Genomic DNA, 103069 nt, shown 5'->3' with positions numbered 1-103069 from the left:
AGCTCAATTATCAAGGAACATCAAATAGTTATAGCCGACAAAATCAAGTTACTGAACTTGCTGTCACGGTGTCAGGTTGAGGGCATAATCGTCGTATTTTTCCGACGTAAGGGTTACAGTCACAACCGGCACATCATCCACATCAACGCTACGGATGACCGGCATGCTAGCTTCAGGAGGCAAAAGATTGCGGCGGCCCATGACGCTGTCGTGAAGCCTAACTAGCGATTTTTCCTTATCTTGTCCAACCTTGAACTGAACCATCAAACCACAACCAGAGTTAACTGCGGTGGCATACACATGGTCTACGCCTGTTATCTGTTTAATGTCTGTTTCTAGCGGACGAACTAACAGTTTCTCAACTTCTTCGGCTGAGGCTCCGGGAAGAGCAACCTGGACTTCTGCCGCCGGGACAATAATCTGTGGATTTTCTTCTCTTGGGGTTAACGCAACGGCGAGTAAACCTATCAGGATGCTTGAAAGCACAAATAAAGCTGTCATCTTGGAGGTTACGAAATACTCTGCGAGCCTGCCGGCAACATTCTGTTTTTTGGAAGTCATTTGACCTCCTTGACAACTGAAACCTGATCGCCATCATGAATAGCCGTATCAGGGGCCATGATCAGTTGCTCTCCTGCCTGTAAACCTGCTGTCACCTCAACCCGATCAGCCCATTCCCGGCCGGTACGTATCCAGCGAAAACGTGCAAAATTTTCTTTTCCAACAACAAAGACGCCCAGCAAACCACCTCGCTCTACTACAGCCTGCCGTGGCACTGTCGGTAAGTCGGTTTTTCCGATATTAAATACAGCCTTGCCATAAAGACCGGGAATAAGGCCTTTAGTATCTGGAAGTGCAATCTTAAGCTGGAAACTGCGGCTGGCAGGATCAGCAGATGAGACGATACGGCTGACTACCCCTTTAAGAGGGGCTGTTATCCCTTCTACCTGAACCTCTACGGGTGTGCCTGGAGTAGTTAGACCTGGAATCCGCTTGCCAGCATCAACTGATGTCTCAAACATAAGGTTTTGCCCAGATTCCACCGTCAGAATAGGCACTCCTGGCAATGCAAGGTCTCCAACGAGTTTGGAACGAGTTACGACAGTTCCATCGATCGGACAAACAATTTCCGTATAAGTACGTTGAGAACGCGCTATTTCATAGGCTGCCTTGGCTTGATTTAACGTTTCACGCGAGGCGTCATTCTTCAATGTGATCTTACGCAATTCATTTTCAGAGACCGAACCGCGTTCATAAAGATTCTGAAATCGTGTCATGTCAGTGTCTGCATCCCGATAGGCAGCCTCTGCAGCCTTGAGTCCTGCGGCTGTCTGGCGAATACCACCGTCGACATCTGCTGAATCTAGGCGTACCAGAACTTGTCCGCGTTTGACGCGGTCTCCTTCATGAACTCCTATCCAACGGATATAACCGCTTAGCCTTGAAGTGATGTCAACTCGGTGGTCGGCCACTACAGAGCCAGCTGACGAGTATTCAGCCGGGGAACCAGAAGAAACTGCTATGGTCGTTACAGATTTTGAGACAGGGGCGTTAACCTTCTTTGCGGAATGCTCGTTTTTGCAGGCTGTTAAGACAGTAAGCATTACAGTTAATGCGGCAAAAGCTAAGATGAACCTGTTTTTCACTGTTGTTCTCCATTACGGCAAGAATCGCCGTGCTTTGAAATTTTTGAGTCCCCAAATTAAATTCAGAAACCGTTGGCTATTTCCAATATGCTGCGCCGAGCCACTGCATATTCTTTCTTAGCCCCATGCTCTGGATCATCTCCTTTTATACACACCGATTCCTGATCCTTCACTCCAAGAAAATTGAGCACAGAACGCAGATATACGACGCTTTGATCCAACTCTTGCCCAAAGACAACAGGTGGACATGCGTGAATATGCAGTGATTTTTTACTCAATGCGGAAAGCAACCCCTCAACTCCGTACGGCGACAAACGGTAGGTACGATTGGGGACACAAATCGCATCGATATACATTTTGAATTCAGCAGGGAACCAAAGGTTGAGGCTATGGGTGACAAAAACATACTTGTCGCATCTACTAAACTGATCTGCCAATCGCCATATTCGGCTCATCTTATTCCGCTCTTCATTTGAAACAGGGACGTAATCCTCACCGCGCTCAATTCGCTCCAAGCAGTTAAGTACATCAAAGTCAACGCGTTGAATACTGTCGCGATAAAGATCAAGTATTTGCACCTCGTCGTGTGCGTTCATACGGAGATATTCCTCCAGAAATTCATTACCAAGCATTAAGACGCACGATTGCTCCTGTGGTCGGACATCGCACGTGACATACAGCAGGGTGGCCATTGTGTGCTCCTAATGTAGCTTTAGATACTACTATTGATCATCACATAGCGATAAGCGTGCCACCTTATTAATTCAAGCAATAACAGTTAGTTACCACTTTACCACGATGTAAATAGTTATATTTAACGATTTACATCGTGGTATTTTAAAAGCACAGTGACAGTAGTGGTATATTGTGATAATGTTAAAATGAGAATGTTTAAAAAGGGTTAAAGAGGAAAGGTGATGCCATGGATAGCAGAGATGAATTCATCAGAGAGATAACCTTGAGAATCTGCAGCAGTTTGGAGATCAAAGAATCATTACGTAATACATTCGAATATTTGAGCGTACATATTCCGCTTGATGTACTGGCACTCTTCATTATCGACGAACGGCTTGGAGCTATGCGCCGTATCGCTCACGCCCACGGAGTCGATGCAGTTCCCCTTGACGAAATTATCCCGCTACCGAAAGGAATGCCGGAGAAAATTGCCGCAAAGAACTTCTCAACGCCGTTTGTCATTGACACGGAAGATGATGAAATATTCCGTACCCTAGCACCGCTAGCAAAGTTCAAAGGCAACACGGACATGGTCGTTCCTTTGCGCATAAATGACGAATTGCTTGGGGGACTAATCTTACGGGCAGCAGGAGAAGGGAGGTATAACGACGAGCAAACCCAATTACTCGGCTTCATCGCCAAACCTTTTACGATAGCCCTTGCTAACGCCCTTGCTCACGAGGAAGTACTTCGATACCAGGCTACTTTGCTGGATGATAAGCGTTTTCTGAGCAGAGAGCTCTACAGACACTCTGAAGACGAGATTATTGGCGGGAAAACAGGATTACGCAACGTAATGGAGATGGTACACCAAGTCGCACCACTAAACAACACGGTACTCATCCTAGGTGAAACAGGGACTGGCAAGGAGTTGATTGCCAACGCAATCCACTTCTCTTCTCAGCGGAAGGACGGGCCTTTTATTAAAGTTAATTGCGGAGCGCTGCCGGAAAATCTGATCGACAGTGAGCTATTCGGCCACGAAAAGGGCGCCTTTACCGGAGCGCTGGCTGAAAACAGAGGGCGATTTGAACGAGCAAATGGAGGGACAATCTTCTTGGATGAAATTGGGGAACTTCCGCCAATGGCACAAGTGCGTCTTCTGCGTGTACTGCAATTCCGAGAAATAGAGCGGATAGGGGGTAATAAAGCTATCAAGGTTGATACACGAGTAATTGCGGCGACCCACCGCAATCTGCAGAACATGATTGCTGGTGGAAGTTTCCGTGAAGACTTGTGGTTTCGACTAAACACATTTCCAATCATTGTGCCGCCAGTGCGACAGCGAAAGGAAGATATTCCCGCTCTCACACGATATTTTGTGGAAGCAAAGAGCCGGGAACTAGGGATGCCTTTACCACCATCCATAGCTCCTGGAGCACTATTGCGTCTTATAAATTACAATTGGCCGGGGAATGTGCGTGAGTTGGAAAATCTTGTAGAAAGAGAATTGATTCGATACAGGGGAGGCACGCTCAACTTTGATACATTTTTTTCAAACGGAGATGTACCGCATGCGAATAAAAAAAATATAACATTCCCACCGCTCAGCCTCAACGAAGCTATAGCTTCTCATATAAGCTCCGTTTTAAAGATTACCAACGGAAAGATTCATGGTCCTGGAGGTGCTGCTGAATTGCTTAAAGTTAATCCAAACACTTTAAGGTGGCGAGTTAACAAGCTAGGTATCAGCTATAAACGAGAGAAAAGCGGAAAATCTTTGTGAGTTGTCCAAGCTGCTGCATCCGCTACCTGTTCCATAAAAATGAAAGCAGAGTCATTCTTGTCCAACCGGACCTATGTCTGTGCATCAGCCGTGGCAGGTCGCTGTCCAACGCCTTGAGCGGCTCCATCATATTATCCTCATACTCACCCCTGTGGGCCTAGAACCATGCTCTGTCATTGTTGGCAGCCAGCCAGACTATTGGGCCAGTATCCATAACCGTTCCCTTCAACCCCCGAATTTCTTCAGGATGACCTCTCGAAAGGCCCGGTCGTGCTCAAGAGCGAAAGACTCCTCAAAGCTGCCGCTATCAGCTACGAAGGTGCGCTTCAAATAACGCAACCCACCGGCACGCGACTCTAGGATAGCTGCTGCCAATTTGCCTGATTCTTCAGGTAATTGCTCCACCTCATACACCGCACTGACCAACCCTCCTCATCGCCTCTGCGGAGTCAATCCTTCGTCCAGTCAGACATAGATCGCGTGCATACCCATCTCGCACGATCCGGCGCAAGGGAGTGTAGAGCGGCGGAGCACCAAATTTGATCTCGGGATGACCAAAAGAGGCTGATATGGGCGGCAATCCGGATATCGCAAAAACAAGCCAAATCAAAGCCTCCCCCCATTGCTGGTCCGTTTATCGCTGCGATGGTCGGCTTGGAGAAGTTCCACAGGTCAAGGTGATATCGGGAAGAAGATGCCAGCAGCTCGGCATGACGATCTACCTGCTTGAATTCATCCAGGTCAAACCCTGACGAAAAAGTGTTTCCGGCCCTGGTGACAATCACGCAACCCACGTTATCGTCTTCGTTCCAGGTTGTCAGACAGACAGAGATCTCCTGCCGCATCAGGATGGAGATTGCGTTGCATCGCTCGGGACGATTCAGAATAATAGTTCCTAATCCGCTGTCAGCAGTCGTCGCCATTATGGTTTGATATTCCATTCCACACCCCTCACCATATTGTTTGCTGCGACCTGAAACCATCATCACTATCAGGCTGTTTATTCGTATTTTTTTCGAAAAACGGATGCAAAAACGGAAACAATGGAGACTGACCGACGAATTGTGAGGTTTATCCTGTAACTTTTCCAGCCCATACTTCAGGATATTCCAGCAGGATAAAAAATGATTCCAACCGTCGTAATCCGTACAGGAGCGACTTTCTATGGAATCCAAGTTTCAAAAGAATTCTGGATGACTCACACCATTTCAGGGTATTTTTTTCGCCAAACGGAAACAAAAACGGAAACATAACCCTCTAAGCTAACAAAAAAGGACTTAACCGTGGCGGCTAAGTCCTTGATTTTCTTGGAGCGGGAAACGGGATTCGAACCCGCGACCTTCAGCTTGGGAAGCTGACACTCTACCACTGAGTTATTCCCGCTTGATTGAGTACAACTTTTTAGCCCATGGGCTCGTTGGTTGTCAACAGTTTTTTCCTGAGGAAGACGCTTGCTTCAGCGCCAGTTCTCACTTGGCCGGTGCACTGGGCCTCCCGGAGAAGCTCATGGGCGTCCCCAACCATCTTGCAGGGAGGAACGGAAAGCAACTCCATGATTTCAGCTCCAGAGAGGAGAAGGTTCCCTCCCCGGGGGATATGGCAGTGCAGGTAGTAACGGGCAAGTTCGCGACAGCGCGATTCGGTGATGTGTCCTCGGGCAAGAAGCAGCAACGGCAGTTCGAGCCCTGCGGGATCGCATGCGTTGAAAAGCGTGTACGCGGAGACCGTGTCCAACCGCTCTGCAAGGGCAAGAGTATCGGCACGACACAGCTTCTCCACGAGTTGCCCTGCCGTCTTTCCAAGCTTAAGCCGATCTGCCGCCGCAGGGAGATCCGCTTCTGTTACAGTAAGAAAAGCAGCCAGCTTCGTGAGGGACAGAACCGTCATACCTCCCTGGATTTGCTCCTGAAGCCGTAAGCATCCCTTTTCCGCAGTTTCGTCGCCCAGCTGTGAAAGGGATTGCACAACAGCTTCGACCCTGTCCATGGCCTCCGCTGCCGGATAAACCTGCGAGGGAGAGAGTCCGAAGAGCACACAGAGAAGTCCCGCATCACCCATAGTTCGGAAAACAGACCCGGTTCCGGGCATGCACAGAACCTGGAAAAGTTCGTCTCGAATCCGCTCCCCAGCGCTGTTTGCAATAAGAGGTGCATGGGTCGTAATTGCCGCGAGAGTTTCAGTCTCGATGCGAAAGCCGAGGGTGGCGGCAAAACGGAATGCGCGTACAAGGCGCAGGGGGTCATCACGAAAAACCGATTCGGCGCAACGCCTTACCAGTTGAGCACGGATATCGGTTTCGCCTTTTAAGGGATCGAAAAGCTCCACCCCACCCTGGAGAGGCACGGCAAGAGAGTTGATGGTGAAGTCGCGAAGGGCGAGATCAGCACAGATATCCTCACCTCTCAGGGGAGCAAAGTCGAAAGTGTCGATCCCGGCCCCTCCCTTGATGACGACGCGGGAATGCCCCCGCTCCTGGTCGAGCCAGAAGAAGGTGCCGCCACACTCTTTGGCAAAGCGGCGGGAAAGAGCCTCAGGCCCGCCGCCGACGGCAATATCCACGTCGTTCACCCCGCGCCCCATCAGCAGGTCGCGCAGGCATCCTCCAACAACATAGCATTGTAGATCAAGGCTTGCTGACGCCTGCCGCAGCGTTCTCAGAAACGGATTTTGCAGGAAAGATGCGATGGAAGCGTCCATGGCATGAGATTACCACCCCGCGGAGACGAGGCAAGAAAAAAGCCCGCACAGGGCGGGCTTTTCAAGACATATCTCCAATAGGCGGTCAGACAGCGACCCCTTTCTTCATGGTCATGAGCATCTTTTCGGCCACGTCGCGGGCGCTCACGGCGTATTCACCGGCAGCCACCTGCCTTTTGAGCTCCTGGACCCGCTCCACCCGGATGTCGGGAATCTTCTGAAGGGCCTCACTCATACGGGCTACCCGTTCGGCATTGCCGGAAAGTTGCACCGTATCCTCTCCCTGCCCCTGGGCGGCGCTCCTATGGATATCGCCGTCGGCAAGCGCCGCGGCGGCTTCGCTTCTGGTTGCTACCGTTGCTGGGAGTATGGGCTTATCGTCAATTTTCATGGCACTCACAGCCTCCGTCCCCTCCGTTTTTCTCTTGTTGATTACTATATCGTCAGGGGGTGGAAAAATCTTTAGAAAAAAATGACACGGCGTCAAAAAAATTTTGGCAAAAATGAGGAAAAACGTCAATTAGCCGACACCAACTTCCCGAAGCAGCCGGTCGTCTCTGTACAACCATAACTGCTCGGCCGGCCAAGGACGCGACTTTTCACCGTTACAGCCCCTTTGTAACAGCGGACGGAGACCCGCTCCGGAAAAGCTCCTCCGGGATGCCCACCGGCCCACAGGCATAGAGATCAGTATCCGCTCGGTCTGAAGGCAACGGCATTGACTGCAGCAATGAATACCGCTAAATTGTGGGCTACCTAACAGAACCGGAGACCGGGCCGATGACCAAGGCTGCACCGAAAGACATTGCCGCGACTTTCTTCGCCGCTGCCGAACGGGCATCCCGCACGGAAGTCGAGGAAGTGCGCAAACAAGTCCTCCTCGACACCACCCTCACGTCGCTGATCGACGCCATACCCGACTATGCCCTCGTCCTCAACCAGGAACGACAGGTTGTTGCGGCCAACCGTCATCTGCTGGACGCCTTCGGGTTGGGCATCGCCTCCATCATCGGCAAGCGTCCTGGCGAGACTTTCGGCTGCATCTTCTCCTCGGAGGGGCCGGCGGGTTGCGGCACCGGCAATCACTGTTCCGTCTGCGGTGCGGTCATGTCGATCCTCGAAAGCCAGGAAACCCTCATCCAGAACTGCCATGAGTGCCATATTAGCCTCAACCGGAACGACATAACATCCATGGACCTTGAGGTGTGCTCAACTCCCGCCACGGTCAATGGCATCCCGGTCACCGTTTGCGTCATGCGCGACATCAGCGACCAGAAGCGTCGAAGCGTCCTCGAGCGGGTCTTTTTCCATGACGTGATCAACACCGTCGGCGGCATTCACGGCATTGCCGCCATGCTCATGGAACACCCGGATCTCCCCCCTGAAAAGGAACTCGAATATAAGGAGTGGATGGTCCTCCTGTCGAACCGACTTATCGACGAGATCAACCACCAGCGCAAGCTCCTTGACGCCGAAAGGGGGGAATTCAGACCAGACCTTGGGATGGTGCGCGTGCCGGATCTGGTGCGGGAGGTCCATGCCCTCTATGTGACCCACGATATCGCAGCGGGACGCCACCTGGTCATGGGAGAGATCGCTGACTGCTCCATCGAAAGCGATGGGCAGATCCTGCACCGCATCCTCGGAAACCTTGTAAAAAATGCCCTGGAGGCGACGCCACAGGAGGGAACCGTTACCCTTTCCTGCTCCGAAGACGCCGAGCGGGTCACCTTTGCCGTTACCAACCCGGGGGTCATGCCGGCAGAGGTCCAGCTCCAGATATTTCAGCGTTCCTTCAGCACCAAGGCAGGCAGCGGCAGGGGGATCGGCACTTACAGCGTGAAGCTCTTCGGCGAGCGGTACCTGAAGGGGAAGGTTGCATTCACCAGTCGAGAGCCGGAAGGGACCTCCTTCACCCTGTCAGTCCCCAAGCATTTCAACTAGGGACCTATCTTCAGCGTCTCTGCCACCCTCCGGAAGTATTCCTCCCGGCACCAGTTTTCCACCTCGACCATGGCCCGGAAGGCCTCGGCGAAATCCTTCTCTCCCACCGTAAAGACCCCGTGTCCGTAGACCACGGCCCGGCGAGGGCCGGCAATGACCGGCGGAACCCTCTTCGCCAGCCCGCCTGCCCCGATCTCCCCCGCCACGACCGGCGCGTCACCCAGCAGCCGGACCCGGTCGCACTCTTTCCAGCAGTCAGTCACGGTGCAGCCGACTTCGTCGCACTCCATGCTCATGACCACCGCGAACTTGGGATGGCCATGGAGAATTGTTGCAGCACCCGACACCTCGTAGATGCGGCGATGGGCCAGCAGCTCACTGGACGCGGTGATGCCGAAGGTGGAGGAATTGTCCATAGGGACCGGGTCGATGCAGCCGGCCAGGGCGTCGAGGCTCGCAGCGGTTTGGGAGATGTAGATGACATCGCCGGCGCGGCAGGAGATGTTGCCGAAGAAGGAGTCCACAAGCCCCCGCTCCACCGTATAGCGCCCCACCGTCGTTATCTCGTGGAGGATGACGGCGGGATCGGCCAATGGGCCGCAGTGGAAGGCAAGGCCGTCGGCCGAGAGGGGGCGGAGCCAGTCGCGGCGGAACGCGGCAAAGGCCTCCGCTTCTCCGGGGAGGACGAAGCCGTCATGGAGCACGTCCTGGAGATACTTCACGAATGTCGAATGGAAGACCGACGAGTAGTTGATGTAGGCCTGCTCGATGGTGAGGGCGCCGCTCGCCACGATCCCCATCCCCTCCACGACTACCCCCTTGCGGCTCCCCAGGAGTCGGGCGATGGCCGGGGCCGGGTCGCTTCCCAGTTCCTCCCGCCGCAGGAACGGGATATCGTGGAGAAAGGTGCGTGTTTCCGTGTCCCGGGGGACGATGAACGACTCTTTCCGCGGCGCCCGGGCTACCAGGAAATCGGCGAAGGGGAGCGACGGCCGGGCCGCTATCAGGCCAAGGCAACTGAGCCGGGCAAGGACGTCGCCGGCCAATTGCGCCAGCGCGGGGTAGCCGTCGGCAATGAGCGCATCGTCCTGGGCGGCAATGGCGATCTCCCCCGGCAGGGCCGAGCGGTCGGCAACAAGCTTGTTCGTGTAGGCGGCGATCTGATCAAACATATACTTACCCAATTACCTCAATACGCACTGGTAGCAGCAACTCAAACAAAAGAATATCGACAGAACAGCCAGATAGGCAGGCACATCTCATCTGAAACCGCATGGTCTTTATGGCTGCTTCACCAGCAAGTCCCGATCCGCGAACACCCCCTCCGGGGTGAGGCCGCGAATCCGGTAGTACTTCTGCAACTCCTCATCAAAGCGCGCTCGATCGAGGGGAGGAATTTCGACCCCCTCCCCACTGGAGCCCGGCTCCGAAAAGAACCGCTCCGGGAGACTGTCGTCCGCCACACTGAATCCGTTGTCGCAGTTGTAGAACCGCTCGGTGAGGCAAATCCGCCGACCGATCTCCTTGAGGTCCTGGGGTGAGTAGTCAATACCGGTGGTTGCTGACAACAGCTCGGCATATTCTTCCAGCGTGGCACCGAAGAACGAGAACTTGCAGGCAACCAGGGAATCGACGGCGGCGTTGGTGTCCTCGGCAATGGCAATGATCCGCGCCTTGCCCGAGAACGAAAAGCGGTCGGTGGCAATGGGCTTGCGGAGGATCTCGTGGGAAATGGGATAGGCGCGCAGGTGGCATCCGCCACGGTTGCTGGTGCAATAGGCCAGGGCCATACCGTAGGCGCCACGGGGATCGTAGGCGGGAAGCTCCAACCCCTTGACACTCATGGAGAGGCCGGGCTGCCCCAGGGCCTCGGCAACCCGCCGGGAACCGAGCGAAAGAAGCTCACCGTCACCCCGGCGGAAGGCGATGTCGGCCAGCAGTCGCTGCACCTCCTCGCCATCAGGGAAACTGCCACGCGCCTCCCCCCAGGCCGAGAGGGTGGCGGCGGCGGAGATGGTGTCCATCCCCAGTTCGTTGCAGAGGGTGTTGGATTTCACGATTGATGCAAGGCTGGCAATGCCGTTCAACCCCCCGAAATGGGAGAGGGTCTCGTATTCGGGAAGATGCTCTCCGGCAGGAGTACTCTTCTTGCACTGGATGGGGCAGCCGTAGCAGCCGTCTTTTTTGGCGTGGAAATCGCGTCGAATGGCGGGCCCGGAGTAGTTCCCCGACTCCTCGAAGACGGTCCGCCGGAAGTTGTCGGTAGGGGCCATGCGGCGCTGGCGCATGAGATCCACCAAGGCCGGCGTGCCATATTCGCCAATCCCCAGTTCGCCGAAGATGACAGGTGAAGCGCGGAAAAGCCGCATCACGTCCTGCCGAGCCTTTTCGAACCGCTCCCGGTCGGCGATGACCACGGGCTGGTCGCCATTCACCACAACCGCCTTCAGCCCCTTCGCCCCCATGACCGCACCGAGGCCGCCACGCCCCACCGAATTCCCTTCTCCCATCATGATATTGGCGAAGAGGACCCCTCGTTCTCCAGCCGGCCCGATGGTTGCCACGCTTCCGCGGCCGGCAAGGGCCGTGACGGTATCATGGACCGTTTTCCCCCAAAGCTGGCTCGCATCGACGATCTCGGCGCCCGACGGCGTAATCGCAATGGCAACAGGGGTTGCACTTTTGCCGGTAACCACCAAAGCATCGAACCCTGCCGCTTTCAGGCGCCACGCAAAGCGCCCTCCGGCGGAGCAGTCGTAGATGGTGCCGGTAAGAGGAGAGCGGGACACGACCGAAAGGCGGGCCGCTGTAGGGGCTGGCGTGCCGCAGAGGGGACCGACGGCGAAAATGAGCGGCATGGCCGGATCGTAGGGATCGAGCCGGTACCAATCCCGCATGAGCCTCACCCCAAGCCCCCGGCCCCCCAGATAGGCCTGGAGAAATTCCGCCGGAATCGTCTCGCGCCGACTCTCCCTTGTCGCCAGATCGACACACAGCATGCGCCCGGTCCATCCCTGCACCGCAACCCCAACCATTATATACTTACCTCGCCACCACAAAACAACGGTATTCCAAAAAGTTCACCGAAGCTTTCAACAAGATAATCAGCATCGGCAAGCTCCGTCAGTTCGCCATACCCCCAGGTGCATCCCACCGTTGATACCCTTGCCCCCTTGGCGGCGGCCATGTCGTTAATGCTGTCTCCGACCAGGGCTGCCCGTTCCGGAGGCACCCCGAAATCGGCCAAAAGCTTCAGGACCGGCTCGGGCGACGGTTTACGGAACGGCAGGGAATCGGCACCCAGAACCTCGTCAAAGTAGCGGTCTATGCCAAGGACAGAGACTACCTCACGACAGAGGGCCACGTTCTTGTTGGAGATGATCGCCATCCGCATCCCCCGCCCCTTCAGGGCGTCGAGGGTCTCCGGAACGCCGAGATAGAGGACGGTTCGGTCGGCAATATGCCGGTGATTGTAGTCGAGGAAGAGATCAAGCCCCTGATTGATTTCGTCCTCAGAAGCACCGGCAAGGGCCCGTTCGACAAGACGGCGCGCCCCCTGCCCCACGAGTCTGCGCACGGCATTCTGGCCGATGGAAGGCCTACCGAGACTGGACAGCATGTGGTTTGTGGCGTCGGCGAGGTCAGGAAGGGAATCGATGAGGGTTCCATCCAGATCGAAAATGATGAGGTTGACAGGGTACAGCACAGCAGACTCCTGAAACTGAAGCAACCTAATAACTATAGAGCGTTTCACGGCTTGGCCGCAATAAAAAAGCCCGTCTCTGGGCGGGCTTTTACGCGCGGGCTGGGAAATTGTTCGTTTCAGTATTCCTTCAGGTTGCTGAACTCTCCCCACGCAAGATAGGTCTTCGGATTTTCCACGAACGAGTAAATATTTTCCACGATGCTCAGGTGTCGCCGTTCCTCATCGGCCAGCTTCTTCAACAGAGCGCGGGTCTCCTCGTTGTCAGCCTTGCCAGCAAGTTCCTCGTAGAATTTGATGCTTGCCTCCTCTTCCCTCACCACGTGCTGGTATCCGTCAGGATCCTTCAGCAGTTCAGACACCAGGTCACGCTTGCCGAGGAGCGGTTTGAAGGCGCATGCAGCCTCGTCGAGGGCCTTGAATTCCGCCTTTGCCGGATCAATATTACCCAGCATGGACAAGAGGGTAGCATGGTGCTCCTTTTCCGCCGCCGCCAGCATACTGAAAATGCGCTGCAACTCATCAACAGAAGAAGCCGCCGCCAGTTGTATGTAATGTGCAGCAGCCTCCTCCTCCATCTTGAGCGCACAGTCGATAACGTTCATACACAAGCCCCCTTTCCCTGGTTTGATTTACTCTCTCTACTGAAATAATACCAAATCACTCCGTATTTTCAGGTGGGTCCGAAAAAAAGAAAAAGGCGCCGTTCGGCGCCCTTTCTGAAATGAATCTATTCCCACTCTATGGTAGCGGGAGGCTTGCTGGAGATGTCGTACACCACCCGATTGACCCCCTTCACCTCGTTGATGATCCTGCTCGATATGCGGGCCATGTCCTCGTAGGGAAGCGGATACCACCCTGCGGTCATGAAGTCCTTGGTCTCCACGGCCCGCAGCGCCACCACGTACTCGTAGGTGCGACCGTCACCCATGACCCCGACGCTCTTAACCGGCAGGAAGACGGCGAAAGCCTGACTGATCTTGTCGTAGTGGCCGGCAGCGTAAAGCTCCTCGATGTAGATGGCGTCGGCCCGGCGGAGGATGTCGGCGTACTCCTTCTTCACCTCGCCAAGGATCCTGACCCCAAGCCCCGGCCCCGGGAAGGGATGGCGCCATACCATCTGATGGGGAAGCCCCAGCTCCTCGCCGATGGCCCGGACCTCATCCTTGAAGAGCTCCCGCAGGGGCTCCAGGAGCTTCAGCTTCATGTAGTCGGGGAGTCCCCCCACGTTGTGGTGGCTCTTGATGTTGTGGGCCTTGCCGGTCTTGGCTCCGGCGCTCTCGATGACGTCGGGGTAGATGGTCCCTTGGGCAAGCCAGCGGGCGTCGGTGATCTTATTCGACTCTTCCTCGAAGATATCCACGAAGAGTTTGCCGATGATCTTGCGTTTTTTCTCCGGGTCGCTCTCGCCGGCCAGGGCCGTGAGAAAGCGATCCTCGGCGTCCACCCGTATCACCTTGACTCCGAGATTCTCGGCAAAGGTGGCCATCACCTGGTCCCCCTCGCTGAGGCGCAACAGGCCGTTGTCCACGAAAACACAGGTGAGCTGGTCGCCGATGGCGCGATGGATCAGGGCTGCGGCCACCGACGAGTCGACTCCGCCCGAAAGGCCGAGGATCACCCGGTCATTCCCCACCTGGGCGCGGATACGGCTGACGGCATCATCGATAATGTGTCCCGGCGTCCACTGGCCACTGCAACCGCAGATCTTCCGGACAAAGGTATCGATGAGGAGTTCCCCCCGAGGGGTATGGTTAACTTCCGGGTGAAACTGGACACCATAGAGATTGCGGGCAAGATCCTGGATGGCGCAGACCGGCGCGTTGGCCGTCTCCCCCACCACCTGAAACCCTGCGGGAACCAGAGACACATGGTCGCCATGGCTCATCCAGACCGGGCTTTTCCCTTCCACGAAAAAGCCATCGAAGAGGGGGCCGGGAGTCCCCACAGCCAGGAGGTCAGCGTGGCCGAACTCCCGTTTCCCGGCCGGCACCACCTGGCCGCCAAAGTGGCGGCTCATGAGCTGCATGCCGTAGCAGATGCCAAGGACCGGCACTCCCAGCTCGAAAAGAGCCTCCTCCACCGCCGGGGCCCCTTCCTCATACACCGACTTGGGGCCGCCGGAGAGGATGATCCCCCGCGGGGCAAAGGCGCGGATCGCCGCCAGGTCCATATCGAAGGGATGGAGTTCGCAGTAGACGTGGGCCTCCCGCACTCGCCGGGCGATGAGTTGGGTGTACTGTGAACCGAAGTCCAGGATCAGGATTTTCTCGCTGTGGATATCACTGCTCATCGTACGTTCTCAACCCGGTAGTTGGGAGCTTCCTTGGTAATCATGACGTCGTGGACGTGGGACTCCTTGAGCCCGGCGCCGGTGATCCGGATGAAGCGCCCCTTCTGCTGGAGTTCGCTGACGGTGTGGCAGCCGGTGTAGCCCATGCCGGCCCTGAGCCCCCCCATGAGCTGGTGGACGTTGGCACCCAGCGGTCCACGCAGGGGAACCATCCCCTCAATCCCTTCGGGAACCAGCTTCACCTCGCTCTCCACGTCGCTCTGGAAGTAGCGGTCCTTACTCCCCTCCTTCATGGCGCCGATGGAGCCCATGCCGCGGTAGCTCTTGTAGGCGCGGCCCTGATAGAGGATGGTGTCGCCGGGGGACTCCTCGGTGCCGGCGAAGAGCGACCCGATCATGATGACGTCGGCGCCGGCGGCCACTGCCTTGGTGACGTCGCCGGAGTATTTGACCCCGCCATCGGCGATGAGGGGGATGTCGTATTTGCGGGCGACTTTTGCGCATTGGGCGATGGCGCTGATCTGGGGCACGCCGACCCCGGCCACCACGCGGGTGGTGCAGATGGAGCCGGGACCGATCCCCACCTTGATGGCGTCGACCCCTGCCTTGATGAGAGCCTCGGCGGCCTCGGCAGTGGCGATGTTGCCGGCGATGAGTTCAACCCCCGGAAACGCTGACTTCAAGGAGCGTATTGCGTCCAGAACCCCCTGGGAATGACCGTGGGCCGTGTCGATGGCAATCACATCAACACCGGCCTTCACGAGGGCATCGGCACGGACCAGCATGTCAGCGGTCGGACCGACGGCAGCGCCGACCCGCAGGCGCCCCAGGCCGTCCTTGCAGGCATTGGGGTATTTCCTGACCTTCTCGATATCCTTGATGGTGATGAGCCCCTTGAGGTTCTTATCGTCGTCCACAACCAGGAGTTTCTCCACCCGGGTCTGCTTCAGATGCTCCTTGGCCTCTTCGAGGGTGGTGCCCACCGCCACGGTCACGAGCCGCTTCTTGGTCATGCGGGCGGATATGGGAAGGTTCAGATCCGTCTCGAAACGGAGGTCGCGGTTGGTGAGGATGCCGACCAGCTTCCCCTTGGCGTTGGTAACCGGAACCCCGGAGATCCGGTACTTCTCCATGATGGCCAGGGCCTCGTGGATCTTCTGGTTGGGGCGCATGGTGATGGGGTCCACGATCATGCCCGATTCGCTTTTCTTGACCTTGTCCACCTCCATGGCCTGTTCCTCGATGGTGAGGTTCTTGTGGATGATGCCGATTCCCCCCTCGCGGGCCATGCAGATGGCGGTCCGGGCCTCGGTGACCGTATCCATGGCAGCGGAAACGAGCGGAATATTGAGGTGGATATTTCGGGTCAGGCGGGTATTGAGGGAGACATCGCGGGGGAGAACTTGAGAATGGGCAGGGACGAGCAGAACGTCGTCGAAGGTCAGGCCTTCCTGAATCGTTTCGTCTAACATCGCGGACTCCTTTGTGGTGGGTCTCAAAGTATTAACCGAAAAAGATAGTCGAGGCAAAAAGGTGAGTCAAGTTAAAAGGGGTTAAAATCAAAGAGAAAATCAGGGAGGGCTCGAAGAGAAAAACCGTTTCACTCCGAGCCCTCTTCGTCAGCGCAGAATGAACGCCTCTTTTTTCCCCATACCCGGCAGCGCAGCGACGATAAGTCGAACGGCGTTCTCCAGATCGGAGAGGGAGATGACCTCCACCGGCGTGTGCATGTAGCGGAGCGGCAGCTTCACCAGGGCTGTGGCAACGCCACCCCGGGATATCTGCATCACGTTGGCGTCGGTACCTGTGGCCCGGGCAATGCCGGTGTACTGGACCGCAATCCCCTCCCGATCCGCCGTGGCCGAGAGGAGGTCAAAGAGGGGGTGGTTGATGTTGGCCCCCCGGGGGAGAATCGGCCCTTTGCCGAGCTTCACCTCGCCGTTGTGCTTCTTCTCCACGTCGGGCTGATCCGTGGCAAAATCCACCTCCACGCAGATCCCCACATGGGGGTTAACGCTGTAGGAGCTGGTGGTGCCGCCGCGGAGCCCGATTTCCTCCTGCACGGACGAGACACCGTAGAGGTCCACCGGAAGCTTCACCCCCGATTCGGCCACGGTTCGGAGCACCTCGGCCACCACGAAGCTCCCGGCTTTGTCATCAAAGGCCCGGGAAGCGACCCGGTCCCCCAGGAGCGACTCGAAGCCGACGGCGAAGGTAACCGGATCGCCGACCCGTACGGCCTCCTGGGCATCATTCTTGTCGGCCGCGCCGATGTCGATGTACTGGGCGTCAAGGCGGACCACCTTTTTCCGGTCCTCTTCATCCATGAGGTGGATCGGCTTCTTGCCGATGACGCCCGCCACCTCTCCCTTGGCCGTGTGGATGCGGACTCGCTTCCCCGGCGTCAGATGGGCATCCACCCCGCCGATGGGAGCGAAGAAGATGAAACCGTTGTCGTCGATGTACTTCACCTGGAAGCCGATCTCGTCCGAGTGCCCCACGATCATGACCCGCGGAAGGTCTTCACCCTCGCCGCGGATGAGGCCGAACACGTTCCCCATGACATCGGTGGTCACTTCGGCAAAGGGGGCGATGTAATCGCGAAAGACCCGCTGGGCCGGCTGTTCGTAGCCGGAGGGGCTTGGGGCTTCGACCAGCTGTTTGAAAAAATCGAGGGACTCCTGACGCATTGATGGCTCCTCTCCAAAATCTGTCACGACGGGGCTGTCGCCCCATCAATTCACATGGGATATTTGCCGAGATCGGCGGGATCGAGGTTTTCGAGAAAATCCACAAAGCGGCGCGCATCGGCGTCGGTGAAGCGTTCGTCGGTGTCACCGTTGCTCTTTGCAATCTTGTTGAGTAGGTGGTCCGCCACCATGACCGGCAGGGAGTGCTTGAGGGCCAACACCAGGGCCTCGGGGATCCGCACCGGGAGCAGCACCGTCTCGCCGTCCAGCAAAACCCCCACTGAAGCGTCGAAGAGGCCGTCCTTCATGTCCTCGATGACAATCTCCGCCACTTCTGCGTCCAAATGACCGAGCAGCGCCGAGAGGAGATCCTTGCGGTCGCTCTTGGCCGCGGCGTCATGGCGGACGAGTTCGGCCACGATGTACAGGGTGTCGCTGCTGTTGATCCAGATGGGGATGGTATTCGCCTCATCGGCATCCTTGAGGAGGACGACCGGCCTCTGGGCGATGGAGTCGAGGGCAAAGCCGTGGATGTTCATCTTCAGGTACATGGGTGCTCCGTTTTCTTATTGAAAAACTGCGAGTTCGCCCAGGAGCGAATTCGGGTAGCCGCGAGTGATGCGCACGTCGACGAGGGAACCTGCGAGGGAGGGATTGCCGGCAAAGTTCACGATCAGGTTGCCGTCGGTGCGGCCGTAGAGCTGGTCTCCCCGCTTGCTCATCCCTTCCACGAGGACCGCCTGGCAGGTGCCGACAAAGCCGGCATGCCTCTCAATGGTCATGTCCCGCTGGAGCCCCTGAACCCGTTCCAGGCGCTCCGTGGTCTCCTTGCGCATAATCCTGTCGCCGAGGGACGCGGCGGCGGTCTCGGGGCGGGGGGAATAGGCAAAGGAAAAGATGTCGGTATAGCGGACCTCCTCCATGAGGGAGAGGGTCTGGAGAAAATCGGCCTCCGTCTCACCGGGGAAGCCGACGATGATGTCCCCGGTTATGAGGATCTCCGGGCGAGCCGCCCTGAGCGCTGCCACCTTTTCCAGGTATTCCTGCCGCGTATAGCCCCTGTTCATGCGTGCCAGAATCGAATCGCTCCCCGCCTGGGCCGGCAGATGGATGTGTCCGCAGAGCTTGGGAAGCTCGGCGAAGCAGGCAATGAGCTCCGGTGAGATATCCTTCGGGTGGGAGGTGGTGAAGCGGATCCGCTCCAGGCCGTCGATGGCCGAAATTTCCCGCAGGAGCCCCGCAAAACTCAGCTCACCCGGCGTCTTCAGCCCGTAGGAGTTGACATTCTGGCCCAGAAGCGTCACCTCCCGCACGCCACCAGCCACGGCGCTGCGAATCTCTCCGATGATCTCGACGGAACGGCGGCTGATCTCTCTTCCCCGCACGTAAGGGACGATGCAGTAGGAGCAGAAGTTGTCGCACCCCTGCATGACCGTCACGAAGCGGGTTACGCCCCCCCCTTCGTCGGCTTGCGGGAACAAGTCGAGCCTTGCCTCGTTGTCGATGAAATCCACCGCGGCCCTGCGCTCTCCCTGCTCCGCGGCCCTGACCATCTCCGGCAAAAGATGGAGGTTGTGCGTTCCGAAGACGAGATCGAGCCACGGCACCCGCTTCAGGAGCCGTTCCCCCTCCTGCTGCGCCACGCACCCCCCCACGCCCAGAAGCAACCGTCTGTCACGCTTAAGCTTCCGAAAGCGGCCCAGGTAGCTGTAGACCTTGTGCTCGGCCTTTGCCCGCACGCTGCAGGTGTTCACAATAATCAGGTCCGCCTCCGATGAATCGGGAGTCTGGGAGTACCCCTCCCCCCTCAGGAGCGACGCCACCTTCTCGGAATCGCTCACGTTCATCTGGCAACCAAAGGTTTCGATATACAGAAGTTTTTCGCCGGTCACGGGTCCTCTTTCCTGCGGATAATTCGATAGATATTACGAAATTACGCCGCGTCCCGTCAACTGCGTATTTGCCGTATACCGCACAAGCGGGATAAAGTCCGGCAATGGCTTCCAGCACCCAATATGTGCGGGACGAAGATTGCCCCATATCCCCTTCTCTCTTGCCACCATAGGCCACGAGATTTTTAGCTTGACTTGCCACTCCATTCAATGCTAACTAATTGACTTTCAAAATTATCTGAATCCACTCGTAATACATACTGGAGGTGTAGTTTGGCTCATCACAAGTCGGCCCTGAAAAGAATCAAGCAAAACAAGAGAAAGCAGTTCAGAAACAAGTCCATCCGCTCCGGTCTGCGGACTTTCATAAAGAATGTGCGTGAGGCAGTCGAGGCCAAGGATGCAGCCAAGGCCAAAGAAGCCCTCCAGGCAGCGATCCCGGTCATCGACAAGGCGGCCACCAAGGGGATCATCCACGCCAATGCCGCATCCCGCAACGTTTCCCGTCTCACCAAACTGGTGAATACCCTCGGGTAACCATTTTTTCTATATGCACTACTAAAAGGGACTCCCGACAGGGGTCCCTTTTTCTGTGACGCTGCACGGTCAAATGCCTTGCTGCATGAGATAATTTCCTCCCTCTTGCTACCGGGAGCCCATCCCACAGACGTCCATCACAAGCTTTTCCAAAGTCAGGGTCGGCCGTTTCGCCCCTCCCCCCTTCAAGGCAAGGTCGGTAGCATAGAGGCCCTCAAAAACTTTTTTCAATTCTGAGGCGGAAAAGTTCCGCGCCTGTGCCATGACTCCCTTGATGAAGTAGGGATTGATCCCGGCAAGGCGGGAAATGTCCTGCTGGGGGACTTTCTGCGCCATCAGATCACGCACTCGCCAGAGCTGCCGAAAGTGCCGCGCGATCATGGCTAGAAGCATAAGCGGCGCCTCCCCGTCCCTGAGTATGGTGGCCAGGCTTCGGAGCGCCTTTACCACGTTTCGCTCCCCGAGGGCATTCGTAAGATCGAAAACACTCTCCACCTTCGTGTCGGAGACAATTCCCCGCACATCCTCCACAGAGATCGTCTCACGCTGCCCCACGTACAGGGCTACTTTTTCCAACTGGGTGGAGAGTTCGCCCAGGTTGTTCCCCACCAGATAGACCAGCATCTCGGCCGCCGCCGGTTCGACCCGCTTGCCGAGCCCCTTTGCCTCCTCACGGATGAAGGCGCCAAGCTGATTCTCATAGGGGCGCTTGCACTCCACAAGCTCCCCCTTCTTCTTCATCTCCTGGAAAAACTTCTTCCGCTGGTCCACCTTCTCCCCCATGAAGACGAGACAGGTGGTTGGCGGAGGGTCGGCGACACAGGAGGCGAGAATCTCCAGGGCGGCAGCGGAGAGATCTCCGGCCCGCTTCACGAGGACCATCCGTCGATCGGCGAACATGGGGAGCGTCTGGGCAACCGAGGCAACCTCGTCCCCCTTGCACTCGTTGCCGTAGAAGACATCCAGATTGAAATCGCGGAAATCGGGGGGGACAGCACTATCCATGAGCCGCTTCACGGCCCGTTCCATGAGGTGCGGCTCGTCCCCATGGAAATAATAAAGGGGAGAAATCTCTCCCCGGTCCAAGGCTTTATTGAATTCGTCGATTTTCATGGGCTCGAAGAAGTCGGAACAGGGACTCCATGGACATCAGAAATCTTCCGTAAGGTGAATATAGACTTCCCGCGCCATCTTGCGGCAGATCTCCCGAATCGCGGCATCCTCGCTGTTCTGCTGGACAACCAGATCGGTCAGGGCGGGAAAATCCTGAGTAGACGTGATGACACCCTTCCAGACCACCTGGCCGGTGTCGTTCCGACGCAGCGCTACCTCCGCAGTAACCGTGGCGCGGTATTCCTTCACCTCGTCCTTGGCGGTATAGGAGGCGTGGGAGGTGCCATAGGTGAGGACAGTTCCCGAGAGAACGAGATCGCCTCCTCTCTCCACAAGCCGGGTACCCTCCCTCTTGGCCAACTCATCTACGATAATATCGGTAAGGGTTGCTTCGATGTTTGGCCTGAAGCTCCGGTTGGTAAAGATGGAAACCTGCAGGGTCTTGCCTTCGAGCTCAGCCCCGCCCCGCGCCGGTCTCATGATGTGGTAGCCGCACCCGGCAATAACCAGCATGGTCACGATTGCCACCACAAGACGCACAATGCTCCCCTTCAGGGTCGACATAGACCCGTCACCCCACCACGATGTTGAGAAGCTTACCCGGCACATAAATCGCCTTCCTGAGCTGCTTCCCTTCTATCCACGGCTTCACCTTCTCGTCGGCGAAGGCAGCGGCCTTGACCTGCTCCTCGGTAGCGTCAGTGGCAACCGTCACCTTGCCACGGAGCTTGCCGTTCACCTGGACCACGATGAGGAATTCCTCGTCCACAGCGGCTGACGGATCAAAGGAGGGCCAACCGGCCGCCTCCACCCCTCCTTGGTGGCCAAGGGCCTCCCAGAGTTCCTCCGTCACATGGGGAACAAAGGGGGAAAGCATGATGACGACACTCTCGATGGCTTCCGTGAGGACCGGCCCGTTTTCCGGCGCATTCTTGGGCTCGAAGGCGTAGATGGCGTTCACCAGTTCCATGATCGCGGCAATGGCGGTGTTGAAGTGGAACCGCTCGTCGATATCGTCGGTGACCTTGCGGATTGTTTTGTGGACGGCACGGCGGAGCCCCCGGGCATCGTCGGAGAGGGAAGCCGAATCAACGGCTCCCCCCTTACCGACAAAGGGGAGAAGATCGCAGACAAGACGCCAGACCCGGCTGAGGAAGCGGTAACTCCCGTCGACCCCCTGGTCACTCCAGTCCAGATCCTTCTCCGGCGGCGCGGCAAAGAGGGAGAAAAGTCGTGCCGTGTCGGCCCCGTACCGGTTAATGAGGGCATCGGGATCCACCACGTTCCCCTTGGACTTGCTCATCTTGGCGCCGTCCTTGATGACCATCCCCTGGGTGAGGAGGTTCGTGAACGGCTCGTCAACGGTCACATACCCCAAATCCCGCAGGGCCTTGGTAAAGAAGCGGGCGTAGAGGAGATGGAGCACCGCGTGCTCGATGCCGCCGATGTACTGGTCAACGGACATCCAGTACTCGGCCCGGGCCTTGTCGATGGGGCCGGCGGCGAAATCGGGGCAGCAGTAGCGGAGGAAGTACCAGGAGGACTGGACGAAAGTGTCCATGGTATCGGTCTCCCGGCGCGCCATCTGGCCGCACTGGGGGCAGGGAACATTCACGAAGGAGTCGAGCTTCTTGAGGGGGCTCCCCCCCTCTCCGGTGAACTCCACATCCATGGGGAGCACCACTGGCAGGTCCTTTTCCGGCACCGGCACCACGCCGCAGATATCGCAGTAGATGACCGGGATCGGGTTCCCCCAGTAGCGCTGGCGGGAGATGCCCCAGTCCCGCAGCCGGAAGTTGACGGTCTTGGTGCCGATCCCCTCCTTTGCCAGGTAATCGGCGATCTTCTCCTTCGCCTCGTCGCTCCGCAGTCCGTCAAAGGTGCCAGAGTTGACCATCGTCCCCACCTCGGTGTAGGCGGTGGCCATTGCGGCGGGATCGAGGGTTTCGCCCTCCGGTTGGATGACTACCTGGAGCGGCAGATCGTACTTCCTTGCAAACTCGAAGTCGCGCTGGTCATGGGTCGGCACGGCCATGACCGCGCCGGTGCCGTAGTCGAGAAGGACGAAGTTGGCAAGAAAGACCGGCATCCGCCGGTTGGTCACCGGGTTGATGCAGTAGGAGCCCGTAAAGACCCCCTCCTTCTCGAAGTCCTCGGCGGTCCGCTTGATCTTGTCGGTCTTCTTCACCTTGTCGATGAAGGCCTCAACCTCGGCCCGGCGGTCAGGGGTTGTCAGCTCCAGGGCCATGGGGTGCTCGGGGGCCAGGGACATGAAGGTTGCGCCGTAGAGAGTGTCCTGGCGGGTGGTGAACACCTTTATCTTGGCGAGGCTCCCCTCCACGGGAAAATCGATTTCGCAGCCGTAGCTCTTGCCGATCCAGTTGCGCTGCATAGTCAGCACCCGCTCGGGCCAGCCGGGGAGCTTCTCGGTATACTCCAGAAGTTCCTCGGCGTAGTCGGTGATCCGGAAGAACCACTGCTCCAGCTCCTTCTGGGTCACCTCGCTGTCGCAGCGCCAGCAGGCTCCGTCCTCCACCTGCTCGTTGGCCAGAACCGTCTCGCACTTGGGGCACCAGTTGACGTAGGAGGTCTTCTTGTAGGCTAGCCCCTTCTCATACATCTCAAGGAACACCTTCTGTTCCCACTTGTAGTAGTCAAGGTCACAGGTGGCCAGCTCCCGGTCCCAATCATACGAAAGACCCATCTTCTTGAGCTGGCTCCGCATGTAGGCGATGTTCTCGTAGGTCCACTTGGCCGGGTGGCTCTTATGCTGAATGGCTGCATTCTCCGCCGGCATGCCGAACGCGTCCCACCCCATGGGATGGAGGACATTGAAGCCGCGCAGCCGCTTGAAGCGACCCACCACGTCGCCGATGGAGTAGTTGCGCACGTGCCCCATGTGGATGCGCCCCGAAGGATAGGGGAACATTTCGAGGAGATAGTACTTGGGCTTGGAAGGATCTTCTGTGACCTTGTAGGTCTTATTCTCCTCCCAGATTTTCTGCCACTTCTCTTCGACGTTTCGGGGGATGTATTTCTCTTCCACGACGTGCTACCTCCGGTTGGCGGGTCAGTAAGGGATTAAAATCAAAGGTTTGTTTTTAGCATAAAAACGCCGGCCATGCAAACATGTTCACAGGGCCGGCGGGGGCGACGAAAGGTGATGGAGGCTGGTTCAGGGATGCATCAATAGAGCCTCTGGTGACACTTCTCGCAGTGGATGGGATCCTTAACACTGAAGGCCATGCTGAAACCGTGGCAGGCGCCGCACGACTGTCCCTGCTCCATCTCCTTCATGGTATGGGATTTCCTCCCGGCGCCGGCCACGATAATCTTGCTGTGGCAGTCAACGCAACCGTATCCCTTGGCGGAGTGGGATTTATGGCTGAAGAGGACGCTCCCCACATCGCCGGGAAGCTCGTACTTGATCCCCTTGGTGGCCGGATGGCACTTCTCGCAGGCACCGGCGACGCCAAAGGCACTCTTGCCGTCATGGCAGGCGCCGCACGATTTGCCCTTCTCCATGTCGGCCATGGTCCAGCGCCGGTTCTCGGAATCAGGCTTAAAGAGGGCATCGTGGCAGTCGGCGCACGAATAGGCGTTGAGGTGGAAGGTATGGCTGAAGAGAGCGCCCGGTTCCTTGAAGGAGATCTCCTTCACCGGATGGCATTTGGTACAGTTATCCTTCACGGTGAAGGCGCTTTTCCCATCGTGGCAGGCGCCGCACGAGCCCCCTTTCTCCATGTCGGCCATGGTGTGGCGCCTGGCCGATGCGCCGGCTCCGAAGATCCCGTTATGGCAATCGGTGCAGCCATGGAGGCCTGCGTGGAACGTGTGGCTGAAGCGGGTGACTCCCGTCTGGCGGACCGGAATCGCCACCTCCACGGTGGAGGTATGGCAGGTGCCGCACGATCCCTTGACGGTGAAGGCGATCGAGCCGTCATGGCAGGCGCCACAGGAATTGCCCTGCTCCATCTGCGCCATGGTCCAGCGCTTGTTTCCGGGACCGGAGAGGAAGAGCCCGTTATGGCAGTCGCTGCAGGTTTGGGATTCCAGGTGCTTCACGTGGGGGAAACGGGCATCGTGGGGAAGGATCACATCCCGCAGGGGATGGCATTTGCCACAGTTGGCGGCAGTAGTGGCGGCAAAGGCGGTCTTGCCGTCATGGCAGGCGCCGCACGATTTTCCCTGCCCCATCTCGGCCATGGTGAAGCTCTTGCGCCCCGCACCGGCGGTGAAGATGCCGTTGTGACAGTCTCCGCAGCCATACATCTGGCGGTGGAAATCGTGCCGGAAGGCAACCGTGCCGGCAGCCCCCGTCTTGAAGCTCACATTCCGCGTCTTCACGTGGCAGCGGTCACAGTTGCCCCGGACGCCGAAGACGGTCTTGTCCTCGTGGCAGACCCCGCAGGAGAGTCCCTTCTCCATTTCGGCCATGGTGTAGCGGCGGCTGTTGACGCCACCGACGAAGATACCGCTGTGGCAGCTGCCACACCCCAGCAGAGCTGTATGGATCTTATGGCTGAAGAATGCATCGCTTTTCGCGAAGGTCACATCCCTGACAGCCGTATGACACCGGCCGCAGTCCCCCTTGACCGAGAAGGCGGTACTGCCGTTGTGACAACCGCCGCACGACTGCTGGGTCTCCATCTCCAGCATGGTGTAGCGCTTGCTTTTGGGGCCGGCCACAAAGAGCTTGCTGTGGCAGTCGCCACAGACATGGCCGAATCCCAAGTGGGCAGCGTGGCTGAAGGTGGCGTCGGCAGCAAAAGGGATATCCCGCACCGTGTGGCACTTGGTGCAGTCCCCCTTGACCGAGAAGGCGGTTTTGCCGTCGTGGCAGGCACCGCACGAACGTCCCCCTTCCATCTCCTTCATGGTAATGTGGGGGTTATCGGTACGGGCGCCGAAGATGGCGTTGTGGCAGTCGGCGCAACCGTAGGCGCCGAGCCCCAGGTGGAATTTGTGACTAAAAATGACGGCGCCGAAATTGGGGATATCGACCGGCACCTCCTTTGTCACGTGGCAGCGGGTGCACTCGCCGAGGGCGAAGGCTCGCTTCGCATTGTGGCAGGCGCCGCAGGACTTGCCCGCCTCCATCTCCTTCATGGTCACCGGCGCCGACTTGGTGCCGATCGTGAAGATCTTGTTGTGGCAGAGGGTGCAGTTGTTGCCGAGGGCCTTCAGGTGGACGGGATGGCTGAAGTTAATGGCACCGGCGGTGTCGGTCTTGAAGGTAACAACCTGGTAATCCTTGGCAAAGAGGAGCACCGGCAGAAGGAGGAGCAGCATGGCGGGAATGAACAGGCGTTTCACGGGAACTCCGAACAATTTTTAGCCGATTCGTAGCAATTCCCTTGCCACGGCAAGGATTTTGCCGGCCTGAATCGGTTTCGTGAGATAGTCGTTGGCCCCGAGGGCAAGGCCGCGCTGGCGGTCCTCGGCAGCCCCCTCGGTGGTAATGATCACGACAGGGATGTGCCTCAGGGACGGATCGTTGCGGACAAGGCTCACGAGCTTCAGGCCATCCATGATCGGCATATTGATATCGGTAAATATCAAGTCAAAACTATCCCCTCCCAGCTTTTTCAGGGCATCAACGCCGTCGGTCGCCTCCACCAGCGCAACGCCAGGGAGCCGCCGCAGCGTGAAGGAGATAAGCTGCCGCATGGTGGGCGAGTCTTCTACGACAAGTATCCTCTTATCGGACATAGTCATGGATCTCCGGTGCAATAGGCTACTTCGTCAGGAGATTGATGAATCCCTGCATGGTGGAGCGCTTGCGCTCCGAATCCGAGTAAAGCCTGGAACTGAATATGGCGGTTGCCGCATGGCCGGCAAGGAGTGTGAACAGTTCATAGTCCACCGGCACAAAGGCTTTTTTCTGGATCAGGAGCTTGTAAATGACGATGACTCCGATCACTTGATCCTTGATCTTGAGGGGTATGCAGACCATGGGATTCGAGAGGTCTCGCACGTATCCCGCCGGATCCTCGAGGAAGTGGCTCTCGCCGGTAGCGGCGATGGCCCCGATGGTCCCCTCGCCGGGCCGCACCTTCGGCACATCATCAAGGGAAATGCCCTCGGCGGCAACGGCGCCCAGCAGGCCGGCCTTCTCGTCGATGAGCATGACGGCGAATTCCTCGGCCCCGATCAGGTTGATGATGATCTCGGTGATGACCTTGAGAACGTCATCAAAATCGAGAATGGAGTGGAGTTGGTAGCTGGCTATGTAGAGGTTTGCCAGATTGTTGTTTTCCTCTTCGATTTCCACATAGCGGGTGGCGAAATCATTGTTCTCAGCCTCAATCTGCCTGATGCGGCCGAGAATCTCGTCCTTCTCCCGCTCCAACTCCTCGATGCGGGCGGCGAGAAGCCGGTTTTCCTCGACAAGGGAAGCCGGAGCCCCTCCCTTGCGCTGGTGTTCCTCCAGCTGAAAAATCCGATATCGAAGCCGCTCGTTCTCCTTGAGGAGATCCTGGGTAAATTCCGCGCCCTTCTTGAAGAGCTGGAGGAATTCGTCGGCCCGCACATGCATCCCTTTTTCATCACTCTTGTCATCCATCGACATGACTTGCTCCCAGCACCACACTTGTTTATACGGCGCGGCGGTTACGCAGCGGACCCTCGGCCTGCTAATCAAGGTCGGTGGCCACTCCGCAACGCATACGGATTTCCCGCGCAATCAGATCGAGGGGTACCACCTTATCAACCACACCCGTGGCGATGGCCTCCCTCGGCATTCCAAACACCACTGCCGAACTCTCGGCTTCGGCAAGGGCTTGTCCTCCCGCGCCTTTGATGGCCCGCACCCCCCGGCTCCCATCGTTCCCCATGCCCGTAAGCACTACGCCAAGGGTCCGCGGTCCAAAGACTTCCGCACAGGAGGCAAGCATGGCGTCGACCGATGGGATGTAGCGATCCTCGGGAGATGGTTTGCGCACCCTCACCACCACTGAGCCGGAACTCTTCTCGAACACCATGTTGTGGCCGCCGGGAGCAATCAGCACCCGCCCCGGCCACACCGTATCGCCGTCGGCCGCTTCCTTGACCTCGAAAACGGAGAGGCGGTTGAGGCGCTCCGCGAAGGTTCGCGTGAAACCGGCGGGCATGTGTTGAGAAATAACGATCGCCAGGGGAAGGGCCTCGCGGAACGAAGAGAGAATCCGCTGGATGGCGGGGGGGCCGCCGGTGGAAGAACCGATGGCCACCACATCGAGACGGCACGGCACCACACGTCGCGGCTCCGCTTCCGCCTTTTTCGGGGCGACAGGAGGGGGAGCCAAAACCTCCACTTTCTCACGGCGGATGATCTCCTTCATGTTCAGGGAAAAGACGCCCCGCACCTTCTGCTGGATATCGTCGGTTATGGTAAGGAGTTCCTCGGAAATCCCCTGGCTCGGCTTGGCGACGAAATCGACCGCTCCCAGTTCAAGAGCCTTGAAGACCTTCTCGTCATCACTCTTGGCGCTGATCACAATGACCGGTGTCGGACAGTACCCCATGATGATCCGCAGGAGAGTGAAGCCGTCCATCTTGGGCATCTCGAGGTCAAGGGTCACGAGGTCGGGCTTCAGATCAATGACTTTTCTGATCCCCTCCTCGCCGTCGTTGGCGTATCCCGCCACCACCACCTCGGGCATGCTTTCAAGCATTTTGATAATGGCCCGCCGGTTGAAGGCGGAATCGTCGATGACGACAACCCTGATTTTTCTCATAATCCACCCCCTGCCCCGCCCGGGAAGGGCTTCTGGTAGACCATGTCGTTCTTGAAGTGTTTAAGGGTGAAGGCCGTGGAGATATTCATGAGCGATTCGGAGTGACCCAGGAGGAGATATCCCCCTTCGTGCAGGGTCCGGTAAAAGGAGTCAATCACCTTCCGCCGTGCCAGCTGGTCGAAGTAGATGATGACGTTGCGGCAGTATATCACGTCCATGCAGCCCAGCAGCGCGATGCGGTTCGCGTCGAGGAGGTTCAGGTGGCTTATGGTGACCAGTTCCCTCACCTTGTCGTTCACCCGGTACATTCCGTCCTGTTCGGTGAAGTAGCGACGGATGTAGCTGTCGTCGGTCACCCGGAAGGAAGACTTGCCGTAGAGACCCTTGCGGGCCTGCTGAATCACCCGCTGACAGATGTCGGTGCCGATAATTTCCACCTGCCAGCCGGCGAAACCGCCCATTTCCAGAAGGAGCATGGCGATTGTGTAAGGCTCTTCACCGCTGGAGCAGCCGGCGCTCCAGATGCGGAGCGTCCGGTCGCCGCTCTTCATTTTCATCGCGCGCAGAGCGGGAATGATCTCGTCGGTAAACGCCTTGAGCTGGAACGCCTCGCGGAAGAAGTAGGTCTCGTTGGTGGTGAGGAGATCCATGATATCCGAGAGTTCCTGGTCCCTGTTCCGGTTATACTTGAGGAAGTGGTAGTAGTCCCTGAACCCTGCGAAATGGTGAAACTGCAGACGCTTGGAGAGGCGCTTTTCCAGCAGGTAGGTTGCATCGCTATCAAAGTAGAGGCCACAATGATTGTAGATGAGATCCCGAATCAGGCGGAACTCCTCATCGGATAGCGGTATTTCCGGTTCCAGGGTGAACATTACCGCCACCTTCCGAGAAGGTCCCGGAGCTCACCCCGTACGAGTTCGTCCTGCTCGGCTTCCAGAGCCTTGCGCAGGTGCTCGGCCGCTCCCTCGCCGAGAAGATGCGCCATGGCACGGGCAGTGGCACACCGCACGTCCCAGTGGGGGTGTCGGAGAAGGCTGTCCCGGTACTCGTCAATCCAGGAGGAACCGCTGCGGGAGAGGATGTCGATGGCAGATTTCACCACCTCCTCGTCACTGCTCTCAAGGCCCCTTCTCACGAGCAGAAGTGCCCGGTCGTCCCCAAGACCGGCCAAGGCTTCGAGCGCAGTGATAAGCACGACCCCATCCGCCTTGCCCAACAGATCCTCGATGGCATCAAGCGCCCGCTCGCCGCCCATCTTGCCGAGGCTCCTGAGGGCAGCGCAGCGGACCCACGGATCTTCATCGTTGAGCGAAAGGATCAGAGAGTCCACGCTCCCCTCACCCTGCATCTCACCGAGTCCCGTAGCGGCGGCGATCCGCACATCAGGGTCCTCGTCCACCAGCGCCATGACCAGGTTCCCGAGGCATTCGGGAAGGCGCAGGCCCGCAAGAGCGGTCACAGCACTACGCCTCACAAGGGGGCTCTCATCCTTCACCAGAAGGGCAAGGCGCTCCGGATCGGCCAGAGCCGCGAATATCCGCGCGGCATCCTGTCGGTTATCGGGGTTGGGCGACGTGGAAAGAGTCCTGGCGATGGCAGCCACCTTCTCCCGGCCGGTGGGGGCAAGACGCACAAGAGCATCCACGGCCCCCTTGCGCACGTCTTGCTCGCTGTCGTCAAGCAGCACTCGAATCTGATCCAGCAACCCGGTAAGGCCGATCTTACCTGCAGCCACCACAGCGGCATTGCGGACCGAGTACCGGTTACTCGCCATGGCCTCGCCAAGATACGGCGCCGCACCACCAAAGCCCATTTCTCCCCACAGATAAATGATGAAGGTTTTTTCCTCATCATCGGCTTTGGAGAAAGCTGCAAGCAATGCGGCCATCCCACCCTCTCCCATAATCCGGAAACCCTGGAGACACGTGCGCCGAAGCCGCTCGTCGCGGCATCCCTCCAGAAGGGGCAGGGCCGCACGCTCATCACCGATAAGCGCCAGAATCCCCACAAGTGACTCTCTCACCTGCCGATCGGTGGTATCAAGGGATGCGATGAGATCATCCACGCACGGTTTCCCCCTGAAACCCGTGAGATGGTCATCAACCTCCCGTGCGTACACCGCGGGGAGTCTCCCCCTGAGGCGCGCCAGGGCGCAGGCCGCCGCTTCACGGACTGCCCGGACACGGTCCTGGAGCCCCTCCAGGATTACAGGTACGGCATCACGGTCTCCCACTGCGCCAAGGCACTCTATGACGGGACGCTTCAGGAGAGGATCCGCTACAAGGGGAGCAAACACCGGGATGGGAACCGGTTCCCCAATCCGGGTAAGGGCGCCGAGAACCGAAAAGCGGAACCAGACATCACCCGTTGCCAGGGCCTCAACCAGAGGCGCAACCGCGCGAGGGTCGCCGATCTTGCCGAGATTCTCCGCCGCTGCGGCAGAAACGTTGGCATCGGGATCCTGCAGTGCTTCCACGAGGGATGGGATGGATGAACGGTCGCCGATGCTGCCGAGGATGTCGGCGACAAATTTCCGTACGTCATGATCAGGGTCTTTGAGGTGGTCAAGGAGAAGCGGCACACTCCGGGATTCCAGGCGCTCCAGGGCCTCCACCGCCGAGTTCCGGAGCCCGGCGTTGTCGGAGGATGCAAGCAGGCCGATGAGCCCGTTCAGGGTTGAGTCATCAAGGGGCACGGTGAGAAGCGTGTTGACCGCCTCCTTGCGTACCCGCCAGCTCCCGTCCCCCATGGCTGAAAAAAAGAGTTCACGACTCCTGGCGAGAGGATGGCGACCCAGGCCGATGACGGCCTGTCGACGCTCCTCGTCGTCGGCACCAGTAAGTTGAGTACGTATGTGTTCAAGATCGCCCACTGACGGTCTCCTTGTCGAACTGTCAGGATTCCCGCACACACTGCGGGTATCCTCTTTTTCCGGAATTATCGGGCGGGAGTTGCGCCCGATGCCCGTGAGAAGCCGGCGAGAGCCGATGTTTCACGGCTGTTCAGAATAGTGTCAAGATTGAGAAGCATGATGAGGCTGTCGCGGACAAGACAGACGCCGATCAGGTACTCGGTGCTGATCCCCTCGGCCACATGGGGAGGGGGCTTGATGTCATGGGCTTGGACCGTAACGACCTCGGTGACGTCGTCCACGACGAGCCCCACGAGTTGGCGGGACACGGTTACCACCAAAAGCCGTGATTCCTCCAGCGGAGCGCGTTCAGGAAGCTCGAACCGCTTGCGCAGATCCATAACCGGAATGACCGTGCCGCGAAGATTGATTACCCCTTCCACAAAGGACGGTGTCCTGGGTAGCTTCGTCAGGTGCTGAGGCTTGAGGATTTCCTTGATCCTCATGATGTCAGCGGCAAAATTCGCATCACCCAGACGGAAACAGGCAAGCTGAATTTCCTGGATGTCGGTTTCCATCATCATCCCCCCTGGGGCAGCACATTTAAATGGTTTCTGTCTGGCTCCCTCCCGTTAAGGAGAGAGGAGATCCTGAATTATCTCAATGATCTTTGCCGACTTGAACGGTTTGGTGACGTAGGCCGACGCGCCCGCCGCCATCCCTCGCGCGCAGTCCTGCTCGCTCTTCTTGGCCGTAAGCATCACGACGGGAGTGTGTGCCGTTTCGGGATTCTGCTTGATGCGCCGGCAGACCTCAAAGCCATCTATCTCCGGAAGCATGATGTCGAGGATGACCAGATCGGGCCTGGTCAAGCCGACCTGTTCAAGGGCGGCCACCCCGTCGGTGGCACCCACCACTTCATACCCCCTGGACGTGAGGAGAATGCTTTCAAGCTTGAGAAGGCTTTCCTCATCCTCGACGATCAGAATTTTTTTCTTCGTCATGTCTGGACCCTTTCGCGCCATTAAAATGGGGCACGATTTCAGAGCAGCAACACGTCAAGAACCTTTTCCATTGCGAGCATAATGACGATCTTTCCGTCATGGCGTCCGATACCGGAGACAAATTCACGATCTATGCCATCGAGAACCGCAGGGGGCTGTTCCACGGTGTCTGCAGCAATCCGAACCACCTGGGTCACCTCGTCCACAAGAATACCACAGAGACCATCACCTTTCTTCACCACGATGATGCGCTCTTTCCCTCCCCCTTCTTCCCGGCACAGGCCAAGGCGCTCCCGGAGGGCGAATACGGGGATAATGATGCCGCGCAACGAGAGCACACCGGCGATGAAGGGGGGTGCATGGGGAACCTCCGTTGTCTCCCGGGGCTTGATGATCTCCTTCAGTTCCATGATGTCGATGCCGTAAATCTCGTCGGCAACCCTGAAGCAAAGAATTTCGAGGGAAGACGAAGCTTGGACCGGGAGGTCGGCATCGTCTTCAACAGGGAGAACCTCATCAACAAGGGCAGACTTCCGCCCTTCGAGGATAACGGTCAAGGGGTCGCGAACAACCGGCGGAGCAAAGCTGGCCTGGATGATCTCATCCTGGGGAAAGGACTCGTCATAGTGGCCATCATCGGTCTCCTCCAGCGGAGGAGCGGAGGGGGTAACCGGTGATTGCGCAGCCTGGGGTTCCTCGCGTCGCCCTTCGCGTTCCCTTTGGGCCTTTTTCCTGATTTCGGCTATATCCATCATGGCAGTCGATCCTTTGACCTCAGTAGAGGCTCGCTTCGTCACGCAACTCTTCCACCAGCGATGCATCGATCCAGGCAGAGTCCTTCCCGAACCCCACCAACAGCGCATTGGTCGCCAGGATGTTGATCTTGCGCGGCACCCCGCCCGACAACTCGTAAATCCTCCGGATGGCATCCGGAGAGAAGAGCCCCTGGGGTCCGCCGGCCACCTCCACCCGGAAGTCCACATACTCGAGGGTTTCCTCAAGGCTCAGGGGCTGGAGGTGGTAGTGCATGGCAATCCGCTGCCGCAGGGCTTCATGGGCCGGCTCGGACAGTATCTGCCGCAGCTCCGGCTGCCCCATGAGAATAACACTCATGAGGTTGCGGTCGTCCAGCTGAAAGTTGGTCAGGAGCCTGATCTCGTCGAACACCTCCTGGTCGGGGATCAGCTGGGCCTCGTCAATGATGATGACCGGGCAGCGCTTCTCCCCCTCGAGCCGGTAAACCGCCTCGGTGAGCTGCCGCAGGAGTTCGTCCTTGGCCGCGGCCGGCTCAGCGATGCCGAGACTGCGGGCCACCGTGCGGAGGAATTCCACGGCCGAGAGTCGCGGGTTGACGATGAAACAGAAACAGCCGTCATTCCCCACGGCGTCCATGAGCGCCCGGGAGATGGTGGTCTTGCCGCAGCCGATGTCGCCAGTGAGGAGCGCCAGTTCCCGCTCCTCCACCGCATACTGGAGCCGTGCCAGGGCTTCCCGGTGTCCCCGCGACAGAAAGAGGTAGCGCGGGTCCGGGGTCTTCGAGAACGGCTTTTCGGTCAGACCGTAGAACTCCCTGTACATCTACCCTCCGCTCCGGAACGCCTCGCCGATGATCCCCCCCACGTCGAGCACGAGGATCGTCCGCTGGTCCCCCAGGTCCGCCGCTCCGGTGATCCCCCGGTACCCCTTGAACATGTCCCCCAGGGATTTGATGACAATATCCTGCTGCCCCATGAGATCGTCGACAATGACCCCGAGCCGTTTCTCCGCCACCCCCACCACCACCACGTAGAACTCGGCGGAATCCGGTTTTGTGCGCGGGACGCCGAAAAAGCGCTCCAGCCGCACGAGCGGCAGGGTCGTTTGCCTGAGCTGGTAGACCTCCTTGCGCTCCACGGTATCGATGTCATTCTCGGTGACGATGATCGTTTCAAGCACCGACGTGATCGGGAGGGCGTAGGTGCGCCCGGCGGTGGAAACCAGCAGCGCCTTGATGATGGCCAGGGTGATGGGAAGGGTGATGATGACCTTGCTCCCCTGGCCGAAGATGCTCTCGATGTCCACCATCCCCGAGACGGCGGCGATGTTGTTTTTCACCACATCCATGCCGACGCCGCGGCCCGACAGCTCGCTCACCTTGTCGGCGGTGGAAAAGCCGGGGAGAAAGATGAAATCGAGGGCCTCCCGGTCGGATACCCCTTCCAAGGTCTTGATGAGCCCCTTTTCCAGGGCCTTCTTCTTCACCTTTTCGATATTGAACCCGTGCCCGTCGTCCGACACTTCGATGACGACGTGGTTTCCCTTCTGGTAGGAGGAGAGACGGATGGTTCCCCGCTCGGGCTTGCCGGCGGCCACCCGCTCTTCCGTGGTCTCCAGTCCATGGTCGATGGCGTTGCGGATGATGTGAACCATGGGGTCGGCGATATCCTCGATGATGAGCTTGTCCAGCTCAGTGTCCGCGCCAAAGGTCTTGAGGTCGACCTTTTTCCCCTGTTCCCGGGAGACCTTCCGGACAATGCGGGCCATCTTCTCGAAAAGTTGCCCAACCGGGATCATCCGGATCTCCATGACCCCCTTCTGCAGTTCCGTGAGCTTGCGGTCGAGCCCCTTGGCCGCCTTGCCCAGCTCGATGGCCAGGGACGAGAACCCTTCGAGTCTCATGCGTGTCGCCAGCATCGAGATGATGGAATGGGAGAGGACCAGCTCGCCCACGATGTTCATGAGATCGTCCAGCTTGCCGATGTCGACCCGCACCGTCCGGCTCATGCTCTTGGCGGTCATGTCGTCGCCCTGGCCGACAGGAGCGGAGACCTCTGCCGGAGCCGAAGTCGGAACCGACGCCTGCGCTGTAGCGGGGATTGCCACGGCAACACCGGCCGCGATGGCCGAGGGTGGAGAGGCAGCCGCACCGATCCGGGTGACCTCGACATTATCCCGGTCAATGAGTCCGGTAACATCATCAAGCGCGAGGTCGGTGCCGTAGAGGATCTCGAAGTCGATCATCGACTCGGGAGTGGCACTGGCACTGGGGAGAGTACTCACCACCTCTCCAGACTTCTTCAGGACTTCCGTGATCTCCCCCAGATCCTGATCGAAGGACATGAGGTTGAAGGAGGCATGGATGGAGTAAATGGTCCGCCCCTTCTTCACATTCTCCAGCAGCCGGTGTTCCTCGTATTCGGTGAGGGAGTTGAGGACCTTCTCCGGCAGGCCGAGCTTCTGGAGGGGTGACTCGCCGCCACTCTCCTGGGCTGTGGCGCAGTCATTGAGCCGCTGAATCGCGTCGGCAATGGCGGAAGAGAAGTTTTCTCCGGTGCCGAGCCCCCGCACCACGGAACCGAGAAGTTCCATGGCATCGAAGAGGATGTTCATGGTGGCATTGGTGAGGGGTATTTTGCCGAGGCGAAGTGAATCGAGAAGGTTTTCCAGGTTATGGGAGAGCTGCTGGATGTCGGCGAAACCGAACATGCCGGCGAGCCCCTTGAGGGAGTGGGCGCCGCGGAAAATGGCATTGAGCAGGTCCGGATCACACTCCCCGCTGTCGGCGCAGTCGCCGAGGGTTCCCAAGTCGGTGCTCAGTCGATCGACAATCTCTTCGGCTTCGGCCAGGAAGTCTTCCACGGCCCTGCCGGACGTATCATTTGAATTTGCCATGGATAACCCTCAGGCCGTGTACTGTTTGATCAACTCCTGCAAACGCGCCGGATCGAACGGCTTCACCAGATATTCGTTGGCACCGAGAGCGAGCCCCTTTTCCCGGTCACGCTCGCTCCCTTCGGTGGATATGATGAAGAGTGGGATATGGCGGTAATTTTCACTTCCACGGACAAAGCTCACAAGCTCAAGCCCGTTGATGTCGGGCATATTGATATCGGTTATGATCAGGTCAACGGGTTCCCGAGGCAGAAGCCGAAGGGCTTCGAACCCGCTCGCCGCCTCGGAAACCAGATATCCGCCGAGGGACTCGATGGTCGCCACCAGAAGGGACCGCATGGTCGACGAGTCTTCCGCTATAAGGATTTTCTTCACGTTACACTCCGAAGTTTACTTTCCAGCAGCGCTTTTTCCATGACCAGCCCGGCTTGGGACAGAAAAATCTCCAGGGCCTCCGTCCCGACGATTGGCCTGCGCTCGGCCTGATTGTCACCGTAGAGGACAGCGATCACCTCTCCACCACTTACGATCGGCCCGAGGAAAACCTCGTGGGGAATCTCCACGCCGATACGGCCGAACAGATAACGATTCCATTCATTCGCTTCGGGACGGACCACTGCCGGGTGTTTCGCTTCAATAACCCCGCTGAACAGCGATGGCTCTCCTCTCGGTATGCGGAGCGACCTGATCCGCTCGTCGGCACCGCCTCCGCGGTCGTCGAGGCCAAACTGACCGAGCCCCACAACCTCTTCCTTCAGTACCCTGAAGATTACCGCCCGGTCCATGAACTCCGCGGCAAGCCGCAGGACCAGCAGGGTAATGCCGCATCCCAGCTCGGGATTGTGCAGCTCTTCGAGCATCCCCCGCAACAGGGTCATCCGGTCAGCGTGGCTGTAACCCTCCTCACCGGTCTTTGCCAGCTCCTCTCCCATTTCGAGACGAAGCTCCTCACCGATGTTGATGTGCCCCGGCGGCGGCGCAGGCACCACGGTACGCCCTTCAGGAGGCTGGGGAACCCGGAGGGGCTCCTCATCCCGGGGAATATCCCTTCTGCGGCGGTCCTGGTTCGCCTCCGCCATCAGGAGCCGGGGATTGAGCCCCTGTTCCAGCATGAACTGGAGGGGATCCATCCTGATGGTGCCGGCAGTGGCCACGTTGTCCTGGAGAATGAATTCGAATGTCCCTTCCACCCAGGCAAAGAGCGTATAGACTACCCGCTCCACCTGCTCCCGGGCCACATCTTCGACAACGGTGGCAGGCACGCCGAATCGTCGCACCAGGATCGATCCGAGCCGTTCCTGGAATCCCTCGCTTTCCTGGCATGCAAGGGCTGACCGCAGGGTTGCGAGATCGAGCTTCCCCTTGCGGATCAGGACCTCGCCGATATTCTCCAGGAGGGTGCTGGAGGTGGCCTGGATCACCTGACCGAGACGGAAGACGATGGTCCCTTCACGCCCCCGGCTCTTGATCCGCAGAATCCCCGACTTTGATGAAAGGCTGATGATCTGTAAGATCTCACCCAGCCCCAGATCTTCAAGACTCCCGACAAGGCTCATGGCATGAGAGGGTCAAAAACCCGGAAAACAGTGGTAGAAACGGCGCTCATCATAAACTACTCGTCCGGTTCAAGTAAAGCACGTTTACTCCCGGCGATCCCTGCCCCGGAAGATGATCTTGAGCGGGCTGCCGGTGAAATCGAACGCCTCGCGGAACTTGTTCATGAGGTACCGCTCGTAGGAAAAATGCACCCCCTCCGGCTGATTGGTGAACAGTACGAATGTCGGCGGCTTCGTCCCCACCTGAGTGGCGAAGTAGAACTTCACCCGCCGCCCGTGGGAAAGGGGGGCGTGGTGTTTCTCCACCGCCTCGGAGAAGACCCGGTTCAGGTCGGAGGTGCTTACCCGCTTGGAATACTGGGCCATGACCCGCTCCACCTCCTCCATGACCCGGTTGATCCGCTGGCCACTCTTGGCTGATACAAATACTATCGGCGCGAATGAGAGATACTTGAATTCCGTCTTGATCTGGTCGACGAATTTCCCAAGGGTGCTGTTGTCCTTGGCCAGGGTATCCCACTTGTTGACCACGAAGATGCAGGCCTTGCCCGCCTCAAAGGCGTAGCCGGCGATCCGCTCGTCCTGTTCCGTCACCCCTTCCTCGGCATTGATGATGATGAGCACCACGTCGGCCCGCTCGATACTCCGCAGGCTGTCCACCACGCTGTACTTCTCCAGCTTCTGGGTGGTCTTACCTTTGCGCCGGATGCCGGCCGTGTCGATGAGGAGGTAGCGCTTCTTGTTGCAGGCGAAGAGAGTATCGACGGAATCCCGGGTGGTGCCGGGGGTGGGGTTGGCCACCACCCGCTCGAAACCGAGGAGCCGGTTCACCAGGGACGACTTCCCCACGTTGGGGCGCCCCACCACGGCGATCCGGGTGATATCCTCGTCATCAAGGCGGGTCGAGCTTTTGGGAAGGGCCGCCACCACCTCCTCCATGAGGTCGTTCACCCCCCGGTTGTGCTCGGCGGAGATGGTGTGAAGGGTGCCGATCCCCAGGGTGTAGAAATCGGCCGCCTCGTTCTCGATCTTTTCGCCGTCCACCTTGTTGACCACGAAGAAAACGGGCTTTTTCACCCGACGGAGCATCTCCACCACCTCCACGTCGGATGGGGTGAGCCCGGCCCGGCCATCCATGAGGAAGATGATGACGTCCGCCTCCTCCATGGCGAGCTGGGACTGCTCCCTCATCTGCTGCAGGAGCCGGTCTTCGCTCACCGGCTCGAAGCCGCCGGTGTCGATGAGAATGAACGGCGCCTCGAAGCGGGTGACGGTTTCGTAGTTCCGGTCCCGGGTGACGCCGGGCATGTCGTCGACAATGGCCTTGCGGCGCCCCACGAGACGGTTGAACAGGGTCGATTTCCCCACGTTGGGGCGACCCACTATGGCAACGAGTGGCATCATGTGTATCCAAGCTCCTTCAGCATCCGCTCGTCTTCGCTCCAGTCCTTGCGGACCCGGACGAAGAGTTCCAGGAAAACTTTCGTATTGAGTAGTTTCTCGATCTCGACCCGGGCTGCCGAGCCGATCTTTTTCAGCATCGCCCCCTTTTTGCCGATGATGATCCCCTTCTGGGAATCCCGTTCCACGGTGATGGTGGCGGCAATGGAGACGAGGCCTCCGTCCTCCCGCTCCTTGAAGCTGTCCACCTCCACGGCGGTGGCGTAGGGGACCTCGTCGCGGGTCATGCGAAAGACCTTCTCCCGGATGATCTCCGCGGCAATGAAGCGCTCCGGCACGTCGGTCAGGATGTCGTCGGGAAAGTAGACCGGTCCCTGGGGGAGGGCCTTGCGAACCAGTTCCACCAGATGGTCGACACCGTCGCCGGTGCCGGCCGAAATGGGCACGATCTCCCGGAATGGATAGCGGTCCTTGTAGGCGGCGATCCGCTCCAGCACCGCCCCCTTCTCCGTCAGGTCCACCTTGTTGATGACAAGGAAGACCGGCGCCGTGGCCCCGGCAAGAACGTCGATGATCTCCTGCTCCTGCTCCCCCGGCTTCTGATTAGCCTCAACAAGGAAGAGGACCAGGTCCACCTCCCGGATGGCGGACAGGGCCACCTCCACCATGTACTTGTTGAGCCGCGAGCGGGCCTGGTGGATTCCCGGCGTGTCGATGAAAACGATCTGGGCGCCGGGGACGTTGTGGATCCCCTGTATCCGGTTACGGGTCGTCTGGGGCTTGTCCGAGGTAATAACAATCTTTTCGCCGAGAATCCGGTTCAGCAGAGTCGATTTCCCTACGTTGGGGCGCCCGATGATGGACACGAATCCGGATCGGAACGGGTTATCTGACAAAGTGCAACTCCTTTCGTGAAACGTGCAGGTCAATCCAGCACGTTGCCGGCAATGGTTCCGCCGGCATAAACAACTTCGAGATCGTAGGGGGAGAGGTGCGAACTGCCGGTGACCCTCGTCACCGCCACGCCGGACCGCTCCCTGAGACGGACGAGATTACGGCGGTGCTGCCCCGCCACGTCGGACAACCGCCGGGGCGCGCAGACAACCTCCAGATCGGAACCGGCGGGAATCCCCGCTGTCAGTCGCTGGAGAAGATCGAAAAAGAGTTCGCTTTCCGCAAGCTGCCGAAATGCCGGATGCCACGGACCAGCCAGGACCGTCCCGGGCCGCTCCAGTTCCTCCGTGGGCTGGAGACCAATCCTGATCACCGGCACGCCGGCAGAGATACACCGGCGGAGCATGGCCGCGCAGAGGGAGACAGCATCGTCGAGGGCCAGTGGGTTGTAGTCCCCGGAGCGCCAGAGTTCCGCCAACCGGGTCCCCTCCACAACCAACGTGGGATAGATGCGCACAAAGGCCGGAGACAGGGCAAGGACCCGTTCGAGGGATTCAAGGGTCGAATCTGCGGTATCGCCGGGAAGCCCCGGCATCAGTTGGGCGCCGACGTCGATGCCGGCCCCGCAAAGGGACGCGAACGCCTGCTCCACATGGGCCGCCCCATGCCCCCTGCCGGCCGCGGTGAGAACTGCATCATCCATGGACTGGACCCCCAACTCCACGGTGGCCACGCCACGGCTCGCGAGAAAGCGCGCCGTTTCACCGTCAACCGCATCGGGCCGGGTGGAAAGCCTCACCCGGGCCACGCTCCCCGTTGCCATGAGGGGCTGCAGCGGCGCCAGGAGCCGTTCCTGGTCGCTCCGAGGGAGGCTCGTGAAGGTGCCGCCATAGAAGGCCACTTCCAGAGGCCTCCCCCGTCCGGACGCGGCATAGCGGTCGATGGTGGCGATCATCTCCTCCGGCTCCGGAAGCCCGGACCGCTGGCCGGAAATCCGCTCCTGGTCGCAGAAGACACACTGATGGGGGCATCCCTGGTGGGAGATAAAAAAGGGGACAATGAGCGGCTTCATCCTTCTCCTTCGGCAGCGAGCCGCGCGAGCACCTGCCGGGCAGCCGCCTGCTCCGCCTCCTTCTTGCTCCTGCCAGTCCCCTCCCCCATCCGTTTTCCGGCCACCATGGCAATTACCGTGAAGCGCCGGTCATGGGGAGGGCCGTCCGTAGCGATTAACTCATAGGTGGGCGCCGTCCCGAATCGAGTCTGAACCATTTCCTGAAACTCGGTCTTGAAATCCCGCCCCGTGGCCCCCGAAGCAATGCCGGCCAGCAGGGGAGAGAAGTCCTGCTCCACGATCCGTTCGACGGGACCAAGGCCGCCATCCAGGTAGACTGCTGCCAGCAGGGCCTCGTAGGTATTGGCCAGAAGCGACCGGCGCTCCCGCCCGCCGCTCCGCTCCTCGCCCCGCCCCAGGAGCAGATGGCGTCCAAGGCCACGGGCCGAGGCCAGCGCCGCAAGAGTTTCCTCCCCCACGAGCGACGCCTTCATCCGGGCCAGCACCCCCTCGCGGCTCTGGGGAAAGCGGGCAAAAAGCATCTTTCCCACCAGGAGCCCGAGCACCGCATCACCCAGAAATTCCAGGCGCTCGTTGTCTCGAATCCCCTCCTCGCCGCGGCGCTCGTTCACCCAGGAACGATGGGTAAGGGCCTCAGCCAGGAACTGCCGATTGACGAAGCGGTAGCCGATGCCCGCCTCCAGTTCAGCCGCGCTCTCCTGAACCGCGTTTTTGTCCTCTACGCCCCGTTCTCCCATGACCAAACACTATAACCTGAATCCGCCGTATTTATCAATAATTATGCGACTTGCCGGGGATTTTTGCCTTGATTTACCCTCGCCACTTCCCTATAATTCAGCTTTTATAAAATGGAAGGACAATGCAACCCCCATGGGTTTTTTCATCACATTCGAAGGAATCGAGGGATGCGGCAAGTCGACCCAGGTCCGACTGGTCGCCGAACGGCTCAACCGGGCCGGCCACGGGGTGGTGGTGACCCGCGAACCGGGAGGATGCCCCATCGCCGACGCCATCAGGGCAATTCTTCTGGACGCCCACAACAGCGCCATGGTGCCCATGGCCGAACTCCTCCTCTACGCGGCGGCCCGGGCCCAGCACGTGACGGAGGTGATCGAACCAGCCCTGGCCGCGGGGAAGATCGTCCTCTGCGATCGCTTCACCGACTCCACCCTGGCCTACCAGGGATTCGGCCGCAAGCTGGACCGGGAACTGATTGCCCGGCTCAACAGCCTGGCCGCCGGCAGCATCAGACCGGATCTGACCCTCCTTCTGGACTGTCCCGTGGATACGGGGCTCGCCCGGGCCATGGCCCGGATCAACACAAGCAGCGCGGCCCGGGAGGAGCGGTTTGAGCAGGAGTCCATCCTCTTCCACGAACGGATCAGGGACGGCTTCCTCTCCCTCGCCGCTACCGAACCGGCGCGGTTCGTGGTCCTGGACGGCAGTGGCGACATCGAGGAGACCGAGGCCCTCGTGACGGGGGCGATTCTTTCCCGCCTTCCCGCATCCCCTGCAAGGAGGTAGGCGGTGCCCTTCTCCCGCGTCATTGGCCAGGACACCCCCGTCAACGTTCTGCGGCGTGCGCTTCGCTCCGGCAAGACCGCCCATGCCTACCTGTTCGAGGGAATCGCCGGATGCGGCAAGGGAACCACGGCTCTCGCTTTTGTGGAGGCTGCCTTCTGCGGACGTGATGATGGGTGCGGCACCTGCCCCTCCTGCCGGAAGATGGCGACGCTGCAGCACCCCGATCTCCACACGGTAGAACCCGACGGGGCGTTCATCAAGATAGACCAGGTTCGGGAACTCCAGCGGGAACTGGTGCTTCGCCCCATCGAGACCCCGCTCAAGGCATGCATCATCCGGGATGCGGACCGGCTCAACCCGGCAGCGGGCAACGCCCTCCTGAAAACCCTGGAGGAACCGCCAGGCAATGCCCTGATGATCCTCCTCACCACGAACCTGGACGGGGTCCTGCCCACGATCCGCTCCCGCTGCCAGCTCCTGCGCTTTGCGCCCCTTCCCGAGGAGCTCATCGAGGAGCAACTGGTGGCAGCCGGACGGGACCGGGCCGCAGCACGTCTTGCCGCATCCCTTGCTGGCGGAAGCCTGGGGAAAGCCCTTGGGGATGAGGAAGCGGACACGGTGGACCGGCAAGCGCTCCTGGAACGGCTCAGGACCCTCTCCCTCAGCGACACGGCCCCCCTCTTCGCCGCTGCCGAAGAGATGGCCGCCAATCGGGAACAGGCCCTGAAGCAGTTGGACGTGCTCGCGTCGCTTCTGCGCGACATCCTCCTCATCCAGGGGGGGAGCGACGCCGTGGTCAACCGCGACATCATGCCGTTCCTGGAAAGCGAGGCGACGCGCCTGTCGCAGGAAAAGAATCTCGAACGAATAAGCAACACCATGGAGGCCCGCCAGGCCCTCATGCGCAACGCCAACCCGCGGCTCACCCTCGACGTGCTCCTGATGCGTCTGGCGGGGTAAACGCCGCTTGTATTCTTTTCGGAGGACAACTTGGTAAAGATTGTGAAGGCCCAGTTCCACACCGCCGGCAAACTCTACGACTTCGGGGCGGGCGATCTCGACCTCAAGCCGGGGGACAAGATCATCGTCGAGACAGAGCGGGGGCGGAGCATCGCCACCGTCGTCACCCCCCCCCGGGAATACGAAGAAGCCCATGTACCCGAAGGGCTCAAGACCGCCATCCGGATCGCCGAACCGTCGGATCTCGCCTCGGCTGCCCGCAACGACGCCCGGGAGCAGGAAGCCTACGCGTTCTGCCTCCGCAAGATCAAGGAGCGGGGGATGGAGATGAAACTCGTCAAGGTGGAATACCTTTTTGACGGGAGCAAGGCCATCTTCTACTTCACCGCCGACGGGCGGGTCGATTTCCGGGAGCTGGTCAAGGATCTGGCCCATCAGTTCCACACCCGCATCGAGATGCGTCAGATCGGCGTCCGTGACGAATCGAAGATGATCGGCGGCATCGGCATCTGTGGGCGAGAACTCTGCTGTTCGTCGTTTCTGCGCGAGTTCGAGCCCGTATCGGTCAAAATGGCCAAGGAGCAGAACCTGGCCCTCAACCCCACGAAAATCTCCGGACAGTGCGGCCGACTCCTCTGCTGTCTCGGCTACGAGTACGAGACCTACTGTTCCCTCAAGAAATGCCTTCCCAAATGCGGTAAAGTTGTGAAGTGCGGCAGCACCGAAGGGGAAGTCATCAAGCAGAACGTCATCGAGGGGACCGTCTTCGTCAAGACCGACGACGACCGGATTGTGGAGCTCAAGGGGGAGAGCATCAAGCCCGAGGACATCTCGGAGCGCCCCAAGTCCCCACGCCGGGAGGGTGGCCCCAGGGAGCGAGAGAAGGAACCGCAAAGCTCCTCCGACAATCAGCGGCGGGAAAAGCCCCGGGACCGTGAGCAGAAACCGGGAGACGACGGCGAGCAGCGCCGGGAGCGCGATACTAAAAAGAACCAGGACCAGCAGCGCGGAGAACGCGGCAACCGTGATCGCCGCGGCGGCAAAGGCAGGGACAAGGATAAAAAGGAGCCGAAATGAGCCGAACGTTCTATGTCACGACCCCCATCTACTACGTAAATGACGTACCGCACATCGGCCATGCGTACACGACCCTCGCCGCCGATGTCCTTGCCCGCTACAAGCGGCTCAAGGGGTATGACGTCTTTTTCCTGACCGGGACCGACGAGCACGGCCAGAAGGTGGAGAAGGCCGCCAACGCCGCCGGCGAGACCCCGCTGGAGCTGGCCGACCGGGTGGTGAAGCGTTTCCAGGCCCTCTGGGAAAAACTTGACATCAGCTACAACGACTTCATCCGCACCACCCAGGAGCGCCACAAGAAGGGGGTAACCCACCTCTTTCGGGAGGTCATGGCCAAGGGGGACATCTATCTCGGCGAGTATGAGGACTGGTACTGCACCCCGTGCGAAACCTTCTGGACCGAAACCCAGCTCATCGACGGCAAATGCCCCGACTGCAACCGTCCCGTGGAAAAGCTCAAGGAAGAGTCCTACTTCTTCCGGATGAGCAAGTACCAGGAGCAACTCCTGGCCCACATCGAAGCGAACCCCGACTTCATCCAGCCCAAGAGCCGGCGCAACGAAATTATCTCTTTCGTCAAGGAAGGGCTCCGCGATCTCTCGGTTTCCCGCACCTCCTTCAACTGGGGGATTCCGGTACCGGGGAATGAGCGGCACGTGATCTACGTCTGGTTCGACGCCCTCACCAACTACATCACGGCCCTCGGCTATCCCGACCAGGCCGGTAATTACGGGAAATTCTGGCCCGTGGACGCCCACCTCATCGGCAAGGATATCCTCCGCTTCCACGCGGTCTACTGGCCCACCTTCCTCATGGCCGCCGGACTTCCGGTGCCGAGGAAAGTATTTGCCCACGGCTGGTGGACTGTCGAGGGGCAGAAGATGAGCAAGAGCCTCCAGAATGTGGTGGAGCCCAACATGCTCGTGGACAAGTACGGCATCGACGCGGTCCGCTACTTCCTCCTGCGGGAGGTCCCCTTCGGCCTCGACGGCGACTTCTCCCACGCGGCCCTCGTCCACCGGATCAACTCGGACCTGGCCAACGACTTGGGGAACCTCCTCAGCCGCTCTACCGCCATGGTGAACAAGTACTTCGGCGGCACCCTCCCCCAGCCGGGAGCCATGACCGAACTGGACGCCGCCTTCCGGGCCAGGACCGAGGCGATGATCAGCCAACTCGAGTCATGCATGGACGAAATGGCCTTCAGTAAGGGCCTCCAGGCAATCTGGGAAGTGATCTCCGCCGGAAACAAATACATCGACGAGAGCGCCCCCTGGACCCTGGCCAAGGATCCGGCCCAGAAGGAGCGTCTCGGCACCATCATGTACACCCTCTTGGAGGCCCAGCGGATCGTGCATACGCTCTTGTCTGCCTTCATGCCGCGCACCGCGGCCAAAGCCCTCGGCTATCTGGGCTGCATGGAGGCTCTCAGGGACGAAAACCTGGCGTGGGGCAAACTGGTTCCGGGAACACAGATTGCCAAGGCAGAGGCGCTTTTCCCGCGAATCGAAGACAAAGCCGAATAGGTACAATGAGGGGCGCTGCTTGCTGCGCCCGTATTGCTGCCCCCATAGAGCAAGCGCAGACCCTACGGTCCCGCAGGTGGTCTCAGTTCTCCAGAGGCGAAAAGAAAGAAGAACCTGAAGAGGCAGTACTTGTAGAACTCGCTGAAGAGGAGCCGGAAACTCCCCTGGTCACGCCACCACGCTTCCTTGAGATTGATCGTATCGACCGGATGGGGGTAGATGGCGATGTCCCGGGGAAGCGTGCTCCTGAAGATGAGGGTCGCCCGTTTCATGTGGTAGCGGGAAGTGATGAGACTAATAGAGCGGATATCCTTTCGATCAATGATCTCCCTGCCATAAAGGGCATTTTCCAGAGTGTTCCGCGATGCATTTTCCAGGACCACCCGGTCGGCGAGGCTTTCCCCCTTCCGCTCCTGGAAGAGTTCCTGCTTCCGCACCATGGGGTCGACCCCGATGAGAAAGAGGTACTTTCCCTTCTTCGCCCTGAAGAGCCGTATCCCCTCTTCCACTCTCCCCCGTCCCCCGGCAAGGACCACGATGGCGTCGGTGGCGATGTCACGCTGCCGCACGGAAAAGGTCTTGTAGGCGAAGTCCACGAAGAGGACCGTCGCCACTACCAGAAAGATCACCAAAAGCGAGAAAAGGCCACGAAAAAAGAGCGCCATTGCACCACCTTACCAGAATATTTCACTTGCAAAGCCGGTTACTGTCTGCTATAAGAGAGAGCTTCAGAAACCATCGAGAGGGAGTAGAGCCATGTCGAGAAAATGTGAAATCTGCGGCAAAGGTCCCAGTTTCGGTAACAATGTCAGCCACGCCAACAACAAGACCCGCACCACGTGGTACCCGAACCTGCAGAAGGTGAAGGCCGTCAGGAACGGTAGCGTCCAGACCATCAAGGTCTGCACCCGCTGCATCCGCTCCGGCCACGTCACCAAGGCCATCTAAGAACCGGGGGGCTCGTTGCCCCTCGGGCACGTTTCCGCACCCAACAAACGACTCAGCCGCAGCGCATCCGCGTCTGCGGCTTTTGTCGTTTCTTATTCTCCCGGGGAAACCTCTCAGCAGAGGGCAAGCACCTCGATTTCCACCAGGGCGCCGCGAGGAAGACCTTTCACCTCCACCGTGGAACGTGCCGGCGGCTCTGCGGAAAAACGGCTCCCATACACCTCGTTGACCACCCCGAAATTGGCCAGATCGGTCAGAAAGATGGTCGTCTTCACGACGGCGTCAAAACCGAGGCCGGCCTCGGTCAGTACCGCGGCAATATTGTCCATGACCCGGTCGGTCTGCTCCCTGATCCCACCGGGCACAAATTCTCCAGTTGCAGGATCCAGCGGTATCTGCCCCGAGAGGAACAGAACCCCCCCCGCCTTCACTGCCTGAGAATAGGGCCCGATCGCCTTGGGGGCCTTGTCGGTGGAAATAATCTCTTTCATCGCATGCTCCTCCTACGACTTCATCCGTTCCACGTGGGTGACGCCGTTGACCTTCATGATGTTGTTCATAACCCGGGTCAGGTGCTCAAGGCTCGTGACGTCCACCTCGAAAATGTTCACCCCCCGCCGGTCCACGGTGCTCTGGATGGAGGCGCTCGATATGTTCGCCTCACAGTTGGTAATGGCCAGGGTGATATTGGCCAGAATCCCCTTCTGGTCGTGACAGGAGACCCTGATCTTCACCGGCAGGGCCGCCCTGCGCTCACGGTTCCAGTCAACGGCGATGCGCCGCTCCGGATCATTTTCGAGAGCAATGGGGCAGTCGATGGTATGGACGGTCACCCCTCGCCCTCGCGTGATGAACCCGACGATTTCGTCACCGGGAACCGGATTGCAGCACTTGCCGAAGCGAACGAGCACATCATCGACGCCGCCAATCTGAATGGCGCTCGTGGATTTTCCCGTCAGTTTGCTGATGGCCTTGCCGATCCGTGATTCCTTCAGTTCCTGTTTCTCGGCGAGTTTTTCCTCGGGCAGCAGCTTGCCGAGCACCTGGTTGCAGGAAAGCTTGCCGTACCCCACGGCGGCCATAAGGTCGTCGTCGCCCACATAGCCGAATTCCGTTGCCACCCGCTTCAGCTCCCCTGTCTTCTGAAGCTTGCCCAGGTTCAGGGAGAAGCGGCGGAACTCCTTCTCTAGAATCTCCTTGCCAAGGGAGATGCTCCGGACCCGCTCCTCGGTCTTGATCCAGGCCCGAATCTTGTTACGGGCCCGGGAGCTCCGGACGATCTTGAGCCAATCCTTGCTGGGGGTGTGGTGAGGAGAGGTGATGACCTCCACGATGTCGCCGTTCTTGAGCTCGTACTTGAGGGGGACCAGCTTGCCGTTCACCTTAGCGCCGACGCAGCGATGCCCCAGGTCGGTGTGGATGGTGTAGGCGAAGTCGATGGGGGTCGACCCCTTGGGAAAGCTCTTCACATCGCCGTTCGGCGTGAAGACATAGACCTCTTCGGGGAAGAGCTCCACCTTGACGGTGCTCATGAACTCATGGGAGTCCTGGAGCTCCTGCTGCCATTCAAGGAGCTGACGCAGCCAGGCAAAGCGCTTCACCTCCTTCTCGTCGTACCCCTTTCCCTCCTTGTACTTCCAGTGAGCCGCGATCCCCGCCTCCGCAACCCCGTGCATGTCATAGGTGCGGATCTGCACCTCCATCCGCTCCCCGTGGGGACCGATGACCGTCGTGTGGAGCGACTGGTACATGTTCCCCTTGGGCATGGCGATGTAGTCCTTGAAGCGGCCGGGGATCGGCTTCCAGGTGGAATGGATGAGACCCAGCACCTCATAGCACTCGCGGATATCGTTCACCATGACGCGAATGGCGATCAGGTCGTAGATCTGGTCGATATCGACACTGCGGCTCTGCATCTTGCGCCAGATGGAGTAGAGATGCTTGCTCCGGCCGAAGACCTCCCCCTTGATGTCGTGCTCCACAAGCTTGTCGACGATGATCTTCCGCACCTCCTCGACATAGCTCTCCCGCTCCTTCTTCTTCTTGGTCACCTTGGAGGCGAGATCGTAGTAGATCTGTGGCTCCAGGTACCGGAAGGAGAGATCCTCCAGTTCGCTCTTGATCCAGGAAATACCGAGACGGTTAGCGATAGGTGCGTAGATGTCGAGGGTTTCGCGGGCGATGGAGCGCTGCTTCGGCTCGGGCTGGTACTGGAGGGTCCGCATGTTGTGGAGGCGGTCGGCCAGCTTCACCAGAATGACCCGGATGTCATTGGCCATGGCCAGGAGCATCTTGCGGAAGTTCTCGGCCTGGCTCTCTTCCTTGGTCTTGAAGTGGATTTTGCTGATCTTGGTGACACCGTCCACGAGGTTGGCCACCTCGGCACCGAACAGCCCTTCCAGTTCCTCGCGGGTGGTCAGGGTATCCTCGATGGTATCATGGAGAAGCCCCGTCACCACGGTGGGGACATCGAGCCGGAGGTCGGCCAGAAGCCCCGCCACCTCCATGGGGTGAACCAGATAGGGCTCGCCCGAGAGACGGGTCTGCCCCTGGTGGACCTTGGCGCAGTATACGTAGGCCTTGCGCACCAGGTCCAGGTCCGGCGCGGGGTTGTATGAACCAACCTTATCGAGGATATCGTTGAGTCTGATCATGGAAAAAAGGACAAAAAAAGGGCGGAAGCATTACGCTTCTGCCCCTGTAGCCAGGCTTACTACTTTGCCTTGCGCGAAGTCAGCTCGTACCCTACCTTGCCCGAGGCGATTTCGCGAAGCGATACCACCACGTTCTTGTTGGCTGCCTTGTTGTCGATGAGAGGCGAAGCTCCTTTGTAGAGTTGCTTGACGCGCTTTGACGCCAGCATGACAAGCAGGAAGCGATTATCCACTTTTTCAAGGCAATCTTCAACTGTTACCCGTGCCATTGTGCTACTCCTTTCAAAAACCGGCATCTGTGCCGGCCGGTGTCTCAGTGCTTATGGGATGTTGGTTCCTGGTCTGTCTCAGCCCATGTCGAACCGTTCGGTCACCGTTTCAAGAACCCGGAACGTCCGGCACCGCTCTGCAACCACGACCGATTTGAGTTCTTCTACTGCCCGGCTGAACTGATCGTTGACTATAATGTAGTCGTACCAGCGGGATTCGCGAATCTCGCCGGCAGCGGCATCAATGCGCCGGCTAATGACTTCGTCGCTGTCGGAGGAACGGCCGTTGAGCCGACGACGGAGTTCCTCGTAGCTGGGGGGGAGAATGAATATGTAGACGCCGCCCTCGTAACGCTCCTTGAGCTGACGCGCGCCCTGGATGTCAATATCGAGAATCAGATCGATTCCCGTGATGCGGCACTCCTCAAGAGTGCGAATGGACGTACCGTAACAGTTGCCGTGAACCTCGGCCCACTCGGCAAACTCACCCTTATCGACCATGCTCCGGAACTCGTCCATGGAAATGAAATAATAGTCTTTTCCATGCACTTCACCGGCTCGGGGCTGCCGCGTCGTATAGCTGACAGAATGCCGGAGGTGCGGAAAGATGTCAATTATTTCCTTGCAGAGCGTGGTTTTGCCCGCCCCCGACGGCGCCGAGATAATGTAGAGAACCCCTTCGCGTTTCATGGTAACCCCGGGGACCGGGGACCGGGGACCGGGGACCAGTGAAATCCAACGACACTTCCCTGGTCCCTGGTTCCCCGTCCGTGGTCCCTATTCTATGTTCTGTACCTGTTCACGGATCTTTTCCAGTTCAGCCTTCAACTCAACCACGATGGCAGCCATGGCGGCGTCGTTGGCCTTGGACCCGATGGTATTGACCTCGCGGTTCAGCTCCTGCATGAGGAAATCCAGCTTGCGCCCCACCGGCTCCGCAAGGGCAAGGGTCTCGTCGAACTGGATCAGGTGGCTCCGGAAGCGGACCAACTCCTCGGTAACATCGCACCGGTCGGCCAGTAGCGCCACCTCCTGGGCGAGCCGCGCTTCGTCGAGGGTCGTATCGGCGAGAAGCTGCGCAAGCCGCTCCCGCAGCTTCTGGGCATAGTCGGCGACCACGGCGGGTGCACGCTCGGCCACCCGGTCGATGAGCATCGCAAGGGTCTGGCGGCGGTCCCTGAGATCGGCCAGGAGCGCTTCGCCTTCGCGCATCCGCATGGTCTCCATTGCCTCCACCGCGCCGCGCACCCCCTGGAGGAGTTCTGCCCGGAGGGCATCCTCATCGGAGCTTTCCTCCTGGGCGGCCAGGACATCTTTCTGCGACAGGATGAGGGGAAGCGTCACGGGGTCGTAAATCCCAAGCTCTGTGCGCAGATGATCAAACGCCTCGCGATAGGCCCGGGCCAAGGCAACATTCACCAAGGGACGCTGCTGCCCACCTGCGACCTCTTCGCGCTGTACGAAGACTTCGATCTTTCCCCGCTTCAGACGGTCCCCCACGGCCTTGCGCACGTCATTCTCGACGGCCAGGAACGAGCGGGGCATCTTGACGAAGACCTCGCCGTAGCGGTGGTTCACCGACCGTATCTCGACGGTGGTCCGCCCTGTTTCCGTTTCGACCACGGCCTTGCCGTAGCCGGTCATACTCTTGATCATAGAATCACCGTTTGTTGAGTTTAGCTTCCCATCGCCACGCATCGGCGACAATGGTTTCAAGGTCGTCATAGTGCGGGGTCCAGCCGAGGACCGTCTTGGCCCGGTCCGCCTTTGCCACCAGCATGGCCGGATCGCCGGGACGCCGGGGAGCTTCCTCTGCCGGGAAAGGGACTCCCGACACGCGGCGGACCATCTCGATCACCTCGCGAACGCTGGCTCCCTTGCCGTATCCGACATTGATCCGTGTCGACTCCCCTCCCCCCTCAAGGTATGCCAGGGCAGCCAGGTGGGCCGAAGCGAGATCCTCAATGTGGATGTAGTCGCGGATGCCGGTGCCGTCGGGGGTGGCGTAGTCGGTGCCGAAGATGGAGACCTTCTCCCGCATCCCCAAGGCGGCCTGGCAGGAGACCTTGATGAGGTGGGTCGCCTCCGGGGTCCGCTGCCCCATTCGCGCCTTGGGATCTGCCCCCGCCACGTTGAAGTAACGCAGCGCCACGGAGTGCATGCCGTGGGCGGCACAAACGTCACGGAGCATCCATTCGCTCATGAGCTTCGACGTGCCGTAGGGGTTGATGGGGACCGTGGGGCTCTCCTCCGCAGCAACGCCGTTCTCGGGCATGCCGTAAACCGCAGCGGTACTGGAAAAGATGAACCGCTCGACCCCATGCTTCACGCAGGCCGTGAGAAGATTGAGGGTATTGCGGGTGTTGTTGCTGTAATACTTGAGAGGATCAGTCACCGACTCGGGAGCCACGATGGAGGCTGCGAAATGAAGCACCGTCTTGAAGCCGTACTCCAGAAAGAGGGTGTCTAGTCGGGCAGAATCGTCCAACTCCCCCACCACGAGCCGTTCGCCGTGGACGAGGGCGTCGGCGCAGCCAGTGGAGAGGTTGTCGTAGACCACAACGGTATAGCCGGCCTCTGAAAGCTGCCGGACAACATGGCTCCCGATGTATCCTGCACCGCCAGTGACAAGAACTGCCATCCCTTCTCCTTTCGAGACCTCAGACACGGTAATACTCCCGATACCACTCAACGAAAAGCTTAATTCCCTCCCCGATGGGAGTGGCAGGCTTGAAACCCACGTCGTTCGTCAGATCGTCCACGTCGGCATAGGTGGCTGGCACGTCGCCCGCCTGGATGGGAAGGAAGTTCTTCTCCGCCGTCTTCCCAATGCACTTCTCGATGGTTTCGATGAACGTCAGGAGCTCCACCGGACGGTTGTTGCCGATGTTGTAGATACGGTAGGGGGCGTAGCTGGTGCCCGGGTCGGGACGGGCGCCGCTCCAGGAAGGGTTGGGTTCGGGCGTCCGGTCCATGACCCTCATGACCCCTTCGACGATGTCGTCGATGTAGGTGAAATCCCGTTGCATTTTGCCGTGGTTGTAAACTTCGATGGGACGTCCCTCGAGTATCGCCTTGGTGAAGAGGAAGAGCGCCATGTCGGGCCGGCCCCAGGGGCCGTAGACCGTGAAGAAGCGCAAGCCAGTGGTGGGAAGGCCATAGAGGCTCGAATAGGTGTGGGCCATGAGCTCGTTTGCCTTCTTGGTGGCAGCATAGAGGGAGACCGGATGATCCACGTTGTGATGGACCGAAAAGGGCATGGACGTGTTGGCCCCATAAACGGAACTTGATGAGGCGTAAACCAGATGCTTCACGCCATGGTGGCGGCACCCTTCCAGGATGTTCATGAAACCGACCAGGTTGCTCTCCACGTAAGCGTGGGGATTCTTGAGTGAATAGCGGACCCCGGCCTGGGCGGCCAGATTCACCACCACATCAAATCGCTCGCCGGCAAAGAGTTCCTCCAGGGCCGGGAGGTCGGCCAGGCTCGCCCGGACGAAACGGAATCCCTCCCGCCCCTCCAACTGGCGAAGCCGGTCCAGCTTCAGGTTTACGTCGTAGTAGTCGTTAAGATTATCGAGCCCCACAACGCGGTCGCCCCGATCAAGGAGTCTCTTGGAGAGGTGAAATCCGATGAAGCCGGCGGCGCCGGTGACGAGAACCGTGGACATGGTGCGCTATCCTTCTGATTTGTCGGGCTATTGAAGAGGAGGCAGTGTAACACATCACCCGGCCGATGGAAAGGGGGGCGTCAGGAGCTTTTCGATGCCGGCCAGGAGGAGATCGGCAGTGATGCTGGCGCGGCAGGGAGCATCCTTGTCGCACGACTTGCGCAGACAGGCCGTGCAGTCGAGTGGTGACTGGACGACCACATGCTGGTCGCCAAGGGGACCGTTGCGTCTCCCGTCGGTGGCGCGGTAGAACGAAACCGTCGGAGTCCCCACTGCGGCGGCCATGTGAATCGGCCCGGTGTCCCCTCCGACCACCAGATCGACCTTTTTGAGCAGGGCACAGAAACCCTTGAGACTCAATTTCGGCAAAACCCTTACGCCTCGGCCGATGCCGGCTGCTATGGTTTCGGCAGCATGTTTCTCCTGTTCGTTTCCCCAGGAGAGGAGAACGGTTGAGTCCGGATATCTGTCGACAACCATTCGGCCCAGCCCGATCCACCCTTCCTCGTACCAGAGCTTGGTGGTCCAGGTGGTGCCGTTGTGGAAAAGAAGGGCAAGGCCGTCATCGAGGGTTGCCAGGAGCGCTTCGGCAGCGGCATCGTCCTCGGGAGAGGTGAAAATGTCGGACCCGATGGTCATCCCCGTGTAGTCTCGACCCAGGGGGACACTGACTACCCGGAGGGAGCGGTGCGAAATGTGATGGTCCTGCCGGCGGAGGGGCACCTGGTTCGTGGTAAAGAGAAGATTGAGCGCTTCCCTCACCCCTTCGCGGTCAAAGCCGTAGCGGCGCCGGGCACCGGAGAGCCACGTGATGATGCCGCTCTTGATGTTCCCCTGGAGGTCGAAGGCGATGTCGTAGTCGGCTTCGCGCAATTCCCGGCGGATGGCGGAGATTTCCTGGCGGGTCGTGTCGGAGAGGGGGTCGCGCCGCCATGCCTTGGTGCGGACAACATGGAGCCGGCGCAGCAACGGGTGCCCCTCCAGGATATCCCGGTTCCCTTCCTCCACCACCCAGTCGATCTCGACCCCCGGCGCTGCCTGACGAAGATAGTCGAGGACCGGCAGGGCGTGGATGACGTCGCCGAGGGCGGATACTTTGACGATGAGGACTTTCAGCGATGAACCGCTCATGCGTGGCGTTCCCTCACTTTCACTGCCCGGTAAATTTCATTTCCGACATACACCATAACTGGTAATAAATATATCCAGCCCTCACCAGACCAGCAACCGAATTTTCGATCCGCCCAAAGAACAGAAATCACGATTATTCACGACACACACCTGAGCAATAAATGGGTATTGCCCATTTGTTACGCTTTCTTGTATAATCTTTACCAGGAGGTATTACGCAATGCTCATACAAACGGATTCCAGGAGACGTGTCACACTTCCACCTACCGTTGGCGTCAATCCCGGTGATGCCCTTGAGCTGGAAGTCCTTGAAGACGGCAGGATCATCCTGATTCCCGTGGAACCGATCCCGCGTCACCAGCTCTGGGCCTGGACAACCGAAACCAAAGAAGCCATTACCTCTTCTCTGACGGACCCGCGCCCGTCCCTTTCGGTCAAATCCGCCAAAGAGGCCGCTGCCATTGCCAAGAGGTGGGCAGGTGAAGATTGAGATTCGCCCCGCTTTCGACGAAGCGGTCATGAAGTCCGAGCTCCCCGTGCGCAAGGCAGCGGCGAAAATGCTCACACAGCTACAGGCTCTCACCCTTCAACAGCTTTGGAGTCATGCTGGCCTCAATTTTGAGAAACTCCACGGCATGATCGAACCGACTACCGGTGAGCAGCTTTACTCCCTCCGTGTCACCGGCAGCGCCCGCGCTATCACCTGCCTCATAAAAGGCCCTGCCATTGTCCTTGTCAGCCTGCATGTCCAGCATGACAAGGCTTATCGGAAGTGAAGTCTTTCAGCAGAGGCACCAACGCAGGACGTCCCTCCCCACGCAGCAAGAACAGCGACTATTCGTTCGGCAGCCAGACCGTCGCCGTAAGGATTGTGGGCACGGCTCATGGCTTCATAGGCACCGGCATCGGAGAGAAACAGCGAGGCCTCGGCAACAATCCGGTCGAAACTCGTTCCCACCAGCTTCACCGTTCCGGCAGCTACCGCCTCGGGGCGCTCGGTGGTCTCGCGCATGACGAGAACCGGCTCACCGAGGGACGGGGCTTCCTCCTGGACTCCGCCGGAATCGGTGATGATCAGGTGGGCACGGTTCATGGCATAGACGAACGGGAGGTAATCAAGGGGCTCGATGAGGTGGATGTTGCCACCGCCGTCATTCCCTAGAATTCTTCTGACCGGTTCCTGCACGTTGGGGTTCAGGTGCACGGGGTAGAGAATCTCCACATCACCGTGACGGTGTGCTATTTCGGCCAGGGCACGGCAGATATTTTCGAACTCTTCGCCAAAATTTTCCCGCCGATGGCCAGTAACGAGTACGAGCCGTTTTGACGGGTCGAGAAACAAAAACCGTTCCTCCATCTCTCGATGGAGCGCCGCATCATTTTCGACACGGTCAACGACGGAGAGAAGGGCGTCCACGACCGTATTGCCGGTTAACCCCGCGAAAAAATTATTTTTGTCACAATCCTGAGAATATCTTTCCACTTAACTTTATTACTAATTCCAGCAAGAGTAGTGCTCAGTAGTTTTGTACTACCATATTGAGCTATTTGATCAGCAAGCTCATACTTTGTGCCCTTACGCGCTCTGATAATATATTGATATGTTAGACTTTCAATATTAAGTGCAATTATATACCCTAAAGCAGCTTTTTCTAATTTAGTCTGAGGTCTTGTATTGAATTCAGTATGTGACGGATCACATTGTACACGATCAATGCAATCGATTAGATATCCAGCTCTATTTAAGGTTTTAACTATACTGTTCAAAGTAAAGAACCGGATATGACCCTCATCGAGCAGGCCAAGATTCCGGTAGGTGAAATTTCCAGTCATCATTTCAAATACAACAGAAGCATGAACAATATTTGGTATTGAAACTACTAGGTATCCATCATCAGTCAATAAGTCTGACACTTTAATTAGAACGGCTACCGGATCATACAAGTGTTCGAGTACATCTGCAAATATCGCTACATCATATTTTTCTTTCTTAAAAGTCTCCAGCATATCAAGAGATTCTATATTCCCTGTGATTATTTTGTCACAGTAACGAGACGCTTCATTTGCAGCGTCAGCGTCTATTTCGACTCCGGTCACGGAACAGCCAAATTGTTCCTTCATGACCTTGCTTTGAGAGCCTGCCGCGCAACCGACTTCAAGCACTTTTTTCCCTTTGCCTACCAGTTTTATAATTTTGGCAGAAGTGCTATCTGACGACATATCAACTTCATACAGGTACTTTGTAGACATAGTAATGATCTTTCATTGGCCGGTATTTATAACATAGCCATCGCTGGTACGGGTTAACTGCCTAAACACCTTTGAGATAACGTCTGAGTTTCATTAATGGTTTATAGGTTTTGTAAACTGGATAGAACGAAATAAATCTAACCAAACCTAAAGATCTGCTTATTCTCTCCACAGCTTCTTGCTTGGTAATAATTTTCTTTTTTTTGTATGACTTCCATATCTGATAGAAATAGTCATAAACTAAATATTTTCTAAAGAACCATCCAAGCTTTATGTATGGTTTATCAAAATAGTCAACGTAGAGAAGTTCGGTATCATCTACCGATGCTGAAACTTTTTCGTTTTTACGGGTTTGTTGTTCACTGTGGATACGAAACGACGACAAGGAATCCTTAAAGTAGTGATACCTGCCTTGCTCAAGCAGATGGAACCACATTTCGAGATCAACAAGTTGCTTATACCTAGCGTCAAATCCTCTTGACGCCTGAGATTTCCGAAACATAACAACGGTCGGTTCACCGATGTAGTTTCGTAACTGAAGAAGACACGTATTTATAATCTCTTTGCCATCTTTAGAGACATCCGAATCATAGAACGACCAGATATCAACCTGTCTCGAATTTTCATCAATTATCAACCGAGAAGAGCCCACCAAAGAAACAGATTCATCCGAATCTAGAATTTCAATCATTTTCTCAAGCAACATCGGAGAAGAAAAGACATCATCACCAAAAAGATATTTGATGTACTTTCCTTTTGCTTCCCTCATGCACCGGTTCCAGTTATTCACCATCCCAATATTCGTCTGGTTGCGGAGATAGCGGACACGCAAATCTTTTGCTACGTACCCTTGAACTATTCTATCCGTATCATCTTGAGAAGCATCATCAACCACCAGCAATTCAAAATCCCTATACGTCTGGTTCAGAACTGATTCTATCGCTTCGGAAAGATAACGTCCGTAGTTATAGGTAGGAATACACACACTCACTTTGGGACTTACCATCAAAAACTCCAATTTTCTGCGATAATTTCACCTGAAAAGATTTGCCCGAAACCCCATTCAGCCTATCAAAGCCAGAAACTCTTTCAATACTTCATTTGTTGCAAGGGATTCAAGACAGACAATCTTGCCCGATTCGTCAAACGAGCACTCTTCCATGTTGCAAGGCACGCATTCCATGTCCTTTTGAACAACGGTAATGCAACCGTTGCGCTGAATACCACCGGCAGGCGCGTAGGGGGCAAGAGATCGGGAATCATTCGGCCAAGGCCCCCAGTGGCTAACCATGGTCGGGCCAAACAGCGCGACAGTCGGGACATCCAGTGCAGCAGCCATATGAGTTACAACAGTATCAACTCCAACATAACCTTTACTCGCTCTGAGAGCCGCAGCCAACTGGCAGAGCGAGTAAGGACGGTGAAGTGCACTGACGCCATCAGGGACATCTTGAAGAATGCTCTCTAACAGTTTGTCATCCCTGGGGTCGGGAGAACGGGTGAAAATTACTCTCGACCCCGTTGCTCTTCTGACGAGCCTGGCAAGTTCGCGCCACGCAAATGGGTTCCAATGTTTGTATTCCTTACGCGCATAGGGATGCATGACAACGTAATCGCTGCCTCCGATATGCTCCTGTGCGTAAGTTACATCCGCGTCATCGTATCCCATAACGACCCGATAGAGAGGAGGGATTCCCAAAGGTTCCAGTTGCGTCAACAACAACGGAACGATATGATGAGAGTGGTCGTAGAAACGGCAATTACTGAATATTTTTTTCCACCACTCATTGCGACGATTATAGCTGAAACAATACGGACTCTTCGCGGCAACCGCAGTGAATATGCACGTACGATCAGACGGATTTGATCCAATCGCAATATCATATTTCTTCCAGATAGTTTGCAGTACCTCCAGATTCCAGCGGCCTGGCTCCAGCACATGAACATGTCGTACGTGCCGGTTTTTTTCAAGTATTCCTTCCGTCCCACGAAACACGGCATAATCAACAACTGCGTCCGGATATCGCGCTTTGATGGAAAGGGCAAGCGGGGTGGACAGAAGTACGTCGCCGATATAACGCAGAGATACAATCAGAAACTTCAAGCCGGCTCCTCTGCTGTCCTTTTCGTCAATAATAACGGAGCGATCCATCAATCCATTTTTCCTTCAGCGTATGACCGTGCAAAAGACGCTCTTGCGAACGCCACGCCAGTTCCCTCAGCTTTCTCCAGCGGCGCTCCACAAAGCGCCTCCACCACGTCAACTTCCACTTCATCCTGAAATACACCCTGTTCTCGGCAACATACGGGCGTTCCTGCATATTCTTCTTCATGGCCTTCTGGGTAACCGATCCAAAATGATGAATAAAAGAATTACCCGTGGTCCCTATCCTGAAGCCGGCGTTTCTGACCCGACGGAAGAAATCCGCATCCTCAAACTGACCGATACGGAATTTTTCATCGAAAAGCCCGACCGTTTCAAAAACGTGCCGGCGCACCATGAAACAGATGCCATCGGCAACGCCCCGCCTCAGGACATCCTTCATTCGCTCGCAGTACTCCGCCCCGTAGGCAACAATGTCGTAGTTGAATTCACCTTCCCGGATCGCGGGGCTGACCACGTCAAACTCCGCCCGCTCGGCAACGGCGAGGAGGCCGTCAAGCCATCCCGGCGATACAATTACGTCGTTATTGAGGATCACCACCCACTCAGAGTCCGTTTCCCGCACTCCCTGGTTCCAGGCACCTGCACAGCCGAGATTCTCCCTGTTGCGGATCGCGCGAAAATCGGAACAGGTTTCCAGATACTCGGCAGTGCCGTCGGAGGAACCGTTATCGATGAGGAGCACTTCCGCCCCATCCAGACCGGAGCTGCGCAGGCTCTGGACACAGAGCCGTGTATAGGCCACTTGATTGTAAAGGGGTATCACAATACTTATCATTGTCTGAGCCGTTCGGGGATTCATCACGCTCCTGAAATGCGCCCCATGAGTCCGTCAGCGCTGTTGTTTCTCTTGCTCAAAGCCATCCGGCATCCGCTCCACGACCAAGGTCAACCCCTTCGAGTCTCTGATCGATGGGAACAACGTCACTCCCGGTCCGCCCAGCGGCCCTCCATCGGGGAAGTCGGGAGCCGTAAATTCGCAGGACTCCCATAAAGGGCTCGTCGCGGGTTGCGCCCGGAAGCGGCACGATGCAGTCGGTCGGCCCGCCAAGGGCATTGGCGGCCCAATGGGAATAGCCTGAAATGGGAGTGGCCAGCATGAGCGGGCAACAGGCTAGGGCAAAGAGATCCGCCACCGGATTGACCCGCGAATCATGGTCCGGCCCCTTGTAGTCATAGTGAGAAACGACATCGAGGGTTGCTACGTCGAAGTTTCTGTGAAGCTCCGTATAGGTGTCCGGATCGCCGGTGCCAGCCAGGAAAAAAACCGTATCCTTTTGCCGAGCCTGGATTGCCGCCATGGCCCGCTCGTACCACCAGAGCGGCACGGCCGGCCATTCAGTAGCCGTATTTTCATAACGATCGGGGTCAACCACCTGGAAATCGCCGTGTCGGATATGGACGCCCACCACCGGCCGACCGCTCGTCCGGCCAAAAAACGAGCGAATCTGCGTTGCCAGTGACGGATTGAGGCGCACCTTTCTGGCCACATCGAGGTAGATCGGATCGAGCAGCTCACATAGACCTTCAGGTTCAGGGGCACGCAGAATAATCTTTTTATTCGCTAATGTTTTGAATTTGTTGCCATCGCCATTTCTAATTCGCACTGCACCAAATTTTGCGAAAACCCCTACCCGTCCGCGCCTAGTTCCCTCCACCGACAGAGAGTCGAGTTCATGCCAATCGAGAATGATTTCATGACCATAGGCCCGACTAATTGCAAAAGCAAAGGGCAAACTTTCTAGACGATTTGTTATTCCAACAAATTCATCAATATAAAGTTTTGGCATAGCAGCAGTAGATTCCTTTACCTATTTACTTCAGATTTGTCTGATGGACTGCTTTGAGGCTGATTAAATTCCCAGAGCTTGGCATATTTCATAAATGTATTAAAAGAGGCCATGCACGAATAAATGAATCCTCTTATGCCTTCAGCAAAACCTTTCTTAAACAGATAAATTTTTATGAATGCTGCAAACGGACTGACTAGCAGGTGATAGAAACTTGCTCTCTTGAGTGCTCGGTATTTCTCATCAGCTTGTAGACTCGAATCGAAATCAATTTTTCTGAAACGTTGTGCGATAGTTTCAGAGGTAAAGTGTTCAAGTGGATTCCGGAACCTATATACCAGGCCATCATCAACAAGAAGAGTATCGAATCCTAACCCTGGCTGCTCATTGTATCTGCCACAGCCCTTTCTCAATAATCTTCGGGTATAGTTAGGATATGAGCATTTAAGCCATTTACCGAAAAAATAATTTCTACGGGGAATTTCCCCCGCGCCATTTGTCATGGCAAAAGAAGATCTTACAAAAGTTAAAAGCTCATCTTTAAGAGAGCTTGTGACACGTTCGTCAGCATCAAGAAAAAGTACCCATGGAGATGATGTTTGTTCTAACCCGAAGTTTCTTTGAGGTCCAACCATGCCAGGCCACTCGCGTTGTATAACTTTATCAGTAAATGTAAGAGCAATTTTAACAGTAGCGTCAGTACTGAAAGAATCGACAACAATTAACTCGTCGGCCCATTTGACACTATCAAGACACGCAGCAATATTCATCTCTTCATTTTTGGTTATTACTACAACTGCAATTCCGGTATTCAAACGTTTGTCTCCTTAACCTGAAACTGTCCCTGTCAAGAACCGAATCCCTGAAGTTCGAGCGCAGAGCTGACCACCCCTTCTACCGTCACTGCTGTCATGCACCGGTGGTCCGTGGGGCACTCCCGCAGGAGGCACGGAGCGCAGTCGGTGTCGCGGCGCACGATGGCGGCACGGTCGCTCCAGGGCGAGGTGGTCGTGTGATCAGTGGGGCCGAACACCGCCACGAGCGGAACACTGAAGGCGGCGGCGATGTGCATGGGGCCCGAGTCGTTGGTGATGAAGAAGTCGCAGCGTTTGATGAGCGCCATCAACTCCCGCACAGAGGTCTTCCCCGCCATGACGAGGGCGGGTACGGTCATGGCGGCGGCGATGTCGGCGGCGATGGCAGCCTCTCCCGGTCCGCCAGTCACCACGACCCGTGCCCCCCAGCGGAGGGACAACTCATCGGCCACGGCGGCAAACCGCTCCGGATACCACCGCTTGGCCGAACCATAGGTGGCACCGGGGTTGATGCCGATGACGAAATCGTTCGTGCCGATCCCCGCGGCGGCCAGAAGCCGGGCCGTGCCCTCTTCCTCCTCCCGGGTGACGGTCAGGGAGAGGTGTTTGTCCCCGGTTTCGATTCCGAATCGGGAAAGCATGGAGAGGTAATAGTCGACATGGTGGAGCTTTTTCGCTTCGATGGTCACCGGTGCGCCATGGGTCAGGAGCATCCCCCGTCCGTCGGTTCGGTACCCCATAAGCCGTGGGATTCGGGCAAGCCGGGCGATGAGCGCCGCGTCGATAGCGTTCTGCAGCAGGATGGTGAGGTCGAACCGCTCCGCCCGAAGCTCCCGTGCCAGCCTGATCCTTCCCCGGATGCCGGCGTGCCTTCCCTTCCGGTCATAGACATGAACTGCATCGACCGTTTCGTGATGGGCGAAAAGTTCAGCCACAAGGGGGTTTGCAAGAACCGTTATCCGCGCTTCGGGGAAGGACTCACGAATTGCTCGAAGAGCAGGCGTGGTCATGACTGCATCGCCGAGCCAGTTCACCGCCCGGACGAGAATGGCGCGTATAGCCGATTTATCGAGAGCCGATATGCTGCCGGTCACTAATCGCGTTTCCCCGCTTCTCAAAGTTTTTCCGCTTCGTCCACCAGCATGACCGGAATTCCGTCCCGTACCGGGTAGACGAGCCGGCATGAGTTGCAGACAATCCCATCCTCGTCTTCCCGCAGAAGCACTTCCCCCTTACATCTCGGGCAGGCGAGAATTTCGAGCAATTCATTAGATAGTGCCATAGTGTGCCGTTCCATTTACACTCAAAATCGTAGTCAACCAACCTGTGCCGTCAACCTGAATTTGTCCGCCGTAGCCCTTATGAACTTCATCCGTCCGTGGCCGCGGAAAGGTTTCACCTCCACCTGGATAAGTCCAGCCTCGGCAAGGATATCAACGTCCCGCTTCACAGCGCTCCTGTCGCGGTGCAGGCGCCGGGCGATCTCTGCAATGGAACCGGGCTCTTCCTTGACGGCTCGGAAGAGATCCATTCTGGCGGCAGTCACCAACTCAAGGAGCTCCTGCGGGTCTTCAAAGGATATGATGTATTCCGGTTCCAGCGGCTCATCTTTATCCAATCTTCGCGCGAAGTCTTTGCCCCGCTCGAAAAAATCCCGTTCCGTTCCGGTCGTGATTGTTAATCTCATCGTGACAATCCTCCACCATTGTCTGAAAGAAGCGTTGACCATTCTTGATCGAATCGTTCCTCCAGTTCCTCGAATGAAACGAAATCCATGGTCTCTATCTTGCCCATGAAATGTCTGTGATGGTGGCCGTGTTGGTTGTCGTATCCCAAGACCCTCCCGTTATCTCCCGGGAATACGCGGTAATTGATGTATGCGAGGTTGTACCTGATCACTTTCCCGTGGTGGTCTGCCCATACCTCGCGGCGCAACTGACCGTTTCCCCGCTTTCTGGAGATATTGTGCCTCTCGTCTCGAATCTTCACATCAGCCATGACTTACGATATCACTTCTGCTTATTCCCCGTCAATCATAAGAGCACTCTCTTCTCAAGCAGTGGCGGGATTTTTAGCGTAGGATTTTCATGGCAGTATTCGATCGAGTGTGTTTTCAACAACGTCGGGATCCAGGAGCCGCATCTCCAGAACCGCCGCGTAGACACTTCCCAAACGCTCCAGGAGCGGGCCGAGCTTGACCGCATCCTTGCCGGTTGTTATGAGGAAATCGGCACCGGCCGTGAGGCGGACCGCCATGAGCCGCGCTACCTCTTCCTCTCCATAGGGGGAGTGGTCGCCAAAGGAAACCGTTGCGGCAAGCTCCACCCCTTCCGCCCGGAGTGAGGCGAAGAATGCGTCGGGGTCGGCAATGCCGGCAAAGGCAACTCCTCTGCGGCCATGCAGGGCGGTGAACGGTTGCCGCTCACCACCGGGAAGAAGCTCCACCCCAGCCAGCACATGACCGGCCCGGCAGGATGGAATGGCGCCATGAACCGCTGGCGCCTCGGCACCGGTGCACCGGGTGTAGACCACCAGGTCAGCCCGTTTGAGGGCCAACGGCGGTTCCCGGAGCAAACCCGCCGGCAGGACCAGGCCGTTGCCGAGGGGAGCGCTACAGTCCATGAGGAGGATGTTCAGGTCCCGGTGAAGCCGCATGTGCTGGAAGCCGTCATCCAGGATGAATACATCGGGGTTGAGCCGCTCCTGGGCCAGGAGTCCGGCAGCGTAACGGTCGGTGCCGATGACCGCCATGAGCCCCGGCACCGCCGTGGCAAGATGCACCGGTTCATCACCCGCCTCGGCGGCGGAGAGAAAGACCCTCTGACCGTCCGAGACGATATGCGTCTTTCCTTCCAGCGATCCCCCATACCCGCGGGAGATGACCGCCACCCGTTTCCCCCGCGCCATGAGAAGGCGAGCAACAAGCGCCACCATGGGGGTCTTGCCGGTGCCGCCAACGGTGAGGTTGCCAACGGAGATGACCGGACGATTCAGCTGCTTCACCCGGAAAATCCCCGCACCATAGGCGAGTGCCCGCATCCGCACAACCAGGCCGTAGGGGACGGAAAGAACAGCAAGGAACCCCAGGACAAGGCGATCCAGCATCCCCCTCCGTTTGCCGGTAACAAGGTTTCTGAAATATCCTTCGAGTGTCATATTTCATCCGGGTGAGATAGCAAAATGGTAAAACCTGACTATCTCGCTATCTCGCTATCTCGCTCAATGAGCGGGCCAATGATCTCCAGATGCCGTGCGGCAGCGCCCCCCTGGTCCGCCATGAGCCGGATGCCGTTTCCCCCCATGGACCGGCGGGCGGGTTCATCGGCCAACAGACGGCGCAGGGTCGCTTCCAGCTCCCCATGATCGTTGACCTGCTCTCCCGCTCCGGTACCGAGCACGAGGGCCGTGATCTCGCGGAAATTGTGCATGTGGGGGCCGAACAGGACCGGCGCGCCCACCGATGCCGGCTCCAGGAGGTTATGCCCCCCCACCGGGACGAGACTCCCTCCGACAAAGACCACATCCGACAGGGCATACAGCTTCATCAGTTCGCCGATGGTGTCCACCAGGAGAACGCCGCCGCGTGGCTGCTCCTGAGCCGTGTCGAGGGCCGAACGGCGCACGAAGGGAATCCCTTTCCCCTCCAGGAGGGTTCCCACCTCGACGGCCCGTTCCGGGTGACGCGGCACAAGAACCAGGAAGAGATCAGATCTCTCTCCCGCGAGACGGGCATAGATGTCCGCCACAACCTCCTCTTCCCCGGCATGGGTGCTCCCCGCTGTGATGATGAGTGCGCCGGCCGGCAACCGGTAGCTCCGGAGCAGTTCCTGGCGCTCAGCCGGCGTGAGCGATCTGACAGGCAGATCATATTTGAGGTTGCGCGTTACGTGGACACGCTCGGCAGGCGCTCCGACGGCGATTATGCGGCGGGCGTCCTCGCTGCTCTGCATGCAGAGTGCTGACAGGTTGTTCAGGATGGGAGCAAAAAAGCGGGAAAACCGGAGATAGCGCGGAAAGGAACGGTCCGAGATGCGGCCGTTGACCATGACTGACGGGATCCCCATCCGGCGGGCGTGGCGGAGGAAATTGGGCCAGATCTCGGTTTCCACCACGATGGCCAGCGAGGGCGCAACGAGTCGAAGCGCCCGGGCAACGGCGAAGCCGAAATCAAAAGGGAAGTAGACCACTAGATCCGCTTCGGGGATAGTGACCGCCACTGACCGCCCCGTCTCCGTCACCGATGAGAGCACGAGGGGACGTTCGGGAAAGCGGCGCTTCAGCTCCCGCAGGAGCGGCTTCACCGCCATGGTTTCCCCCACCGACACCGCGTGGACCCAGATCGGCCCCTTGCCGGCAACCCGTGCGAGGCTCTCCGGCGCTATGCACCCGAAACGCTCCCCGAAACCGGCGAAACTTCTCCCCCGGCTCACCGTCCGCCAGACATGGTGGATAAGAATCACGGGAGCCAGCAGAAATAGCAGTATGTCATACAACAGAAATATCATCGAAACGCTATATCCCCACTGCCGCCGGTCCCTGGTCCCTGGTCCCGGCCTCTAACTGAATTGCATATCGTAGAGCTTGCGGTAGAGGCCGCCGCGGGCCAGGAGTTCGTCGTTGGTCCCCACCTCCACCACCTCCCCCTTGTCGATGACCACGATCCGGTCCGCATGGAGCACGGTGGAAAGCCGATGGGCAATGACGAGGGTGGTCCGGTTCTTCATGAGATTGGCAAGGGCCTGCTGGACCATGTGCTCGCTTTCGGTGTCGAGGGCGCTGGTGGCCTCGTCCAGGAGGAGTATGGGCGCATCCTTGAGAATGGCCCGGGCGATGCAGAGCCGCTGGCGCTGGCCGCCGGAGAGCCGCACCCCCCGATCGCCGATGTTCGTATCGTATCCTTCCGGCATATCCATGATGAAATCGTGGGCAAAGGCGGCCCGGGCAGCCCGCTCCACCGCCTCCATGGGGGCATCAGAGCTGCCAAGCCTGATATTGTTGGCAATGGTGTCGTTGAAGAGGACCGTTTCCTGATCCACCAGGGCAACATGGCTGAGAAGGTCATCCAGGCGCGCCCGCCGCACGTCGACCCCATCGACGAGAACCGCGCCGCCGGTTACGTCGTAGAAGCGTGGAATGAGCGACATGATGGTCGTCTTCCCTGCCCCCGACGGGCCCACCAGCGCCACCACTTCGCCCCTCCACGCCGAGAGCGACACATTGCGCAGGACTTCTTCGTCATTATAGCGGAACGATACGTTGCGCAACTCCACGGAGCCCTGGGGCGGTCCCATTTCCACGGGCTCGGCGGGGTCCTCGATCTCGGCCCTGTGGTCGATCACTTCAAAGACCCGTTCCGCCGCCCCCACGGCCTGCTGGACGGTGTTATAGGAGCTGAGAAGCTTCTTCACCGGCCCGTAGAGCATCACCATGGCGGTCAGGAAGGAGAAGAACTCGGACGCGGACATGCGGCCGTGCATAACCTGGCTCCCCCCGAACCAGATGACCCCTGCTACACCAAGGGAGGTGATAATCTCCATGATCGGCGTGTGGAGCGACTCGTACTTGATGCTCTTTCTGAGATAGTGATAGAGATTGAGATTCGTTCGGCTGAACCGGTCGGTGAAACGCCGCTCCAGGCGGAACGCCTTGACCACCTTGATGCCGGTAAAGGTCTCCTGGAGAATGCTCGTAATCTCCCCCATCTGACCAAGGGATTGCTTTGCCAGGTTCTTGATCCGCTTGCCGATCTTCTGGGCCGGCAGGGCCGTGAGGGGAAGGACGATGAAGGTAATGAGAGCCAATTGCCAGTTTCGGTAAAAGATGACGCCGAGGAGCCCAATGGCCGTCACCCCGTCCCGCAGAAGCCCCGTCACCACGTTGGCTACACCCGACTGCATCTGCCCCACATCGCTCATGACCCGGGACATGAGAACCCCCGTGGAATTGTCGGCGAAATAGCGCAGCGGCAGCCCCATGTGCTTCTGGTAGACCTCGTTGCGGATGTCCTGGATCGCCAATTGGCCTGCAGTTGAGACGTAGTACCCCTGAACGAAGCGGGCGACGCCCCGGAGGATAAAGACGATCATCACCGCCACGGGGAGGAGGATAAAAATCGTCATGTCCTTTTCGGTGAATATCTTCTTGAGAAGCGGCTCCACCAGCCAGGCAATGGCCGCGTCGGTTCCGCCGACACACAGGGAGGCCGCCATGGAAATGGCAATGCGCCACCCGTAGGGTTTGCTGTATCGTAAGAGGCGTTTGAAGGTTTCCATTATCTCTTCTTTCCGAGCATTTCGAGGACGATTCCCGCCACCCGTTCCGAGCAGCCTCCCGACCCGAGTTTTTCCTTGACCCTGGCAAGCCCGGTTCGGGTTTTCTCCGTGTGGGCCGGGTCATCCAGATAACGGCCGATCTCTCCGGCGATCCGCTCGGCGGTGGCCTCGTCCTGGATCAGTTCCGGCACAACCCGCTCTCCCGCCACGATGTTGCAGATGCCGATGTGATCGACCCGAATGAGACGCTTGCCCACCTCGTAGGTCAAGGGGGATACCGTGTAGATGATCACCATCGGTACCCCCATGAGGGCAATTTCCAGGGTAACCGTCCCCGATACCGTCACGATGGCATCGCAGACCTGCATCACGTCGTAGACTTTGTCCCGGGCCACGACAACCTCCAGCCCCGACGCCGCCAGATGGGGAGCGATGTCGGCATCGGTCAGGCTCGATGCCAGGGGAAGGATGAACTGGATGCCGGGGTAACGGTCCCGCAGAAGCTTCGCGCTCTCCAGGATCAGGGGGAAGAGCCGGGCGATTTCCCCTCGCCGGCTCCCCGGGAAGAGCCCCACCACCCGCCGGGAAGGATCGAGCCCGAAGGCAGCCAGGGCCTCGCTGCGGCTCATTGACGGGGAGACGCGATCCGCCAAAGGATGCCCCACGAAGGATACCGGCACACCCGCCTTCTCGTAAAAGGGGACCTCGAAGGGAAAGACCACCGCCATCCGGTCCACGAGCCGGGCGATCTTTTTCACCCGCCCCGTCCGCCAGGCCCAGACCTGGGGACTGATGTAGTAGAGCACCTTGACCCCGGCCCGCTTCGCCACCTTTGCCACGAGCATGTTGAAATCCGGGTAGTCGATGAGGATCAGAAGGTCCGGCGGATTGCTCGTGATGAGGCGCTTGAGGGTAGCGTATGCCTTGTAGATGACGCCGAAGTGGGCAAGCACCTCCACGAGCCCCACCACCGCCATTTCCGAAGAATCGACAACGGTCTCCACCCCCGCCGCCCGCATGTGCGAGCCGCCGATGCCGAAAAATGAGAGGGTCGGATCGAGGCGCAGAGCCTCTTTCACCAGGTTCGAGCCATGGAGGTCGCCGGAAGCCTCGCCGGCCACGATCATCACGCGTTTGTTCGGAGCGGTACCCATACGAATACAAAGAGACGCCCACGGGGGGCGTCTCTCCCTTTCATGCACGAAAGCGTTGCTTCCGGCTATGCCTTGAGGGCCGATTTCACCACGTCCACGACCCGGCGCACCTGTTCTTCGGTCATCTCCGGGAAGATGGGGAGGGACATGCAGCGGGATGCCACCTCCTCGGCCACGGGGAGGGAAACACCGGCGTAGTCGGCGGCGAAGACATCCTGCTTGTGCAGAGGAATCGGATAGTAAACCGCCGAGGCAATCCCCGCGTCGGTGAGGGCCTTCATGATGGCGTCGCGGCGGTCGGTGAGAAGCGTGTACTGGTGGTAGACATGGGTTCCCTTGCCATCCTCGAAGGGAGGGGTGGCGCCGGTGCCGGCCAGCAGTTCGCTGTAGAGGTGAGCCACGCGGCGGCGCCCCTCACTGTATTCTCGGATGTGCTTGAGCTTCACCCGCAGGATCACGGCCTGGATCTCGTCAAGACGGCTGTTGTAGCCGATGACCGAGTGGTGGTAGCGAACCTTGCTCCCGTGGTTGCGGAGCACCTTCACCCGCTCGGCCAGTTCCGGGCAGGAGGTGGTGACAAGGCCGCCATCGCCATAGCACCCCAGGTTCTTGCTGGGGAAGAAGCTGAAGGCCCCCAGCGCCCCGAAGGTGCCGGTCATGCGACCATTAACGTCGGCGCCGAAGGACTGGGCGCAGTCTTCGATCATCAAAAGACCATGCTTGGTGCAGAGGGCCTGGATGGCATCCATGTCCGCCGGCTGGCCGAAGAGATGAACCGGGAGGACCGCCTTGGTCCTGGGGGTGATGGCCGCCTCGATCCTGGCAGGATCGATATTGAAGCTCTTGGGGTCCACGTCCACGAAGACCGGCGTGGCCCCCACGTAACGGATCGCCTCGGCAGTGGCGATGAAGGTAAAGGGAGAGGTGATAACCTCATCACCCTCCGTGATACCTGCAGCGGCTAGGGCAAGGTGGAGGGCGTCGGTCCCCGAGGCAACGCCGATGGCGTGCTTCACGCCGAGAAACGCGGCAGCCTCCTCTTCGAACGCCGTCACGTTGGGGCCGAGAATGAACTGGGTCTTTTCAAGGGCTTCCAGGATGCCCCGGTCGATCTCCTCTTTGATCGTCTGGTACTGCACCTTCAAATCCACCATCGGAATGTTCATGGTTTCCCTCACAGTTTTTTGCTGATCTTTATCGCCGTTTCCAGCGCCCGCTTGCCGTCCTGGCCCGATACCACCGGCTTTGCCCCTGTCCGGACGCACTCCAGGAACGAGGCTATTTCGGCCTTCAGGGCATCCCCCTGCTCGAATGATGTTTCCTCCATGTCGACCTTGGGAACGCCAGGGAACATCTCGCCGCTCCCCTTGCGGAACACCGCCAGCTTCTTGTTCTGGAAGTCGACGGAAATATAGGAGTCGGCCTGGAATATCCGCATCTTCCGCTCGCTCTTGAGGCTGATGCGGCTGGCCGTGACGTTGGCCACGCAACCGTTCTCGAACTGGATGCGGGCGTTTGCGATATCCTCCTCGTCGGTGAAGACCGGGGCGCCAATGGAGCTGATCTGCTTCACCGGCGAGCCGACAATGGTCTGGATGATGTCGATGTCATGGATCATCAGATCAAGAACCACGTTCACATCGGTTCCCCGGGGCTTGAAAGGAGCGATCCGGATCGACTCAATGAAGCGGGGCCCGGTCAGAAGCCCCTTGAGGCCCACGATCACCGGGTTGAACCGCTCAAGGTGCCCCACCTGGAAGACCACACTGTTATCCTCGGCAAGCCGGATGAGCTCTTCGGCCTCTTCGACCGTGGTCGTAACCGGTTTCTCCAGGAGGACGTGAACGCCCCGCTCCAGAAACGCCCGCGCCACCTCGAAGTGGAACTGGGTCGGCACCACGATGCTGACGGCGTCGACCTTGTCGAGCAGCTCCCGGTAATCGGTGTAGGGGGTCGTCCCCACCTTGGCGGCCACCTCCTCCGCCCGGGGCCTGCTGGTATCAACCACCCCGATCAGATCCGACTCGGGAAGCTGGGCGAATTTCTCCGCGTGGAAGAGGCCCAGATAGCCAACACCGATCACCGCGGTCCGAATCTTTTCCGTCATCGGCAGATACCCCTTTCCGATTTTTGTGCGAACTCGATGAAGTGAACGATCTCGGGAGACATGGGGACCTCTTCCCGGATGCGGGCAATGGCCTCGTCGAGCCGCAGCCCCGACCGGAGCATCAGACGATAGGCCTTCTTCACGGCACTGATTGTGTCCGGGGAGAAGCCGCGCCGCTTGAGGCCTACGGTGTTGAGCCCCGCCGACGTGGCCCGGTTGCCGCTGGCGATGGTATAGGGGAGGACATCCTGCCCCACCATGGCGCCGCCGGAGAGCATGGCGCTCTCGCCAACCCGCGTGAATTGGTGCACGGCGGAAAGCCCGCCGAGAATGGCATAATCCTCCACCACCACGTGCCCCGCCAGGGTCGATCCGTTGGCCATGATGACCCGGTTGCCGACAACGCAGTCATGGGCCACATGGCAGTAGGCCATGAAGAGGTTTCCCTCGCCGATCACCGTTTCGCCGATACCGGTCACCGTTCCCGGCTGGAGGGTCGTGAACTCCCGGATAATGTTCCTCTTGCCGATCCGGAGCCAGGTTTCCTCACCCCGGTACTTGAGGTCCTGGGGGATCCCCCCCACAGACGCCATATGAAAGATCTGGCACTCCTCGCCAATATCGGTCCAGCCGTCAATGACCGAGTGGGCGCCGATCCGTGACCCGCGGCCGATCCTGACATGCTCGCCGATGATGGCATAGGGGCCGATCTCGACCCCTTCGGCCACCTGGGCATCGGGGTGTACGATTGCCGTGGGATGAATCATTGTTACAACCTGTCCTTGTCGGCAAAGGTGGCCTTCAGTTCCGCCTCGGTCGTCACCTTCCCCTTGACCATGGCCTTGGCGCTGAAGCACCAGATGCCGCGCTTGCACCCGGTTGCCGTAACTTCGATTCGAAGTTGGTCTCCCGGCAGCACCGGCTTGCGGAACTTCACGTTGTCAATGGAAGCGAAATAGCAGACTTTTTTCCGGACTTCGTCGTCCGATGCCATGTAGGCGAGGATACCGCCCACCTGGGCCATGGCCTCGACAATCAGCACCCCCGGCATGATGGGATGACCGGGGAAATGCCCCTGGAAGAAAGGCTCGTTGATGGTAACGTTCTTGAGCCCCACGATCCTTTCTCCCGGCACGTGCTCCACAATCCGGTCCACCAGGAGAAAGGGGTAACGGTGGGGAAGGATTTTCATGATTTCATTGATATCAAAGACAGTTTCCATTATCAGGCTCCTTGTTTCTCTTCCAGTTCCCTGACCCGCTTCTCCAGTTCGGCGATCGTCTTCTTCAGTTCAGGGAGTTTCGGCACCACCGCAGACGCTCGGAGCCAATCCCGGTGGTTGAAGGCAGGGATGCCGCTCACCATGGAGCCGGCGGGGATATTGCCGGGAATGCCCGACTTGGCCCCCACCATGGAGTTGTCGCCGATTTCCAGGTGTCCCGCAACCCCCACCTGGCCGGCGAGGGTCACGCGCCTGCCGAGCTTTGTACTGCCGGAAATCCCCACCTGGGAGACGATTGTGCAGTTTTCGCCGATCACACAGTTATGGGCTATCATGACGAGGTTGTCGATCTTGGTCCCCCGCCCGATACGGGTGGCGGCAAGGGCCGCCCGGTCGATGGTGGTGTTGGCGCCGATCTCCACATCATCCTCAATGACAACAATCCCCAGTTGAGGGATCTTGTAGAAACCATCGCCGTCCGGGGCGTAACCGAAACCATCAGAACCGATGATGGTGCCGGCATGGATCGTAACCCGGTTCCCGATGCGGCACCCCTGGTAGACGACAACGTTGGAGTGGAGCGTCACATCGCTGCCCAGGGTGACCCCTTCATAGATGACAACACCCGGAAAGATCGTCACCCGGTCCCCGAGCGTTACGCCGTCTCCCACGAAGGCTCCGGGATAGATGGTGACGTCGCTCCCCATGGCGACGTTGCGCCCCACCAGCGCCCCCTCCATAACCCCTTGGGGCTTCCGTGGCGCGACATGGAACAACGTGAGCAGCTTGGCAAAGGCCAGGTAGGGGTTCGCCACGTGAATCGCGTTTCTGCCGTGGCGCTCCGCCCCCGGCGGCAGCACGACTGCGCCGGCTCCGGTTGTGGCAACCTTTGGCGCGTAGCGGGGATTGGCGAGGAAGGTAATCTGGTGATCGGCGGCATCGTCAAGGCTTGCAACGCCGGATATCGTCTTGGACTCGTCACCGGCAACGGTGCCGCCGAGGTATTCGGCAAGTTCCCTGAGGGTTCGCGAGACCGCCATGGGCTACTTCTTCCGCGACGCGTTGAAGAGCTTGAGGATTTCGTCGGTCACGTCAGCCTTGTCATCCACATAGATCATCCCTTCATTCCGAATAAAGATGAAGGAGTAGCCGTTCTTCCTGCCGTAGTCCTGAACGACCTTCTCAAGCTCTTCAATGATCTTCTTTGTGAACTCCTCGTCCTTGGTCTGGAGCTCGTCTTGGGCGTCCTTCGTGAACCGCTGGAACTCCTTGAGTTTCTGCTGGTAGTCCTTTTCTTTGTTGCTGCGGGCAGCCTCGGAAAGGAGGACACTCTGTTTTTCAAGGTCGTCCTTGAGCTTTTTAAGCTCCTCCTGCTTGGTATTGATCTCGTCCTGGTACTTCTTGACCTTGGCGGCAAGCTGCTCCTTGGCCTCCTTGCCGGACTCGGAGAGATTGAGGGCCTTCTGCATGTCGATGTAACCGAGTTTGCCGCCGTCAGCCCCAAAGGCCACGGAAGCGAGCACCAGAGAACCCACGATGGATGCAACCGTAACGAATCTTTTCATTTGTTTCTTCCTTTCGTGCCGTAATACTGCGATTCAAATCGTATGGGCCAGCGGCCCGTACTGTCAGAAGAAGCTTCCGATGGAGAACTCGAACTTACCACTGGTCTTGTCGATGCCATCCCTGGGGTTGATGGGGATGCCGTACTCGAGGCGCAGCGGTCCAAGCGGCGAGACCCAGCGAATACCCGCGCCGTAGCTCATGCGAAAACTGGAGAACATGGTGTCGCCCGTGTCGTAGACATTGCCCGCATCAAAGAATGCCACCCCTTTGAGGCCCGCATCCTTGAGAAGCGGGAACGTGTATTCCAGATTGAAAACGGCTTCCTTGTCCCCACCGATGAACGCCGCCTCGCCGGTAGAAGTTCTCTTGTAGGGACTGATGCTCCGCCCCTCGTAGCCGCGGATCGTGTTGATCCCGCCGGCGAAGAAACGTTCGTCGATCGGAACATCCTTGCCGATGCCCTGAATGTAACCAAGTGCGCCCCTGAGGCTGAGGACCGTGCTCCACTTCATGGGGAAGAACAAGGATGTATCACCGAAGTAGCGGATAAAGCGGCTGGTGCCCCCCAAACCGGCGACCTCGATGGAGATGTTGTTCACCATCCCCGTGGTCGGGTCGAGCCGGTAGTCGGTGGTATCACGGGTGAGGCTCGCGGTGACGGAGCTGGTGGTGGACGTGGTTTCGGGGATTATATCCTCACTCGACACATTGACGTCGAATATCTTCTTGTCCTCGTACTTGTACATCCAGAGGGTCCGCATGGTGTCGCTCAACGGATACCCCGCCTTGATGTCGCCACCCGTGGCGCGCCGCGTAAAGTCGAGGTAGTCCCGCTCGGTGCGGTAAATGTCAGCGCCCACCGTCCAGCGGGTATCGAGGAAATAGGGGTCCGTGAGCCCCACGTTATAGGTGGACGACTTGCCGCCGATGGAGGCGGCGAGGTTCGCCTTGAGGCCAAGCCCCAGGAAATTCCCCTGGGAAACCGAGCCCTGGCCGATGAGACCGTCGAGGGAACTGTAGCCGGCGCCGATACTGAACGTCCCGGTCGGCTTCTCCTTCACCTCCACATTCACATCGAGCTTGTTGTCGGCACTCCCTTTCGCGGTGGCAATGTTCACTTCCTCGAAGAAGCCGAGATTCATGAGACTCTGCTTGCTCTTCTTGAGTCCGGTGCTGCTGTAAGCATCCCCCTCAACAAGCTTGATCTCTCGACGCAGGACCTTGTCGCGGGTCTTGGTGTTGCCGATGACATTTATCCGGTCGATAAAAACCTTTTCCCCCTTCTCGAAATCAAAGGTTATGTCAACGGTCTTCTTGTCGGCGTTTATCTTGGAAAGGGGGGTAACGTTGGTGAAGGCGTACCCCTTGTCGGCATAGAGGTCCGTGAGAGCGAGCACGTCAGCTCGCAGGTTCGCGCGGTTGAACGTCTCGCCAGTCTTGATCCGAAGCCCCTGGCCGAGCACGTCCTCCTTCTCCAGGAGGTCTCCCTTGAACCCGATGGAACCGGTCTTGTACTGATCCCCTTCGGTGATGCCGATGGTAACGGCAAGACCGCTGCGATCCTCCAGAACCTTGACGTCGGGCTCTCCAACTTTCACGTTCACGTAGCCGTTGTTGAAGTAGAGGTCGGCAATGAGATTCACGTCGTTCTTGAGGACTTCGTCCTTATAGGTTCCGGCGCCGGTGAGCCAGGATAGGAACCATTTCTCCTTGGTCTCCATGACGCCACGGAGCTTCTTGTCGGTGAAGGCCTTGTTCCCCTCGAACCGGATCGCTTTGATGAGAACCTTTTCCCCTTCGGTGATGGCGACGACCACCCTGACGTCGTTGCCGGAACGCTTCTCGCCCCTTACATCGACCTCAGCCAGGTAATACCCCTCGTCGGCGTACAGTTTCTTTACCTTCTTGGCGCTCAGGGTCAGTTCTTTCTGGGAAAATATGGTGTTGGATTTCAGGCCGAGGGCCTCTCTCACCTTATCGGTGGAGATTTGCTTTGCCCCGTCGATCTTGATCTCGCGAATGATCGGCTTCTCGACGACCGTATAAACGAGAACAACGCCGCCGTCCGATTTCTCCGTGTCGGCCTTCACATCCTGAAACTGCCCCAGCCGATAGATGGCACGGATGTCCGCGTCAACCTTCTCCACGTAGAAAAGGTCACCCGCCTTAAGCGTTACGGCATTGAGTATGGCCGCAGCGTCGATCCTCCGGTTGCCCCTCACCTGAACGTCGGAGATTTTCTCCCCTTCGGCAAAGGCCCCTTGGGCAGCGAGAACGACTGCCGCGGCGATACCAACTCTAGTTGCATGTAACCGAATCACTTCTCCCCCGGGAGAATGGAATGTACAGCTGTATATGCGCTGATTGCGTTAATCGGCAACGACCCGGCCGTCCACCAGACGGACCGTCCGCCCCATGTAAGATGCAAGTTTCTCGTTGTGGGTAACGATGACGAGCGTCCCCCCCCGCTTCCGGTGAACACGCTCAAGGGTTTCATGCACTTCGTCACTGGTCTTCATGTCGAGGTTGCCGGTCGGCTCGTCAGCCAGAAGAAGCTTTGGAGAGAGAACCAGCGCCCTGGCAATGGCGACCCGCTGCTGCTCCCCTCCCGAGAGTTCACCCGGTTTATGGGTAAGACGATGCGCAAGCCCGACCTCCCCAAGAAGCTCCCTGGCCGGCGCTGCTGCATCAGAGCGCTTAACGCCGGCAATGAGCAGCGGCATCATGACATTCTCAAGGGCCGTGAACTCCGGCAGCAGGTGATGGAACTGGAACACAAAGCCGATGGAGTGGTTCCTGAACGAGGCCAGGGCCGCATCACCCAACCGGAAGACATCCTCTCCCCCGAAGCGCACACTGCCCGAAGTCGGTCGGTCAAGGGTTCCCATAATGTGGAGAAGCGTACTCTTCCCCGTCCCCGAAGCCCCGACGAGGGCGATGGTTTCGCCTTCGGCCACGGTCAGATTTATCCCCTTCAGAACATCGACTCGGGTTTCCCCGGAACCGTAACCCTTCGTGAGATCCATCACCTCAAGGAGACTACTCATAGCGCAGCGCCTCCGCAGGCGGCAGCTTCGACGCCTGCCAGGACGGGTAGAGGGTCGCCACGAGCGATATGAGTACCGCCGTCACGGAAATCAGGACAACGTCGGAAAGGACCACCCGGGAAGGGAAATGGTCCAGATAATAGACATCCTTACTAAAGAGTTCGAAACCGGTCACCTTCTGCACGACGCCGACGATCGGCTCCAGATTGTAGGCCACGAGGAGGCCACCGATGACCCCGATGACAGTCCCGGAGATCCCTATTATGAGGCCCTCCAGCACGAAAATCTTCATGATGCTTCGTCCCGTGGCCCCCATGGACTTGAGGATCGCAATGTCCTTCGTCTTTTCCAGAACCACCATGAAGAGCGTCGAGGCAATGCCGAAGGCAGCGACCAGCACGATCAGGGTCAGAATGACGAACATTACCATCTTTTCCGTCTTCAACGCAAAAAGAATGTTCTTGTTCATCTGCATCCAGTCCCGTGCATGGAAGGGGAAGCCGAGCTCGCGGTCGATTTTTCGTACCAGCTCTCCGGTCCGATAGACATCCTGCACCCGGAGCTGAATGCCGGTGGCGGCGTGACCGAGGGAGAGGAACTCCTGGGCCTCGGAGAGCCCCACATAGGCGAGGGTGGAATCATACTCGAACATGCCGGTATTGAAGAGCCCCACGACACGGAACTGCTTCATCTTAGGTACCATGCCGAGGGGTGTTATGTTGCCGAGGGGGGAAATGACGTTGACCGTGTCGCCGGGGTAAATATTGAGGGAACGGGCAAGCTCTCGACCGATAATGATGCCCGGTTTGGGAGGCTCCGGGGTCGCGAGGGGAAGGGGCGAACGCTCAAGGTCTCCGAGCTTACCCTCCACAAGTGATCGGTGAAGATTGGTTACCAGGGGATCGGTCTTGACGTCGATGCCACGGAGCACCACGCCGGAGACATTGGAGCCGGTGGATAGCATGACCTGGCTGTAAATAAACGGGGTGGCGGCCACAACCCCCTTCATTTTCTTGAGCCGCTCCATGATGGCGGGATAGTCTTCCATGGTGCCGCTGGACTTCAGGACCACCACGTGGGCGTTGGTTCCGAGGATCTTTTCCTTCAGATCCTCCTCGAAACCGGTCATAACCGCCAGCACGACAATGAGAGCCATTACCCCGAGGGCGACTCCGGCGGTGGAGATAAAGGTGATGATCGATATGAAGGTCGACTTCCGCTTTGCCTTGAGGTAGCGGAGGCCAATAAAGAGCTCGTAGGACATTTTGGATCCGGGGACCGTGGACCGGAAATCAGGGACCGCAGAAGGCCCCTGATTCTCGATCTGCTTACGGAATCCCGTTATTTCTCCTTGCGAAGTTGCGGGAAGAGAATGACGTCCCGGATGGACGGGGAGTCGGTCAGGAGCATGACGAGGCGGTCAATGCCGATCCCTTCTCCGGCAGTCGGAGGCATCCCGTACTCAAGGGCGCGTATGTAGTCCTCGTCCATGTAGTGGGCCTCTTCGTCACCCTTGGCTTTCTGGGCAACCTGACCCAGGAAGCGCTCCTTCTGGTCCACGGGGTCGTTGAGCTCCGAGAAGGCATTGGCCATCTCGCGGCCGGCGCAAAAGAACTCGAAACGGTCGACGATATCGGGATCCTTGTCGCTCTTGCGTGAAAGGGGCGACACCTCCGTGGGATACGCAGTGATGAAGGTGGGCTGGATCAGCTTTACCTCCGCCACCTCCTCGAAGATCTCGGTGATGAGCTTGCCGTAGCCCACGTCGGCCGGCAGGTCGAGCCCGATGCTCCGGGCGTAGGCATAGGCCAGGTCGCGATCTTCGAGGGATTTTGCGTCGATGTCGCCGTACTCGAGGATCGCCTCCTTCACGGTAAGCCGCTTCCAGGGACGCTGGAAGCTGATCTCCACCCCCTGATAGGTGAAGTCGAGGGTTCCGAGCACCTCCTGGGTTACGTGACAGAGAAGCTCCTCGGTGAAATCCATCAGGTCCTCGAAGGTGGCGTAGGCCTGGTAGAACTCCATCATGGTAAACTCTGGGTTGTGACGGACCGAAATTCCCTCATTGCGGAAGTTGCGGTTAATCTCGAAGACCCGCTCGAACCCTCCGACCACCAGACGCTTGAGATAGAGCTCCGGCGCGATGCGGAGGAAAAGCTCCATGTCGAGGGCGTTGTGGTGGGTGACGAAGGGGCGGGCCGTGGCGCCGCCGGGAATCGGCTGCATCATGGGCGTTTCCACTTCGAGGAAATCGTGCCGCACCATGAATTCGCGGACCAGGTTGACGATCCGGGAGCGCTTGACGAAGACCTCCCGCACCTCGGGATTCACGATCAGGTCAACGTAGCGCTGGCGATATCGGGTCTCGACATCGGTGAGACCGTGGAATTTCTCCGGAAGGGGAAGGAACGATTTGGTGAGGAGCCTGACCTCGCTCGCGTTAAGGGAGAGCTCGCCGGTCTTGGTGCGGAAGGGAGTGCCGGTGGCGCCGATAATGTCGCCGATGTCGAAGGACTCAAAGGCTTCATAGGCCTCGTCACCGAGAGTGTCCTTGCGCACGTAGAGTTGTATGCGCCCCTTGCGGTCCTGGAGCTGGACGAAGGCGGCCTTGCCGAAGGAGCGGCGGGCAATGATCCGACCGGCCACCACAAAGGGGTCTGCCCCCTCTTCTATAATCTCGCACGTTCCATACGCAGCCACCACATCCGCCGATGTGTGCCGGGGTTTATAGTCATTGGGGTAGGGGTTGATCCCTGCCTCCCAGAGGGCATCGACCTTGCGCCGCCTTTGAAGCAGCAATTCGCTCAGTTCTTCCATGTGACGTGTAATCCCTTTCTCTGTGCCGGTTTCAACCGGTTTAACAAACCGGCAAATTAGCCCACGGGCAAAGCCAAGTCAAGATAAAACCGGGAACCTTTCGGGAGATCCCGGTGCCAGTCCTTACTCCTGAAGCCTTCCCGCCACAACATCTTTCAACTCTCCGGACGAACTCCCCTCGAAGCGGACCGCCCCCAGATACTCTCCGTTCAGGTAGCAGGCACCGCCACCTGCCATGAGACGCTCGCCGGTCGTGTTTCTGAAGGCGAAGCTCACCCCGCTCTGGGGAGCCCGGAAGGGCTCTTCCCTCTCAACGGGGAGAGAAAATCTCGCAACCGGCGCGAGGTTGGAGGAAACGGAAACTGCCTGGACATCCGGTGTCGCATCAACGACATTCTGGGCCACGACCGACACCTTGTCCCGCTGGACGCCAGGAAGCTGAGCCTTAACCGTTACCTCAACCATCCCGTTCCCCCTGAGCCTGAAATCGTAGAATGGGGTCCAACCGGTTCCCGTGGTGAGAAAACTGTAGGAAGCGCTTCCCTTTCCAGAGAGCCATACACGGGCCACGCTTCCACCGATCCCCCCTTCTTTCTTCAGGGCTTCGATGCGGGCATCGACCGTCTTGAGCCCCTCCTCTGCGCGGCGACGCCCACGGTAGACCTCCTCCAGTTGGGTCACGGCGTAGTCGGTCCCCTTTCTGATGGTGTCAAGGGGCTGGGGATTATTCTTAGTCTTACGGGGGGCTTTACTGCTCTGGGATTTGGCTGCGGCCTTGAAAATCTCCTGGCGGACGTCCAGGGCCTTCAACCGGTCTTCCAGGGTGCGGCGCCGTTCCATGAGATCCTTCATCTCTTTTTCAGCCTTGGAGTCAGGCCGTGCGGGGACAACATCCACCCGCGCTACAGGCACCGACCCGGCGGGGCGTACTCGAAACGAGCCGGGGATGTAGTTGCCAGGGAGCGGCAGTTCCAGGTACCCCTTGGGGGCGGGAGCCACACCTTCGACTCGCGTGCCGTCAAGGAAGTAGGTTACGTTTTTAGGAGCCGCAACTGCAGGTGACACAACCACAAATAGCATGACCGCAACGATCAGAAACCGCATAAGCCCTCCCTGGCAGTTCAGTTGTGCAGCATGAAACCGTCGGTTACTTCGCAACCTCGAGCAGTTCCACTTCAAATATGAGGGTCGCGTTGGGGGGGATCACGCCGCCGGCCCCGGCAGCGCCATACCCGAGTTGGGCCGGCACGATGAGACGCCGTTTGCCCCCCACCTTCATGGTCATCACCCCTTCGTCCCAGCCGGGGATCACCTCGCCGGCGCCGATGGTGAAGACAAAGGGCTCGTTCCTGTCCACGGAGCTGTCGAACTTGGTGCCATTCTCGAGCCAGCCGGTATAGTGAACTTTCACGGGCTTGCCCGACGTCGGCTTGGGGCCGTTGCCGACAACGAGATCCACGTAGGAAAGCCCCGACGGTGTCGTGACTGCTCCAGCCGGCGCCGTGGAAACGACGGCGGGCTTGGCCTCCCCCAAGGACTTCGCGTCCTTGTCGGAACACGCGGCAATGGCAACCCCGGTGACAAAGAGAAACAGAACGAGCAACTTTTCAACGGATCTCACGTAAACCTCCCTGCTTCAATCAATTCCGCCCAGGCGGAGGATGTATTCCCACTCGTGTTGCGTCACCGGCTGAACCGACAGGCGGCTCCTCTTGAGAAGCACCATACCGGACAGTTCGGAATGTATCTTCATCTCGTTGAGGGTTACCGGCCGCTTCAGGGGCCTGACATACCTCACGTCAACCATGTACCAGACAGGATTGTCCCTGCTCGCCCGGGGGTCGAAGTGTTCGGCCGACGGATCCAGTGCCGTCCAGTCGGGATAGCCTTCGCTCACCACCTCGGCGATGCCGACGATCGCGGGCTCGGGGATGTTGCTGTGGTAAAAGAGAACTCCGTCACCGGGCTTGATCTCATCCCGCATGAGATTGCGGGCCTGGAAGTTCCGCACCCCGTCCCAGTGCTCGGTGCCGTTGGGGCGCGCCTTCAAGTCCTCGAAGGAGAAACAGGAAGGCTCGCTTTTGAAGAGCCAGAAACGGCGCTCGCGCATCACGATCATCCCCCCGGGGAGTTACGAGAGCTGGTGGACAAAGAGCCCGCTGCGCAGTTTCGGCTCGAACCAGGTGGACTTGGGGGGCATTATCTGCCCGGCATCGGCCAGCTGCATGAGTTCTTCCATGGAGGTGGGGTTGAGAGAGAAGGCGATCCGATAGCCCCCGCCATCCACGAGCCGCTCCAGTTCGTCGGTCCCCCGGATTCCCCCCACAAAGGAAATCCGCTGGTCGGTGCGGGGGTTGCGGATGGCGAGAATCGGACTCAGCAGATTGTTCTGGAGGATGGAGACATCCAGGTGCGACACCGCATCCCCCTCGTCGAAGGTTCCCTCCCTGGCGACGAGTTGATACCAACGCCCCTCAAGGTACATGCCGAATTCGTGCCGCTGGGACGGCGCGAATCCCCCGGCTGCCGGTGTTATGGCAAAGCGCTCGCCGATGCGGGCCATCAACTCGGCGACGGAGTGGCCGTTCAGGTCCTTCACCGCCCGGTTGTAGGGCATGATGTTCATCTCGCTGTCGGGGAAGATGACCGTGAGGAACCAGTTATACTCCTCGTTCCCCGTGTGGCCGGGATTGGCGGCACGCCGCAGTTCCCGCACACGGCCGGCAGCGGCGCTCCGGTGATGGCCGTCGGCGACGTAGAGGGTTTTGATGGCGGCAAACCGCGTCGTGAGATCATCGATGACCGCCCGGTCGCTGATGATCCAGAGGGTGTGGATGACCCCATCGTCGGTGGTGAAGTGATAGGTAGGTTCACCGGCGGCCACGCCGGCCACGATGGCGGTTATGGCGGGGTCGTTACGGTAGGTGTAAAACACCGGCTCGTCGTTGGCATCCAGGTAATCGATATGCCTGACCCGGTCCTCTTCCTTGTCGGCACGGGTCAGCTCGTGCTTCTTAATGACGCCGCTCTCGTAATCGTCCACACCGGCACAGACCACGAGGCCCGTCTGCTCGATGGCCCCCATCCTCTGGCGGTAGACGTAGTAACACTCGTCCCGGTCCAGGATAAGAGTTCCCTCGGCGATGAAGCGCTGCATGTTCTCGCGCCCCTTCACGTAAACCTCTTCGGCATAGGGGTCCACCTCCGCCGGAAGATCGATCTCGGGACGGGAGACATGGAGAAAACTGTATGGATTGCCAGCAGCCATGGCCTTCGCCTCCTCGACGTTCATGACGTCATAGGGAAGCGCTGCGACCTTCTCGGCCAGAGATTTTGGCGGGCGCAGTGCCCGGAAAGGTTTGATCAGTGCCATGAAATTACCTCATTTTCGAAACTTCGTCTGAATTAGAAATACCTGCGTCCACCCATGAACTTCTTCGTAAAGTAGTTCTCGTCGAGCGATGAGATCTTGATGTCATCCCCACGACGGGGGGCATGGACGAACCGCTTGTCTCCCACGTAGATGCCCACGTGGTTGATGCTCTCCTCGGATGAGCCGAAGAAGACCAGGTCGCCATCCTTCAGGCCGTCACGGGCCACCGGGTCCCCCACCTTGAACTGTTCCCGGGAGGTGCGGGGAATGTTGACACCACAGAGGTTGTAGACGGCGCGGGCGAAGCCGCTGCAATCCATCCCGTCCACAACGGTATTACCCCCCCAACGGTAGGGTATCCCCACAAAACGTTCTGCGGTACGGGCAGCAATCTGCCCCATGTCCTTCTCCCCCTTCGGGGCTTCGGGCTGCTTCTTGCGGGGCTCTGCGGGAAGACGGCCAATGGTGGCCGCAGGCTCCCGTTTCACCACGGTTTCGCGCTTGCCGGAAAGGTCCTGGGGCGGAGCGATGAAATAGGCGCCGATAAGGCCGTCGGAAACCAGCTTCCGGGCCTCCTTCTGGGCAGCCTGCTTGGAGGGGAAATCGCCGAAACGGACGGCGTAGAGACCATTGTCCCGCTTGAAGTAGAAGGCTTCGATTCCCCGCACCTGGAGCTGGGCCGCCAGGCGTTCGGCGTTTTTCACCTCGGAAAAGGCCCCCACCTGGATGGCGTGGCCGATGCGGGAGATTCCCGCCCGCGGCGCGGCACAGCCGGCGGCCGCCAGGAGGGAGACGACAATAAATGCTAGCAGATGAACGACGAATCTCTTCATCAGTCTACGGTGTCCTTAACGTCCCGGCGTACCCCCATGAGGAAGGCGACGATGAATTCCTCGAGATCGCCGTCCAGGACCGCGTCGGGGTTGCCGGTTTCGACGCCGGTCCTCAGGTCCTTCACCATCTTGTAGGGATGCAGGACATAGGAGCGGATCTGGCTTCCCCAGCCGATCTCCTTCTTCTCGCCGCCGATCTCGGCGGCCTTGGCCTCCCGCTCCTGAACCTCCTTCTCGTAGAGCTTGGCCCGGAGCATCTTCATGGCGGTCGCCTTGTTCATGTGCTGGCTCCGCTCGCACTGGCTGGCAGCCACGAGGCCCGTGGGGATATGGGTTACCCGGACGGCTGAATCGGTAGTGTTCACGTGCTGACCGCCGGCCCCGCTGGAGCGGTAGGTGTCGATTCTCAGATCCGCTTCGTTGATCGTTACCTCGATATCGTCCTCGATCTCGGGGAAGGCGAAGACCGAGGCGAAGGAGGTATGTCGCCGGGCATTGGAATCGAAAGGAGAAATCCGCACGAGGCGGTGGATGCCGGCTTCGGCCTTAAGATAGCCGTATGCATACTCACCGTCAACGGTAAAGGTGGCCGACTTGACCCCAGCCTCGTCGCCGCCCTGATAGTCGGTGATCTCCGTTTTCCACCCCTTGCGCTCGCAGTAGCGGAGATACATCCTGAGCAGCATCTCGGCCCAGTCCTGGGCCTCGGTGCCCCCTGCGCCGGCGTTGATGGAAAAGTAGCAGGCGTTCTTGTCGTGGGTGCCCGAGAGCATCCGCTGGAACTCGGCCCCCTCCACATCCTTTTCCAGTTGGTCATTGAGTGCCCGGACCTCGTCGAGGGTCCCCTCGTCCCCGGCCTCCTCGCCCAGCTCGATCAGCACCCGGATATCGTCGGCCTGACGGGTCAGACGGTCCCAGAGCTCCAGGATCTTCTCGATCCGCGTCCGTTCCCTGAGGAGTTGCTGGGCCTTCTCGTTGTCATCCCAGAAGCCGGGGGCCGCGATATGGGCCTCCATCTCCTGGATATCCTCCCGCTTGCTGTCTATGTCAAAGAGACCCCCGGAGCTTGGCGATGCGCTCCGAAAGATTTTCAACGCGGGCTACTTCTTCTCTGAACATCCATGACTCCTTTATTGATGGTGAATACTCTTTCTTCTGAAAGCAAGGGCCGCAACCACCGCCGCGCCCGCAACACACGCCCAGGCGAACACGTCGCCATAACGGTTATAGAAGCTCTCACCCTCTCCCAGCCTCACCTCGCCGTTCAGCACCGCCTCCTGGAAGAGAGGGGTCATCCCCCGGATGTGTCCCCTGCTGTCGATGATGGAGGTTATGCCAGTGTTGGCAGCCCGCACCAGCGGCACCCGGTTCTCCACGGCACGGAAGACGGTCATGGAGAGATGCTGATAGGGGGCCGAGGAGCGTCCGAACCAGGCGTCGTTGGTGATGTTGACAAGGAGGCGGCTCCCGGCCCGGACGTAGGCACGGGAGAGTTCCGGGAATATCCCCTCGAAGCAGACGAGGATGCCGATCCTCCCCTTGCCGGTGTCCAGGGCGGCTATCTGCGCACCGGGCGAGAAATCGCCGATGCCTGCCACGAGCTTGTTCACGAAGGGAAGGAGTTTTGCCATGGGGACATACTCGCCGAAGGGGACCAGGTGAATCTTGTCGCTGCGGCCGATCACGTCCCCCCACGGGGAAAGGAGAAAGGCGCTGTTCAGGTACTTCAGCCGCTCCCCGTCCTTCTCGAAGGCGGGGCTTCCCACCACGGCGCAGGTTTTGAGTTCCCTGGCGAGCCCCTTGATGCGGGAGGCGTACCGCGGCTCGTCCTGAAAATAAAACGGGGCCGCGCTTTCGGGCCAGACCAGAAGATCGGAAGGGCCGGCGGCGCAGGCCTTGCGCGACAGCCGCTCGTAGATGGCGACGGTTTCCTCCTGGAACGACGGATCCCACTTGATGTTCTGGTCGATGTTCCCCTGGATGAGGGCCACCTTGAACGGCGCACCGCCCTCGGGGACATGGAGGCGCTTGAAACCGTAGGCAATGGTAACCAGAAGCAGCACGAGCAGGAGTACGACGCTCTTCACCGGGTAGGGAGCTGGATCCCGGGCCGCAAAGCCGCGGATGATCCGGAAGAGGACCACGTTTGCCAGGGCGATGAGAAAGCTCAGGCCGTAGACCCCGGTGATGTCGGCGATCTGAATGAGGGGAAGGGTCCGGTACTGGGTGTAGCCGAGGCTCGCCCAGGGGAACCCGGTGACGAGGAAGGCGCGCCCATACTCCAGCCCCACCCAGAGGAGCGGAAACGAAATGAGCAGGGAAATCCCCCGCTCCTCCCCCCGCCGGACCAGATAGGCCACCACGGCCGGATAGAGGGCCAGGTAGGACACGAGCATGGAAAGGACGCCGACGCTCACGATCCACGGAAGCTTTCCGTAGGTGGTGACGACAATGGTGATCCAGTAGAGAATCCCGGCGTAGGCGGCGAGTCCGGTGACGAACCCCAGCCGGAAGGCCTTGCGGGGGTCCTTCCGGCCGCAGGCGAGCAGGAGCGGCGCAAACGCGATCCAGGCCAGGGGGGAGATGCCGGGGCTCGGGAACGAGAGGGCAAGGAGCACCCCCGAGAGAACCGCCATCAGGTAGTCACGCCGTGGAATGGCGTCAAAATCGGGCATCCGTAATCTGCGGTAGTCCACTACCCTTCGGTCTCCTCGGAGGCGCCGGCCCTGCGGGCCACCCGCACCTTCCTGATATTCCGCTCGCCACCCTCAAGGACAGTCATCCGAAGAGCGTCGTTTTCGATCTCCTCGCCGACCTTGGGGATCCGCCCGGTCAGGTGGAAGATGAGCCCGGCCACGGTGTCGAACTTCTCCCGCTCGATTTCGATGCCGAAGCGCTCCTCAAGGTCTTCGATGGGGAGTCTGGCATCCACAAGGACCGAGCCGTCGGGCTCCTCCACGATCCAATCCTCCTCAAGGTCGTACTCGTCCTGGATATCTCCCACGATCTGCTCCAGCAGGTCTTCGATGGTGACGAGCCCCGACGTGCCCCCGTACTCGTCGATGACGATGGCGATATGGACCCGTTTGCGTTTGAACTCCTGGAGGAGCTCTTCCAGGTTCTTGGTCTCGGGAATGAAGTAGGGGGTGCGCATAATACGCCTGATATTGATGGAGGAGTCCCCCATCCCCCAGTACTTGAGGAGGTCCTTGGCGTAAATGAGGCCGATGATGTTGTCGACAGTCCCGTCGTAGACCGGAATCCGCGAGTGGCCGCAGGTTATGATGGTCCTCAGCACCTCTCCCACCGAGGTATCGGCGGAGACGCAGGCCATGTCGGTGCGCGGCACCATGATCTCCCTGACCACCGTGTCGCGGAGCTCGAAAATGGAGCGGATCATCTCGTTCTCTTCCGGGTTGATGAGCCCCTCTTCCTCGCTGGCATCGATGATATCCTGGATCTCCTCTTCGGTGATCCGCTTCTTGCCGGTCAGAAACCTGCCAAACATGTCCATCAGTCCGGCGCTTTTCCTGCCAGAGCCCTCGTCCAAGGCCTGTATTCCTCCTTTGTCGTACAGTGGCGTATAAAAACGCCTATTTCATGAACCGGAACAGCATCAACACCAGGAGGGTGATTCCCGTCCCGGTGGCCGCGCCGAAAACCACCTCGCGCATGGTGTGGATGTTGAGCAGGAGCCGCGAATGGCTCACCATGACGGCAAGGATTATGGCCAGGATCGAAGTGAGGGGATCCTGGGTATTGAGCGTGACCAGCGTGGCGATGGAAAAGGCCACTGCCGCGTGTCCGCTCGGCAATCCCCCCTCCAGCGGCGTCCCCTTGCCGGAAATCGACTTGAGGATCACCACCACGATCACCACCGCCAGCAGGGCCACCACCGCCCCCATCTCCGACGGGGTACCTATCATGGCAAGCGCCTCCTTGTAAATGGGAAAGATGTAATGGGACAGGATCAGATAGCCCATGACCGCTGCGCCGATGGCCGCCACGAGCACCCCGCCGGCGGCCACATCCTTAGCGATCCTGGCCAGGGGGTGGTACTCCGGCGACACCATGTCCACCACCACCTCCACTGCCGTATTCATGAGCTCGGCAAAGAGCACGAACGAAACAGAGACTGCCAGAAGCGTGAACTCCAAGGCCGACACCCTGAGAAAAAGCACCGCGAAGAGGAGCACCAGGGCCGACAGGAAGTGCCGGCGCATGTGCTTCTGGGTGCGGGTGGCCCAGAATATCCCCTCGATGGCGCAGTTGACGGAATCGATGAAGCGCGACGGCTTCACGGGGTCGCCGTTGGGCAACGTGGGGGAAGGCCGAAGCGGGCTCCCCTCGGCGTCCGTGTCTCCGTAGGGGCTAGACAAGCCCTTCCCTCTCCAGGATCGCGAAGAGTTCCCGCTCCTTCGCCTCCATCCGCCGGGCCTCGGCCTCGCCGCTCCGCTCGTGGTCGTAGCCGGCAATGTGAAGGATGCCGTGGAGCAGCAGAAAGCAGAGTCGGGACCAGAAGGAGACTCCCCCCTCTTCCGCCTCGCGGGCCGCCGTGTCCGCGGAGATGATCACATCCCCCAGCATGGCGGGATTGAGGGCGCCGAACTCCCCCTCGGCCATGGCGAAGGAGATGACGTTCGTGGGGCGGTCCTTGTGGAGATACTCGCGGTTGACACGCCTGATGCCGAGATCGCCGGTTATGACCACCGACAGCTCGCTATCGGGATATCCCAAGGCGCTTAATATCCTCTCCGCCACTTTTCTGAGGCGTGGCGTCCCGATCGGGTGCCGCCTTTGCCGGTTCGCTATCGCTACCTTCACTCGGTTTCTTACCTCCGGTCGGTTTCTCTTTTTCCTTGTAGGCCGGCTCCGGATAATCGATGCGGTGGTGGTAGATGCCGGCCAGGATGCGGTTGAAGCTCTTGGCGATTTCGTGGAGGTTCTTGAGGGTCAGCTCGCACTCATCGAGCTGACCGTCGATGAAGATGTTGTTGATGATCTTCTGCACCAGCCCTTGGATGCGGTCAGGAGTCGGGTTCACGAGGGTGCGGGATGCAGCCTCCACGCAGTCGGCCAGCATGACCACGCCCGCCTCCCGGGACTGGGGCTTGGGGCCGGGATAGCGGAAATCGCGCTCGTGCACGGCCTGTCCGTCACCGGCCTGGGTTTTTGCCTTCTGGTAAAAGAAGCTCATGAGGGCCGTGCCGTGGGACTGCCGGATAATATCGACAATGGGGCGCCCCACCCGATGCTCGCGGGCCAGCTCAACCCCCTCCTTCACGTGTGAGATGAGAATGAGGGCGCTCATGCTCGGGGCAAGCTTGTCGTGGCGGTTATCGCCTCCTCCCGTATTTTCGATGAAGTACTGGGGCTTGCTGATCTTGCCGATATCGTGGTAGTAGGCCGCCACTCTTGCCAGGAGCGGATTCGCATTGATCGTCTCCGCGGCCGCCTCCACCAGGTTCCCCACCAGGACACTGTGATGGTAGGTGCCGGGAGCGCGGACCATCAACTCCCGCAGTATCGGCGAATTGAGGTTGGAGAGTTCGAGGAGCTTGATATCGGTCACGTAGTGGAAAACGGTTTCGATCAGGGGGATAGTGCCGGTAACGATGGCCGAGCAGAGGAGTCCGCCGGCCAGGGCGAAGAGGGCGCACCAGATGGTCTGGAGGGAGAGGAAACTGTCGCTCATGGTCTGGAAGGCAAGCGCCATGGCGAAGTTGACCACGCTTACCTTAATCCCGGCCGTGTAGATGCGGCTCCGGTCCTTGCAGTGGCGGACGCCGTGAGCGCCGACGATCCCCCCGAGCAACCCGTAGACCACCACAAAGAGACTGTTGTTGAACATGATACCCAGGAGCGGCGCCGTGATGGCCGTATAGACCATGGCCACTTCGGAGTTGAGGATGATCCTGATCAGCATCGGACCCACGGCAAAGGGAAAGAGGTAGAAGTAATCACGGGCATCGATGCTGGGAAATGGTGTCCCCAGGGCCGCCGAGATGGTCAGAGCGATCTTGAGCAGAAAGAACATGCCGGCCGTAACCAGGGAAATGAGAAGCAGATCCTTGGTGACGGGGCTGAATTTCCGGATGTTCTTACGGGCGAATCGGTAGGGGAAATAGAGGATTACGAGAACAAGGCCAAAGAGGCCGATGCCGGTGAAAAGTTTGTTGATGTCCCCCCCCGCAGAGGAAATCATCTCGAGCTTCTGGACCTGCTCAGCGGTTACCCGCTCACCCACCCTGACGATCATCTCCCCCTGCTTCACCTGGAGGAGGACCGGGCGGACCGAATACCGGGCCCTCTCCTGGGCCTGCTCGGTCAAATCCCTGCTGAAGGTCAGATTCGGCCGCACCCCTTTCCCCACGAACCCCTTCAGAGTCTCGATCTCCCGCGGAGAGAGGCCGGGGGTGCCAATCTTCATCCCCTTGACGATCTCCTGAACCTCGGCAGGCTCGATGGGAGAAACCGTGTACTCCATTTTCCCCAGCGATTCGCCGGTCCGAGCATCAACAAGGACAATGCCGTGGGCTGTGTCACCGGCAAAGGATCGCTTGTCGACCACAATCTTGTTGGCATAGAGCCGTTCGGCCAGGGCACGCACATGGTCCATCAGGCCGGCATCGGCCCCGAGTCGCATGAGGAGGGCTTTCTCCGCAGGTGAAAGGCTGAATCCGAAAAGCCCCCTCAGGGATTCGTCCAGCCCCACCCCCTGGGAAGGCTCGGCGGTTGCAGCCTGCTGAAGGAGAGCAAGGGCCTGGTCGACGCGTCCCACCAACTCGCCTGCCCCATCCAGTGAGAAAGCATACACGTAAGGGACAGCAGCCTCGGCCTCATTGCGCTTCTTTTCGGTGAGGAGACGGTCCTCGAGAAGATAGTCCTGGGTCGCCCTGATATCGGTAGTGGCGATATCCCCGGCCTTGTATCGTACGGAAAGGAACTCCTGGCGGGGCAGGATGAGCAGGGTGAGGACAAACGCGGTAAGAAGGAGGAGAACCCGGCGATTCCTGGCGTCCTGGCGCGGATTCGAAAAACGCTCGAGGAGATTGTTAAAGAGCCTCCCGACGGATCGAGGGAGAGAGGCACGCATTTCATGATCAGTGTTACTGCTTTGGGTGGGCATATCTAATTAATCGTATTGTTACCCTGTTGGGCACGGGAAGTGCCGTTACAGTTGCAAGGAGCATAACGTATTGAGAAAAATACTATATCGTTCCTCTCAGGGGCCTGTCAACTCCGATGACGGTCTCTCCTCCGGAACGCCGTGTCACCCCTGCCATACACATTAAAAATGTTTCCTTTCAGCATCAATTCTGATATATATTCCGCTGTTTTGCCTATGGTCGGAAGACCAAAGTACATATTTCTGCAAGGGGGCCAGAATGAGCGAAATTACCGATGTCTACGCGCGAGAGATACTCGACTCCCGCGGCAACCCGACCCTGGAGGTCGAAGTTTTCCTGGAGTCCGGCGTTATGGGAAGGGCTGCCGTTCCCTCCGGCGCATCTACCGGCGAGCGCGAGGCCTTGGAGCTTCGCGACGGAGACAAGTCCCGCTACCTCGGCAAGGGGGTCCTCAAGGCAGTCGACAACGTCAACAACATCATTGCCGAGCAGATCATCGGCATGGAAGCCACCGACCAGATCGGAATCGACCAGCGGATGCTGGATCTGGACGGCACCGAGTACAAGAGCAACCTGGGAGCCAACGCCATTCTCGGCGTGTCCCTGGCAGTGGCCAAGGCCGCAGCCGAAGAAGTGGGGCTCCCCCTCTATCAGTACATCGGCGGCAGCAACGCCAAGGAGCTTCCGCTCCCCATGATGAACATCCTGAACGGCGGCGCCCATGCCGACAACAACGTCGACATCCAGGAATTCATGATCATGCCGGCCGGCGCAAAATCCTTTGCCGAGGCGTTGCGCATGGGGGCTGAGATCTTCCATGCCCTGAAGGGTGTCCTGAAAGGTAAAGGATACAATACCGCCGTTGGTGACGAAGGCGGTTTCGCCCCTAACCTGAAGTCCAACGAAGAGGCCCTGGAAGTCATCATGGAGGCGATCCAGAAGGCCGGCTACAAGCCGGGCGAGGAAGTGCTCCTGGCCCTGGACGTGGCCTCTTCGGAACTCTTCAACGATGGCGTCTACACCCTGGAGAACGAGGCCGAGCCCAAGAAAACCCCGGCCCAGATGGTCGATTTCTACGAAAACCTCGTAAACAAATACCCGATCGTCTCCATCGAGGACGGCATGGCCGAGAACGACTGGGACGGCTGGAAGCTCCTCACCGACCGCCTGGGCAAACGAATCCAGATCGTCGGCGATGACCTCTTCGTCACCAACCCCCGTATCCTCAAAGAGGGGATCCAGAAGGGGATCGCCAACTCGATCCTGATCAAACTGAACCAGATCGGCTCCCTCACCGAAACCCTGGACGCCATCGAGATGGCCAAGCGCGCCGGTTACACCTGCGTCATCTCCCACCGCTCGGGCGAGACCGAGGACACCACCCTGGCCGACCTCTCCGTGGCGGTCAACGCCGGCCAGATCAAGACCGGTTCCCTCTGCCGCACCGACCGGGTCGCCAAGTACAACCAGCTCCTGCGGATCGAGGACGAGCTCGACACCACCGCCCTCTTCCGGGGCAAGGATGTCTTCTACAACATCCGCAAGTAGTCGGGGCGGAACACCATAGCAACACGATGAAAGGCGGGAGCGATCCCGCCTTTCATTCGTTTGGGCACCTCGCACCCCTGAACCGCCAGCCAGTGCGAATGTGGTATACTCATCACCAATCACCATCCCTCGCAACGGAGACATGCCATGCGCTACTCACCGCTTCTGACCGACCTCTACCAACTCACCATGCTTGCCGGCTATCTGGAAGAAGGGATGGCCGACAAACCGGCGGTGTTCGACATCTTCTTCCGGCACAACCCCTTCCAGGGGGGGTATGCGGTGTTCGCCGGCCTTGACACGGCCCTCGGCTACCTGGAGAACCTCCAGTTCACGGAGGATGATCTCGAATATCTCCAGGGGCTGGAAATCTTCCGCCCCCGCTTCATCGATTTTCTCCGTTCGCTCCGGTTCCGGGGGAAGGTAACGGCCCCCCCGGAGGGGACGGTGGTTTTCGGCGCCGAGCCCCTGGTGACGGTGGAGGCCCCCCTTGCCCAGGCACAGCTGGTGGAAACGGCGCTCCTGAACATCATAAACTTCCAGACCCTCGTCGCCACCAAGGGAGCCCGCATCGTCCATGCGGCTGCCGGCGGCACGGTGCTGGAGTTCGGCCTGCGCCGCGCCCAGGGCCCCGATGGGGGGGTGAGCGAGGCTCGGGCCGCCTACATCGGCGGGGTACGGAGCACGAGCAATGTGCTGGCCGGGAAGCTCTTCGGCATCCCGGTAAAGGGAACCCACGCCCATAGCTGGATCATGGCCTTCTCCGATGAACTGACCGCCTTCCGCGCCTATGCCGATGCGTTCCCCGACACCTGTATCCTCCTGGTGGACACCTACGACACCCTCAAAAGCGGCATCCCCAACGCCATCACCGTTGCCAGGGAACTCCGCTCCCGGGGGCAGGAACTGGCGGGGGTGCGGATCGACTCGGGGGACCTGGCCTATCTCTCCCGGGAGGCGCGGCGGATGTTCGACGAAGCGGGCTTTCCCGGAGTAAAAATCGTCGTCTCCAACGAGCTGGACGAATTTGTCATCGAATCGATGCGGAGCGAAGGGGGACGGGTCGACATCTACGGCGTGGGAACGCGGCTTGCCACCTGCGCCGGAGAGGGGGGAGGCGCCCTGGGCGGAGTCTACAAGCTGGTCCGGATCGGCGACCGACCAAGGCTCAAGGTAACCAGCGACATCGCCAAGGCAACCCTCCCGGACCGCAAGCGGCTCCTGCGGGCCGTGGCCCCCGACGGATCGTTCATCCAGGACGTGATCTGTCTCGCCGGAGAGGAAATTGCCCCCGGCGCCACGGTATTTGATCCCACCAACCCTCTCCAGTTCGTCACCATCCCGCGGCAGGCCCGCTTCGAGGATATCCGTGGCGTTGTGATGGAGGACGGTGTGCGAACGACGAAGGCCCCTCCCGACCTTGACGAAATGGCTGATCGCGGCCGTGACCAGCTCGCCCGTCTCCCCCAGGGATGCCTGCGCTTCATCAATCCCCACAAATACAAAGTCTCCATCAGCGCCGGACTCAACGAACTGCGGCTTCGGCTTCTGGAGGAAGTTCAGCGGGGATATCACAGTCTCCGGCACGAGGAAAATCCATGAGGAGTCTATCAGCCCTTCTGATCGTCGACGTCCAGAACGATTTCTGCCCCGGAGGCTTGTTACCCGTACCAGAGGGGGATCGGGTCGTCCCGCTGCTCAACCGCTACATGGAGCTTTTCAGAGAGAAAAAGCTGCCGATCATCGCATCCCGGGACTGGCATCCGGCCATCACATCCCACTTTCGGGACTTCGGCGGCATCTGGCCGGTCCACTGCGTCCAGGGGAGCAAGGGGGCCCGGTTCCACCGCGACCTGGCCCTTCCGGACGACGCCATTGTGATCTCCAAGGGACAAGACCCGGCTCAGGACGCGTATTCCGCGTTCCAGGCGACCACGGAAAGCGGCGTGTCCTTCCCGGAACTCCTTAAAGAGCTGGGTATCACCAGACTTTTCGTGGGGGGCCTCGCCACGGACTACTGCATCAAGGAATCGGTTCTGGACGGGCTGCGCCACGGTCTTGCGGTAACACTCCTTGAGGATGCGGTGCGGGGGGTCGACCTGACTCCCGGCGACTCGGCAAGGGCCATCGAAAACATGGTCGTTGCCGGCGCGGTGCGGATGAATTTCAGCAGGCTTCAGGCCGACCCTCCTTCGTGACCGTCCATGAGAGGGAATACATCCCGTTTGACTTTTGAGGGGGAAAGCGCTAGAGTGACTCGTCTCAAATCCCCATGAAATCAAAGGACAATTCCCGTAATGACCAAGACAAGCAACCTGAAGGTCACGAGCATAACCCCCATCATCGCCCCTGCCGACCTGCGGCAAGTTTTCCCCCAATCGCTGGAAACAGCTGAATTCGTTAATGCGAGCCGGGCCCACATCAAGAACATCCTCAAGGGGAAAGACACCCGACTCATGGTGATCGTTGGCCCCTGCTCCATCCACGACCCCAAGGCTGCCCTCGACTATGCGGGGCGCCTGGCGCGAATCGCCAGCGAACTCTCCGACCAGCTTTTCATCGTGATGCGGGTCTACTTCGAGAAGCCTCGCACCACCATCGGCTGGAAAGGGCTCATCAACGACCCCGACATGAACCACACCCACCAGATCTCCAAGGGGCTCGGCATCGCGCGGCGGCTTCTGAACGACATCACCGGCATGCTCCTCCCCGTGGCGTGCGAGATGCTCGATACCATCACCCCTGAATACCTGGCCGACTATATCTCGTGGGGCGCCATCGGCGCCCGGACCACGGAGAGTCAATCGCACCGGGAGATGGCGAGCGGCCTTTCCTTCCCCGTGGGCTTCAAAAATGGCACTGACGGCAACCTGCAGATCGCCATCGACGCCATGAACGCGGCGCTCCACCCCCACAGCTTCCTCGGCATCAATCGGGATGGCAAGACCTCCATCATCCAGACCACCGGCAACCCGGACGTGCACATCGTCCTGCGTGGCGGCAAGAAGCCCAACTACTCTCCCGAGGACATCGCCAAGACCGAAGAGATGGTTGAAAAGGGGGGTATCTTCCCGACCATCATGGTTGATTGCAGCCACGGCAACTCGGAGAAGCGCCACGAGAAGCAGCCGGAGGTGCTTGACAGCGTCGTCGACCAGATCGAGGCGGGCAATCGCTCCATCTCGGGGGTCATGATCGAGAGCTTCCTCGAAGCGGGGAACCAGCCCATTCCCAAGGATCTGTCCCAACTCCGCTACGGGGTCTCCACCACCGACAAGTGCATCGACTGGAAGACCACCGAGGAGATCCTGCGCAAGGCCCATGAACGGCTCAAGCGCTGCGGCGGAAGACCGATGCACGGTTGATCCCGGTCGCTCCTGGATACGCAGAGAGCCCCGCCAAAAGCGGGGCTCTTTTTTTCACCTTTTCCACTTCCGCAGCATTCGGCGAAACTCCCACGGTGGCATTGGATTGCGGTCTCGCCACAATCCCCGGCGCGCCTGACGGGCCTCTTGCTCCGCCCCCAGGTAGTCCGATACATAGGGGCGCCGCAGGTACCGGACATAGGCCCAGGCATAGCCCCGGCGCACCATCTCCTGATTCACGTCCACCCCGTCGAGCATGATGATGCCGATTTGGCGCTTATAGCTCCGCTCGCCGGTCAACTTCACCGCCACGTCGCGACCGAGGACAAGCTTACGCAATTTTGCCGCCGCTGCTGCTCCGTGGGGCTGACCCGGGACGCCTTTCCCGGGAGTTTCGGGAGCATCGATGCCGTACAGCCGGCAGGTGAAGGGTCTGCCCCACGGAGGCGTGATGACGACCGTGTCCCCGTCCCACACCCGCGTCACCCTGCCTCCGGAAGTCGACGTGTACGCAAAGTCTCGGCCGGCGGCCGACACCACATTCGTCGGAGTGCACCAGAGCCCCGTCAGCAGTGCCGCCACGATCAAAGCGCCTCGTTTCACCATGCCTCTCCCCTTCAGCAAGAAGGGCCGGCCTCGCCACGAGACCGGCCCCCTCATATTCACTTTATCCACCTCAAGAACGTCAGATGCCGCACCCGCACCCGCGGCTGCACTTGACGCCCGGCATGTGGATCGGTTTGATGAAAGTGGCGTCGGTCGCCTTGCGAACTTCCTCCAAGACAAAGGGAGGAACCGCCGAGTCGACAGAAAGGATGACCATGGCCTCACCCCGCTTCTCGCGGCGCCCCAGGTTCATGGAGGCGATGTTGATATCGTGGGCACCCATGATGGTACCGATCTTGCCGATCATCCCCGGCCGGTCCTCATAGGTAAGGCTGAGCATGTGCTCGTCCGGAGCGAAGTCCACCTGGTAGTCACGGAGCTTGACGATGCGGGGGCTCCCTTCGAAGAGTGTGCCGGCAATAGTCCGCTTTTCACCTTTACCCTCGATGGTGAGGGTTATCATGTTGGAGAAGGAAGGAGATTGGGTGGACTTGTTCTCCTCCACGGTAATCCCCATCTGGTCGGCAATGAGAGTGGCGTTTACCATATTCACGTCCTGCTCCACCAGCCGGTTAAGGATCGACGACAGCCCACAGACACTCAGAGGAGTGCAGTCATAGTGAGCGATGTTTCCCGCATAGGAGAACGTCACGGTGTCGATATTGGCGTCCACAAGCTGAATGACGAAGTCGCTCATGACACTCATGAGGTTCAGGAACGGCCGCATCTGGTCCATGAGAGCCAGGTCGAAGCGCGGGATGTTCACGGCGTTCTCCAGGGGGAGGTCATCCAGGTAGTTGAGGATCTCTTTGGAGACGTCCACCGCCACGTTGACCTGGGCCTCGTAGGTATTGGCCCCCAGGTGCGGAGTAACAATTACCCGCTCGTGGGCAATGAGTTTTTGCAGCACGTCGGTCTTCGGCGGCTCAACGCTGAAGACGTCGATGGCGGCACCGGTGATCTTTCCCGATTCCAGATATTTCAGGAGAGCCTCTTCTTCGATGATCCCCCCCCGGGCGGCGTTCACGATGATGACGCCGTCCTTCATCATGGCCAACTCCCGCTCGCCGATCATGTTGCGGGTTTCATCGGTGAGGGGGGTGTGGACGGTGATGATATCGCAGTTGCGGTATATCTCGTCGTGGGAGACGAGCTTGACCCCCAGGTCATGGGCGCGCTTCACGGCGATGTAGGGGTCACAGGCTAGAACCTCGCACTCGAAAGCCTTGAGCCGGGTGGCGACCCGTCCACCAACCTTGCCGAGGCCGATGACGCCGGCGGTTTTCCCCTTGAGCTCGTAGCCGGTGAAGGGGGCCCGCTTCCATTCGCCGCTCTTGAGGCTGCCGTTGGCGCGGGGTACGTTGCGGCAAAATGAGAGCAGCAGCGCCATGGCGTGCTCGGCGGCGCTGTTGGTGTTGCCGAAGGGGGCGTTCACCACGATTACGCCACGGGAGCTGGCGTAGTCCACATCCACGTTGTCGATGCCAACCCCGGCCCTGGCGATGAGCCGAAGCTTCGTGCCGGCGTCGAGGAGATTCTTGTCAACGGTGGTGCCACTGCGGGTGATAATGGCGTCGTAGTTGCCGATGACCGCCAGCAGCTCCTCCTTCTTGAGTCCCACCTTGACGTTGATCTCCACGCGCGGGTCCTGAGCCAATAGCGCCAACCCTTCCTGAGCCACCTCGTCGGTAACGATGATCTTCATTGCTGCTCCCTTTTCAATGGAATGTGGTGCGTGTATCCGTGATAATTCTGACGGGAAGAAAGTACTTTGCGAGGCTGCGAAGAAGCGTTAATAATAGACCCGTCGACCGGAAAATGCAAGACCGGCGACCACCGTCACCCGTATACGACAAGCAATCAGAAGGAAAGAAGATGGCCGAAAAACCACCATTCCACATCGTCCTCATCGAGCCGGAAATCCCCCCTAATACCGGCAACATCGCCCGCCTCTGCGGCGCAACCGGCACCGTGCTTCACCTGGTGGGGAAACTGGGCTTTTCCACTGACGACCGCTATCTCAAGCGGGCGGGGCTCGACTACTGGAGCGAGGTGGAGATCCACTACTGGGACGACCTTGCGGCGCTTCAGCACGCCTATCCGGAGGGCCGGTTCATCTATACGAGCAAGAAAGCGGCAAAAACACACGTCGAAGCGGCGTTCAAGGAGGGGGACTTCATCGTTTTCGGGAAGGAGACGGTGGGGCTGCCTGAGGAGCTTATCGAGGCCAATCGGGAAAACACCGTGCGGATCCCCATTTTCGGCAAGGTCCGCAGCCTCAACCTCTCCACCTCGGCGGGAATCGTTCTTTACGAGGCACTCCGCCAGACCGGGAGGCTCGAAGGATGCTGAAGATCGGCATCATCTACATGAACCTGGCGCTTCTCTTCTATACGTACGCCGTATTCAACGGCAGGAGGGAGGGGCTTCACCGCAAGCACCTCATCGTGTTCGGCATCGGGCTTCTCTTCGACTACCTTGGCACCCACCAGATGAGCCTTTACGCCAAGGCCTTCGGCAAGGCCCCCGAGTGGCACAATCTGACCGGCATCCTGTCGCTGGCAGGGATGGGGTTCCACTTTCTCCTGGCCCTCGCCGCTTCACTCGCCCGCCGGGCTGAGCGGGTCAACCGCACTTTTCACCGGGTGAGCCTCACCATTTACTCCCTTTGGTGTGCAGCCTTCGCCAGCGGAGCCCTGGCTGGAATGGGACGGCTCATGTCCCGGCACTGAGCCGGCCCGACCCGGGATATCAGCGCGCCGCCAGAGGACAAACCGCTCATCGTCGTTTCCCGGTCGTCTCCCCTCCCATACCTTTTCCCATCCCGCTGAGGGGGGGATATCCTTCGGCTCATTCCTCAACTGGTCGAGGTGTAACGTACACCCCACCGGCGTTTCAACTTCCACACGTTTTGTGACGATGCCAGCCAGATATTCGAACATCGCCCGCTCCGATTCGCCAAGTCCCCTGCTGGAGATACAGGCATGGGGCGGCAGCACCCTGACAAGCGACGCAGCCACGCCGCGATAGCTCCTCCCCGCATCCTGCCAGGGGAGCCACAGTGTCATGGCAACTCCCCACGCCATAACCATTCCCGCCCCCCAAACGACGCTAAAACGGTGCCCAATACGCCTGCATCGCCAGACTGCCACCCCCCATGCCACCGTATAGAGCAGTGTCGTTATCACCAGGAACGGCCTGACCACCGGATCGTGGGGATGCCGGCGCAGGATCGCGCCTGAGACCACGGCAGGCCCCCCCGTAGTCATGGCGAGCCAACCGCCCCAAAGAAGCAGAGCCGCCACCGCAGGGATGACAACTGCTGCCCTGTTCAGCCCCTTGGCGAGGCGCCCGTTCAGCAGCTCCTCCCCTCGCACCGCCAGAAGCGCAAGCGGCAGGAGCATCGGAAGGGCGTAGAGGCCTCGCGCGTCGCGGGAGAGGCTCAAAACTGCCAGCATAACAACGAATGCTGTCAACGGAAGGAGGAGAGGAGAACTGTTCCGGCGCCACGGCCGCTCCTTCCCTATGGCCAGAATGGCCAGGGGAAGCGCCGGCCAGGCGTACCACGGCAGGGTATAGAGATAGAAACCGGGCTTATTCTTGGGACCAAGATCGTTGTGTCCCAAAAACCGCCCGAAGTTTTGGACCCACAACCACTCCTCGAAGAGGTGTGGTGCCTTGAGATAGAGGGCGTAGGGCCAGACCACGAACCACGGCACAACCGCAACCAACGCAACCGTGAGAGTCGCGGCGTACCAACGGTTTCGCCACTCCCTTGCAGCCAGGGGGAGGACCATGGCAATCAGCCCGAGAAGCCCCGGTGCGAGGAGCCCCTTGGCCATGAACCCCATGCCGGTGCCGGTGCCGAGAAGAAATCCGCCGACCAGATGGTGCCGGCGACAAAGTGCCAATCCGTACAAAGCCACCGAAAAACCGGCGAAGAGAGCCGTGTCGGTAATGAGCTTGTGAGCCGTCGGCTGCAGACCGATGCATCCAAGGACAAGAAGCGCCGCGATCCGTCCCTTCCCCTTGCCGAACAACTCGCGGCCGGAAAGGCCCGCAAAGAGGAGTGCAACAAGGGTATAGAAGCCAGCAGCAAGGCGCGCCGCATCATGGAGCGGCACAAGAGGTGAGAAGAGCCGGGCGAAACCGGCAGCGGTGATGAAGAAGAGGGGCGGTTTCTCGAGAAACGGCTCCCCCGCCAGGGTCGGCACAACCCAATCGCCCGTCCGGAGGATATGGTTAACCAGCCCAAAAGTATAGGGTTCGTCGGCCTTCCAGGGGTCATGTCCCACGAGTCCCGGCACGACCCAGGCAACGCAGAGGATGACGACCCACCAGACGCCCGGCGTCCGGACTGCCTCCACCATCCCTTCAGGGGTGCCTTTATTCTCTACCTCTTTCAGGGGAACCATCGTCTTCATTGTCTCCTTCAAACTTCACTGTCCCGTGCGCAAAGCGCCGCTCTGACAACTCCGATCGCACGTCCCACATCTTTCGTACGGGGAAGGGTGTCAGCAAGAAGTTCCACGTAGCCCCGTTCCCGTACCAGTTCCCGGGAGCAGGGGAAATTGAGATCAAACACCCAGGAGAGTTGGAGGAGTTTGAAGTCGTTCAGGGTTCGAAGCTTGGCAAGGTCTACCATCCCGCCCCGCAGGAGCGTGTCGAGCACCGCCGGGGTATACTCGGGAATATCGGGGAAACCGAGGCTCACCGCCGATGCCCGTTCTTCTGCCGGCTGGCCATAGAACTCGATAAAGACCCGCCATATGTCGAGCTTGTCGGCATCGCGGATCAGCCGGAGGAAGAGCCGCTGCCGATCACCCAGCATCGCGGGAATCCGGAAGACGTTGTGGAGACCGACCGCGCCAATGATGAGACGCTGCTCCTCCTCGGGAAGCCCCGCCAGCACCTTTCCCTCAGCCAGAACCCGCCCCCCGAGTTCAGCGTGATTAACCGAAGAGCTATCCTTGAAGGTACGGAAGCGGCGGTATTGCTCGAACCGTCCGATGTCGTGGAACAGCGCTACCGCAACGGCAATGCGGCGGTCTTCCGGAGAAAGAGCCAGGGAATCGGAGAGAACCTCCATGACCGCGCAGACCTTTGCGGTGTGCTCCTCCTTGAGGCGGATGTTCCGGTTGTGCTCCTCGTTATCGTTGTGAAATGTGCGGCAGTAATCGGCAAACCAGCGGTGGAGTCCAGCAAGGGAGGAAGTATCCATAGGTAGATCAACTAATCCTTCACATCTTTGGTTGCGATCTCAACAAGACGATGGCTCGCGTCCATGCGATCGCCGGATACGGAAAAGGGGGCCTTCGCCCCCCTTCCACCAACCTGTCAACAACTGTCTAATCTTCGAAGTTCCCTTCGGGGCCCTTGTCGCTCACAATCGTTTTGGCCCGCTCCACGATCTGCTCCTTGGTCCAGCGGGACTTGTCCTCGATGAGGCTACCCTTCGACCCGACATCGTAAGTACCAGCCTTGAGGATCGCCTCGATGGCAAGGGGTGCGGTGTCTTTCCCGTTGAAGACCTCGGTCATCATCTTGTAGGCGAAATCCTCGACCCGCTTGGCCATCCGGTCGCGGATCTCCTTCGGCTGGGCCAGGAGCTTGTTCTCGAAGGGGAGGTTCAGGTTCTTGTAATCACCCTTCTTCCACCCCTTCGAATCAGCGTAGGCCACGATCTCGGCCCAGAGTTCCTCGGTCATCCCCTCACCCTTTACCTTGATGAAGTTCCCGTTGGCGTCAAGCTGGGCATTGCCGTAGTCGTTCACCTCCAGGCCCCAGGAGATCATCTGAAGGGCCGTGGCCACGTTGGCCTTGGTGGTGGCGGTCTGGTTAGCAATCTCGCGGAGCCGCTCGGAGCTGTTGCCAGAGGTGCCGTGTTGGGCGCCGTTTACCTTGTAAGGCTCAAGGGCCTTGTGGATGCCGGCGGTGAGCTCCACCTGGATACCGGCGGCGGATGCCTCGAGGCCGTGGGTGGTGCCGTTGTTGAGGGCGATCCAGTCGGGATGGATTCCATGGGCGTTGAGCCCCTGGATCAGGAACTTCGCCTCGTCCACCGTGGAAAGCCCCTGGTTCCCCTTGATCTCCCCCACCTCGGTCTCGAGACCTGCCCACGCCGGGA

At 59.0% G+C, this 103069-nt stretch carries 101 protein-coding genes, 1 tRNA gene and 1 pseudogene (1 of these 103 running past the window's edge); 16 read left to right on the top strand and 87 right to left on the bottom strand.

Annotation, left to right across the window (positions count from 1 at the left end):
* Positions 1 to 63: 63 nt before the first annotated feature.
* From KJB29_RS12360 to KJB29_RS12350, 3 genes are all read right to left on the bottom strand, one after another.
* Positions 64 to 561: an efflux RND transporter permease subunit gene (locus tag KJB29_RS12360; protein WP_215734822.1), complete on the bottom strand. Its 498-nt coding sequence runs from the start codon at positions 559 to 561 to the stop codon at positions 64 to 66.
* Positions 558 to 1646 (bottom strand): efflux RND transporter periplasmic adaptor subunit, encoded by a 1089-nt coding sequence (locus KJB29_RS12355; RefSeq protein ID WP_215734821.1) that lies wholly within the window; start codon positions 1644 to 1646, stop codon positions 558 to 560. The genes KJB29_RS12360 and KJB29_RS12355 overlap by 4 nt, the downstream gene beginning before the upstream one ends.
* Before the next feature lie 62 nt (positions 1647 to 1708).
* Positions 1709 to 2338: an NAD(P)H-dependent oxidoreductase gene (locus KJB29_RS12350; RefSeq protein ID WP_215734820.1), complete on the bottom strand. Its 630-nt coding sequence runs from the start codon at positions 2336 to 2338 to the stop codon at positions 1709 to 1711.
* A 230-nt stretch (positions 2339 to 2568) separates the two neighbouring features.
* Here KJB29_RS12350 and KJB29_RS12345 point away from each other — a divergent pair, with 230 nt between their 5' ends.
* Positions 2569 to 4107, top strand: coding sequence for a sigma 54-interacting transcriptional regulator (locus tag KJB29_RS12345; protein WP_215734819.1), 1539 nt, complete (start codon positions 2569 to 2571; stop codon positions 4105 to 4107).
* A 225-nt stretch (positions 4108 to 4332) separates the two neighbouring features.
* On the opposite strand, the gene KJB29_RS12340 is transcribed toward KJB29_RS12345, so the two are convergent.
* The 5 genes from KJB29_RS12340 to flgM form a co-directional block, all read right to left on the bottom strand.
* A complete protein-coding gene (locus KJB29_RS12340) occupies positions 4333 to 4521 on the bottom strand; it encodes a hypothetical protein (protein WP_215734818.1) in 189 nt (62 codons plus the stop codon).
* Positions 4522 to 4556: 35 nt separating this feature from the next.
* The gene (locus KJB29_RS12335) at positions 4557 to 5282 is read right to left on the bottom strand and encodes an enoyl-CoA hydratase/isomerase family protein (RefSeq protein WP_215734817.1); all 726 of its coding nucleotides are present in this window, start codon (positions 5280 to 5282) and stop codon (positions 4557 to 4559) included.
* Positions 5283 to 5415: 133 nt separating this feature from the next.
* Positions 5416 to 5490 (bottom strand) — tRNA-Gly (locus KJB29_RS12330).
* Positions 5491 to 5508: 18 nt separating this feature from the next.
* The gene (locus tag KJB29_RS12325) at positions 5509 to 6804 is read right to left on the bottom strand and encodes a tRNA nucleotidyltransferase/poly(A) polymerase-related protein (protein ID WP_004514513.1); all 1296 of its coding nucleotides are present in this window, start codon (positions 6802 to 6804) and stop codon (positions 5509 to 5511) included.
* Between the two features lie 85 nt (positions 6805 to 6889).
* Entirely contained in the window at positions 6890 to 7195 is a 306-nt protein-coding gene (gene flgM / locus KJB29_RS12320; protein ID WP_004514512.1) for a flagellar biosynthesis anti-sigma factor FlgM, read from the bottom strand.
* A gap of 389 nt (positions 7196 to 7584) precedes the next feature.
* Between flgM and KJB29_RS12315 the strand changes: the two genes are divergently transcribed.
* Complete coding sequence (locus KJB29_RS12315; protein ID WP_004514511.1) at positions 7585 to 8748, top strand: sensor histidine kinase; 1164 nt, start codon at positions 7585 to 7587, stop codon at positions 8746 to 8748.
* Here the strand turns inward: KJB29_RS12315 and KJB29_RS12310 are convergent.
* The 9 genes from KJB29_RS12310 to miaB form a co-directional block, all read right to left on the bottom strand.
* Positions 8745 to 9920: a class II aldolase/adducin family protein gene (locus KJB29_RS12310; RefSeq protein ID WP_004514510.1), complete on the bottom strand. Its 1176-nt coding sequence runs from the start codon at positions 9918 to 9920 to the stop codon at positions 8745 to 8747. The two genes, KJB29_RS12315 and KJB29_RS12310, sit on opposite strands and share 4 nt — an antisense overlap.
* Positions 9921 to 10028: 108 nt before the next feature.
* Positions 10029 to 11783: an aldehyde ferredoxin oxidoreductase family protein gene (locus KJB29_RS12305; protein ID WP_004514509.1), complete on the bottom strand. Its 1755-nt coding sequence runs from the start codon at positions 11781 to 11783 to the stop codon at positions 10029 to 10031.
* Complete coding sequence (locus KJB29_RS12300; protein WP_004514508.1) at positions 11783 to 12454, bottom strand: HAD-IA family hydrolase; 672 nt, start codon at positions 12452 to 12454, stop codon at positions 11783 to 11785. Before KJB29_RS12300 ends, KJB29_RS12305 begins: the two co-directional genes overlap by 1 nt.
* A 116-nt stretch (positions 12455 to 12570) precedes the next feature.
* On the bottom strand, positions 12571 to 13056 hold the full coding sequence (locus KJB29_RS12295; protein ID WP_004514507.1) for a ferritin-like domain-containing protein: 486 nt from the start codon (positions 13054 to 13056) through the stop codon (positions 12571 to 12573).
* 125 nt (positions 13057 to 13181) lie between these two features.
* On the bottom strand, positions 13182 to 14744 hold the full coding sequence (guaA, locus tag KJB29_RS12290; RefSeq protein WP_004514506.1) for a glutamine-hydrolyzing GMP synthase: 1563 nt from the start codon (positions 14742 to 14744) through the stop codon (positions 13182 to 13184).
* On the bottom strand, positions 14741 to 16216 hold the full coding sequence (guaB, locus tag KJB29_RS12285; protein ID WP_004514505.1) for an IMP dehydrogenase: 1476 nt from the start codon (positions 16214 to 16216) through the stop codon (positions 14741 to 14743). Before guaB ends, guaA begins: the two co-directional genes overlap by 4 nt.
* A 147-nt stretch (positions 16217 to 16363) precedes the next feature.
* Entirely contained in the window at positions 16364 to 17434 is a 1071-nt protein-coding gene (locus KJB29_RS12280) for a M42 family metallopeptidase (RefSeq protein ID WP_004514504.1), read from the bottom strand.
* A gap of 50 nt (positions 17435 to 17484) precedes the next feature.
* Entirely contained in the window at positions 17485 to 17985 is a 501-nt protein-coding gene (locus KJB29_RS12275) for a bifunctional nuclease family protein (RefSeq protein WP_004514503.1), read from the bottom strand.
* Positions 17986 to 18000: 15 nt separating this feature from the next.
* Positions 18001 to 19326: a tRNA (N6-isopentenyl adenosine(37)-C2)-methylthiotransferase MiaB gene (gene miaB, locus KJB29_RS12270; RefSeq protein WP_004514502.1), complete on the bottom strand. Its 1326-nt coding sequence runs from the start codon at positions 19324 to 19326 to the stop codon at positions 18001 to 18003.
* 273 nt (positions 19327 to 19599) lie between these two features.
* On the opposite strand from miaB, the gene rpsT reads away from it, so the two are divergent.
* Entirely contained in the window at positions 19600 to 19863 is a 264-nt protein-coding gene (gene rpsT, locus KJB29_RS12265) for a 30S ribosomal protein S20 (RefSeq protein WP_004514501.1), read from the top strand.
* 108 nt (positions 19864 to 19971) lie between these two features.
* Here rpsT and holA read toward each other — a convergent pair whose 3' ends face one another.
* The 20 genes from holA to rnc all read right to left on the bottom strand — a co-directional run bounded on the left by holA (position 19972) and on the right by rnc (position 41860).
* Positions 19972 to 20976 (bottom strand): DNA polymerase III subunit delta, encoded by a 1005-nt coding sequence (holA, locus tag KJB29_RS12260; RefSeq protein ID WP_004514500.1) that lies wholly within the window; start codon positions 20974 to 20976, stop codon positions 19972 to 19974.
* A 36-nt stretch (positions 20977 to 21012) separates the two neighbouring features.
* Positions 21013 to 21540: an LPS assembly lipoprotein LptE gene (gene lptE / locus KJB29_RS12255; RefSeq protein ID WP_004514499.1), complete on the bottom strand. Its 528-nt coding sequence runs from the start codon at positions 21538 to 21540 to the stop codon at positions 21013 to 21015.
* A gap of 7 nt (positions 21541 to 21547) precedes the next feature.
* Positions 21548 to 24022 (bottom strand): leucine--tRNA ligase, encoded by a 2475-nt coding sequence (leuS, locus tag KJB29_RS12250; RefSeq protein WP_004514498.1) that lies wholly within the window; start codon positions 24020 to 24022, stop codon positions 21548 to 21550.
* Positions 24023 to 24162: 140 nt separating this feature from the next.
* Positions 24163 to 26292, bottom strand: coding sequence for a cytochrome c3 family protein (locus tag KJB29_RS12245; protein WP_004514497.1), 2130 nt, complete (start codon positions 26290 to 26292; stop codon positions 24163 to 24165).
* 18 nt (positions 26293 to 26310) lie between these two features.
* Entirely contained in the window at positions 26311 to 26688 is a 378-nt protein-coding gene (locus KJB29_RS12240; RefSeq protein ID WP_004514496.1) for a response regulator, read from the bottom strand.
* A 25-nt stretch (positions 26689 to 26713) separates the two neighbouring features.
* Complete coding sequence (locus tag KJB29_RS12235; RefSeq protein WP_004514495.1) at positions 26714 to 27547, bottom strand: GAF domain-containing protein; 834 nt, start codon at positions 27545 to 27547, stop codon at positions 26714 to 26716.
* 64 nt (positions 27548 to 27611) lie between these two features.
* Positions 27612 to 28694 (bottom strand): protein-glutamate methylesterase/protein-glutamine glutaminase, encoded by a 1083-nt coding sequence (locus KJB29_RS12230; RefSeq protein ID WP_004514494.1) that lies wholly within the window; start codon positions 28692 to 28694, stop codon positions 27612 to 27614.
* The gene (locus tag KJB29_RS12225) at positions 28691 to 29566 is read right to left on the bottom strand and encodes a CheR family methyltransferase (protein ID WP_011366039.1); all 876 of its coding nucleotides are present in this window, start codon (positions 29564 to 29566) and stop codon (positions 28691 to 28693) included. Before KJB29_RS12225 ends, KJB29_RS12230 begins: the two co-directional genes overlap by 4 nt.
* Positions 29566 to 31566, bottom strand: coding sequence for a HEAT repeat domain-containing protein (locus KJB29_RS12220; protein WP_004513314.1), 2001 nt, complete (start codon positions 31564 to 31566; stop codon positions 29566 to 29568). Before KJB29_RS12220 ends, KJB29_RS12225 begins: the two co-directional genes overlap by 1 nt.
* 65 nt (positions 31567 to 31631) lie before the next feature.
* A complete protein-coding gene (locus KJB29_RS12215) occupies positions 31632 to 32123 on the bottom strand; it encodes a chemotaxis protein CheW (protein ID WP_100206464.1) in 492 nt (163 codons plus the stop codon).
* A gap of 54 nt (positions 32124 to 32177) precedes the next feature.
* The gene (locus tag KJB29_RS12210; protein WP_004513312.1) at positions 32178 to 32549 is read right to left on the bottom strand and encodes a response regulator transcription factor; all 372 of its coding nucleotides are present in this window, start codon (positions 32547 to 32549) and stop codon (positions 32178 to 32180) included.
* A 38-nt stretch (positions 32550 to 32587) separates the two neighbouring features.
* On the bottom strand, positions 32588 to 33304 hold the full coding sequence (locus KJB29_RS12205) for a chemotaxis protein CheW (RefSeq protein ID WP_004513311.1): 717 nt from the start codon (positions 33302 to 33304) through the stop codon (positions 32588 to 32590).
* Between the two features lie 19 nt (positions 33305 to 33323).
* A complete protein-coding gene (locus tag KJB29_RS12200) occupies positions 33324 to 34127 on the bottom strand; it encodes an ExeA family protein (RefSeq protein ID WP_004513310.1) in 804 nt (267 codons plus the stop codon).
* The gene (locus KJB29_RS12195) at positions 34128 to 36200 is read right to left on the bottom strand and encodes a chemotaxis protein CheA (RefSeq protein ID WP_004513309.1); all 2073 of its coding nucleotides are present in this window, start codon (positions 36198 to 36200) and stop codon (positions 34128 to 34130) included.
* A gap of 9 nt (positions 36201 to 36209) precedes the next feature.
* The gene (locus tag KJB29_RS12190) at positions 36210 to 36575 is read right to left on the bottom strand and encodes a response regulator (RefSeq protein ID WP_004513308.1); all 366 of its coding nucleotides are present in this window, start codon (positions 36573 to 36575) and stop codon (positions 36210 to 36212) included.
* On the bottom strand, positions 36572 to 37756 hold the full coding sequence (locus KJB29_RS12185) for a DUF4388 domain-containing protein (RefSeq protein ID WP_004513307.1): 1185 nt from the start codon (positions 37754 to 37756) through the stop codon (positions 36572 to 36574). The genes KJB29_RS12190 and KJB29_RS12185 overlap by 4 nt, the downstream gene beginning before the upstream one ends.
* 84 nt (positions 37757 to 37840) lie before the next feature.
* The gene (gene der / locus KJB29_RS12180) at positions 37841 to 39160 is read right to left on the bottom strand and encodes a ribosome biogenesis GTPase Der (RefSeq protein WP_004513306.1); all 1320 of its coding nucleotides are present in this window, start codon (positions 39158 to 39160) and stop codon (positions 37841 to 37843) included.
* Complete coding sequence (era, locus tag KJB29_RS12175) at positions 39157 to 40053, bottom strand: GTPase Era (protein ID WP_004513305.1); 897 nt, start codon at positions 40051 to 40053, stop codon at positions 39157 to 39159. The genes der and era overlap by 4 nt, the downstream gene beginning before the upstream one ends.
* Positions 40054 to 40082: 29 nt before the next feature.
* Positions 40083 to 41123 carry an elongator complex protein 3 gene (locus tag KJB29_RS12170; RefSeq protein ID WP_215734816.1) on the bottom strand — a complete coding sequence of 347 codons (1041 nt, stop codon included), beginning with the start codon at positions 41121 to 41123 and terminating at the stop codon, positions 40083 to 40085.
* On the bottom strand, positions 41120 to 41860 hold the full coding sequence (gene rnc / locus KJB29_RS12165; protein WP_215734815.1) for a ribonuclease III: 741 nt from the start codon (positions 41858 to 41860) through the stop codon (positions 41120 to 41122). The genes KJB29_RS12170 and rnc overlap by 4 nt, the downstream gene beginning before the upstream one ends.
* A 133-nt stretch (positions 41861 to 41993) precedes the next feature.
* Here rnc and tmk point away from each other — a divergent pair, with 133 nt between their 5' ends.
* Genes tmk through metG form a run of 4 tightly spaced genes read left to right on the top strand, consistent with a single transcriptional unit; the run spans position 41994 to position 46210 of the window.
* Positions 41994 to 42647, top strand: a complete 654-nt coding sequence (gene tmk / locus KJB29_RS12160) for a dTMP kinase (RefSeq protein WP_215734814.1) — start codon at positions 41994 to 41996, stop codon at positions 42645 to 42647.
* 3 nt (positions 42648 to 42650) lie between these two features.
* Entirely contained in the window at positions 42651 to 43607 is a 957-nt protein-coding gene (gene holB / locus KJB29_RS12155; protein ID WP_215734813.1) for a DNA polymerase III subunit delta', read from the top strand.
* A gap of 30 nt (positions 43608 to 43637) precedes the next feature.
* Entirely contained in the window at positions 43638 to 44684 is a 1047-nt protein-coding gene (locus KJB29_RS12150; protein WP_215734812.1) for a PSP1 domain-containing protein, read from the top strand.
* Positions 44681 to 46210 (top strand): methionine--tRNA ligase, encoded by a 1530-nt coding sequence (gene metG / locus KJB29_RS12145; RefSeq protein WP_215734811.1) that lies wholly within the window; start codon positions 44681 to 44683, stop codon positions 46208 to 46210. The genes KJB29_RS12150 and metG overlap by 4 nt, the downstream gene beginning before the upstream one ends.
* Before the next feature lie 62 nt (positions 46211 to 46272).
* Here metG and KJB29_RS12140 read toward each other — a convergent pair whose 3' ends face one another.
* Positions 46273 to 46875: a YdcF family protein gene (locus tag KJB29_RS12140; RefSeq protein ID WP_004513298.1), complete on the bottom strand. Its 603-nt coding sequence runs from the start codon at positions 46873 to 46875 to the stop codon at positions 46273 to 46275.
* A 91-nt stretch (positions 46876 to 46966) separates the two neighbouring features.
* Between KJB29_RS12140 and rpmB the strand changes: the two genes are divergently transcribed.
* Entirely contained in the window at positions 46967 to 47158 is a 192-nt protein-coding gene (rpmB, locus tag KJB29_RS12135; protein WP_004513297.1) for a 50S ribosomal protein L28, read from the top strand.
* Positions 47159 to 47271: 113 nt separating this feature from the next.
* On the opposite strand, the gene KJB29_RS12130 is transcribed toward rpmB, so the two are convergent.
* The 8 genes from KJB29_RS12130 to waaC all read right to left on the bottom strand — a co-directional run bounded on the left by KJB29_RS12130 (position 47272) and on the right by waaC (position 54883).
* A complete protein-coding gene (locus KJB29_RS12130) occupies positions 47272 to 47649 on the bottom strand; it encodes a RidA family protein (protein ID WP_215734810.1) in 378 nt (125 codons plus the stop codon).
* A 12-nt stretch (positions 47650 to 47661) separates the two neighbouring features.
* On the bottom strand, positions 47662 to 49812 hold the full coding sequence (locus KJB29_RS12125; protein ID WP_215734809.1) for a RelA/SpoT family protein: 2151 nt from the start codon (positions 49810 to 49812) through the stop codon (positions 47662 to 47664).
* Between the two features lie 59 nt (positions 49813 to 49871).
* Positions 49872 to 50081 carry a DNA-directed RNA polymerase subunit omega gene (gene rpoZ, locus KJB29_RS12120; RefSeq protein WP_004513294.1) on the bottom strand — a complete coding sequence of 70 codons (210 nt, stop codon included), beginning with the start codon at positions 50079 to 50081 and terminating at the stop codon, positions 49872 to 49874.
* 78 nt (positions 50082 to 50159) lie between these two features.
* A complete protein-coding gene (gmk, locus tag KJB29_RS12115; protein ID WP_215734808.1) occupies positions 50160 to 50771 on the bottom strand; it encodes a guanylate kinase in 612 nt (203 codons plus the stop codon).
* Between the two features lie 87 nt (positions 50772 to 50858).
* Complete coding sequence (locus KJB29_RS12110; RefSeq protein WP_215734807.1) at positions 50859 to 51737, bottom strand: YicC/YloC family endoribonuclease; 879 nt, start codon at positions 51735 to 51737, stop codon at positions 50859 to 50861.
* A 4-nt stretch (positions 51738 to 51741) separates the two neighbouring features.
* Complete coding sequence (galE, locus tag KJB29_RS12105; protein WP_215734806.1) at positions 51742 to 52722, bottom strand: UDP-glucose 4-epimerase GalE; 981 nt, start codon at positions 52720 to 52722, stop codon at positions 51742 to 51744.
* Between the two features lie 19 nt (positions 52723 to 52741).
* Positions 52742 to 53752 (bottom strand): NAD-dependent epimerase, encoded by a 1011-nt coding sequence (locus KJB29_RS12100; RefSeq protein WP_215734805.1) that lies wholly within the window; start codon positions 53750 to 53752, stop codon positions 52742 to 52744.
* Positions 53753 to 53806: 54 nt separating this feature from the next.
* The gene (waaC, locus tag KJB29_RS12095) at positions 53807 to 54883 is read right to left on the bottom strand and encodes a lipopolysaccharide heptosyltransferase I (RefSeq protein ID WP_215734804.1); all 1077 of its coding nucleotides are present in this window, start codon (positions 54881 to 54883) and stop codon (positions 53807 to 53809) included.
* A 220-nt stretch (positions 54884 to 55103) separates the two neighbouring features.
* On the opposite strand from waaC, the gene KJB29_RS12090 reads away from it, so the two are divergent.
* Positions 55104 to 55373: an AbrB/MazE/SpoVT family DNA-binding domain-containing protein gene (locus KJB29_RS12090; RefSeq protein ID WP_215734803.1), complete on the top strand. Its 270-nt coding sequence runs from the start codon at positions 55104 to 55106 to the stop codon at positions 55371 to 55373.
* Entirely contained in the window at positions 55363 to 55659 is a 297-nt protein-coding gene (locus KJB29_RS12085; RefSeq protein WP_215734802.1) for a hypothetical protein, read from the top strand. Before KJB29_RS12090 ends, KJB29_RS12085 begins: the two co-directional genes overlap by 11 nt.
* Here the strand turns inward: KJB29_RS12085 and wecB are convergent.
* The 36 genes from wecB to KJB29_RS11905 all read right to left on the bottom strand — a co-directional run bounded on the left by wecB (position 55647) and on the right by KJB29_RS11905 (position 91422).
* Entirely contained in the window at positions 55647 to 56300 is a 654-nt protein-coding gene (gene wecB / locus KJB29_RS12080; protein ID WP_425514115.1) for a non-hydrolyzing UDP-N-acetylglucosamine 2-epimerase, read from the bottom strand. The two genes, KJB29_RS12085 and wecB, sit on opposite strands and share 13 nt — an antisense overlap.
* A gap of 14 nt (positions 56301 to 56314) precedes the next feature.
* Complete coding sequence (locus KJB29_RS12075; RefSeq protein ID WP_215734801.1) at positions 56315 to 57133, bottom strand: class I SAM-dependent methyltransferase; 819 nt, start codon at positions 57131 to 57133, stop codon at positions 56315 to 56317.
* Positions 57134 to 57194: 61 nt separating this feature from the next.
* A complete protein-coding gene (locus KJB29_RS12070; RefSeq protein ID WP_215734800.1) occupies positions 57195 to 58139 on the bottom strand; it encodes a glycosyltransferase family 2 protein in 945 nt (314 codons plus the stop codon).
* Positions 58140 to 58196: 57 nt separating this feature from the next.
* A complete protein-coding gene (locus tag KJB29_RS12065; RefSeq protein ID WP_215734799.1) occupies positions 58197 to 59285 on the bottom strand; it encodes a glycosyltransferase family 9 protein in 1089 nt (362 codons plus the stop codon).
* Positions 59263 to 60063, bottom strand: coding sequence for a glycosyltransferase family 2 protein (locus KJB29_RS12060; protein WP_343213564.1), 801 nt, complete (start codon positions 60061 to 60063; stop codon positions 59263 to 59265). Before KJB29_RS12060 ends, KJB29_RS12065 begins: the two co-directional genes overlap by 23 nt.
* Positions 60064 to 60151: 88 nt before the next feature.
* Entirely contained in the window at positions 60152 to 61087 is a 936-nt protein-coding gene (locus KJB29_RS12055) for an O-fucosyltransferase family protein (protein WP_215734797.1), read from the bottom strand.
* A 17-nt stretch (positions 61088 to 61104) separates the two neighbouring features.
* Complete coding sequence (locus tag KJB29_RS12050) at positions 61105 to 61902, bottom strand: glycosyltransferase family 2 protein (RefSeq protein WP_215734796.1); 798 nt, start codon at positions 61900 to 61902, stop codon at positions 61105 to 61107.
* Between the two features lie 32 nt (positions 61903 to 61934).
* Complete coding sequence (waaF, locus tag KJB29_RS12045) at positions 61935 to 62996, bottom strand: lipopolysaccharide heptosyltransferase II (protein ID WP_215734795.1); 1062 nt, start codon at positions 62994 to 62996, stop codon at positions 61935 to 61937.
* Between the two features lie 20 nt (positions 62997 to 63016).
* Positions 63017 to 63199: a Trm112 family protein gene (locus tag KJB29_RS12040; protein ID WP_281412945.1), complete on the bottom strand. Its 183-nt coding sequence runs from the start codon at positions 63197 to 63199 to the stop codon at positions 63017 to 63019.
* An 18-nt stretch (positions 63200 to 63217) separates the two neighbouring features.
* Positions 63218 to 63589, bottom strand: a complete 372-nt coding sequence (locus KJB29_RS12035; RefSeq protein ID WP_215734794.1) for an HVO_A0114 family putative DNA-binding protein — start codon at positions 63587 to 63589, stop codon at positions 63218 to 63220.
* Entirely contained in the window at positions 63586 to 63900 is a 315-nt protein-coding gene (locus tag KJB29_RS12030) for a DUF6516 family protein (RefSeq protein ID WP_215734793.1), read from the bottom strand. The genes KJB29_RS12035 and KJB29_RS12030 overlap by 4 nt, the downstream gene beginning before the upstream one ends.
* 87 nt (positions 63901 to 63987) lie before the next feature.
* Positions 63988 to 65058 (bottom strand): tetraacyldisaccharide 4'-kinase, encoded by a 1071-nt coding sequence (gene lpxK / locus KJB29_RS12025; RefSeq protein ID WP_215734792.1) that lies wholly within the window; start codon positions 65056 to 65058, stop codon positions 63988 to 63990.
* 38 nt (positions 65059 to 65096) lie between these two features.
* Positions 65097 to 66407: a 3-deoxy-D-manno-octulosonic acid transferase gene (locus KJB29_RS12020; RefSeq protein ID WP_215734791.1), complete on the bottom strand. Its 1311-nt coding sequence runs from the start codon at positions 66405 to 66407 to the stop codon at positions 65097 to 65099.
* 51 nt (positions 66408 to 66458) lie between these two features.
* Positions 66459 to 68174 carry a lipid A export permease/ATP-binding protein MsbA gene (gene msbA / locus KJB29_RS12015; protein WP_215734790.1) on the bottom strand — a complete coding sequence of 572 codons (1716 nt, stop codon included), beginning with the start codon at positions 68172 to 68174 and terminating at the stop codon, positions 66459 to 66461.
* Positions 68174 to 69328: a lipid-A-disaccharide synthase gene (gene lpxB, locus KJB29_RS12010; RefSeq protein ID WP_215734789.1), complete on the bottom strand. Its 1155-nt coding sequence runs from the start codon at positions 69326 to 69328 to the stop codon at positions 68174 to 68176. Before lpxB ends, msbA begins: the two co-directional genes overlap by 1 nt.
* A 65-nt stretch (positions 69329 to 69393) precedes the next feature.
* Positions 69394 to 70494 carry a DegT/DnrJ/EryC1/StrS family aminotransferase gene (locus KJB29_RS12005; RefSeq protein ID WP_215734788.1) on the bottom strand — a complete coding sequence of 367 codons (1101 nt, stop codon included), beginning with the start codon at positions 70492 to 70494 and terminating at the stop codon, positions 69394 to 69396.
* A gap of 8 nt (positions 70495 to 70502) precedes the next feature.
* A complete protein-coding gene (locus KJB29_RS12000) occupies positions 70503 to 71435 on the bottom strand; it encodes a Gfo/Idh/MocA family protein (protein ID WP_215734787.1) in 933 nt (310 codons plus the stop codon).
* Entirely contained in the window at positions 71432 to 72202 is a 771-nt protein-coding gene (gene lpxA, locus KJB29_RS11995) for an acyl-ACP--UDP-N-acetylglucosamine O-acyltransferase (RefSeq protein WP_215734786.1), read from the bottom strand. Before lpxA ends, KJB29_RS12000 begins: the two co-directional genes overlap by 4 nt.
* 2 nt (positions 72203 to 72204) lie before the next feature.
* A complete protein-coding gene (fabZ, locus tag KJB29_RS11990; protein ID WP_215734785.1) occupies positions 72205 to 72657 on the bottom strand; it encodes a 3-hydroxyacyl-ACP dehydratase FabZ in 453 nt (150 codons plus the stop codon).
* Between the two features lie 2 nt (positions 72658 to 72659).
* A complete protein-coding gene (lpxD, locus tag KJB29_RS11985) occupies positions 72660 to 73697 on the bottom strand; it encodes a UDP-3-O-(3-hydroxymyristoyl)glucosamine N-acyltransferase (RefSeq protein ID WP_215734784.1) in 1038 nt (345 codons plus the stop codon).
* Between the two features lie 3 nt (positions 73698 to 73700).
* Positions 73701 to 74222 (bottom strand): OmpH/Skp family outer membrane protein, encoded by a 522-nt coding sequence (locus KJB29_RS11980; protein ID WP_004513264.1) that lies wholly within the window; start codon positions 74220 to 74222, stop codon positions 73701 to 73703.
* Between the two features lie 63 nt (positions 74223 to 74285).
* Positions 74286 to 76544 (bottom strand): outer membrane protein assembly factor BamA, encoded by a 2259-nt coding sequence (bamA, locus tag KJB29_RS11975; RefSeq protein WP_215734783.1) that lies wholly within the window; start codon positions 76542 to 76544, stop codon positions 74286 to 74288.
* Positions 76545 to 76592: 48 nt separating this feature from the next.
* Positions 76593 to 77270, bottom strand: coding sequence for an ABC transporter ATP-binding protein (locus tag KJB29_RS11970; RefSeq protein ID WP_215734782.1), 678 nt, complete (start codon positions 77268 to 77270; stop codon positions 76593 to 76595).
* On the bottom strand, positions 77263 to 78534 hold the full coding sequence (locus tag KJB29_RS11965; RefSeq protein WP_215734781.1) for a lipoprotein-releasing ABC transporter permease subunit: 1272 nt from the start codon (positions 78532 to 78534) through the stop codon (positions 77263 to 77265). The genes KJB29_RS11970 and KJB29_RS11965 overlap by 8 nt, the downstream gene beginning before the upstream one ends.
* 77 nt (positions 78535 to 78611) lie before the next feature.
* On the bottom strand, positions 78612 to 80087 hold the full coding sequence (gene lysS / locus KJB29_RS11960) for a lysine--tRNA ligase (protein ID WP_215734780.1): 1476 nt from the start codon (positions 80085 to 80087) through the stop codon (positions 78612 to 78614).
* 123 nt (positions 80088 to 80210) lie between these two features.
* A complete protein-coding gene (locus tag KJB29_RS11955) occupies positions 80211 to 81191 on the bottom strand; it encodes a DUF4140 domain-containing protein (RefSeq protein WP_215734779.1) in 981 nt (326 codons plus the stop codon).
* A 43-nt stretch (positions 81192 to 81234) separates the two neighbouring features.
* The gene (locus KJB29_RS11950; protein WP_215734778.1) at positions 81235 to 81708 is read right to left on the bottom strand and encodes an FKBP-type peptidyl-prolyl cis-trans isomerase; all 474 of its coding nucleotides are present in this window, start codon (positions 81706 to 81708) and stop codon (positions 81235 to 81237) included.
* Between the two features lie 15 nt (positions 81709 to 81723).
* Positions 81724 to 82200: an EVE domain-containing protein gene (locus KJB29_RS11945; protein WP_215734777.1), complete on the bottom strand. Its 477-nt coding sequence runs from the start codon at positions 82198 to 82200 to the stop codon at positions 81724 to 81726.
* Positions 82201 to 82218: 18 nt separating this feature from the next.
* Positions 82219 to 83460 carry a DUF1015 domain-containing protein gene (locus KJB29_RS11940; protein ID WP_215734776.1) on the bottom strand — a complete coding sequence of 414 codons (1242 nt, stop codon included), beginning with the start codon at positions 83458 to 83460 and terminating at the stop codon, positions 82219 to 82221.
* 32 nt (positions 83461 to 83492) lie between these two features.
* Positions 83493 to 84293 carry a C40 family peptidase gene (locus KJB29_RS11935; RefSeq protein ID WP_215734775.1) on the bottom strand — a complete coding sequence of 267 codons (801 nt, stop codon included), beginning with the start codon at positions 84291 to 84293 and terminating at the stop codon, positions 83493 to 83495.
* Positions 84293 to 85412, bottom strand: a protein-coding gene (prfB, locus tag KJB29_RS11930; RefSeq protein ID WP_215734774.1) for a peptide chain release factor 2 whose coding sequence is annotated in 2 segments (ribosomal slippage) — positions 84293 to 85342 and positions 85344 to 85412 — 1119 coding nt in all. Because the reading frame shifts where the segments join, the coding sequence is not laid out codon by codon here. The genes KJB29_RS11935 and prfB overlap by 1 nt, the downstream gene beginning before the upstream one ends.
* An 11-nt stretch (positions 85413 to 85423) precedes the next feature.
* Positions 85424 to 86989 (bottom strand): apolipoprotein N-acyltransferase, encoded by a 1566-nt coding sequence (gene lnt, locus KJB29_RS11925; RefSeq protein ID WP_215734773.1) that lies wholly within the window; start codon positions 86987 to 86989, stop codon positions 85424 to 85426.
* Positions 86989 to 87843 carry a hemolysin family protein gene (locus KJB29_RS11920; RefSeq protein WP_215734772.1) on the bottom strand — a complete coding sequence of 285 codons (855 nt, stop codon included), beginning with the start codon at positions 87841 to 87843 and terminating at the stop codon, positions 86989 to 86991. The genes lnt and KJB29_RS11920 overlap by 1 nt, the downstream gene beginning before the upstream one ends.
* 43 nt (positions 87844 to 87886) lie before the next feature.
* On the bottom strand, positions 87887 to 88594 hold the full coding sequence (locus KJB29_RS11915; RefSeq protein WP_187148484.1) for a diacylglycerol kinase: 708 nt from the start codon (positions 88592 to 88594) through the stop codon (positions 87887 to 87889).
* 70 nt (positions 88595 to 88664) lie between these two features.
* Positions 88665 to 89117, bottom strand: a complete 453-nt coding sequence (gene ybeY, locus KJB29_RS11910; protein WP_215734771.1) for an rRNA maturation RNase YbeY — start codon at positions 89115 to 89117, stop codon at positions 88665 to 88667.
* Entirely contained in the window at positions 89014 to 91422 is a 2409-nt protein-coding gene (locus tag KJB29_RS11905) for an HD family phosphohydrolase (protein WP_215734770.1), read from the bottom strand. The genes ybeY and KJB29_RS11905 overlap by 104 nt, the downstream gene beginning before the upstream one ends.
* Positions 91423 to 91681: 259 nt before the next feature.
* Between KJB29_RS11905 and eno the strand changes: the two genes are divergently transcribed.
* The 4 genes from eno to KJB29_RS11885 all read left to right on the top strand — a co-directional run bounded on the left by eno (position 91682) and on the right by KJB29_RS11885 (position 96336).
* A complete protein-coding gene (gene eno / locus KJB29_RS11900) occupies positions 91682 to 92971 on the top strand; it encodes a phosphopyruvate hydratase (RefSeq protein ID WP_215734769.1) in 1290 nt (429 codons plus the stop codon).
* A 147-nt stretch (positions 92972 to 93118) separates the two neighbouring features.
* Entirely contained in the window at positions 93119 to 94573 is a 1455-nt protein-coding gene (locus tag KJB29_RS11895) for a nicotinate phosphoribosyltransferase (protein WP_215734768.1), read from the top strand.
* Positions 94570 to 95169, top strand: a complete 600-nt coding sequence (locus KJB29_RS11890; RefSeq protein WP_215734767.1) for a nicotinamidase — start codon at positions 94570 to 94572, stop codon at positions 95167 to 95169. Before KJB29_RS11895 ends, KJB29_RS11890 begins: the two co-directional genes overlap by 4 nt.
* Positions 95170 to 95268: 99 nt before the next feature.
* Positions 95269 to 96336, top strand: a complete 1068-nt coding sequence (locus tag KJB29_RS11885; RefSeq protein WP_215734766.1) for a 3-deoxy-7-phosphoheptulonate synthase — start codon at positions 95269 to 95271, stop codon at positions 96334 to 96336.
* 54 nt (positions 96337 to 96390) lie between these two features.
* Here KJB29_RS11885 and KJB29_RS11880 read toward each other — a convergent pair whose 3' ends face one another.
* Both KJB29_RS11880 and serA read right to left on the bottom strand, forming a co-directional pair.
* A complete protein-coding gene (locus tag KJB29_RS11880) occupies positions 96391 to 96942 on the bottom strand; it encodes a thermonuclease family protein (protein WP_215734765.1) in 552 nt (183 codons plus the stop codon).
* A gap of 79 nt (positions 96943 to 97021) precedes the next feature.
* Complete coding sequence (gene serA, locus KJB29_RS11875; RefSeq protein WP_215734764.1) at positions 97022 to 98647, bottom strand: phosphoglycerate dehydrogenase; 1626 nt, start codon at positions 98645 to 98647, stop codon at positions 97022 to 97024.
* Positions 98648 to 98817: 170 nt separating this feature from the next.
* On the opposite strand from serA, the gene KJB29_RS11870 reads away from it, so the two are divergent.
* Together KJB29_RS11870 and KJB29_RS11865 are read left to right on the top strand one after the other, a co-directional pair.
* Complete coding sequence (locus KJB29_RS11870) at positions 98818 to 99294, top strand: tRNA (cytidine(34)-2'-O)-methyltransferase (RefSeq protein ID WP_215734763.1); 477 nt, start codon at positions 98818 to 98820, stop codon at positions 99292 to 99294.
* Entirely contained in the window at positions 99288 to 99674 is a 387-nt protein-coding gene (locus tag KJB29_RS11865; protein ID WP_215734762.1) for an HsmA family protein, read from the top strand. The genes KJB29_RS11870 and KJB29_RS11865 overlap by 7 nt, the downstream gene beginning before the upstream one ends.
* A 987-nt stretch (positions 99675 to 100661) precedes the next feature.
* Here KJB29_RS11865 and KJB29_RS19850 read toward each other — a convergent pair.
* The 3 genes and pseudogenes from KJB29_RS19850 to KJB29_RS11850 all read right to left on the bottom strand — a co-directional run.
* Positions 100662 to 101312, bottom strand: a pseudogene (locus tag KJB29_RS19850) (ArnT family glycosyltransferase); the annotation flags it as partial.
* A gap of 62 nt (positions 101313 to 101374) precedes the next feature.
* The gene (locus tag KJB29_RS11855; RefSeq protein ID WP_215734761.1) at positions 101375 to 102163 is read right to left on the bottom strand and encodes an HD domain-containing protein; all 789 of its coding nucleotides are present in this window, start codon (positions 102161 to 102163) and stop codon (positions 101375 to 101377) included.
* A gap of 127 nt (positions 102164 to 102290) precedes the next feature.
* A protein-coding gene (locus tag KJB29_RS11850; protein ID WP_215734760.1) for a class II fructose-bisphosphate aldolase crosses the window boundary here: on the bottom strand, positions 102291 to 103069 show its 3' portion. 505 nt of this gene lie beyond the right edge of the window; 779 of the gene's 1284 nt are visible here — the last part of the coding sequence; its start codon lies beyond the right edge, outside the window; the stop codon is at positions 102291 to 102293.

Source organism: Geobacter grbiciae, assembly GCF_018531165.1.
Taxonomy (GTDB): Bacteria; Desulfobacterota; Desulfuromonadia; order Geobacterales; family Geobacteraceae; genus Geobacter; species Geobacter metallireducens.
This window is presented reverse-complemented; position numbering and strand designations above follow the sequence as displayed.

Bases quoted from the DNA above. Each gene is read 5' to 3' on its own strand.
- KJB29_RS12360 (WP_215734822.1), bottom strand. From the start codon at position 561: ATGACTTCCAAAAAACAGAATGTTGCCGGCAGGCTCGCAGAGTATTTC.
- KJB29_RS12350 (WP_215734820.1), bottom strand. From the start codon at position 2,338: ATGGCCACCCTGCTGTATGTCACGTGCGATGTCCGACCACAGGAGCAA.
- KJB29_RS12345 (WP_215734819.1), top strand. From the start codon at position 2,569: ATGGATAGCAGAGATGAATTCATCAGAGAGATAACCTTGAGAATCTGC.
- KJB29_RS12325 (WP_004514513.1), bottom strand. From the start codon at position 6,804: ATGGACGCTTCCATCGCATCTTTCCTGCAAAATCCGTTTCTGAGAACG.
- flgM (WP_004514512.1), bottom strand. From the start codon at position 7,195: ATGAAAATTGACGATAAGCCCATACTCCCAGCAACGGTAGCAACCAGA.
- KJB29_RS12315 (WP_004514511.1), top strand. From the start codon at position 7,585: ATGACCAAGGCTGCACCGAAAGACATTGCCGCGACTTTCTTCGCCGCT.
- KJB29_RS12310 (WP_004514510.1), bottom strand. From the start codon at position 9,920: ATGTTTGATCAGATCGCCGCCTACACGAACAAGCTTGTTGCCGACCGC.
- KJB29_RS12305 (WP_004514509.1), bottom strand. From the start codon at position 11,783: ATGGTTGGGGTTGCGGTGCAGGGATGGACCGGGCGCATGCTGTGTGTC.
- KJB29_RS12295 (WP_004514507.1), bottom strand. From the start codon at position 13,056: ATGAACGTTATCGACTGTGCGCTCAAGATGGAGGAGGAGGCTGCTGCA.
- guaA (WP_004514506.1), bottom strand. From the start codon at position 14,744: ATGAGCAGTGATATCCACAGCGAGAAAATCCTGATCCTGGACTTCGGT.
- guaB (WP_004514505.1), bottom strand. From the start codon at position 16,216: ATGTTAGACGAAACGATTCAGGAAGGCCTGACCTTCGACGACGTTCTG.
- KJB29_RS12280 (WP_004514504.1), bottom strand. From the start codon at position 17,434: ATGCGTCAGGAGTCCCTCGATTTTTTCAAACAGCTGGTCGAAGCCCCA.
- KJB29_RS12275 (WP_004514503.1), bottom strand. From the start codon at position 17,985: ATGTACCTGAAGATGAACATCCACGGCTTTGCCCTCGACTCCATCGCC.
- holA (WP_004514500.1), bottom strand. From the start codon at position 20,976: ATGAAAATCGACGAATTCAATAAAGCCTTGGACCGGGGAGAGATTTCT.
- lptE (WP_004514499.1), bottom strand. From the start codon at position 21,540: ATGTCGACCCTGAAGGGGAGCATTGTGCGTCTTGTGGTGGCAATCGTG.
- KJB29_RS12240 (WP_004514496.1), bottom strand. From the start codon at position 26,688: ATGTCCGATAAGAGGATACTTGTCGTAGAAGACTCGCCCACCATGCGG.
- KJB29_RS12235 (WP_004514495.1), bottom strand. From the start codon at position 27,547: ATGTCGATGGATGACAAGAGTGATGAAAAAGGGATGCATGTGCGGGCC.
- KJB29_RS12230 (WP_004514494.1), bottom strand. From the start codon at position 28,694: ATGAGAAAAATCAGGGTTGTCGTCATCGACGATTCCGCCTTCAACCGG.
- KJB29_RS12225 (WP_011366039.1), bottom strand. From the start codon at position 29,566: ATGTTCACCCTGGAACCGGAAATACCGCTATCCGATGAGGAGTTCCGC.
- KJB29_RS12215 (WP_100206464.1), bottom strand. From the start codon at position 32,123: ATGGAAACCGACATCCAGGAAATTCAGCTTGCCTGTTTCCGTCTGGGT.
- KJB29_RS12210 (WP_004513312.1), bottom strand. From the start codon at position 32,549: ATGACGAAGAAAAAAATTCTGATCGTCGAGGATGAGGAAAGCCTTCTC.
- KJB29_RS12205 (WP_004513311.1), bottom strand. From the start codon at position 33,304: ATGATGGATATAGCCGAAATCAGGAAAAAGGCCCAAAGGGAACGCGAA.
- KJB29_RS12200 (WP_004513310.1), bottom strand. From the start codon at position 34,127: ATGTACAGGGAGTTCTACGGTCTGACCGAAAAGCCGTTCTCGAAGACC.
- KJB29_RS12195 (WP_004513309.1), bottom strand. From the start codon at position 36,200: ATGGCAAATTCAAATGATACGTCCGGCAGGGCCGTGGAAGACTTCCTG.
- KJB29_RS12185 (WP_004513307.1), bottom strand. From the start codon at position 37,756: ATGAGCCTTGTCGGGAGTCTTGAAGATCTGGGGCTGGGTGAGATCTTA.
- der (WP_004513306.1), bottom strand. From the start codon at position 39,160: ATGATGCCACTCGTTGCCATAGTGGGTCGCCCCAACGTGGGGAAATCG.
- KJB29_RS12170 (WP_215734816.1), bottom strand. From the start codon at position 41,123: ATGAAGCCGCTCATTGTCCCCTTTTTTATCTCCCACCAGGGATGCCCC.
- rnc (WP_215734815.1), bottom strand. From the start codon at position 41,860: ATGGGAGAACGGGGCGTAGAGGACAAAAACGCGGTTCAGGAGAGCGCG.
- tmk (WP_215734814.1), top strand. From the start codon at position 41,994: ATGGGTTTTTTCATCACATTCGAAGGAATCGAGGGATGCGGCAAGTCG.
- metG (WP_215734811.1), top strand. From the start codon at position 44,681: ATGAGCCGAACGTTCTATGTCACGACCCCCATCTACTACGTAAATGAC.
- KJB29_RS12140 (WP_004513298.1), bottom strand. From the start codon at position 46,875: ATGGCGCTCTTTTTTCGTGGCCTTTTCTCGCTTTTGGTGATCTTTCTG.
- rpmB (WP_004513297.1), top strand. From the start codon at position 46,967: ATGTCGAGAAAATGTGAAATCTGCGGCAAAGGTCCCAGTTTCGGTAAC.
- KJB29_RS12130 (WP_215734810.1), bottom strand. From the start codon at position 47,649: ATGAAAGAGATTATTTCCACCGACAAGGCCCCCAAGGCGATCGGGCCC.
- KJB29_RS12125 (WP_215734809.1), bottom strand. From the start codon at position 49,812: ATGATCAGACTCAACGATATCCTCGATAAGGTTGGTTCATACAACCCC.
- rpoZ (WP_004513294.1), bottom strand. From the start codon at position 50,081: ATGGCACGGGTAACAGTTGAAGATTGCCTTGAAAAAGTGGATAATCGC.
- gmk (WP_215734808.1), bottom strand. From the start codon at position 50,771: ATGAAACGCGAAGGGGTTCTCTACATTATCTCGGCGCCGTCGGGGGCG.
- KJB29_RS12110 (WP_215734807.1), bottom strand. From the start codon at position 51,737: ATGATCAAGAGTATGACCGGCTACGGCAAGGCCGTGGTCGAAACGGAA.
- galE (WP_215734806.1), bottom strand. From the start codon at position 52,722: ATGGCAGTTCTTGTCACTGGCGGTGCAGGATACATCGGGAGCCATGTT.
- KJB29_RS12100 (WP_215734805.1), bottom strand. From the start codon at position 53,752: ATGTCCACGGTTCTCGTCACCGGCGCCGCCGGCTTCATCGGATTTCAC.
- waaC (WP_215734804.1), bottom strand. From the start codon at position 54,883: ATGAGCGGTTCATCGCTGAAAGTCCTCATCGTCAAAGTATCCGCCCTC.
- KJB29_RS12090 (WP_215734803.1), top strand. From the start codon at position 55,104: ATGCTCATACAAACGGATTCCAGGAGACGTGTCACACTTCCACCTACC.
- KJB29_RS12075 (WP_215734801.1), bottom strand. From the start codon at position 57,133: ATGTCTACAAAGTACCTGTATGAAGTTGATATGTCGTCAGATAGCACT.
- KJB29_RS12070 (WP_215734800.1), bottom strand. From the start codon at position 58,139: ATGGTAAGTCCCAAAGTGAGTGTGTGTATTCCTACCTATAACTACGGA.
- KJB29_RS12065 (WP_215734799.1), bottom strand. From the start codon at position 59,285: ATGGATCGCTCCGTTATTATTGACGAAAAGGACAGCAGAGGAGCCGGC.
- KJB29_RS12055 (WP_215734797.1), bottom strand. From the start codon at position 61,087: ATGCCAAAACTTTATATTGATGAATTTGTTGGAATAACAAATCGTCTA.
- KJB29_RS12040 (WP_281412945.1), bottom strand. From the start codon at position 63,199: ATGGAACGGCACACTATGGCACTATCTAATGAATTGCTCGAAATTCTC.
- KJB29_RS12035 (WP_215734794.1), bottom strand. From the start codon at position 63,589: ATGAGATTAACAATCACGACCGGAACGGAACGGGATTTTTTCGAGCGG.
- KJB29_RS12030 (WP_215734793.1), bottom strand. From the start codon at position 63,900: ATGGCTGATGTGAAGATTCGAGACGAGAGGCACAATATCTCCAGAAAG.
- lpxK (WP_215734792.1), bottom strand. From the start codon at position 65,058: ATGACACTCGAAGGATATTTCAGAAACCTTGTTACCGGCAAACGGAGG.
- KJB29_RS12020 (WP_215734791.1), bottom strand. From the start codon at position 66,407: ATGATATTTCTGTTGTATGACATACTGCTATTTCTGCTGGCTCCCGTG.
- msbA (WP_215734790.1), bottom strand. From the start codon at position 68,174: ATGGAAACCTTCAAACGCCTCTTACGATACAGCAAACCCTACGGGTGG.
- lpxB (WP_215734789.1), bottom strand. From the start codon at position 69,328: ATGGGTACCGCTCCGAACAAACGCGTGATGATCGTGGCCGGCGAGGCT.
- KJB29_RS12005 (WP_215734788.1), bottom strand. From the start codon at position 70,494: ATGAACATTCCGATGGTGGATTTGAAGGTGCAGTACCAGACGATCAAA.
- KJB29_RS12000 (WP_215734787.1), bottom strand. From the start codon at position 71,435: ATGACGGAAAAGATTCGGACCGCGGTGATCGGTGTTGGCTATCTGGGC.
- lpxA (WP_215734786.1), bottom strand. From the start codon at position 72,202: ATGATTCATCCCACGGCAATCGTACACCCCGATGCCCAGGTGGCCGAA.
- fabZ (WP_215734785.1), bottom strand. From the start codon at position 72,657: ATGGAAACTGTCTTTGATATCAATGAAATCATGAAAATCCTTCCCCAC.
- lpxD (WP_215734784.1), bottom strand. From the start codon at position 73,697: ATGGCGGTCTCGCGAACCCTCAGGGAACTTGCCGAATACCTCGGCGGC.
- KJB29_RS11980 (WP_004513264.1), bottom strand. From the start codon at position 74,222: ATGAAAAGATTCGTTACGGTTGCATCCATCGTGGGTTCTCTGGTGCTC.
- KJB29_RS11970 (WP_215734782.1), bottom strand. From the start codon at position 77,270: ATGAGTAGTCTCCTTGAGGTGATGGATCTCACGAAGGGTTACGGTTCC.
- KJB29_RS11965 (WP_215734781.1), bottom strand. From the start codon at position 78,534: ATGTCCTACGAGCTCTTTATTGGCCTCCGCTACCTCAAGGCAAAGCGG.
- lysS (WP_215734780.1), bottom strand. From the start codon at position 80,087: ATGGAAGAACTGAGCGAATTGCTGCTTCAAAGGCGGCGCAAGGTCGAT.
- KJB29_RS11955 (WP_215734779.1), bottom strand. From the start codon at position 81,191: ATGCGGTTTCTGATCGTTGCGGTCATGCTATTTGTGGTTGTGTCACCT.
- KJB29_RS11940 (WP_215734776.1), bottom strand. From the start codon at position 83,460: ATGGCACTGATCAAACCTTTCCGGGCACTGCGCCCGCCAAAATCTCTG.
- KJB29_RS11935 (WP_215734775.1), bottom strand. From the start codon at position 84,293: ATGAAGAGATTCGTCGTTCATCTGCTAGCATTTATTGTCGTCTCCCTC.
- KJB29_RS11905 (WP_215734770.1), bottom strand. From the start codon at position 91,422: ATGCCCACCCAAAGCAGTAACACTGATCATGAAATGCGTGCCTCTCTC.
- eno (WP_215734769.1), top strand. From the start codon at position 91,682: ATGAGCGAAATTACCGATGTCTACGCGCGAGAGATACTCGACTCCCGC.
- KJB29_RS11895 (WP_215734768.1), top strand. From the start codon at position 93,119: ATGCGCTACTCACCGCTTCTGACCGACCTCTACCAACTCACCATGCTT.
- KJB29_RS11890 (WP_215734767.1), top strand. From the start codon at position 94,570: ATGAGGAGTCTATCAGCCCTTCTGATCGTCGACGTCCAGAACGATTTC.
- KJB29_RS11885 (WP_215734766.1), top strand. From the start codon at position 95,269: ATGACCAAGACAAGCAACCTGAAGGTCACGAGCATAACCCCCATCATC.
- KJB29_RS11880 (WP_215734765.1), bottom strand. From the start codon at position 96,942: ATGGTGAAACGAGGCGCTTTGATCGTGGCGGCACTGCTGACGGGGCTC.
- serA (WP_215734764.1), bottom strand. From the start codon at position 98,647: ATGAAGATCATCGTTACCGACGAGGTGGCTCAGGAAGGGTTGGCGCTA.
- KJB29_RS11870 (WP_215734763.1), top strand. From the start codon at position 98,818: ATGGCCGAAAAACCACCATTCCACATCGTCCTCATCGAGCCGGAAATC.
- KJB29_RS11865 (WP_215734762.1), top strand. From the start codon at position 99,288: ATGCTGAAGATCGGCATCATCTACATGAACCTGGCGCTTCTCTTCTAT.
- KJB29_RS11855 (WP_215734761.1), bottom strand. From the start codon at position 102,163: ATGGATACTTCCTCCCTTGCTGGACTCCACCGCTGGTTTGCCGATTAC.